99 protein-coding genes, 1 pseudogene and 3 riboswitches (1 of these 103 only partly in view) are annotated in these 115343 nt (G+C 42.7%); of the genes and pseudogenes, 37 read left to right on the top strand and 63 right to left on the bottom strand.

All coding sequences use genetic code 11. The features are described 5' to 3' along the window. Positions 1 to 143: 143 nt before the first annotated feature. From ACK8P5_RS24655 to ACK8P5_RS24670, 4 genes are all read right to left on the bottom strand, one after another. Positions 144 to 1556: a hypothetical protein gene (locus tag ACK8P5_RS24655; protein WP_422658807.1), complete on the bottom strand. Its 1413-nt coding sequence runs from the start codon at positions 1554 to 1556 to the stop codon at positions 144 to 146. A 199-nt stretch (positions 1557 to 1755) separates the two neighbouring features. Beyond that, positions 1756 to 2649: a carbohydrate ABC transporter permease gene (locus ACK8P5_RS24660; protein ID WP_422658808.1), complete on the bottom strand. Its 894-nt coding sequence runs from the start codon at positions 2647 to 2649 to the stop codon at positions 1756 to 1758. Positions 2650 to 2661: 12 nt separating this feature from the next. Next, complete coding sequence (locus tag ACK8P5_RS24665) at positions 2662 to 3597, bottom strand: ABC transporter permease (RefSeq protein WP_422658809.1); 936 nt, start codon at positions 3595 to 3597, stop codon at positions 2662 to 2664. A gap of 64 nt (positions 3598 to 3661) precedes the next feature. Next, positions 3662 to 5212 carry an extracellular solute-binding protein gene (locus tag ACK8P5_RS24670; protein WP_422658810.1) on the bottom strand — a complete coding sequence of 517 codons (1551 nt, stop codon included), beginning with the start codon at positions 5210 to 5212 and terminating at the stop codon, positions 3662 to 3664. 407 nt (positions 5213 to 5619) lie between these two features. Here ACK8P5_RS24670 and ACK8P5_RS24675 point away from each other — a divergent pair, with 407 nt between their 5' ends. Both ACK8P5_RS24675 and ACK8P5_RS24680 read left to right on the top strand, forming a co-directional pair. Further along, positions 5620 to 6714: a GntR family transcriptional regulator gene (locus ACK8P5_RS24675; protein WP_422658811.1), complete on the top strand. Its 1095-nt coding sequence runs from the start codon at positions 5620 to 5622 to the stop codon at positions 6712 to 6714. Between the two features lie 34 nt (positions 6715 to 6748). Continuing rightward, positions 6749 to 8941, top strand: a complete 2193-nt coding sequence (locus tag ACK8P5_RS24680; RefSeq protein ID WP_422658812.1) for a GH92 family glycosyl hydrolase — start codon at positions 6749 to 6751, stop codon at positions 8939 to 8941. Between the two features lie 63 nt (positions 8942 to 9004). Here ACK8P5_RS24680 and ACK8P5_RS24685 read toward each other — a convergent pair whose 3' ends face one another. Then, a complete protein-coding gene (locus ACK8P5_RS24685; RefSeq protein WP_422658813.1) occupies positions 9005 to 9688 on the bottom strand; it encodes an FHA domain-containing protein in 684 nt (227 codons plus the stop codon). Positions 9689 to 9856: 168 nt separating this feature from the next. Between ACK8P5_RS24685 and ACK8P5_RS24690 the strand changes: the two genes are divergently transcribed. The 7 genes from ACK8P5_RS24690 to ACK8P5_RS24720 all read left to right on the top strand — a co-directional run bounded on the left by ACK8P5_RS24690 (position 9857) and on the right by ACK8P5_RS24720 (position 17140). Next, positions 9857 to 10840 carry a glycerophosphodiester phosphodiesterase family protein gene (locus ACK8P5_RS24690; protein ID WP_422658814.1) on the top strand — a complete coding sequence of 328 codons (984 nt, stop codon included), beginning with the start codon at positions 9857 to 9859 and terminating at the stop codon, positions 10838 to 10840. 230 nt (positions 10841 to 11070) lie between these two features. Then, the gene (locus ACK8P5_RS24695; protein WP_422658815.1) at positions 11071 to 12165 is read left to right on the top strand and encodes a glycosyl hydrolase family 8; all 1095 of its coding nucleotides are present in this window, start codon (positions 11071 to 11073) and stop codon (positions 12163 to 12165) included. Positions 12166 to 12290: 125 nt separating this feature from the next. After that, complete coding sequence (locus ACK8P5_RS24700) at positions 12291 to 13166, top strand: GGDEF domain-containing protein (protein WP_422658816.1); 876 nt, start codon at positions 12291 to 12293, stop codon at positions 13164 to 13166. Positions 13167 to 13206: 40 nt separating this feature from the next. Beyond that, positions 13207 to 13350: a hypothetical protein gene (locus tag ACK8P5_RS24705; RefSeq protein WP_422658817.1), complete on the top strand. Its 144-nt coding sequence runs from the start codon at positions 13207 to 13209 to the stop codon at positions 13348 to 13350. Then, on the top strand, positions 13343 to 14638 hold the full coding sequence (locus ACK8P5_RS24710) for a glycosyltransferase family 2 protein (protein ID WP_422658818.1): 1296 nt from the start codon (positions 13343 to 13345) through the stop codon (positions 14636 to 14638). Before ACK8P5_RS24705 ends, ACK8P5_RS24710 begins: the two co-directional genes overlap by 8 nt. A 183-nt stretch (positions 14639 to 14821) precedes the next feature. Further along, positions 14822 to 15775 (top strand): phospho-N-acetylmuramoyl-pentapeptide-transferase, encoded by a 954-nt coding sequence (gene mraY / locus ACK8P5_RS24715; protein ID WP_422658819.1) that lies wholly within the window; start codon positions 14822 to 14824, stop codon positions 15773 to 15775. A 174-nt stretch (positions 15776 to 15949) separates the two neighbouring features. Beyond that, entirely contained in the window at positions 15950 to 17140 is a 1191-nt protein-coding gene (locus ACK8P5_RS24720) for an MFS transporter (protein WP_422658820.1), read from the top strand. An 82-nt stretch (positions 17141 to 17222) separates the two neighbouring features. Here the strand turns inward: ACK8P5_RS24720 and ACK8P5_RS24725 are convergent, their stop codons facing one another. Further along, the gene (locus ACK8P5_RS24725; RefSeq protein ID WP_422658821.1) at positions 17223 to 17579 is read right to left on the bottom strand and encodes a nucleotide excision repair endonuclease; all 357 of its coding nucleotides are present in this window, start codon (positions 17577 to 17579) and stop codon (positions 17223 to 17225) included. A 369-nt stretch (positions 17580 to 17948) separates the two neighbouring features. Here ACK8P5_RS24725 and ACK8P5_RS24730 point away from each other — a divergent pair. Further along, positions 17949 to 18353 (top strand): annotated as a pseudogene (locus tag ACK8P5_RS24730) (methylglyoxal synthase); the annotation flags it as partial. Positions 18354 to 18559: 206 nt separating this feature from the next. Here the strand turns inward: ACK8P5_RS24730 and ACK8P5_RS24735 are convergent. After that, on the bottom strand, positions 18560 to 21280 hold the full coding sequence (locus ACK8P5_RS24735; RefSeq protein ID WP_422658822.1) for a discoidin domain-containing protein: 2721 nt from the start codon (positions 21278 to 21280) through the stop codon (positions 18560 to 18562). 195 nt (positions 21281 to 21475) lie between these two features. On the opposite strand from ACK8P5_RS24735, the gene ACK8P5_RS24740 reads away from it, so the two are divergent. The 8 genes from ACK8P5_RS24740 (at position 21476) to ACK8P5_RS24775 (ending at position 27085) form a co-directional block, all read left to right on the top strand. Continuing rightward, positions 21476 to 22348, top strand: a complete 873-nt coding sequence (locus ACK8P5_RS24740; RefSeq protein ID WP_422658823.1) for an AraC family transcriptional regulator — start codon at positions 21476 to 21478, stop codon at positions 22346 to 22348. A gap of 138 nt (positions 22349 to 22486) precedes the next feature. Beyond that, a complete protein-coding gene (locus ACK8P5_RS24745; protein ID WP_422658824.1) occupies positions 22487 to 23260 on the top strand; it encodes an FG-GAP-like repeat-containing protein in 774 nt (257 codons plus the stop codon). 43 nt (positions 23261 to 23303) lie between these two features. Next, entirely contained in the window at positions 23304 to 23654 is a 351-nt protein-coding gene (locus ACK8P5_RS24750; RefSeq protein WP_422658825.1) for a hypothetical protein, read from the top strand. A 39-nt stretch (positions 23655 to 23693) separates the two neighbouring features. After that, positions 23694 to 23984, top strand: a complete 291-nt coding sequence (locus ACK8P5_RS24755; RefSeq protein WP_422658826.1) for a transporter — start codon at positions 23694 to 23696, stop codon at positions 23982 to 23984. Between the two features lie 198 nt (positions 23985 to 24182). After that, positions 24183 to 24794, top strand: coding sequence for a TetR/AcrR family transcriptional regulator (locus ACK8P5_RS24760; RefSeq protein ID WP_422658827.1), 612 nt, complete (start codon positions 24183 to 24185; stop codon positions 24792 to 24794). A gap of 4 nt (positions 24795 to 24798) precedes the next feature. Then, complete coding sequence (locus ACK8P5_RS24765; RefSeq protein WP_422658828.1) at positions 24799 to 25653, top strand: ATP-binding cassette domain-containing protein; 855 nt, start codon at positions 24799 to 24801, stop codon at positions 25651 to 25653. Next, positions 25650 to 26357: an ABC transporter permease gene (locus ACK8P5_RS24770; protein ID WP_422658829.1), complete on the top strand. Its 708-nt coding sequence runs from the start codon at positions 25650 to 25652 to the stop codon at positions 26355 to 26357. Before ACK8P5_RS24765 ends, ACK8P5_RS24770 begins: the two co-directional genes overlap by 4 nt. After that, complete coding sequence (locus tag ACK8P5_RS24775) at positions 26357 to 27085, top strand: hypothetical protein (protein ID WP_422658830.1); 729 nt, start codon at positions 26357 to 26359, stop codon at positions 27083 to 27085. The genes ACK8P5_RS24770 and ACK8P5_RS24775 overlap by 1 nt, the downstream gene beginning before the upstream one ends. On the opposite strand, the gene ACK8P5_RS24780 is transcribed toward ACK8P5_RS24775, so the two are convergent. The 6 genes from ACK8P5_RS24780 to ACK8P5_RS24805 form a co-directional block, all read right to left on the bottom strand. Beyond that, entirely contained in the window at positions 27082 to 28059 is a 978-nt protein-coding gene (locus ACK8P5_RS24780; RefSeq protein ID WP_422658831.1) for a sensor domain-containing diguanylate cyclase, read from the bottom strand. The genes ACK8P5_RS24775 and ACK8P5_RS24780 overlap by 4 nt on opposite strands. A 38-nt stretch (positions 28060 to 28097) precedes the next feature. Continuing rightward, positions 28098 to 28895 carry an alpha/beta fold hydrolase gene (locus tag ACK8P5_RS24785; protein ID WP_422658832.1) on the bottom strand — a complete coding sequence of 266 codons (798 nt, stop codon included), beginning with the start codon at positions 28893 to 28895 and terminating at the stop codon, positions 28098 to 28100. Between the two features lie 144 nt (positions 28896 to 29039). Further along, positions 29040 to 30332, bottom strand: a complete 1293-nt coding sequence (locus ACK8P5_RS24790) for an RCC1 domain-containing protein (protein ID WP_422658833.1) — start codon at positions 30330 to 30332, stop codon at positions 29040 to 29042. A gap of 145 nt (positions 30333 to 30477) precedes the next feature. Next, positions 30478 to 31539, bottom strand: coding sequence for an LLM class flavin-dependent oxidoreductase (locus ACK8P5_RS24795; RefSeq protein ID WP_422658834.1), 1062 nt, complete (start codon positions 31537 to 31539; stop codon positions 30478 to 30480). Between the two features lie 184 nt (positions 31540 to 31723). Next, positions 31724 to 36871 (bottom strand): NPCBM/NEW2 domain-containing protein, encoded by a 5148-nt coding sequence (locus tag ACK8P5_RS24800; protein ID WP_422658835.1) that lies wholly within the window; start codon positions 36869 to 36871, stop codon positions 31724 to 31726. Positions 36872 to 37040: 169 nt separating this feature from the next. Next, positions 37041 to 37126: riboswitch (cyclic di-GMP riboswitch) on the bottom strand. Between the two features lie 353 nt (positions 37127 to 37479). Further along, positions 37480 to 37821, bottom strand: coding sequence for a zinc ribbon domain-containing protein YjdM (locus ACK8P5_RS24805; RefSeq protein ID WP_422658836.1), 342 nt, complete (start codon positions 37819 to 37821; stop codon positions 37480 to 37482). A 240-nt stretch (positions 37822 to 38061) separates the two neighbouring features. Between ACK8P5_RS24805 and ACK8P5_RS24810 the strand changes: the two genes are divergently transcribed. The 5 genes from ACK8P5_RS24810 to ACK8P5_RS24830 all read left to right on the top strand — a co-directional run bounded on the left by ACK8P5_RS24810 (position 38062) and on the right by ACK8P5_RS24830 (position 42747). Beyond that, positions 38062 to 38484, top strand: a complete 423-nt coding sequence (locus ACK8P5_RS24810; RefSeq protein WP_422658837.1) for an SRPBCC family protein — start codon at positions 38062 to 38064, stop codon at positions 38482 to 38484. A gap of 4 nt (positions 38485 to 38488) precedes the next feature. Then, positions 38489 to 38818 (top strand): ArsR/SmtB family transcription factor, encoded by a 330-nt coding sequence (locus ACK8P5_RS24815; RefSeq protein WP_422658838.1) that lies wholly within the window; start codon positions 38489 to 38491, stop codon positions 38816 to 38818. Between the two features lie 320 nt (positions 38819 to 39138). Then, entirely contained in the window at positions 39139 to 40491 is a 1353-nt protein-coding gene (locus tag ACK8P5_RS24820; RefSeq protein WP_422658839.1) for a glycosyltransferase, read from the top strand. 17 nt (positions 40492 to 40508) lie between these two features. After that, entirely contained in the window at positions 40509 to 41609 is a 1101-nt protein-coding gene (locus ACK8P5_RS24825; RefSeq protein WP_422658840.1) for an acyltransferase, read from the top strand. A 1-nt stretch (position 41610) separates the two neighbouring features. Next, a complete protein-coding gene (locus ACK8P5_RS24830) occupies positions 41611 to 42747 on the top strand; it encodes a glycoside hydrolase family 18 protein (RefSeq protein ID WP_422658841.1) in 1137 nt (378 codons plus the stop codon). 65 nt (positions 42748 to 42812) lie between these two features. Here the strand turns inward: ACK8P5_RS24830 and ACK8P5_RS24835 are convergent, their stop codons facing one another. From ACK8P5_RS24835 to ACK8P5_RS24865, 7 genes are all read right to left on the bottom strand, one after another. After that, positions 42813 to 43499 (bottom strand): N-acetylmuramoyl-L-alanine amidase family protein, encoded by a 687-nt coding sequence (locus ACK8P5_RS24835; RefSeq protein ID WP_422658842.1) that lies wholly within the window; start codon positions 43497 to 43499, stop codon positions 42813 to 42815. Positions 43500 to 43689: 190 nt separating this feature from the next. After that, a complete protein-coding gene (locus tag ACK8P5_RS24840; RefSeq protein ID WP_422661579.1) occupies positions 43690 to 45522 on the bottom strand; it encodes a sensor histidine kinase in 1833 nt (610 codons plus the stop codon). Between the two features lie 15 nt (positions 45523 to 45537). Continuing rightward, positions 45538 to 46224 (bottom strand): response regulator transcription factor, encoded by a 687-nt coding sequence (locus tag ACK8P5_RS24845; protein ID WP_422658843.1) that lies wholly within the window; start codon positions 46222 to 46224, stop codon positions 45538 to 45540. Between the two features lie 175 nt (positions 46225 to 46399). Next, positions 46400 to 46780 carry a steroid Delta-isomerase gene (locus ACK8P5_RS24850; RefSeq protein ID WP_422658844.1) on the bottom strand — a complete coding sequence of 127 codons (381 nt, stop codon included), beginning with the start codon at positions 46778 to 46780 and terminating at the stop codon, positions 46400 to 46402. 87 nt (positions 46781 to 46867) lie between these two features. Beyond that, positions 46868 to 47875: a DUF1835 domain-containing protein gene (locus ACK8P5_RS24855; RefSeq protein WP_422658845.1), complete on the bottom strand. Its 1008-nt coding sequence runs from the start codon at positions 47873 to 47875 to the stop codon at positions 46868 to 46870. A gap of 67 nt (positions 47876 to 47942) precedes the next feature. After that, on the bottom strand, positions 47943 to 48269 hold the full coding sequence (locus tag ACK8P5_RS24860; RefSeq protein WP_422658846.1) for an antibiotic biosynthesis monooxygenase family protein: 327 nt from the start codon (positions 48267 to 48269) through the stop codon (positions 47943 to 47945). Between the two features lie 33 nt (positions 48270 to 48302). Then, positions 48303 to 48671 carry a DUF4180 domain-containing protein gene (locus ACK8P5_RS24865; RefSeq protein WP_422658847.1) on the bottom strand — a complete coding sequence of 123 codons (369 nt, stop codon included), beginning with the start codon at positions 48669 to 48671 and terminating at the stop codon, positions 48303 to 48305. Positions 48672 to 48814: 143 nt separating this feature from the next. On the opposite strand from ACK8P5_RS24865, the gene ACK8P5_RS24870 reads away from it, so the two are divergent. Both ACK8P5_RS24870 and ACK8P5_RS24875 read left to right on the top strand, forming a co-directional pair. Next, positions 48815 to 49498 carry a diphthine--ammonia ligase gene (locus ACK8P5_RS24870; protein ID WP_422658848.1) on the top strand — a complete coding sequence of 228 codons (684 nt, stop codon included), beginning with the start codon at positions 48815 to 48817 and terminating at the stop codon, positions 49496 to 49498. 79 nt (positions 49499 to 49577) lie between these two features. Then, positions 49578 to 50540, top strand: a complete 963-nt coding sequence (locus tag ACK8P5_RS24875) for a catalase family peroxidase (RefSeq protein ID WP_422658849.1) — start codon at positions 49578 to 49580, stop codon at positions 50538 to 50540. 43 nt (positions 50541 to 50583) lie between these two features. On the opposite strand, the gene ACK8P5_RS24880 is transcribed toward ACK8P5_RS24875, so the two are convergent. Beyond that, on the bottom strand, positions 50584 to 51477 hold the full coding sequence (locus ACK8P5_RS24880) for a LysR family transcriptional regulator (protein ID WP_422658850.1): 894 nt from the start codon (positions 51475 to 51477) through the stop codon (positions 50584 to 50586). 155 nt (positions 51478 to 51632) lie between these two features. On the opposite strand from ACK8P5_RS24880, the gene ACK8P5_RS24885 reads away from it, so the two are divergent. Continuing rightward, positions 51633 to 52613 (top strand): DMT family transporter, encoded by a 981-nt coding sequence (locus ACK8P5_RS24885; RefSeq protein WP_422658851.1) that lies wholly within the window; start codon positions 51633 to 51635, stop codon positions 52611 to 52613. An 88-nt stretch (positions 52614 to 52701) separates the two neighbouring features. Here ACK8P5_RS24885 and ACK8P5_RS24890 read toward each other — a convergent pair whose 3' ends face one another. The 3 genes from ACK8P5_RS24890 to ACK8P5_RS24900 form a co-directional block, all read right to left on the bottom strand. Further along, positions 52702 to 54183 carry a protein adenylyltransferase SelO gene (locus tag ACK8P5_RS24890; protein WP_422658852.1) on the bottom strand — a complete coding sequence of 494 codons (1482 nt, stop codon included), beginning with the start codon at positions 54181 to 54183 and terminating at the stop codon, positions 52702 to 52704. 176 nt (positions 54184 to 54359) lie between these two features. Continuing rightward, the gene (locus ACK8P5_RS24895) at positions 54360 to 55100 is read right to left on the bottom strand and encodes a Bax inhibitor-1/YccA family protein (RefSeq protein ID WP_422658853.1); all 741 of its coding nucleotides are present in this window, start codon (positions 55098 to 55100) and stop codon (positions 54360 to 54362) included. Positions 55101 to 55160: 60 nt separating this feature from the next. Beyond that, entirely contained in the window at positions 55161 to 55952 is a 792-nt protein-coding gene (locus tag ACK8P5_RS24900; RefSeq protein WP_422658854.1) for a hypothetical protein, read from the bottom strand. 198 nt (positions 55953 to 56150) lie between these two features. On the opposite strand from ACK8P5_RS24900, the gene ACK8P5_RS24905 reads away from it, so the two are divergent. Continuing rightward, the gene (locus ACK8P5_RS24905) at positions 56151 to 57041 is read left to right on the top strand and encodes a diacylglycerol/lipid kinase family protein (RefSeq protein ID WP_422658855.1); all 891 of its coding nucleotides are present in this window, start codon (positions 56151 to 56153) and stop codon (positions 57039 to 57041) included. A gap of 54 nt (positions 57042 to 57095) precedes the next feature. Continuing rightward, positions 57096 to 57446: a hypothetical protein gene (locus ACK8P5_RS24910; protein WP_422658856.1), complete on the top strand. Its 351-nt coding sequence runs from the start codon at positions 57096 to 57098 to the stop codon at positions 57444 to 57446. Between the two features lie 19 nt (positions 57447 to 57465). On the opposite strand, the gene ACK8P5_RS24915 is transcribed toward ACK8P5_RS24910, so the two are convergent. From ACK8P5_RS24915 to ACK8P5_RS24960, 10 genes are all read right to left on the bottom strand, one after another. Further along, a complete protein-coding gene (locus tag ACK8P5_RS24915) occupies positions 57466 to 58614 on the bottom strand; it encodes a DHHW family protein (protein WP_422658857.1) in 1149 nt (382 codons plus the stop codon). 20 nt (positions 58615 to 58634) lie between these two features. Continuing rightward, entirely contained in the window at positions 58635 to 60020 is a 1386-nt protein-coding gene (locus ACK8P5_RS24920) for an MBOAT family O-acyltransferase (RefSeq protein WP_422658858.1), read from the bottom strand. A 6-nt stretch (positions 60021 to 60026) separates the two neighbouring features. Then, a complete protein-coding gene (locus ACK8P5_RS24925; protein ID WP_422658859.1) occupies positions 60027 to 60536 on the bottom strand; it encodes a DUF4358 domain-containing protein in 510 nt (169 codons plus the stop codon). A 136-nt stretch (positions 60537 to 60672) separates the two neighbouring features. Next, the gene (locus ACK8P5_RS24930; protein ID WP_422658860.1) at positions 60673 to 62271 is read right to left on the bottom strand and encodes a hypothetical protein; all 1599 of its coding nucleotides are present in this window, start codon (positions 62269 to 62271) and stop codon (positions 60673 to 60675) included. Further along, positions 62264 to 62977: an ABC transporter ATP-binding protein gene (locus tag ACK8P5_RS24935; RefSeq protein ID WP_422658861.1), complete on the bottom strand. Its 714-nt coding sequence runs from the start codon at positions 62975 to 62977 to the stop codon at positions 62264 to 62266. Before ACK8P5_RS24935 ends, ACK8P5_RS24930 begins: the two co-directional genes overlap by 8 nt. 140 nt (positions 62978 to 63117) lie before the next feature. After that, on the bottom strand, positions 63118 to 64278 hold the full coding sequence (locus tag ACK8P5_RS24940) for a sensor histidine kinase (RefSeq protein ID WP_422658862.1): 1161 nt from the start codon (positions 64276 to 64278) through the stop codon (positions 63118 to 63120). Then, positions 64278 to 64973 (bottom strand): response regulator transcription factor, encoded by a 696-nt coding sequence (locus ACK8P5_RS24945; protein ID WP_422658863.1) that lies wholly within the window; start codon positions 64971 to 64973, stop codon positions 64278 to 64280. Before ACK8P5_RS24945 ends, ACK8P5_RS24940 begins: the two co-directional genes overlap by 1 nt. 133 nt (positions 64974 to 65106) lie before the next feature. After that, complete coding sequence (locus ACK8P5_RS24950) at positions 65107 to 65403, bottom strand: hypothetical protein (protein ID WP_422658864.1); 297 nt, start codon at positions 65401 to 65403, stop codon at positions 65107 to 65109. A gap of 134 nt (positions 65404 to 65537) precedes the next feature. Then, positions 65538 to 66374: a Cof-type HAD-IIB family hydrolase gene (locus ACK8P5_RS24955; RefSeq protein WP_422658865.1), complete on the bottom strand. Its 837-nt coding sequence runs from the start codon at positions 66372 to 66374 to the stop codon at positions 65538 to 65540. Positions 66375 to 66441: 67 nt separating this feature from the next. Further along, on the bottom strand, positions 66442 to 67029 hold the full coding sequence (locus ACK8P5_RS24960; protein WP_422661580.1) for an NAD(P)H-dependent oxidoreductase: 588 nt from the start codon (positions 67027 to 67029) through the stop codon (positions 66442 to 66444). Positions 67030 to 67149: 120 nt separating this feature from the next. Here ACK8P5_RS24960 and ACK8P5_RS24965 point away from each other — a divergent pair, with 120 nt between their 5' ends. After that, entirely contained in the window at positions 67150 to 67593 is a 444-nt protein-coding gene (locus ACK8P5_RS24965) for a MarR family winged helix-turn-helix transcriptional regulator (RefSeq protein ID WP_422658866.1), read from the top strand. Positions 67594 to 67675: 82 nt separating this feature from the next. Here the strand turns inward: ACK8P5_RS24965 and ACK8P5_RS24970 are convergent, their stop codons facing one another. The 4 genes from ACK8P5_RS24970 to ACK8P5_RS24985 form a co-directional block, all read right to left on the bottom strand. Then, positions 67676 to 68128, bottom strand: coding sequence for an SRPBCC family protein (locus ACK8P5_RS24970; protein ID WP_422658867.1), 453 nt, complete (start codon positions 68126 to 68128; stop codon positions 67676 to 67678). 168 nt (positions 68129 to 68296) lie between these two features. Next, a complete protein-coding gene (locus ACK8P5_RS24975; protein WP_422658868.1) occupies positions 68297 to 71149 on the bottom strand; it encodes a cohesin domain-containing protein in 2853 nt (950 codons plus the stop codon). A gap of 300 nt (positions 71150 to 71449) precedes the next feature. Continuing rightward, positions 71450 to 72382, bottom strand: a complete 933-nt coding sequence (locus ACK8P5_RS24980; RefSeq protein WP_422658869.1) for an SMI1/KNR4 family protein — start codon at positions 72380 to 72382, stop codon at positions 71450 to 71452. A 206-nt stretch (positions 72383 to 72588) separates the two neighbouring features. Further along, positions 72589 to 76434: an endo-beta-N-acetylglucosaminidase gene (locus ACK8P5_RS24985; RefSeq protein WP_422658870.1), complete on the bottom strand. Its 3846-nt coding sequence runs from the start codon at positions 76432 to 76434 to the stop codon at positions 72589 to 72591. Positions 76435 to 76806: 372 nt separating this feature from the next. Between ACK8P5_RS24985 and ACK8P5_RS24990 the strand changes: the two genes are divergently transcribed. Then, on the top strand, positions 76807 to 79986 hold the full coding sequence (locus ACK8P5_RS24990; RefSeq protein WP_422658871.1) for a beta-N-acetylglucosaminidase domain-containing protein: 3180 nt from the start codon (positions 76807 to 76809) through the stop codon (positions 79984 to 79986). A 50-nt stretch (positions 79987 to 80036) separates the two neighbouring features. On the opposite strand, the gene ACK8P5_RS24995 is transcribed toward ACK8P5_RS24990, so the two are convergent. The 5 genes from ACK8P5_RS24995 to ACK8P5_RS25015 form a co-directional block, all read right to left on the bottom strand. Next, complete coding sequence (locus ACK8P5_RS24995; protein WP_422658872.1) at positions 80037 to 80360, bottom strand: MGMT family protein; 324 nt, start codon at positions 80358 to 80360, stop codon at positions 80037 to 80039. Between the two features lie 22 nt (positions 80361 to 80382). Then, positions 80383 to 82494 (bottom strand): TerD family protein, encoded by a 2112-nt coding sequence (locus ACK8P5_RS25000; RefSeq protein WP_422658873.1) that lies wholly within the window; start codon positions 82492 to 82494, stop codon positions 80383 to 80385. Between the two features lie 190 nt (positions 82495 to 82684). Further along, a complete protein-coding gene (locus ACK8P5_RS25005; RefSeq protein WP_422658874.1) occupies positions 82685 to 83764 on the bottom strand; it encodes an ankyrin repeat domain-containing protein in 1080 nt (359 codons plus the stop codon). An 18-nt stretch (positions 83765 to 83782) separates the two neighbouring features. Next, complete coding sequence (locus ACK8P5_RS25010) at positions 83783 to 84523, bottom strand: hypothetical protein (protein WP_422658875.1); 741 nt, start codon at positions 84521 to 84523, stop codon at positions 83783 to 83785. A gap of 196 nt (positions 84524 to 84719) precedes the next feature. Continuing rightward, on the bottom strand, positions 84720 to 86225 hold the full coding sequence (locus ACK8P5_RS25015) for a malate:quinone oxidoreductase (protein ID WP_422658876.1): 1506 nt from the start codon (positions 86223 to 86225) through the stop codon (positions 84720 to 84722). Between the two features lie 339 nt (positions 86226 to 86564). Here ACK8P5_RS25015 and ACK8P5_RS25020 point away from each other — a divergent pair, with 339 nt between their 5' ends. Continuing rightward, on the top strand, positions 86565 to 86774 hold the full coding sequence (locus ACK8P5_RS25020) for a hypothetical protein (RefSeq protein ID WP_422658877.1): 210 nt from the start codon (positions 86565 to 86567) through the stop codon (positions 86772 to 86774). A gap of 50 nt (positions 86775 to 86824) precedes the next feature. On the opposite strand, the gene ACK8P5_RS25025 is transcribed toward ACK8P5_RS25020, so the two are convergent. Then, the gene (locus ACK8P5_RS25025; RefSeq protein WP_422658878.1) at positions 86825 to 88546 is read right to left on the bottom strand and encodes a methyl-accepting chemotaxis protein; all 1722 of its coding nucleotides are present in this window, start codon (positions 88544 to 88546) and stop codon (positions 86825 to 86827) included. A gap of 140 nt (positions 88547 to 88686) precedes the next feature. Next, the gene (locus ACK8P5_RS25030) at positions 88687 to 89556 is read right to left on the bottom strand and encodes a MerR family transcriptional regulator (protein WP_422658879.1); all 870 of its coding nucleotides are present in this window, start codon (positions 89554 to 89556) and stop codon (positions 88687 to 88689) included. An 83-nt stretch (positions 89557 to 89639) separates the two neighbouring features. Between ACK8P5_RS25030 and ACK8P5_RS25035 the strand changes: the two genes are divergently transcribed. Both ACK8P5_RS25035 and bsh read left to right on the top strand, forming a co-directional pair. Then, positions 89640 to 90281, top strand: coding sequence for a GNAT family N-acetyltransferase (locus tag ACK8P5_RS25035; RefSeq protein WP_422658880.1), 642 nt, complete (start codon positions 89640 to 89642; stop codon positions 90279 to 90281). Between the two features lie 34 nt (positions 90282 to 90315). Further along, on the top strand, positions 90316 to 91305 hold the full coding sequence (gene bsh, locus ACK8P5_RS25040; RefSeq protein WP_422658881.1) for a choloylglycine hydrolase: 990 nt from the start codon (positions 90316 to 90318) through the stop codon (positions 91303 to 91305). Positions 91306 to 91368: 63 nt separating this feature from the next. On the opposite strand, the gene ACK8P5_RS25045 is transcribed toward bsh, so the two are convergent. The 11 genes from ACK8P5_RS25045 to ACK8P5_RS25095 form a co-directional block, all read right to left on the bottom strand. Then, the gene (locus ACK8P5_RS25045) at positions 91369 to 93084 is read right to left on the bottom strand and encodes a cache domain-containing sensor histidine kinase (protein ID WP_422658882.1); all 1716 of its coding nucleotides are present in this window, start codon (positions 93082 to 93084) and stop codon (positions 91369 to 91371) included. Between the two features lie 17 nt (positions 93085 to 93101). After that, positions 93102 to 93875, bottom strand: a complete 774-nt coding sequence (locus ACK8P5_RS25050) for a response regulator transcription factor (protein WP_422658883.1) — start codon at positions 93873 to 93875, stop codon at positions 93102 to 93104. Positions 93876 to 93981: 106 nt separating this feature from the next. Further along, positions 93982 to 95076: a bifunctional peptide-methionine (S)-S-oxide reductase MsrA/peptide-methionine (R)-S-oxide reductase MsrB gene (gene msrAB, locus ACK8P5_RS25055; RefSeq protein WP_422658884.1), complete on the bottom strand. Its 1095-nt coding sequence runs from the start codon at positions 95074 to 95076 to the stop codon at positions 93982 to 93984. 42 nt (positions 95077 to 95118) lie between these two features. Continuing rightward, entirely contained in the window at positions 95119 to 95643 is a 525-nt protein-coding gene (locus tag ACK8P5_RS25060) for a redoxin family protein (protein ID WP_422658885.1), read from the bottom strand. 15 nt (positions 95644 to 95658) lie between these two features. Beyond that, entirely contained in the window at positions 95659 to 96378 is a 720-nt protein-coding gene (locus ACK8P5_RS25065; protein WP_422658886.1) for a cytochrome c biogenesis CcdA family protein, read from the bottom strand. A gap of 191 nt (positions 96379 to 96569) precedes the next feature. Then, positions 96570 to 97091, bottom strand: a complete 522-nt coding sequence (locus ACK8P5_RS25070; protein WP_422658887.1) for a cupin domain-containing protein — start codon at positions 97089 to 97091, stop codon at positions 96570 to 96572. A 39-nt stretch (positions 97092 to 97130) separates the two neighbouring features. Then, entirely contained in the window at positions 97131 to 98330 is a 1200-nt protein-coding gene (locus tag ACK8P5_RS25075; RefSeq protein WP_422658888.1) for a NupC/NupG family nucleoside CNT transporter, read from the bottom strand. Between the two features lie 181 nt (positions 98331 to 98511). Then, positions 98512 to 98612, bottom strand: a riboswitch (purine riboswitch). 61 nt (positions 98613 to 98673) lie between these two features. After that, a complete protein-coding gene (locus tag ACK8P5_RS25080; protein ID WP_422658889.1) occupies positions 98674 to 100320 on the bottom strand; it encodes an alpha-L-fucosidase in 1647 nt (548 codons plus the stop codon). A gap of 148 nt (positions 100321 to 100468) precedes the next feature. Beyond that, positions 100469 to 101179: a hypothetical protein gene (locus tag ACK8P5_RS25085; protein ID WP_422658890.1), complete on the bottom strand. Its 711-nt coding sequence runs from the start codon at positions 101177 to 101179 to the stop codon at positions 100469 to 100471. Positions 101180 to 101234: 55 nt separating this feature from the next. Then, positions 101235 to 102392 (bottom strand): sensor histidine kinase, encoded by a 1158-nt coding sequence (locus ACK8P5_RS25090; protein ID WP_422658891.1) that lies wholly within the window; start codon positions 102390 to 102392, stop codon positions 101235 to 101237. Continuing rightward, complete coding sequence (locus tag ACK8P5_RS25095) at positions 102385 to 103074, bottom strand: response regulator transcription factor (RefSeq protein WP_422658892.1); 690 nt, start codon at positions 103072 to 103074, stop codon at positions 102385 to 102387. Before ACK8P5_RS25095 ends, ACK8P5_RS25090 begins: the two co-directional genes overlap by 8 nt. Positions 103075 to 103230: 156 nt before the next feature. Between ACK8P5_RS25095 and ACK8P5_RS25100 the strand changes: the two genes are divergently transcribed. Together ACK8P5_RS25100 and ACK8P5_RS25105 are read left to right on the top strand one after the other, a co-directional pair. Continuing rightward, the gene (locus ACK8P5_RS25100) at positions 103231 to 105174 is read left to right on the top strand and encodes an ATP-binding cassette domain-containing protein (RefSeq protein ID WP_422658893.1); all 1944 of its coding nucleotides are present in this window, start codon (positions 103231 to 103233) and stop codon (positions 105172 to 105174) included. Next, the gene (locus ACK8P5_RS25105; protein WP_422658894.1) at positions 105174 to 106973 is read left to right on the top strand and encodes an ATP-binding cassette domain-containing protein; all 1800 of its coding nucleotides are present in this window, start codon (positions 105174 to 105176) and stop codon (positions 106971 to 106973) included. Before ACK8P5_RS25100 ends, ACK8P5_RS25105 begins: the two co-directional genes overlap by 1 nt. A gap of 71 nt (positions 106974 to 107044) precedes the next feature. On the opposite strand, the gene ACK8P5_RS25110 is transcribed toward ACK8P5_RS25105, so the two are convergent. The 7 genes from ACK8P5_RS25110 to ACK8P5_RS25140 form a co-directional block, all read right to left on the bottom strand. Beyond that, on the bottom strand, positions 107045 to 108067 hold the full coding sequence (locus ACK8P5_RS25110) for a thiazole biosynthesis adenylyltransferase ThiF (protein ID WP_422658895.1): 1023 nt from the start codon (positions 108065 to 108067) through the stop codon (positions 107045 to 107047). Positions 108068 to 108093: 26 nt separating this feature from the next. After that, on the bottom strand, positions 108094 to 108294 hold the full coding sequence (gene thiS, locus ACK8P5_RS25115; RefSeq protein ID WP_422658896.1) for a sulfur carrier protein ThiS: 201 nt from the start codon (positions 108292 to 108294) through the stop codon (positions 108094 to 108096). Then, on the bottom strand, positions 108291 to 108893 hold the full coding sequence (locus ACK8P5_RS25120; protein WP_422658897.1) for a thiamine phosphate synthase: 603 nt from the start codon (positions 108891 to 108893) through the stop codon (positions 108291 to 108293). Before ACK8P5_RS25120 ends, thiS begins: the two co-directional genes overlap by 4 nt. Before the next feature lie 15 nt (positions 108894 to 108908). Beyond that, positions 108909 to 110021, bottom strand: a complete 1113-nt coding sequence (gene thiH / locus ACK8P5_RS25125) for a 2-iminoacetate synthase ThiH (protein ID WP_422658898.1) — start codon at positions 110019 to 110021, stop codon at positions 108909 to 108911. A 14-nt stretch (positions 110022 to 110035) separates the two neighbouring features. After that, positions 110036 to 110806 (bottom strand): thiazole synthase, encoded by a 771-nt coding sequence (locus ACK8P5_RS25130; protein ID WP_422658899.1) that lies wholly within the window; start codon positions 110804 to 110806, stop codon positions 110036 to 110038. 202 nt (positions 110807 to 111008) lie between these two features. Next, positions 111009 to 111116, bottom strand: a riboswitch (TPP riboswitch). 120 nt (positions 111117 to 111236) lie between these two features. Continuing rightward, positions 111237 to 112961: a methyl-accepting chemotaxis protein gene (locus tag ACK8P5_RS25135; RefSeq protein WP_422658900.1), complete on the bottom strand. Its 1725-nt coding sequence runs from the start codon at positions 112959 to 112961 to the stop codon at positions 111237 to 111239. Between the two features lie 237 nt (positions 112962 to 113198). After that, positions 113199 to 114692 carry a lytic polysaccharide monooxygenase gene (locus ACK8P5_RS25140; protein WP_422658901.1) on the bottom strand — a complete coding sequence of 498 codons (1494 nt, stop codon included), beginning with the start codon at positions 114690 to 114692 and terminating at the stop codon, positions 113199 to 113201. 305 nt (positions 114693 to 114997) lie between these two features. Here ACK8P5_RS25140 and ACK8P5_RS25145 point away from each other — a divergent pair, with 305 nt between their 5' ends. Together ACK8P5_RS25145 and ACK8P5_RS25150 are read left to right on the top strand one after the other, a co-directional pair. After that, positions 114998 to 115294: a hypothetical protein gene (locus ACK8P5_RS25145; protein WP_422658902.1), complete on the top strand. Its 297-nt coding sequence runs from the start codon at positions 114998 to 115000 to the stop codon at positions 115292 to 115294. Then, a protein-coding gene (locus ACK8P5_RS25150) for a DUF4097 family beta strand repeat-containing protein (RefSeq protein WP_422658903.1) crosses the window boundary here: on the top strand, positions 115291 to 115343 show its beginning. 757 nt of this gene lie beyond the right edge of the window; 53 of the gene's 810 nt are visible here — the first part of the coding sequence; the start codon lies at positions 115291 to 115293; its stop codon lies off the right edge, out of view. The genes ACK8P5_RS25145 and ACK8P5_RS25150 overlap by 4 nt, the downstream gene beginning before the upstream one ends.

Here is a 115343-nt window from a genome sequence, read left to right on the forward strand (position 1 = left end):
TTTATCTACTAATTTAATAAGCACATCATTCCTAAGATGATATACCCTAAACCTATGAAAGTATCCCATGTGCTTACGGGTGCTGATTATATGTAATTAAAAAAGGCGACCCCTATAGGTCGCCAGTTCCATTCCCTCACGCTTCACACCAGAAACATCGCTACTACGGTTGTCACACTCAGACCGATCAATACTGGTTTTAAGTTTCGCCGCGCAAGTTCAAACGGGCTCACGCCACATATTGCTGCAGCCGGTATGAGTGCCCATGGAATGAGTGTTCCACCGCCGACCCAGATACCTGCCACTTGGCCAAGTGCAGTGAGTGTTGCAGCGCCGGAATTCGACGCAACCGCAAATAGCTGCGCAATCGACCCTACAAGAGAAATACCAGAGAAACCTGAACCATCCAGTCCCGTAATTGCTCCCGTAATGGTCAGTGTTACCGCACCTACAGCTCCATTCAGCGGTACACTGCTAGCTAGGGCTACTCCAAGATCATTCACAATCCCATGCGATGCTTCCGGCAGCACCTTACCGAATAAATCCGTGAATGCCGAGTCACCAAGGTAGAAGAAAGCGGCAATCGGAATGACAGGTCCGAACACCTTAAATCCAAAGACAAATCCATCAATTAAATAGGAGGTGACCTTCTCAATCCCTTGATTTCGATGCGCCAACAGGGTGACAGTGATAAGAATGAATACAGCGGTACCCCCGACAAGCGCCGTAGCATCCCCGCCCTGAAGCTTTAGGAAGAACATAGCAGCCACATCAGCAAGGAACAAGATCGGAATAACGATGGCGAGCCACTGCCTCACCCGGGGGTGTATCACAGTCTCCCCCTCCTCACCATCACCGGCGGTTAAGGCACTAGCAGCACTTTTGCCTGATATGAGTTCATCTCTCCATTTACCATTCTTCATATCTCTACGCATGAACCAGAATGCGGCTATCGTTGTAACGAGACCCATCACAATAACGAGTGGTACACTCGCCTCCATAACACTGGAGACCGGAATGCCAGCAGCATCCGCTGTTAATTTCGGCGCACCTTGGATAATGTAGTCCCCAGATAAGGCGATCCCATGCCCGAACAGATTCATCGCTATAGCCGCTCCAAGCGCAGGCAGCCCTACACGTATGGCAACAGGCAACAGCACTGCTCCGATTAATGCTACAGCTGGGGATGGCCAGAAGAAAAAAGAAGTGACCATCATGATGATACCTATTCCCCAAAATGCCATGGCTGGCGTACGTATAAAGCGCGTGAGTGGTGCCACCATCGTCTCATTAATCCCTGTACGGATGAGCACTCGACTCATGGCAACAATAATGGAGATGATCATAATCGTTCCCATCAGCTCTTTTGTGGCATAAATAAAGGAGTTAAATATACCGGATACTGAACCAGCCAGTGTCTCCGTCGCGAGTACCCCAAGAGCAAATATACCCGCCACACAGATCATCGTCGTATCCCGTCTCCGAATCAGCAGAGCCATAATAAACACGATAAACGCCAAATACACATAATGAATCGCCGTCAAATGAATACCCACCGCGATGCCACACCCTTCCGAGACTTCCTTAAAGTTGTGCTATATGCTATGCAAGGGCCTGGGCAAGTGTTCAAGGGTGTCCTATATAAATAATGAGACTATTATGCAAATGACTCTACGAAAAAAGGCACCCGTTCTTCATCCCTCTCAGGACAAAAAACAGGTGCCTCTATGATTTTACTATTTGGCTAGTTGAAGCTTAACCTTTGATCGCACCAACCATGATACCTTTTTCGAAGTACTTCGACACGACCGGATAGAAGACGAGTACCGGAACACTCGATACGACAACGACAGCATACTTGATGGACTGCTTGATCAAGTTAACTTCACCTTGGTTACTGTTCATCATGGCCTGGTTCGCAGCATCACCCATCTGATTCTGTACGAGAATTTCTCTCAAGATGAGCTGCAGTGGGAATAGATCACGATCCGATAGATAGATCATCGCATCGAAATAACCATTCCATCTACCAACACCATAGAACAGCATCATTACTGCGATAATTGGTGTGGAGAGCGGAAGAACAACCTTAAGCAACAACTGCATATCGGTTGCTCCATCAATAAATGCACTTTCCTCTAGCTCTGTTGGGATGTTCTGCTGGAAGTACGTCCGCATAATAATCATGTTATATACACTGACTGCACCTGGCAGAACCATAACCCACATGGAGTTGATAATACCTAAACTTTGGTTGACCAAATAGGTAGGAATCAAACCACCAGAGAAGAACATGGTGAATGTGAACAAGATTGTAATGACGTTACGTCCTCGGAAATCTTTTCGGGATAAAGGATAGGCCGCAAGTGTAGTCATGATGACGTTAATAGCCGTTCCTAGCACGGTGTAGAGAACAGCATTTTTGAAGCCCATCCAAATATCGGGGTTCTCGAATACCCGTTTATATCCTTCTAACGTAAAGCCTTTTGGCCATAGCAGAAGAGCACTATCAAAAATTTGACGTGGATCACTTAGCGATGCAAAAACGACAAATAGTAGTGGGTACAGAATAACCAGCGTAATTATGGAGACCACTGCGATGTTGATCCAGTTGAATATTTTGTCTTGTTTAGTTAGATGATGCTGCATACTTGCCCCTCCTTACCACAGGCTTGTCTCACTGAATTTCTGAGCGAATTTATTCACGATGTACAGAACGATGAAGTTAATCAGATTGTTAAACAAACCTACTGCAGCGGAGAAGCTATACTCTGCATTCAAAATACCTGATTTATACATATATGTTGACAATACCTCAGATGTAGCAAGGTTTGCATCATTCTGCATTAACAATACTTTTTCGAATCCAACGGACATCACAGAACCTGTCGCTAAGATCGCACAGATCACGATCGTTGGCATGATTGCAGGAATCGTAATATGACGAATACACTGCATTCGAGTTGCACCTTCAAGATAAGCTGCTTCGTATTGGTCTTGTGGAATACCTGACATTGCAGCTGTATAGATCAATGTTCCCCAACCGATGGACTGCCAAATACCAGACCAAACGAATACATGTGGGAACAGATCAGCGCTACCAACGAAATCAATTGGCGTACCGCCAAAATACTCAATTACTGAATTAATTACACCATCAACAGGAGATGTAAAGAAAGTAATCATACCGACAATGATAACGATTGAAATAAAGTTCGGAATATAGGAAATCGTCTGCACGATACCTTTAAACTTTTTGTTACGAAGCTCATTAAACATAAGTGCTAAAATAATCGGAAGCGGAATTCCGACCAAGAGACTGTACAAGCTGATACGCAAGGTGTTAATGATAACATCCCAGAAATAGAAGGCATTAAAGAATCTTTCAAAATGGTCGAGTCCTACCCACGGACTGCCCATAATACCGAATGCAGGTGAATAGTCTTTAAAAGAAATAATAACCCCATACATGGGGATATAGTTCCAGATAATCAAAGAGGCTAGTGGCAACAGCATCATGAAGTACAGCCATTTTTGCTTCATGATTGATTTACGCTTCGGTTTAAGAAGGTTTTTCTTTTGAAGTGAAGATTCCATATTGTTCCCCTCTCCTTAAATTTGGGGAGACTCTTCATGAGTCTCCCCTGCTAACATTTGTCTCTTAGCTCTCTTTGTAACGCTTGTATTGCGTTTGCTTATGTGTCAAATATTTATCGATGCCCATTTTCTTCAATTGAGCAATGTAGTTATCCCACTCTTTATCGATATCTTTCGTGCCTGTTACGAATTCAACACGCATCTGTCCAACATAGTTACTTACGTCAGCAATAATGGAGGAAGATTCATTCGCTTCTTCAATCGTTGCTGGCAAGTCAGGAAGCATTACGCTTGGCAATGTTTTCTCTGTCAGATCTTTATATACAGGCACTTCTTGCTTACCTGCAGCTGCTCTAACTTCTGGAGATAGCTCTACGTAAGGGAAGTATCCGCCGTATACATTATCTACATACTGGAATGCACCAAGACCAATACCGTCTTTATAGTTCAAGATCTCATCGATATAAACCATCTTGTCATCTACTTTGTTGTAAGTAACGCCTTCTTTACCAAGGTAACCGAATACGCTTCCTTCTTCACTGTAGAAGTAGTCAACCCATTTCAGAATAGCTGCTGGGTCTTTAGCATCCTTGGTAACAACAAGGCTGGATGCGCCCGCAACCTGGGAATCCGTCAGAGAAGCCATATCGCCTTCAGGACCTGCAAGAACGTTGATCGCTACGAAATCATCCTTCACACTTTCACCGATGTAGTCCGGAGCTGACCAGTTCCAAGCACCCACTAAATCTTTAGCTGCATCTGCAGTCCATTTGTCGTAATCAACACCACTGAAAGCTTGCTTGTTGATGGCGCCATTCTTATACATACGATTCTCGAATTTCAGAATTTCTTTGTATTCATCAGATGTAATGGTGAGCTGAATCTCATCGTTGTCGTCAACATAGATGAAGTTACCTACTGCCTTACGACCACCGTTACCGATACCGAAGGAACCCATCATCATTTGTTCGAACGTCCAACCAATCGATCCGCTTGGCATATAGTAACCTTGCTCGTCGTTTACACCGTTACCGTTCGGATCTTTTGTTACGAACGCCATCAATGCCTCTTCGAGCTCAGCCGTTGTCTTCGGAACTTCCATGCCTAGCTTGTCTAGCCATTTCTTGTTGATCCACAGACGAATTGTACGGTTACCTTCTGGATATGGATCCAGATAAGGTGTTGCGTAGATGTGACCATCTGCGCTCGTGATTCCTTTTCTTACATCCGGATTCTCATCCAAATATTTTTGCAAGTTCGGAGCATTGTTTTTAATCAGTTCTTCAAGCGGCAAGAACATACCTTGCTTACCGTACTTCAGCAATTCACCATTGCTCCAGTCTACTTGGTAGAAAGCATCCGGCAACTTACCTCTCGTCAGAATAATATTTTTCTTTTCGCCGATATCAGTGAGTTCTTCCCAGTTCACTTTCATTCCGGACATTTTCTCGTATTCTTTCCACATCCACAAATCTTTGGATGCAGGTCGAAGGTTGTTCCAGCTTGGTCTTAGGATAGAAATCTCATTTGAATTTGCATCAGAAGAACCATTGGATTCATTTGTTTTACCACCACAGGCTGTAACAAGTAGGGCAGATGCTAGCAACAGTGACATTACAGCTTTTCCTCTTTTAGAAGTGAACACTCAACAAACCCCCAATATTTGATATATCATATCAAAGCACAAGTTGATTATATGATATACTAACGGAGTTGTCTAGCGCTTACATTAATCTAAATAACAAACATGTAAGCGATTATCCTTGAAATATTTTGCGCATAAATATAGTATGAAATTAGGCTCTTTCTTGGGTTAAAGCGATAAATGTGACAGATATCACTAGAAAGTTACGATATACGGTTGCAATAGAGAAGCTATGTATATCAACGATATCTAGCACATGCAGGAATCGAGTACCGTAAAAAATCAACAAGCCAAATATTTCATTGGAAATAGTGCATCATAATACTTTGACATAATCGTTTTTAAATGATATATCAAATTTAGTAAGGGGAAGTTATATGGATAACATTCCGTTATATCAACATATCGTCATTGATTTAAAGGCGAAGATTGAATCCGGTGAATTGAAAATCGGGGACAAGCTGCCAACCGAAGCCGAAATTTCTAAAGAGTACAACGTAAGCCGAATCACTTCAAAGAGGGCGCTGACTGAACTGGAGAACGCCAACCTGATTTACCGAGTACAGGGCAAGGGAAGTTTTGTGAACTCTGTGATTACCGCCAATCGAACCATGGAGCGGGCTAACAAAGAGATTTTGCTGATCCTTCCGTTCACTCACAATTCAGCTCTTGGTGATTATGAAAAAGGGATCAATGAATATCTTGCAGAAACGGATTATACCCTTAATATCCAGTCCAATACGATCGTTGGGCAGCGCAAGCTGCTTCAGACAGCACTTCAAAGCTCTAATTCGGGGATTATTTTTTATCCCGTAACCAGCATTTCCGATCTCGATATTCTGTATCAGTATCATTTATCCCAGTTCCCTGTCGTGACTATGGACAAACATATTGAAGGCATTCCGTTCCCATCGGTTGTCTCGGATAATTTTGATGGTGCTTACCAAGCGACCAAACATTTAATCGAGAATAATCATAAGAAGATTGCCTTTATCTCTTCCTTGAAAGTGGAGACATCCTCATCCATTCGCGAAAGATACTTCGGGTATTTGAAAGCACTCTTTGATCACAATCTGGTCGACAACAGTGTTAATGATCTGACCGAGCGCTATCTTACTCATGCTGATGATGATGGAAGAGATTTTTACATCCGGTTCATTAAGTCCGTTCTTGAGCAGGGCATCACGGGAATCATCGCCGAAAATGACATCATTGCTATCGAAATTATTCAAATCGCTAAAGAGCTGGGACTCTCTGTTCCCGATGATTTCTCCATCGTAGGGTTCGATAATATTCAACTTGCAAGTTTCATTGACCCTAAGCTAACTACGATTTCACAAGATTTCGGCAAAATGGGGGGTCTGGCTGCAAAACATCTGATACAGCTTATCCAAAACCCGCACGACCATTCAAGCGAGAATGTCATTGTACCGGTTAAGCTGATCGAACGACAGACCGTCAAAAGATTGTAATACCCACTCTCATAACCAAAAGGAGATTGCCATCATGCTGCACTATATCGACACCAGACAAGGCTCTAATAACAAACATTCGTATTCTAACGGGAATACGCTGCCATACACTTCCGTTCCTTTCGGTATGAATCACTTTGTTGTTCAAACGAATGATGATGGAAGCTGGTTCTTCAATCCGAACGACCGTGTATTTCAAGGGTTTCGATTGACACACCAGCCAAGCCCTTGGATGGGAGATTTCGCTCATTTCCTCATGACTCCGATTGCTGATGATAAGATCAGAGGAACGGTCTTCACTTGTCAGAGCTCCTATCGCCCTGAAGAAGCTGTGTTTAAACCCAACTATGTACGCGTGAAGCAGCAGCGTTACAACATTACGACAGAACTGACTCCTTCCACTTATGGTGCTTCCTTGCGTATCAAGTACAATTCCAGCCAACAAGCAGGATTTGTAGTGAACGCTAAAGGCAAGAGCTCACTTACATGGGATGCAGCAAGCCGCAAACTATCCGGATTTATCAGCAACTTCTCCGGTTGCCAAGATGAGAACTTTGGCATTTATGTGGTCATGACATTCAGCAAAGACATCGACCTCTCCACATCCGGCATCTATGATGCTGAAGGTAATTTCAGTGCAACTACAGCTGTGGAAGGATCTAATCAGCATGCCGTGATTCGCTTCGTTGACTGCGAGAAAGGTACGCTGGATGTTAAGCTCTCCACTTCTTTCATTAGCTTGGAACAAGCTGAACTAAACCACGAGCGCGAGATCACAGCAACTTTTGATCAGATGAAAGAAGATTCAGCGAAGGCTTGGAATCACTACCTGGGCAAGATCAAAGTTACGCATCGTAACGAAGAATACTTAAGAACTTTCTATACCTGCTTGTACCGTATGTTCTTGTTCCCGCAAAAGTTCTATGAACTGAATGCAAACAACGAGCCGGTTCACTACGATACAACAGCTAAAGAAGTGAAGAACGGCATCCTTTATACCAATAATGGATTCTGGGATACATACAAAACGGTATATCCGCTATACTCCATCATCGCTCCGAACGAATACAAAGAAATGCTTGAAGGCTTCCTGAATTCGTTCCGCGAAACTGGTTTCTTGCCAAAATGGTTGTCCCCGGATGAGCGCGGCCTAATGCCAGGTACGCTGATTGATGCTGTTATTGCGGATGCAGCAGTCAAAGGAATTGCTGACTCGCTTCTACCTGAGCTGCTTGAAGCGATGCTGACAGCTGCAACGACCCAGAGCAAGACGAACATTTATGGTCGTCAAGGTACACTGGATTACTTGAAATACGGTTATGTGCCAAGCAACTACCATGAAAGTGTTAACCATACCCTTGATTATGCTTATAGTGACTACTGCATCAGCCGGGTGGCTGAAGTATTAGGCAAAACTGAAATTGCTGAACAGTACAGACAAAGCGCGCTTAACTACCGCAACATTTTTGATAAAGAAACCGGATTTATGCGTGCTAAAGATAAAGATGGACAATTCCGTCCAGGGTTTAGTGATACGAGCTGGGGCCTTGATTATGCCGAAGGCAGTGCGTGGCAGAACAGCTTCGCGGTCTACCAAGACTTTGATGGATTGATTCAGGCTTACGGATCGAAGGATCGATTCTTTAACCATTTAACCGAACTATGCAATAAAGCACCTGACTTCGATGTCAAAGGTTATGGATTTGAGATTCACGAGATGAGTGAAATGGCAGCCGTTGATTTCGGTCAGGTAGCTATCTCCAATCAGCCGAGCTTCCACATTCCTTACATGTTCAACTATGTGGGACAACCTGCATCTGCCCAAGTTGTTATCAAGCAGATTATGACGAACTTGTTCAACAGCGGCTTTGATGGCTTCCCTGGTGACGAGGATAACGGCAGTATGTCTGGCTGGTATGTGTTCAGCTCTATGGGCTTCTATCCGGTATGTCCGGGCAGCGGCGAGTATGTGCTTGGCATTCCGTTGTTCGACTCAGTAACGATCGAGCTTCCAAACGGCAAACAAATGAATATTCATACAGACAATAACAATCCACAATCCAACTTCGTAGCGAACGTTGCACTGGACGGCGAAGATTACACGAAGCTGTACTTGAAGCATGAGGACATTATGGATGGAAAAACACTTGATTTCAGACTGGGTCTGGCTCCAAGTTTCCGCCAATATGAATCCGAAGAAATTCCGTTCTCCATTTCGAAGAAATAACATAGAAAAAGGACACCACGAGCTAACCACATTACAGGTCTCGAAGGTGTCCTTTTTTCTATATTAATGCTCGGATTGTAGTATGTATCCCTTGCCCCGGATACTCTCGATCGACATGATATGTCTTATCTTCTTTCTTACCCGGTAAATCAGTGCATTCAGCTCTTCGGCGCTTACGTCAGGCAACTCACCATCTCCATAGCTTCGTTCTGGCCAGACCCAGCACTTCATCTGTTCTTTAGACACGAACTGGCCTTTATGGTTCATCAGCAGTTCAATGCACTTATACTCTTTTTCCGAGAATGCATATACTTCTTCTTGAAAGATGAACTCTTGCTTAAACGGATCCAATTGCACCTGCTCTGATGCTTCAAAAGCTGCTATCTGTTTCATTAACGGAGTAATATCCATCGTCTCATCCATACTCACACTAGAGAATGACAAGACGATTAAATCACCTGCCAGTGCAATCTGATCCATATGCTGCAGAACTCTCTCCCCATTCGGGCTCAGTCGTTCCTGGTTTACGTAAGTACCATGTTTACTGTTCAAATCTTTAATGTAATACAGCCCATTCCTGTACTGTAGCGCTGTATGTTTCCGGGATACAAACAGATTATCAAATACAATATCGGGATTCCACTGCTTGCCCTTCCTACCTAGAATCATCTGATTCTTCAGCGGGATTACATCTCCCCGTTCATAGGGATTCCCGCGCTCCACCACTAAAAAGGAGGATCTGTCCATCTTACTCCCTCCTCATTTCTTTATTCTTTGTATTCAGACTGTCGATTATCAGATCACTATCATGCAATTGTTATGGTCCAGCTATTGAGTGAGCTCTCTAAATGGATAAGATGAAATAAGAGGATCTATAATACTGTACATTTTAAACAAATTTCGGGGGATCGGATAGTGAGACAACTAAAAAGAAGAACGAAAATCATTCTGCTGCTTACAGCAGTGCTCATATTCATGTTTATCAATAATACAACGCTATTCACTAAAGAACATCCAAGTGAGCCTTTATTACTCGCACATCGCGGTATGGGACAGACGTTCTCCATGGAGAATATCCAAGGCGATACCTGCACAGCTTCTCGAATTTATGAGCCGGAGCATCCATATTTGGAGAACACCATTTCTTCCATGAAGGCAGCCTTTGACGCAGGTGCAGACGTCGTTGAATTCGATATTAAACCGACAAAAGACGGTCAATTCGCCGTATTTCACGACTGGACGCTAGATTGCCGGACGAACGTACAAGGGACGGTCATGGATTATACCATGGAAGAGCTGAAAAACATAGATATTGGCTATGGATACACAGCAGACCAAGGTGAGACTTACCCGTTCAGAGGTAAAGGAATGGGACTTATGCCCTCTTTAGAGGAAGCCTTATCTGCTTTTCCAAATGGTTCTTTCTTAATTCATATAAAGAGCACAGATTCGAATGAAGGCACTCAGCTAGCTGATGAACTATCTGAGATGTCAGATGAGCAATTAAGCCGTCTTACGGTATACGGGGATGATGCACCCATAAGCGCGTTAAAACATGAGCTGCCCACGCTTCGCGTCATGTCGAAGTCTACATTAAAAAGCTGCTTAATCTCCTATACCGGAGCCGGCTGGACAGGGTATATACCTTCTGTATGTCAGAACACTCAGCTACATATTCCCGAGAAATATGCGCCTCTCCTGTGGGGTTGGCCCGATAAATTCATTAACCGAATGGAAAGTGTGAATACAAAGGTTATTCTAGTAGCCGGTGATGGTGGCTGGTCTGAAGGATTCGATTCCGATGAAGATCTAGAGCGTCTGCCGGATAATTATAGCGGTGGAATCTGGACGAATCGTATTGATCTTGTCGCTCCTAAGCTAAAACTCAGTAAAGATTGAGCCAAAATCCACTAACTCATGAAAATATTCTACGTTATGATCAGCTTTATGCATCAACTTTAACAGCCGTACTTAGAGTGTCTTGGGACATTCAGGTACGGCTGTTTGACATGTTACACAAGCCGGAATTAGAAATGGGGAGTATGAGGGGATCGCATTCGAGCAAATCATAGACCAAGTGGAAAATCACGTCTCCATTCTTTACAATGAAGAGAAAGTGAGGTGCAAATATGAAAAATATGGTTCATAATAACGCAAAAATAGTTATTAGTATAGTAGTATCCGTTCTAGGGATCTTCATCTTATGGTTTGCTCTGAGCTCAGGCAAGGAGAAGCCTTCCAAAGCAGAACAATTCATTGAGCAGCATATGAGAAACGAGAACGGTACGTGGGCCACCTATCTTCAAGAAGCCCCTTCTGTAGATCAGAACATTGTGGCCGGCAGAGAGGCGCTGTCAGAGTCGCTTGGACTCTGGATGCAGTATGCAGTATTACAGCAGGATCAGTCCAGATTGAATGAGAGTGTGGACCTTTTGAGAACGTATTTTATATCCCCTCAAAAGTATATCTACTGGAAGCTCCAGCCTTCAGGGAAGTCTGATGTAAGCACCAACGCGCTTGGAGATGATCTAAGAATTGTAGATTCCCTGCTGAAAGCCTATGCCCTGTGGAAAGACGAGACCTACCTTAGCATTGCTAAAGATATTACATACACACTGCAAACGGAGGGTCAGCACAGCGGATACTTTGTAGATTTTCATGACTTTAAGAACAAAATATCTTCTGACACACTTAGTCTGGTTTATATCGATATATCCGCATTAAAAGGAATGCTGAACAACAGCCTGATCTCCGATTCGGAATATACACAGCATAAGGATTTACTCCTTCAGATGCCAAACGATGGGCCATTCTATCCCAAAACCTATCAGGTACAGTCTAAAAAATATACATACGACGAATCCGTTAATTTGATTGATCAGTTAATTGTCGGCATTCACCTCACTGAAGCTGGGAAGAAGCCCGAAGAACTGGTGCAGTTTCTGAAGCAGGAATTTGAGCAGCGTCATCAATTGGTAGGGCGGTATGATCTTGCAACCCGAGTACCGAATGTGACTTACGAATCGCCAGCAGTCTATGGATTAGCGATGTTATTAGCCATACAATGTGATGATGTGGAATGGGCCAAACAATTGCAGAAACGCATGGTGTCACTCCGAGATCAGGATAAAACTTATCCTGGCGGATATGTATTCGATAACAATACTCACATTTTCGATAATCTGTTTCCTCTGATTGCTGAGACGACATTAAACAACGAATAATAGCATTTTCACATTTAACCTATTTATTCTATGATTCCCACGAAAATAATGTCGATTTATGTCTTTTTATGTAATAATATATTCAGGGGTTAACGCAACACTCGCGCTAGAAAGGAAGGATGCGTATGAAGAAACATATTCCTATTCGCCGTATTGAACTTGGTTACTTCCTCATGATTGCCCTCGTCATTATACAAGAGCTTATTTTTTATTGGAACATTTATGATAGACAAGTCCTGACCGTTTCTGAGGTTGTTTTTAGTGTAGCTACACTCATATCCTTGCTTGTCGGATTCATCCTTCCGGTAGGCGTTACTGCTGTTTTGATATTCGTGTTCCTTGTCAGTTATTTTGTCTGGTTATCGACCTACGCAACCATAGGTGTACTTACGCTCTCCTGGATGTTGCTGATTCCCGCAAATGTAATGATCGCGGCATTCATCCGTTCCGTATTGATTCAGAACAGCCGTTTCATTGAGCGCTTAGAAGCACTAAAGACGAGAAACCCTGATATCGATCTAGATACTTCACTCGGTAACAAGGATGCCTTCTCCGATACGTTGGTGAAACAGTCTAATCTTGCGAACCGCTACTCTGATCAGTATAGCTTCAGCTTAGCTATGTTCAAGATTGAGTTTCTCCCGCTTGTCCAAGAATCACTTGGTTCACAGCGATACTCTCAGCTCCTGCTCGAGTTGTCACAGACCATACAAGGACAAATCCGTTTTGAAGACTATAAATTTTCCCTTGATAATGGGCGGTTTATTATTCTCTGTCCTCTGACCAAACCAGAAAATCTGAAGAACCTCACAGAGCGGATTAAGCTTGCAATGATGAACATGCCCTTTACAGACAAGCATGGCAATCCTCTCAAGTTAGTTATTCGCGCTGGAGCACTCGTATTTCAACAAGATCAGTTCGAGAAGTATGAAGATAGCGATGCTGTCATTCGTGCGCTAGAACGGAATACAGAGACGGATCTTATCGGTGAATACATTTAATTCAATTCTATGACCCTACACAAAAGGAGGTATGCGCCTTATGTCATATACCAGCTGGTTCATTCCTTTATGTATTGCTGTCAGCATCCTATTTACGATTTCTATTCTGATCTTGACGATTTCAACGTTAAACTTTCGATCTAAAGTCAATAAAAAGTATGATCGGGGGAAATTAAATGGCTGATTTCCTACTCATAATATCCATTATTAGCATTTGGATCGCCGTCTGCCAGTCCATTCTCATTATGGCAGGCGCTATTGTGTTCATACGCAAACAAAACCGTGAGCAACTGACCATGCCGGATAACCTTGAAGATTTCCCTACTGTGACCGTAATGGTGCCGGCCCATAATGAGGAACTCGTTATCACATCTACGGTGGAACATATTTTGCAGATGAATTATCCAGAACATAAACTGCAGGTCATTGTCATTGCAGATAATTGTACCGATAACACTGCAGCAAAACTGAAATCCTTGCAGTCATCTGCCAGCTACGAAGGCCGTAATCTGCTTATTCTTGAACGAACAGGAACAGGCGGTAAATCCGGTGCACTGAACGATGCATTGGAGCATGCAACGGGGGAATGGATCTGTATTTATGATGCGGATGCAGCCCCTGAGAAGAATGCACTGCTGTTTCTAACTCGGAAAGCGATGGAGGAGCCTGAGAAGTATGGCGCGGTATTCGGACGTAACAAAGCCCGTAATCGCGGTCAGAACTTCCTGTCTCGGTGCATTAACCTGGAGTTAGTCACGATTCAGCGGGTGCATCATACCGGACTATGGCAACTCTTTAAGTTAGGAACCATTCCTGGTACCAATTTCATTGTGAAATCATCCCTCATCCGAGAAATTGGCGGCTGGGATGAAGATGCGATTACTGAGGATACTGCAATTTCATTCGAAATCCTGATGAGAGGACAGCTTATTGCCCTTGCGCCACAAGCGGAGGCCTATCAACAGGAACCTGAGAAACTAAGTGTATATATGAAGCAGCGCGAACGCTGGGCCAAGGGGAACTACCAGGTCGTACTTGATAATCTCCATCACTTAGTGAACCGCTCTAGCTGGCGGATCAAATTCCATGTCCTTTATTATGCAACAAGTTATTTCTGGTTTATGATTGCCATCATTGTTTCAGATATCATCTTTGTAGCGAACATTATCTACCAGATCATTGCCTTGTTTAATCCAGCCGTTATATCCCCTTTTCAATTTCAAGGCGACGTATATGTATTCTTGGTTATTGCATGGGCTCTTATGTACTATATCTACGTCTTACAGATTAATCTTGCTCTGGCAGCAGATATCGGACAGAGTAACACACGCAACTTTATCTTATCCTGTGTATCCTATTTCACATATTCCCAGCTATTCTTACTCATCTCCGTCAAAGCTTTCGCAGGGATGCTTATTGATAAAATCACGGGCCGAGAGAAAAAGTGGTATAAAACACAGCGGTTCGGTTGAAACCCAAGTATCATGAGCGAGCACTTTTGCTCAGCCATAAATGCAAAGCACTCCCACCAATCAGAAGAGACCTGGTGAGAGTGCTTTGTTCTATATGTGAATACACGTTTACAGGAATATTTGTCCAATTAAACGAATTACATTATAAAAAGGACAATTTGTCTGGAAAGCGGTGTTTTACATATGTTCGGAATTTTAGGTGTATCCGGTTTATCATTCTTACTCGTCGCATTACTAACCCCTCTGCTTATCAAGGGATTGCATACCCTTAAGCTTACACAGCCCATTCGCACTGAATTACCTCCAGATCACCAAGCTAAGCGTGGAACACCACTTATGGCTGGCTTGATCCTGCTTACGGGTGTGGCAACATCACTCCAGTCTCTCCCTGCCCCTCTGATGATGTTTCTCTGTGTGACGTTCATTCTATTCAGCTCCATCGGCTTTATGGACGATTTCAAGAAGGCTGCGTTTCAGGATCCCTCAGGGATTTCCGGGCGTATGAAACTTCTCCTTCAGTTTGTATTTACAGGTGCACTATTGTATGTGCTATTCCGTTCGTTTGGTCTTACCAGTGACATTACACTATTTCAGGGATTCGAGCTCCATCTTCCCATTTATATATATCTGCCAATTATACTTCTGTTCGTGGTTGGCTCTGCCAATGCAATCAATTTCACAGATGGACTGGACGGGCTGTTAATTAATGTCGCAATCCCAACTTACTTCTTCTTCTTTCTGATCTCGGATAAACCGGAGGTGCAGACCTTCTCACTCGTCATGATCGGGTGCCTGCTTGGCCTGTTTATTTATAATATCTATCCCGCTAGAGCATTTATGGGTGATACGGGGTCCCTTGCGATTGGTGGCTCTCTCTCTATTCTGGCGGTCATTGAAAAAGTCGAGATTTTGATCCCGATTCTATTCTTTGTCTATCTCGCTGAGCAGCTCTCTGTCATCCTACAAGTGTGGTATTACAAACGGACGAAGTTGCGGCTATTCCGAATGGCTCCTATTCACTATCACTTCAGTCTCAAATATGGCTGGAGCGAGAACAAGATCGTGATGGTGTTTGGTTTTGTCTCCTGGTTCTCTGTGCTTCTATGCTGGTTTTTATGGAAATATGTAATCGCCTGAATGTAACATAATAAAATTTCGCAAGTTTCAGAAAAAAATATTTATCTTGAATTAATTTTCATGAAACTCAATAATATGTTCAGGACTTATCTGCCGAGTCTCACGTAACATCACCATAAACTTATTTTAGACAGAAGAAAGGTTGACATCCGCAACATGAATGAAGCGCACAACATGAACAGAAAGCAGGTACGTAAAGAGCCCTTCCCTGTCTCCATCCTGTCACTTACAGCAGGCGCCTTTGCGATTGGTATGACCGAATTTGTTATTATGGGAATTCTGCCGAATGTGGCGGAGGATTTACATGTCAGTATTTCAACAGCAGGTCAACTCATTACGATGTACGCTCTCGGCGTAGCCGTTGGTGCCCCCATCCTGACCATTCTGACTCAGCGAATCCCACAAAAGAAACTGCTATACTTGCTCATGGTTCTATTCATTATTGGCAACGGCATTTCCGTATTCGCTCCGAACTACAGCGTGCTCATGGCAGCGCGTATGATAACTGCCCTAACACACGGGACATTCTTCGGCGTTGGCGCTGTGATCGCCTCTAATCTAGTACCGCCCAATAAACGAGCCGGTGCTGTCTCCATTATGATGGCAGGCTTGACGATTGCTAATATCATAGGTGTTCCTCTCGGAACCTTTATCGGACAAAACATGGGCTGGCGAGCTTCATTTGGTGCCATTGCCATCATGGGTGTCATCGCATTAATTGGTATCATTCTCTTCATTCCTAAATTGAAACAAGAAAAGCCCGTTAGTGTGGTGAAGCAACTATCGGCTGTAATCCAGCCCAAGCTACTTATGTACTTACTGATCGGCGCTTTAGGTAACGCCGGATTATTCACCGTATTTACATACATTAATCCACTACTCGTTGAAATCACCGGTTATGCTGAACACAGTGTTACCTGGATTCTAGTCCTGTTCGGCTGCGGCGTCACGCTTGGCAATATAGTGGGTGGTAAGCTCGCAGATTGGAAGCTGATGCCCTCTATTCTGGGACTTTATTTCGCCATAAGTGTCATTCTTACAATCTTTACTGTCACTGTATATCATCCCCTTGCGGCCGTAATCACGGTCTTCCTGTGGGGAACCGCTGCCTTTGCGGTTATGCCCGGGCTTCAAGTACGGATTATGAGTCTCGCCGAGGATGCTCCAGCACTTGCATCCACCTCTAACCATTCTGCAGGGAACCTGGGGAATGCCGCTGGGGCCTTCATTGGTGGCTGGGTCATTACCCACCTATCCTTGAACGCCTTGCCATGGGTTGGAGCACTGCTCGTTGGCCTCGGTCTGGTGTTAGGTATTGCTTGCTATATCGCTGAGCGAAAAAATAGTGTAGCGCAAACCGCCTAAATAAGCATAAAAAAAGCAATAGCACGTTGTCCTTCACAGACTTCGTCTATTGCTTTTTTTATTTATCATGTTGCCATCATGCTTATTTATAGAACACTTTATCTACATTGTACTTCGCTTTGAACTCATTAACGATATACGTTTCATAGATTTCTCTCTCCACTGGGTCCTCAATCACACAAACTTCAATCTTCGTAACTTCGTTTCGGTGATCCTTCATTACGGAGACGGTATCCTCAAAGTGCTTCTTGATTCTCGGTCTCAGCTTTCTAGCTTTACCTACAAACAGCAACTCATCTTGAGCATTGTAGAACATAAAGATTCCACCCTTTTCTCTAGTAATCAGGTGAAAATCCGTGAATCCATAAATATTACTTAGCTCTGGAGCATCTTGTTTAGTAATCGTCACATCTGGTGTTGGAATGGTTATGTTTATCAATTAAAACTCACTTCCTCATCTATATATAGATGTAAATACTATCATAATTCCGAGCATGAGACCACTGATTCCTTACTTGTGTAATGTTATATAACATTAGTCATTGAAATAGATCTTTAATCCAGCTGATAAAATAAACAAATCACTAAATTGTGTAATAATACATGACATAAGTATTGATTGTTGAATAAGGCATACTGTATGATTACAAGTAATCAAGCAGTTAAATTGCTTCTGTAGTACGAATTTAATCCAATCCATGAATGAACCTGCTTCAGTTGACAACTAAGATTCACGTCAGGAATTATCACATGTTAATAATGATTCATAGCAGGTCTTGTTGACCTTAATAAGGAGAGGTGATTGGTTATGAATGTTGCTTTTGTAGCGCATGATCGTAAGAAAGAGGAAATGATTAATTTTGTCATTGCTTATCAGGCGATGTTTGAAGAACATACGCTTTTCTCCACAGGCACGACAGGCCGACTCATTGCAGAAAACACGAAGCTAAACATCATGAAATTCCGGTCAGGTCCACTCGGGGGCGACCAACAAATCGGTGCTATGGTGGCCCAGAATGAACTCGATTTGTTAATCTTCTTCCGCGACCCACTTGTGTCTCAGCCGCATGAGACCGATATCACTGCTCTACTTCGCCTATGTGATGTGTATGGAATTCCGGTTGCAACGAATTTAGCAAGCGCTGAACTTCTCGTCCATTCGTTAAAGCGTGGAGAATTCCACTGGCGGGATGTCATCCATCAAAGCCGTCCTGTGAATATTAAGCACCACAAAGTGAAGCCCGTCGTATTTCCTTCAAATAAGTCATCGCTGCATAACGGAAACGACCACCTCCCCGCTACAGAATCGCTATAAATTTGATGTCACTCATCAATATAAAAAGGTTGATCTTCCTCCACAGAAGATCAACCTTTTTATTAATCAGACTTCCTATCCAGAAAGAACGAACGAATCATTCTTTATAGTTGCCTTGCAATGGTTACGAGGTCTTCCAGATCAATCTTTCCATCTCCTGTAACATCAGCTGCTTTGATTTTTTCCCAATCTGGGCTGTCTGTTGTTTTTCCGTAATTCGCAGCGATAATTGCAAGATCTCCAATCGATATCTTACCATCGTTATTAAGGTCTCCTGGAGTTCCTGGCTCTATTGGTTTTCCTGGTTTAACTTGAACCGTTATAGAAGATGAAGCTGCTTCGAGCTCTTTTCCTTCCTGATCCCCCATGACGGCTTTCGCTATTTTAACTGAGCCTGACAACACTTGCTCCACTTTCTTCGCTTTAAATTTCATCTCAAGCACTTCGGAATTACTACGAATGGCGTGCTCAGCCCCCTTGCTTGCAACAATGAAGCGAAGTTGTCCTGGAGTGGTATCTATCAACTCTACAATCGAAACGTCATCTTCATGAATGGAATTTGCAGAGACAAATTCAAACAACGAATCATCATACTCCACCTTAACATCCTGCGCATATACCGGATTAACCACATTATTTAATCCATAAGTAACACTTAGCGTTTGCTCTGAATCGACAGAAGGACTACTATTCAAGGTTGAAGTTAATTCGGTTGTACTGCTACTCTCATGTCGATATACATTAATCTCTGATGCGGTCGCCCATCCCCCAGATCCTTCGATCGCTTCCAGCTTTACATGTGTTGCCTTTACCGGACTAAACGTGATCACCTTATCTGTCTTATCTCTTGCCCAGCTGCCTTCGGATACTTTAGTGAATTCATTGCCGTTACTACTAACATAGAGATTATATTTGGTAATGATTCCGTTGAACCGTCCATCTCCACCCATATCTTGTCTTGGTGTGTATACGAATTTATCAATCTCATACGTATCATTCAAATGAATGATAATCGATTGCGGTAATCGATCAGATAGATTCCACTTTGTGCTCCATAATGTCGCTTTCCTGCCATCCAGCACTCGATCTGCTCCTTCTCCAGGCTCAGCACTTGTAGCTGTCGCATTCATCAGCGATTGGGGGATAGCCAGCGGATCTGTCTCAGGTGCCAGCGGTACCGGATTAAATGTGCCGACCGGATGTTCATATACACCGATATCCGGACTATTATAGTGTAATCTATTTCCCCAAAAATCCTTCACGCCTCCGTCAATCAACAGCTTCCCGGCATCGATTAAAGGTGAATTCGGCTGAAGCTTGTATCCATCAAGCGAAGTGATTCCAGTCTTACCGCTACCTGGGTTTACAAACAACGGATCATTAGTGATTTTGTTCGGATCAGCAGGCTCATTCGCCGCATGCACGCCGCCTGCCTCATAGATTACATTATTGCTGAAGTCTACCTTAGACCAATCAGATACGCCCCAATTGGTAGGTGCGTTCTTATTCGTATTGTAGAACACATTGTTGTACACACTCATTCCCTGCTTCCAAACTACATTCGTGATCTCTGATTGGCTGCTGTCATAATAGAATATATTATTCATGATGTAAGAGGGTGACAGTTCATTGAACAGGAAGTATTTAAACAATCTTCCGTCATTCTGACTAATATTATATCTGACAACATCATGCTCATTCGCTGCCATAACGAGCATGAAGCCTTCTGGATTGTCATGACTGTAGTTAAACTGGAATGTTGTATTCGCAGACATGCTGTCTAGATCAAATGCAGTTCCATCCTGATTCGGGGCGCCGCCGGATACCTCATTGAATTGGAATGTCGTATCGACAGCATTCCAAGGCCACATGCCGGCATTCGGTTTATTCGATCTCATCGCAAAACCAGCTAATACATTATGCTCGATGAGAGCGCCTTTCGTATCGCGAATTAATATACCGTCTCCACCAATATCGTTAAGCTTGTTGTGACCAATATACACACCCGTGCTCCATAGGTTGTTATCCCGCAGCAGTGGACCCATCTCGCTGTCATATTGCCCCCCAGTCTGAACCGGTACATAGAGCAATTTATAACGAACTGGCTTAATTCCTGTCCGGTCCACATGGTCGATCGTGTTGTATGTAATACGTACATCATTAAATCTGGCTTTGGTTACACTCCCTTTGGTACCGACAATAACTTCACCGACGATCCCCCCGCTGCTTTTGTAAGGATCGTTGCCTACACCATGTTCATTGCCATCAACATCGTGAATATAACAATCCTTAATATAAATATGTTGATATATGCGGTCACTCGTACGTCCATCAATCGAATACAGAACTCCGATTCTCCGATTCGGACCTGTGTAATTGACTGTCAGATCGTCATCATTCGTTATTTCAAGATTAGTAATTTCCCAGTATTCCTGATTCTGAAGCATAACCGCGCCTTCCGTCTGACCTCCACCGTTGATGGCCGGCTTATTACCTGATCCATACTTACCTATGACAATAGGACTTCCTTCGGCTCCTGATCCTTTAGGCCAGAGCTGACCGTTCCAGCTCTCACCAGCTTTGAATAGAATCTGATCGCCGGGTTGAAATGTTGTGCTGTTCACCTTATCTAGTGTCTTCCACGCAGAAGAGGCACCATCTCCAGCATTACCATCATTACCTTTCGTATAATCCACATAATAGGTTGTACCTTGTGCAGCCGCTAATACATGTCCAGGCATGGATACCATTGGGATTGCACTGACAGCGAGCATGCTGGCCGCGAGCGTCCATGATAATAATCGTGCTTTCATTGTTTTTCCCATTTCCTTACCCTCCCCATTGCTAATTTTATTAAAAACTTCATGTTTCACTTCATAAAAGATCATGTAATCAAATTATAAAATACGATAGGATTGAATTATTTCGTAAATATGCTTTGTTTTTATCGTAATCATGCTCTGGTTTGCTATATAGATCTACCTCGTCTAAACAATCTTATATACATGAGGTGATTCATTATGAAAGCGTATCCATCCGAGTTTCCGTACAGCACCCTTTCCCATTCTCCAAGCGATATCGCCGTTAAATTCATGTTTTTTGTTCAAGATGTTGGTTGGTATGTATGCAAGCCTGATTATTGTATAAATCGTTCATTATCTCACTATCAACTCAAGTATGTCGTTAAAGGCTCCGGGTATGTGACCGCCCAGGGAAGAACCTATAAAGTGAATGCTGGTGAGCTATTCTTCTTAGATTTAAGTCAGATGCATCAATATAACGCAGATCCGAGTAATCCTTGGGAACTGCTGTGGGTTCGCTTTGGCGGAATTCAAAGCTCATATTATTTCGAGCTGTTACACGCTTCAGAGTGCCCTGTATTTCAAATCAGCAATACCGAGCAGACGGAGCTTCTTTTTAAACAACTGTATGATTTATTCCTGCATCGCCCCATCGGACTTGAGTTCATAGCATCCTCTCTCATTACTCAGGTGTTCACACAATTGATCATGTCTTCCATGGACAAAAACAACGCTGAATCTATTTCGCTGAAGATCGCATACCCCACAGAAATACAACTAGCGCTAGAGTTTATCGAAGCACATTATCCATCGGATATTAAAGTCGAAGACGTTGCTCATTTCATACATCTAAGTCCCTACTATTTCTCACGTTTATTCAAACGATATACCTGTCATACGGTCACTGAATATATCATCAAATACCGATTAATTATTTCTAAGCAGCTTCTGACCTCTACGATGATGTCGATCGGCCAAATTGCCCAGCATGTCGGCATCGGCAGTCAGAGTTATTTCTCCATGTTGTTTAAGAAATATGAAGGAATCACTCCTAAAGAATACCGCCAATATATTCACAACGATAAAGTATAAAAAAAGTGCCCTCAGCATGGTGCTTTTTTATGACCTCTTTCACGCCTCCCCCTTCAGTCCCGCTCCTAATGACAGCACCCTCATCTAGGCACTCGCATAGGCTAGAGCATTAGATGCGTTCAGCAAGGAGATATGATGATGAATGTAATATATCCGAGTCCTTATTGGGACTATCAAGTGTATCGACCCACGGCTCCTCCCATCTTGTTAGATATGAAACGAGGGGATGTGAATGGAGACGGCATCCTCGATACTGTCTATCTATTCGGCAACAAAGTAGATCCAACCAGCCTCTTCGCTGACCACATAACCATGGGGATTCAGGACGGAGCTACACACCAATTAACGATTGTCCATCCCCCTGAGAATGCCGGGTATAATCCTACGCTGTTCCTCGGAGATTTCAATAAGGATGGTATTCTCGACATTATGGTCAGTATGGAGACCGGAGGCAGTGGTGGATACGGTATTTTCTATATCTATTCGTTCCAAAACAACGATTTAAAGAAGCTATTCGATGTACAGCAGTACAATGAACAGTACCGTTTGCATGTCAACTATGAGCATGGATATAAGGTAAGCATAAGTAGTCCTCAGCTCGACATCTTGTTTACCATTGATATCAGCAACAAGGGTTACGACTATTTATCTCAGTTCTATAACGAGTCAGGACAATTGAAACAACCTACCAAAGGCGAGGTTCTAGCACTGGGCGCTCTTTATCCAGTCGTAACCAACACGGGAAGCACCAGCTATGACCTCCTCGCCATCCAGCGAATCATTGGTACAACAAATGCTGACACATTAGGCAATGTAGAGAACCTCATTTCATGGGATGGGCATGCCTTTGCCTCGAAAAGACTGACAGTCTCTATCCCAGGTAGCAAGTTAATTACACCTTATCTCAGCTAGTTAGGCATGCACCCCTAAATAGTCAGGCGCATATATTGCAGATATGGATAACCACCCAGAGATGGAGGACGAAATGATGAGCATGCAGCACCAAGGCCTCGGCCATCAAGAGCAAATCTTATATCAAGCCGGACCGAATCATCCGCAATCTTTAAAATCAACTCGAGATCATATGCACCATCTATGCAACCAGCATAAAAATCAACTCGTACGTGTAGAAACACTCGATGGGGAAGTTTTCGAAGGCGTCATCACACATTGTGATCGAGGCATTATATATTTGAGTCTTCCAGACAAGAGTGGCTCGCGCGCCTTCGGACCGAATTACTACAACAATGTTATTCTCCCGCTTGTTCTTTATGAGCTGCTCGTAATTACCCTGTTATTTATCTAAACGTAATCCCTCTAACTTAATGTAAAGGAGTGAACACTCATGGCATTTATGCCTCCTTTTGGACCACAGGGACAACAGACGGGACCAACCGCTCCACCTCCACAGGCTCCTCCCCCAAAGCCAATGACCTCGACCTTTGCCATTGACCCTGGTGCAATTCAGAACTGTCTGTTCCGAAACACCTATATATGGCCCAAATTCGGAATTGGTTTCTGGTTCTTCCCGACTTTCGTGGGACGCACATCTGTTGCCGGCTTCAGATGGACTGGCCGAAGATGGGTTTATTCTGGATTTGATTTAAGAACGATTGAGTCTTTTACGTGTTTCTAATGAGTTACTTCTTCGCCAAAATAATTAATTGATCAAGCAGCACAGCGCTCAAGCTGTGCTGCTTTTTAATAATTTGTTCAAGAGCATGCGAACAACTATACTTGCACTTGCCATTTTCCAGAGTAAGGGGTATATTATCTGTGAATATAAAATAAAATTATTCATACGTTCATAAGTGGCATAAGGAGACCTTAAATTATGGCGAGAAAATTTGATGAACACGAGAAAGAACGCATCCACTCACAGTTACTAACGCAGGGGAAATGGCTATTCGAGACGCACGGATTGAGGAAAACAAGCGTGTCCGATCTAACAAAGGCGGCTGGTATTGCACAGGGATCCTTCTACCTGTTCTATGCATCGAAGGAAGAGCTGTATTTTGATATTCTTCAACAGCTAGAGGAGCAGATCCGTATAGATATGGTAAGCAAGCATTTCTCATCTGGGATCTTGACGAGGGCTTCGTTCAAGCAGTTTCTCAAAGATTCCTTAGATCTTATGGAGACCTACCCGCTGATTCGTCAGCTCTACAACGAAGAGATCATGGAGACATTCGTCCGCAAACTGCCGGATAAACTGCTCGAACAGAACTTTACAGGTGATGCTAACTATCTACTACCCATGATCATACAGGCACAAGAACAAGGATATATGGCCCAGAAGAACCCTGAAACCATTGTTAGTCTACTGCGCTCCATCATTCTGCTATCCCTCCAGAAGCGAACGATCGGTGATGCACATTATGAGAACACGATGGAACTTCTTATCGATTTCATTGTGGATGGACTTATTACGGAGAAAGAAGGCTGAGTTCATGATCGAGGTGAAAGATTTGCAATTTACTTATCCCGGAGCGAAACAGCCCACCCTTAAAGGGCTGAACTTCTCCATTCCTGCAGGGGAGATTTTTGGATTTCTGGGCCCTTCAGGTGCAGGTAAGAGTACGATTCAGAAGATCCTTATCGGAATCCTGAAGCAATATTCAGGCAGTGTTCGTGTCCAGGGTTCAGAAATACGCAATTCACCCTCTGATTACTACGAAAAAATCGGTGTTGCCTTTGAATTTCCGAACTTCTACACCCGTTTCACTGCTTTAGAGAACCTCTCACTCTTTCGCTCGCTCTATAAAGGCAAGACCGAAGACCCGAAGCATTTACTGGCTATGGTTGATCTTGATAAATATGCCCATACCAAAATTTCCGATTTCTCAAAAGGCATGAAAATGCGGCTTAATTTCTGTCGTGCGCTGCTAGGCAGCCCCGATATTCTTTTTCTAGATGAGCCGACTTCCGGACTCGACCCTGTGAATGCCAAAGTCATGAAAGACCTCATCCTCGCTAGACAGCAGCAAGGCACTACGATTCTATTGACCACACACCACATGAGTGCAGCGGATGAACTATGTGACCGAGTTGCCTTCATTGTAAATGGAGGGATTAGCCTTATCGACTCCCCTCGTGAGTTAAAGGTTCGAAACGGCCGCTCCCGTGTTCAAATCGAGTATACAGATCGAGGACAACTCCAACGCAGAGATTTTGATCTCCAGCAGATCGGTTCAAACCAAGCATTTCTTCAATTACTGCGAACACACCCCATTGAGACCATGCATACACAGGAAGCCACGCTAGAGGATGTATTTATCCAAGTGACAGGAGAATCATTACGATGAGACTTCAAGCCGCCTTCTTCTATGATGTGAAGCTACAATTCCGGCATGGATTCTACTATGCCTATCTGATCATTAGTACCATTTATATTATGGTGCTGCACGCTCTACCTCAAGAGTTCCGCCAGACTGCTGACATCATTCTTACTTTCTCTGATCCCGGCGTGCTTGGTTTTTTCTTCGTCGGCGGGCTGGTCCTGCTTGAGAAAGGTCAGAATATTCATGACAACCTCTTCGTTACACCTTACAAGCCGGAAGAGTATATTCTATCAAAGACGCTAAGCTTAACCGCTCTCTCCATCCTTACCTGCTCTGTTATACATCTCAGCACCTTTGGGTTTCATACAAATCTATTTCTGTATCTACTGGGTGTAGCTATGACTTCATTCTTCTTCACCCTTATTGGAATGGGTCTATCAGCAAGGTGCAAAACCATCAACCAATTTTTCATCAAATCTATGCTCTATACATCCATTCTCATTCTGCCACTCTTGGAGACAATTGGCCTGTGGAATTCACCACTCTTCTATATCCTACCTGCCAAAGGCTCACTGCTTCTCATTCGATCAGCCTTTACTAACTTGTCACTAGGAGAGCTAACTTACGCTGTTATTTCATTAGCTGTATGGTGTGTGGTCGCTTATTTTTGGACACGGAATTCAATAAGACGCTACATTATATTAAAAATTGGTGGAGGTCAAAATTAATGCATGCTATCACTCAGCTTCTACGTAGTGATGTAAGGCAGATCAGCCGTGATCCAATGCTCCTATCCGCCCTACTGGCACCTGTTCTATTGATTCTATTCTTACGTTTAGGCATACCTATGGCTTCTAATGTCGTATACGAAAGACTCGGAATCGAGTTAACATTATATTACCGCGAGATTATGAGTTTCTTCCTACTTCTCACCCCCCTCATATTAGGGATGCTATCGGGTTTTGTAATTCTCGATGAGCGCGATGAGAATCTAATCAGCTATTATGCAGTTACCCCACTCTCTAGGCGTGGTTATTTTCTATACCGATTATCTGTCCCCATTGTTATATCCACCTGCTTCAGCCTGCTGCTTATATATACAGTTCAACTAGTCTATATTCCGTGGACTAAGCTTCTATTGCTCATGCCCATGATTGCAATGGAAGCTCCAATCGTGGCATTGTTTATGAGCGCTTTTGCAGCGAATAAAGTAGAGGGGCTAGCCCTATCCAAGCTCGCTGGCTTGGTTGTTCTCGCCCCTTTAATTATCTTCTGGGTTCCTTCACCCTGGCAATGGCTCGGTGGTATCATCCCGACCTTCTGGATCTCCAAAACCTATCTGATCGCTACCCAGCAGGGATCTCTGAATTTCATGTTGTATGTAATCATCGGCACTGTTGTCCACTTGATATTCCTAAAGAGTCTACTGAGGTTATTTGTAAATAAGCTCGATTAATTTAAATCCAGACTATGTGTAACCCGGTTTCTCCCATTCTCCTTGGAAGCGTAAAGGGCCTGATCGGCTTTTTCTAGCAGAGTTACATCTGAATCCTCGGAAGTCATCGTGGCAACTCCTATACTCACCGTGATAGTCACTAGCTCCCACGGGGTCTGTAAAACCGCAACTCGCAGCGCCTCAGCCCTCAACTTAGACGCTGCAGCATCTGCATCTGGCAGAAGAAGAACAAATTCTTCACCGCCTAGTCTGGCCACGGTGTCTTCACGCAGAGAATGTCTGATTAAGGTATCCGCCAACTGCTTCAGAACAAGATCACCGGCCTGGTGCCCCCAGGTGTCATTTACTTTTTTAAAGTGGTCTATATCGATAATAAGAACGGAGAAGGGTTGTTCGTTCTCGCTATACCGCACAATCAACTCTTCTAATTTTTCCTGAAAATATCTTCTATTCTTAAGGCCCGTCAACTTATCCGTAACAGACAGTTCCACCAATATTGCATTGTACTCCATCAGCTCGGCTTGCTTCTGCTCAATCTCCTTATGAATCTGTTCCAGCTTCGCAAGGGCTTGATTCTTCTCCCAATAGGCAGCTTCAATCTGCTTCTTAGCTGTTCGCAGCTCTAGTTCATAATCAATACGCTTGCCCATCTGTACCAAGATGCAATCAATCATCTCTATTCCATCTATTTCAAACCGTCTCCCATTCAGAATGAATGGAATGGACTGGCCTTGACTGTCTCTCAGACTTAAGAAGAGCTCCTCCACATGTCCGTTCAGATGAATATAAGGGTAGAAATAAGAATGAAAAATAAGCTTGTTTGCCGTCGACATGATAGACTCAAAGTGCTTCTGGACCAAGTCTTCCTCTTCATATCCCATCCACTCCAGAAATGTATCATTCACATCAGTAACGATTCCAGTCGGTGTGATTGAGATATAGCCACAGGGGGCATATTTCAAACGATCATCCATTATCTTATATATCCTTTCAATGCAGGCATAATCTAGAGTTATTGAAGATATTCCTTAATCAATGTAATGGTTTCTACCGGGTGACTGATATGAGGATAATGACCTTTGGCCTCCATGATTCGCAGTGTGCTATTCTTCAAGTGGCTGTGCAAATACTCCCCCACCTGAAGCGGAACAATACTATCATCAGAGCACTGCATAATCAATGTAGGAATGGTAGATTCGGATAAATCACTCCGATGGTCTGATAGAAATGTAACCTCTGCGAACTCCCTTGCGATCACTGGATCGGTAGATATAAAGCTCTGTTCCAGCTCTTTCGTTAACTGTGGAAGGTCGGGGTTATTCATCGCAATCGGCGCCAGGAAACTTGCCCAGCCTGTAAAATTCATCTCCATCATATCAAGTAGTTCATTTATATCACTTAAATCAAAACCACCGACATAATGCTCTCCCTCATTCAAATAACGTGGAGAAGGTCCAATCATAATCAATTTATTAAAATACTCTGGGCGCTTGATCGACGCAAGCATTCCAATCATGGAGCTAACGGAATGACCTACAAAAATAACATCACGCAGCTCTAGCGCTTCCATCACGTCCAGTACATCCTGTACATATCCGTGAAGTGAGTTATACTTCTCCGCTCGATATGCCTGTAAATCAGAGTTACCCGAACCTACGTAGTCAAAGAGAACGATCCGGTAATCCCCTTCAAAGGAAGGCGCGATATATTGCCACATGCTCTGGTCACACCCAAACCCATGTGCAAAAACAATGATTTGTTCTCCCGCTCCGATTACCTTCACATTATTCCGTGTCATCACATTCGTCATTTCGCATAACTCCCTCTTCTAGCAGTATTCTCTTCATTCTGAGGGGATGCTATATAAATATCAAGTCTATCTTGCAAACACTTTCTAAAGTAGAAAAAAGACTGCCCTTTGGGACAGTCTAACCTCTTCATATATAAGCTTCAACTAGACAATTAATGCTTCAAAATCAATACATATATCCTCTAGGATCCATTCCGTAGCCTGACGGCTTCGACAAACCATAAACAATGCTTCACTCGTTAGCGTCGTGAAATTTCTTCTGTCTACGACTCGAATGGAGGGCAGAGGGATACTGTCTTCACATAGAGCCCAGCCCCAGTTCGACCCTCTACTTCGAGTATTCGATATCAGTCGCTGAATATCAGCTACTTCCTGATCCTCTGAATCTTTAGGTAATTGTCCAAGTCTTGTGCCATTTAGACATATCCCCTCGTCACTCGTCGGATCCTCCACGTAACCCCATGCCCATACCGAGCCATCCCTCTTTGTACCCTGGCTCTGCATTCTCCCTGCCATAATTTCCGCGAATCCATCAAAATCATTCGTTATTCGCTTGGCAACCATCCAAATCATATCATGCGTATAGTATTCATCCATATAATCCATCCATGTGTATAGATGATTCGTTTGTGCCAACTTTTCTGGTTTAAAGGTTACTTCTTTTCCCCATAATTGCTTAATTTCTTCCTCTAATTTAGCATAGTTGATGTTCTTATCGAACCCGAGCGCTCCGTTCCAGTTCGCTCCCCAGCCCCAAATCTGTCCATCTTTATCAAGTGCCAGACTATGATAGGGACCCGCAGAAATGGATTGGATCTGACTCAATAGTCCGTTCTCATGAACCACTCGAATGGGAGAGAACTGCGATCGCCCAATTTTATGATATCCTATCCCTAGTTGGCCCTCTTCATTATCTCCCCAGGCCCACACCTGACCCTCATCATCCAGTGCCAAACTGAAAGTAGCCCCTGCGGAGATTTCCACGATGTTCACCTCTTGAGGAAATACAACACGTTTGGCCCCACGGATGTCACCTTTGTGCGCTCCCTCATTCGTGAATCCGATTCCCAATTGACCCTCAAGATTGCGTCCCCAAGCCCACACCTGACCTCTGTTATCCAGTGCCATACTGTGAAACCCACCAGCCGAAATTGCCTTAATATTTGAGAGGAGCCCTCCCTCTTCACACGATATAACCTGATAAGCGGTCTGCTCCATAATCCATGATGAATCTCCTAGTTGCCCATATTGGTTGCAGCCCATAGCCATGACGGTGCCATCGCCCAACAGGACAAGACCATGATCTGTTGCTGTACTAACCTCTCTAACACTCAGATCAGAGACCTGACTCACCTTAGAGACGCTTACTATCGGAAGCAAACCGACCACTGATGTCCTGTCGAGAACGATTTTCCACTTTTTCCGGATTGGGTGCACTCACTTATCACTCCTTTTAAATAAAATTGCTGTTAATAATATAGTCCAATGTGACAAAGTGATATAGTGACCCGTGTCATGAGTGTTGTCATGTGACAAGATATTCATCAGTAAGCGGATACAAACACCTAATGATTACAGCTGCTTAGGACTTTGGTTCTCCTGCAGCCTCCCATTTCGCAATTTCTTCACGCACTCGTGGTGCCACTACGGTACCTAACAGCCTGATGGCATTCATAACATCCTCATGCGGCATCGTACCGACCGGTACATGAAGCATAAAGCGTGTAATACCAACATGCTTGCGCAGGTGAATAATTTTCTTGGCTACTGTATCCGGATCACCTACGTACAGTGCACCGTCGAAGCTCCGTGCGAAATCGAAGCTGGAACGATCGTAATGTCCCCATCCACGCTCTCGACCAAGCATATTCATACAGGCCTGCGTAGATGGAAAGAACTTATCCGCTGCAAGCTCCGTTTCCTCTGCAATAAATCCATGGGAGTGCGATCCAACCGCAAGCTTTGAGACATCATGCCCTGCATGTGCTGCTGCTCTTTTATAAAGTTCTACTAATGGTGCGAACTGCACCGGCTTCCCTCCGATGATCGCAAGCACGAGTGGCAATCCGAGCAGACCCGCACGGATGACGGATTCCTGATTACCACCACTTCCGATCCAGATTGGCAGAGAGTCCTGAACCGGACGTGGATATACTCCCAAGTTATCAATGGCTGGTCTATGTCCTCCTCTCCAGGTCACCTTCTCAGAATCCCTGATCTTAAGGAGCAGCTCCAACTTCTCATCGAACAGCTCATTATAATCATTCAGATCATAACCAAAGAGTGGAAAGGATTCGATAAATGAGCCCCGGCCCGCCATAACCTCTGCACGTCCATTCGATATACCATCGAGTGTAGCAAAATCCTGAAATACACGAACTGGGTCAGCTGACGATAAGACCGTTACCGCACTTGTAAGACGAATATTGCTCGTCTGCGGCGCAGCAGCCGCAAGCACCATTGCCGGTGAAGATGCTGCATAGTCTTTACGATGATGTTCGCCAACACCAAACACATCGAGTCCTACTTGATCGGCAAGAATGATTTCCTCCACCACTTCACGCAATCGCTGCGCGTGGCTCATTACCTCACCCGTCTGTACATCAGGCGTCGTTTCTACGAATGTACTAAGTCCGATTTCCAAGGATCATTCCTCCTATAGTATAAATATCTATCAATAGCCCCAAAGCCCAAATTGTTTTAATGACAGATATCTTTATTTTGAACTATTCAGCTATTATTTTCAAACAAGTTACATAAAGAAAACGCCAATAGATAATCTACAAGATACATAGACCATCCACTGGCGCTAATTCAGCTATTCAAATTTACTTATTGTCGATCATGTAAATTAATTGTACGAGGTTACCGTCTACTTGATACGCCATGAACATGGTGTAGTATCCCTTATCCTCATTCGAAAGGTCAAAGATAAACTTATTCGGATCTGCACTTAATTGGCTAACATCCAACACCGTTTCTTTAAACGTCTTGTTGTGTCTAATTCCAGCGGAAACCGGTATAATCTTCTTCCCATCCCGTCCTGTCACTAGATTATCCACTTCAATGATAGGTCCTTGCGATACTCCACCTACCTCAACCAATTGAGGGTCAGCCATGAGGTTTGCCAGCTTCTTCAAATCTTTCAACGGAGAGAAGTCTGTAACTTCAGCGCCCGTAATATCGAGCGTTACTAGATTCTTAGCATATTCCAGACCCTTAAGCGAGCTCACTCTTCTAGTCTCATCCTTGAATGAGATCAGGTTATGCATATCCGCCAGCGTAATATCTCCTGTAATTCCGAGTGTCTTCTTAAGGCCATCTCTTAGATATTGATCTGGTATGGCAACCACTTGGGTTAAATCAATCTTCACTAGACTTGCCATGGCCGCTCTAATCGATGCTACAGCAGTGTCGATTTCACTTTGATTAGCGGCTGGATTAGCAAGTATCTCTTCAGCTTTGGCAAGGCTATTTGTTAACACAGCAACGCTCTCCGGCGTGTAATCTTCTACATTTATGGCCTGAGCTTCTACAACTGCTTGTTGTAAATCTTGCACATAAATGTGATCTGCGTTAGCAAAATGGAATTTAGCATCGCCCCATGTAGCATGATCGGACCCGTTACCATTTCCGCCATCCGTAACGACAAGCTTAAGCTCCTTCGCGCCGTTAATATCGACTTCAATAAATTTCTGTGGATCTCTTGATTGCATCACACCACTGTTGAATTTAAGTTCTCCATCTACATAAACCTCAAAGCTTACAGATCCAATTGAACCATACATCTGGCGATCCACACCAACAAATGATGTGAAGTAGTCCATATTCTTATTGGTTAGATCATATACAATCGTAGAGTTAGAATGTGCTCCAATACCTCTCTCATAAATCACTTCACGATTGTTCTCGTCTGTTAATCTGAGAGCTTTAGCACTGATAGACTTATCTTTCACTGGAGCTGCATAACTGTTCTGCGTAGAACTCCAATCATAATCCGTTAAGAAATGATAATCGTTCATGTCAACTACAGCTACCGTTCTCTCTTTAGTCACCGTATTACCGTCACTATCTGTAACAGAATAAGTAATTGGATATTCCCCTGCTCTGTTAAAATTGACCTCACTTTCACCCGTGACAGTCACTTGAGCTGTTAAGTCTCCATCTTCTGCATCGATGGCAGCGTAGTGCTCTTTAAGTGGGATGACCTCACCAACTTTAGTCGAAACCGATTTCGGAATGGTAAGCTCTGGTTTGTCGTTTAGAATAATAAATTTGGCATCACCAAAGCTGCCATGGTCGGAAGCATTTCCGTTACCCGCATTATCAACTATCAGCTTTAATTCCTGAACGCCTTTCACAGGAATCCGAACAAGCTTCGCTTCTGTACTAAACTTCATGAGTCCACTATTGTAAACTTCTTGACCATCTGCTACGAGTTTAAAGATAACACTCGAGTTATTCTGTTCCGGTATATTTCGGTCCACACCTACATATGTCTCGAAATATTCATAGTTCGAATTGGCGAGATTATACACAATTTCAGAGTTGGCATGGGTGCCGATTCCTTTAGCAAACTCTTGTACTTTCCCTTGTACCAGCAACTTTATCGTTGCATTCGTACTCGATTTGTCTTTTCTAACCACGTTATAATCTGTTCTTGCAGATACCCATTCCACGTCACTCATATACTTACTTGCACTATAAACTACGATATTTCTTGTCTTGGTCACTGTATTGCCGTCTGAGTCGGATACCGATAACTCCACTTGATATGTCCCCGTCTTACCTGTTGTAAATCCGTTGGATTTAACTTCAACTTTACCGATCAAGTCTCCATCCTCATTATCAAATGCCTGCACATCTTTTAGTACATCGAATTCGCCGTTAAGTGCAACGAATGTAGTTTCATCAGGCAAAGTGAGGGTTGGCACGCTAGAGTTATTCGTGAACTTGGCATCAGCCCATACGGTATGGTCTGCAGAATTACCACTATCGTTCGCATCCGTTGTAACCAGCTTGATTTCTTTCGCACCTGTAACCGGAATTCTCACGAATTCTTGCTCGGTGCTTGCTCTGAATACACTACTGTCGAATTTCTTCTCGCCATCAACATATACCTCAAATGTTGCAGAAGACGGTCTTCCTTTCATAGACTGATCGATACCGATATAACTCTCGAAGAAGTCATAACCTTTGCCCTCGATATGATAGATAACTTCCGAGTTCGCATGCACACCGAGACCCTTCGCATAGACGGCATCCATGCCTTGACGAAGAAGCGTAATCATGCCGCCACCAGGTGCTCTATCTTTCTTCAATTCACTCCAGCCCACAGTTGCTGATGCCGCATTTAGATCCGAAGTGAAAACGTAGTCGCTTGTCACAGTCACTTGACTTGTTCTCGATTCTACTACCCCACCGCTCTTAACTTCATAAACAACTTGATAGTTTCCTTTACGTGTAACATCTACGTTATTCGATTTCACCACGACTTCACTCGAAATATCGTTACCTTGATACGTAGAAGCTTTCACATAATCCATCGGATTAAACGACTGGTTCAGCTTCAGCGTGACATACGCCTGAGCAGATAATGCTGGCTTAAATGCTTTGAATTCCACCGGTTTCAGTGTCTTCAGTGTTTTATCATAAGCCACGATTTTGTATGTGTAGTTGACATTCGTATCTATGTTCTGATCTACGAATTGATCTTCACTCGTAAAGCCTACCAGCTTGTTATCTCTATAAATTTCATATCCTAGCAAATCCTCTGCATAAGATTTATCCAGACTAATGCTTAGTGTATTCGTTTTAGCAGATACATTCGGGATCACACTAGCTGTTATCTTAGGTGCCTGTTCTACAAAGCCATTTCCTTTGTAATTAATTACTGAATTATTCAAATACCACAGCTTCTTAGGTGCCGGATATACAGATACTTTCTCTCTTGTATCCGCGTTAACTGTGAAGCCATGTCTTGCAAAATAACTGCTCAAATCCTTGCCCAGCACCTCAGAGGAGAACTCGACCAAATACTGTTGTTTCGAATTTTCACCATTCGGCAGAGAGACCTTTCGATCCCGGTACAGGCTGTTCAGTTCCTTCCAATATCCCGGATGAGCAAGCTCCAATTGCCAGAAGGCACCGAGTCTCGCAAATAGAGACTGCTGCTCCATAGCTACTTTATTCTCTTCAATGACATATTTATAGATATCCTGATAAGGAATGCGGGTATCGATCGATTGATAATCAACCGACATCAACATAGCCAGCATATTGTTGGTTATTTCACCATACTCTCGTTCGCCAACAGCCATACGGTGTCCGATTTCATGCGTCAATCCCCAGCCCGGATATACCTTTGTAAAATCACTCAACATTTGTGATACTGTACCAGCTTGTATCCCGGTATGGTCACCTGCTGCATACATCGCACCATACGGCTGCATCAAACGGATGTTTTCCCGAATACGCTTAGGATCGTGGTTCGTATCGCGTCCATCTAGACCGTAGAATTCAAAGTTCTTCTTCATCCAGTAGTCATAGCCGGTTAAGGTACCCACTGGGTCCTCGCCCTGTGTAATAAATTTCTTATAAGCTTCGGATGCCGTACCTGTGAAAATGATATGCTCACTTGCCATTTCGACCACATCAATAAGCTTACGGTCTTTTACATCAGGGTGTGCTGCTTTATCTGCATCTAACATCTGCTTATATTCCGTTAGGAAAGACTTAAATTCCTGAGGATCCGTGTCCTTCGTCATGAAAGGGATCTTCTGTCCCCCTTCAATTCGAATGCGTGGTGCCTTTCCTTGTTCTTCAGCTGTATAAGGATTAGAAATATAAACTGTACCACCTTTAGTTACAGGGTGCGCATAGTAACTGTTCGATGCAAATTCCGGCACGATAAAAGTGTTCTTGCCTGGACGAAGCTGCTTTCCACTTGCCCACACATTCCAAGCTGCTTCTTGTTGAGAGAATACGATGGAAGGTAACTTGTCGGCAGACTCCACATCCACATACACATTGATCTCTTGGCCTGGCATCGCCACAAATCCCGTAGGTTGGTTGTTCGTACCAAGTGTAAACCGCAAGTTCTGCGATGCATGTTTTCTCATATCCCCGCGTTGCTCTGCGGTAATTATGGTCCCCTCGATCTGGGTCTGACCGCTCACAAGCTTTTTCGCCAATTCCAGCCGTTCTTTCAGTTCAGAATACAGCGGATGTAATTTCGCTTCATTCTCCAACGCAGTAAGTTTAGCCGCACTATTATAATCGGGTACTACTGCACTCATCGTGCCATCGGTGAATAGGCTGTTGACCACATCCCGAACCTTATCTTCTTTATAGAAACCAAACTCCGATGCGCTGGCCCAATCTTGATCTGCTTTTTTGAATACGAATTTAACCCGTTTGAACGCTGTTGGTGCAAATTTAATCTCTACAACATCACCAGTCCACCCTTTATATTCCCCTGATGTAACGAGTGTAAACTCATTACCCTCATCGGATGTGGAAGCATAAATATCAAACTCTCTTGCAAACCCCTTACCTTTTGCACCATCTTGTCTAGCTGAATACACAATTCGATTGAGTGTGGTCAATTCATTGAACTGAACCACCACTTCATTCGTGAAGGCGGAGGTATTCGGTTTGCCTGTTTCCCAGTGTGTCGCCATATCCCCATCAATCGCCTTACCAATCGCAGAGCTAGAATAGTTCCCACCATTATTCGTAATCGATGTAATGTGATTTCGGCTGATTTTAAACACCTCATTATACGCAGCTAAACCAGCCTTGCCATGTAGATCAAAAGGAACAACAACAGCTTTACCACTTTCGTCCACTTTACTAGCCAATACATTTTTCACTGACTTTGCATTCTGTACTTCATTAGCCATAATCTGACCTGGTCCCACTGTAAGGCTGGCCAACATTGCTGCTGATGTCGCGATTGCAATCATCTTTTTCATTACGATTTTCCCCCTGGTATGTGAACATAATTATGACCAATGAACTAAAAAACGCGTAAAAAAAGCTACCCATAAGAGTAGCTTACATTGCGAATAAAGCTCGGCATAAAAATTAAGACTTAATTTTTATAAAAACCAAACCTTAAATAACAAAAAGCATAAAATACCCTTTGGCAACTGGCTGACATCGTCTTTTAGACCTTAGTCCCTGTAGCTTTGCGTCCCTACGTTTCCATAGGTTTGCCTATTAAGTTTTACAACACATTAAAAACAGTAACATAGTATTATATTTTTCGTCATGAATCGTTGGGACTATATCTAAATTAAGGTAATTAAGATTATTTATTATGTATAAATTAGCTAATTTCGTTACTTATATCCTATATACAAACAACCAATTTCGATTCTCTTGAACATATAAATCTTTTAAGAGACCAGACCAGGACATTTGGGGTTTGGGGGTTTTTTTCACTAAATTAAGAAATCTATGATGAACTAGTTCATCGGTCCTGAGGCTTATTAGGCACCTCATAAAAAATAAACAGTCTATCTACATCGGAGAGTCAATGTAGATAGACTGGGTGTTCGGACATTTAAAATGATGAGCGTTAAATTTTTTTAACAAATTCAGATTTTAATTTCATCGCTCCAAATCCGTCGATTTTGCAATCAATATCATGATCGCCCTCAACCAATCGGATATTTTTTACTTTAGTACCGATCTTTAAGACCGAGGAACTTCCTTTAACTTTGAGATCCTTAATAATGGTCACTGAATCCCCATCACTCAGTACATTTCCATTCGCGTCTTTAATAACTTTAGCATCTTCATCTGTTTCGTTGTCTGATTCCGGATTCCATTCGTAAGCACATTCCGGGCATATTAATAAATTCCCATCCTCATATGTGTATTCCGAGTTACATTTAGGACAATTAGGCAAATTAGACATGTTATTATTTTCTCCATTCCTTGTTGATCATGATATGTTACCATTCTGCCATAGTGCTTATCTATTAACAATCTCATTCCCAACTTGTCCAATTAAAGGATAAGTAAAGATTCTATGGACACACTATATCCAAGTGATTCTTAATCCTTCCTCAACACAGCTAGGTTTATACACGCACTATTGTGCTATACTCTTTTATGACACCTTTAGGTGTCATTTAATTTAGTGGAGGTATCAATTATGGAAACACAGAATATACCGGAAATTCGCAAAACCGTTGTACTTCAGGCTCCTATTGAAAAAGTATGGAAAGCCGTTGCAACGTCTGAAGGCATGGCTGCTTGGTGGATGCCGAGTACGTTTGAACCTACAGTTGGATTTGAATTCACATTACATGCGGGCCAATTTGGAGACTCACCTTGTAAGGTAAAGGATATTGATCCTCCCTATCGCGTTGGATTCAACTGGGGTAAGGACTGGCATCTTGCTTTTGAATTAAAAGAACTTGAAGGCGGGAAAACCGAGTTTACACTTATTCACTCAGGTTGGGATGCTGAGAAGGTTACCGAATTCGGACAGCCTCATGCTGTCATTCGTGAAGTGATGAACGGCGGATGGGAGAACATTGTGAACAAAAGCCTTGTTCATTATGTAGAGGCTTAGGCAATTGGGAGCTACTGCTGCACAGCATGATGTCTATCAAGCCATTGCCGATCCTACCCGCCGTAGGTTATTAAAATTACTAGCGAATCAAGAAATGCCCATAGCAGCGATGACGGCATGTTTTCCGATCAGCCGCACAGCTGTAAATAAACACCTGAAAGTGCTCTCTGATGCAGGCCTTGTAAGCAGTCAAAAGGTTGGACGGGAAACAAGGTATACCCTGCAGCCAGAGCCACTCGACGAAATCAAGCAGTGGCTCACATTCTTTGATTCATATTGGGACGAGAAGCTGCTTGCTCTTCAGCAATTCGTAGAGTCTAATCACGAAGAATAATTAGCATGATGTTAGAAGTCTCCAGAGATGACCTTTTATTAAAAGGTCATCTCTGGAGCTTTTTTGTATAACAAACTGCTTCATTCTGCATATTTGCCCTTACCAAAGATAAATTTATCCCACTATTTATGACAAAAAACAAAATATTACATTCAAGGGAATAGGCTATAAAAATGTGCATTTTACTTTGAAAAGTGCCTATGTATTCGTTTTCTTGATTGTTAGCCGGATTTTACACGGATGCGCAAGCTGGGATAGGTTTAGCTTAATGGACAAAAATGTAAGGAGAGTAAAGACAGAGAGAAAAGGAGTGAGTTGCCATGCAGTACTTGTTTTACGGAATCGCAGGCGTGTTTCTTACCTTCCAAGTGCTATATACGATAATCCCCCTGATCTGCAGCAAAGTGAAGCGGCTTGATCCAGAACTTGCGGAGAGATCGATATCTGTACTTGTCCCCGCCTATAACGAAGAACTTACGATCAAGAACTGCATCGATGCGATTGCAGGTGTGCAGTATAGCAACTACGAAATGCTGATCATCAACGACGGCTCGAAGGATGACACGATGGGCAGATTAAATGAACTGCTGGAGTTAAGGCCCGTTCACAGGAAACCAGACCATAAGCTTACATACAAGTCAGTCCGAGGACTATACCAATCCCTTTCCTATCCCCATATTTTTGTTATCGATAAGCTGAATGGTGGAAAGGCAGATTCTTTAAATGCGGGTATCGATTATGCAGCCTCGGAAATCGTCATTACACTGGATGCGGATAGTATGCTGGAGACCCATTCTTTGAAATATGTAAATCAATATTTCGATAATGATGAGATTATTGCCCTTGGTGGCACAGTTAAGATTGTACAGGGAGCCGAGAAGAAGAATGGCACGATCATAGAAACATTTCGTGGAAAAGGAATTATTAAGAGCCAAATCATCAATTACACTCATGGCTTCTATGTTCGCAAATTAACACAGTCCTTCTTTAATTCCATTGTTGTTATTTCAGGTGCATTCGGTGCTTTTCACAAAGATGTCCTGATGCAAGTGAATGGTTTTCGCAGTACGGTGGGTGAAGATATTGACATTACCCTTAAAATTCATGAATACATAAAAGCGAATCAGTTGAAAAAGAAGCTCGTGTTTGCGCCGGAGGCGGTATGTTACACCGAATGTCCGGAGAATTTAACGAACTTCTATAAGCAGCGAATAAGATGGCAAAAAGCATTTGTTGATTGTATCCTGATCTACTGGTCTAGATTATCCCAGCGATTTAGTGTGGGTGTTAGTTTGTTCTTCGCCATCGACGGTTTCATGCTGGGAACACTAGCCGCATTCTCCACGCTCTTCTACATCGGGCAAACCATTCTAAGTGGCAAAAACATTATCGAAGCACTGATCTTCCTGCTTATTATCATTGTCATCAATGGCGCACAGTTCATCGTTTCCTTTTACTTATGCAAAAAATACGGGAGTAATTATACCCTGTGGGATTATGTGAAGATGCTCTTCTTCAGCCAATTCGAATTACTGACCTACCGAAATCTTCTTCTCTACATCAATATAGTGGGTACTTTCAAGTATTTTGATAACGATGAAGGCTGGGGGTTCGTTGAACGTAAAGGCGTTGCAGCGATTAGCCAGAACATGGCGGCTGGAACGAACACATGAAGGAGGAGGAGATTACAATGAATACCGTTATTCCTAATAAAAGAATTTTGTACGTAGATATCCTGAGGATTCTATCTATCATCGCTGTCATTATATTGCACTTTACAGCGGAACTTCTAGTTAGCTCCAATCAATTCAACACACCTTCATGGTGGCTTAGCAATCTATTTAACTCGATATCGCGTTTTGCTGTTCCTGTATTCTTCATGATCAGTGGCGCGATGATTCTACGAACCGAGGTTCATTCCTATCGTCAGTTCTACAAAAAGAGAATTATACCGCTGCTAATTCCGCTTGTGAGCTGGTCCATCATTTACGGTCTGTATAACCAGTATTATATTTTAAAGAGCCAGATGAACGTCTACGAATTCATTGTCGATTTTGGCTATCGTCTACTTACCGACACGAACTATATTCATCTATGGTTCTTGTATGCCATTATTGCAATCTACATGACGGTTCCTCTAATCAACAAATTTATCAAGACCTGCACTGAAAGAGACCTTAGATATTACTTACTCCTGTGGTTCATCGTGAGTGTAGCTTATCGATTCGTCTCAGACACTGCATTTCGAGTAACGGATCAATACATAAGCATTCCCATCATGAACATCCCATTCTTTATGGGCTACCTCGGCTACTTTATTCTCGGATACTATCTGTTTCATTACGAGCTACCCGCTAAGACCAAGAATATTATCTATAACCTTGGCATACTCTCCTTCTTCCTAACACCTATAGCGACCTACATCGTTTCGCTTCGAACCGGAGTGCTCGATGAGATGTTCTACGGTAACTATTCAATTACGACCTTCTTTATGGCTGCCGGTTTGTTTGTCTTTTTCAAGGATAAAGAAGAAGCGATGAATGAAAGAACGAATCATAAAATTCAAAAACTAATTGGCTCCATGGCAAAGGCCAGCTTCAGCATTTACCTCATTCATCTAATGGTCGAAATTATGTTCTCTAGCAAAACGACAGTGGATGCAACACTTCTTGAGGCCTCCATTAGCCTCATTATGAATATTGCTATCATATTCTGTGTTAGCTACATCACCGTCAAAATGCTGAACTTAAGCAAATCGATAACTTACCTGTTATTCGGAGGTCGAGGCTAATATGAGAATAAGCATGTATACCAAAGCCATCATTGTTGTACTACTCGCAGGTATGGGTCTCCACTTCTATCAGACAACAAGTGCTGACGACCGTAAAATCACATCGGTTTATGTGGAGGCGTGGAAGGATTACAAAGACATTAAACTATCAGAGAAGAATGTAGACATTGCCTTTATAGCATTTGCTAAAATCAAGGGAACTGATCTGTATTTTCACGAAGATGCGGCGGAGAACAGCCGAATTATGGACAATATCAAGAAGCTAAAAGAACATAATCCGAAGACCAAGATGGTACTCGCTGTAGGAGGCTATGGCGTGGATGGTTTCTCTGATGCTTCGATGGATGGCAGCCGTTATCTGTTCACAGAGAGCATCATCAACATGGTGAAAGAGCTCGACCTAGATGGCATAGATATCGACTGGGAGTACCCAGCATTTGATGCTTGGAAGACACAGAAAGCACGCCCGGAAGATACGAAGAACTTCACAAATTTGATGAAGGAATTACGAGAAAAGCTGTACCGTCTCCCCCATAAGAACAATAGAAAGTATTTACTCACTTTCGCTTCAGGCACCCAGGATTGGTATTTTAAGAGCGTCGAGGTGAAAAAGGTTGAGAAATACGTTGATTACATCAACATCATGAGCTACGACTTAACCGGAAGATGGTCGGATACCACCGGTTTCAACTCCAATCTATTCATCGATAGCAAACACAAATCCCAGCATAGTATCGACCAGATCATTAACATGTACCTTGATCATGATATAAATAGTGAAAAGCTGCTATTAGGCGTCCCTGCATACTCTTACGGATGGACAGATGTGAAGAGCAGCACAGACGGCACATTCACAACTGGAAAGCCGATTGATATTGATAAGGTGGATCTCAGCTATAAGAACATCGTAAAGAAATATTTGAACAAAAATGGCTATAAACGCTACTATGACGAAAATGCAAAAACGGCCTACTTGTATAACGGCGATACATTCATCAGCTATGAGGATAAAGAGGCACTCAAAGCAAAGGTCAAGTATATTCATGACAAGAATCTTGCGGGTGCAATGGTCTGGCAGTATGCTCAGGATGCGGAGGATGGGATTATCCAGTTTCTCGCAGATAACCTGAACAAATAATGATGAAGTAAATGACCAGACAAGCTCAACCTTGTCTGGTCATTTTAGCATGTTCATCTACTTTGTCATTTGGATAGATACTTGATAACCCCTTCAACGATTGCTGCTGAGGACTGCGCCTGAAATTCCGGTGTTTGAATTCGTTGTTCGTCTTCTTTATTTGAAATAAAACCGAGTTCCAGTAATACAGATGGTCTCGTGTTTTCCCGTAAGACATGATAGTCGCCAAAAGATATACCTCTATCCCTCGTATCACTAATATGCTTAAATAGCTGCTTCTGCATTATTTTCGCCACCGAACGATTCTCTTTCTTGTTATAGTAAGTCGTTATCCCGAATACATCACTTGTTTCGTAAGCATCAAAATGAAGGCTAATAAAAAGATCAGCGGCCTGTTCCTCAGCAATGTCTACACGTTCGGATAGTTTTAGAAACTCATCGCCGTCACGCGTTAAGATGACTTCTGCCCCCTCTTTTTCAAGCATATCTTCTATGTTTTTGGCGGTTTGAAGAGCAATATCTTTCTCTAATAATCCACCTTGTCCTGTTGCACCGATATCTTTCCCTCCATGACCTGGATCCAGAACAATTGTTTTGCCTGATAAGGGAAGCTTATCGACTGATTCAACATGGTTAAGTATTATAGGATTAGACTCCTTTATACTTGCATCTTTCGCCTCAACGCTGAATAGCAAGCTGACTGACACCATCACCACGATGACTGCAATTGAAACGAGTACTGTCTTTTTCATGATTCTGTTTCTCTCCTTTTAACTCAAGATCTGTCTCTATCTTTGAATCTAGCGATATTGTAATAGAGGCAGATCGAGATAAAGTGGAGCAGAAATAAAGATAAGATAAAGATTGGATAGACACAAAAAAACCACTTTCCATAACGTTAGACAATCACGTTATGAAAGTGGTTAATGAAGCAATATCTACCTATGTTTTGCTCAAGTAGAAGTAGAAAAGCACCCCATCCTCCGTATTCGTTACACCGTAGGAAGCACCGTGAAGCTCCAATATATTTTTGGATATAGCGAGTCCTAGACCCGTTCCACCTTGTGCACGGTAGCGTGCCGTATCCCCACGATAGAAGCGATCCCACACTTTATCCAGTTGTTCTGCTGGGATGTGGGCCCCTTTATTTTCAATAGAAACCTTAATGCGGCATCCTTCATTCATAACTGAAATAAAGATGTGTTCATGCTCGGAAGTATAGGAAATGGCATTAACTAAGAAATTAGTGATGACTTGTTCGATCCGATGTTGATTGCCCATCACTTCTATAGCCTCAAGATCAGTATGGAGTTGAAGCTGCTTATGACGGATCTGAACCGATAATTGTTGGCAAATCTGCTCAATTACTTTGTCGATGTAGAACGCATCCATCTTCATTTTATACGTTCCAGACTCGAATTTCGCAAGCTCGAGCATGTCCACAATTAGCAGATCCATCCGATCAACCTCCTGCTCCATCGCTTGGAAGTAATGCTCCCTTTTATGATTCGCAACGCCATCCTTCAGAATGGAGATACAACTCTTCATGACACTAAGCGGTGTTTTTAACTCATGAGATACGCCAGAAATAAATTCTTTTCTTGTGCTCTCTAATTGCTTTTCCTTCTCGATGTCCCGCTGCAACTGTTCGATATAGGAATGTAGCGTTTGAGAAAGCGAATTGATACTTAGTGCTAGGTCCCCAATCTCATCATTGGATCTCACCTGAATACTCTCCGAAAAATCTAAACTTGCAATCCGTTTAGTCGTCTTATTGATCTGCAGCAAAGGTCTAGCGATCTTTCTTGAATAATACAATGCAGCCAACACGACTAGTAGCATTACAAGTGCAATTATATACACATAGTAATCTTTAAGCATTCGAACAGCTTCGTCAACGGGCTGGAAAGAAGTTAATGAGAAGATATAACTGGTCTCCCCATTCTGGTCTTTCAACGGCTCTATTAAGAGTTTATACTTCACATCATTTTGCTTAAAATCGTAGATTTGCAACGTATCGAGACGTTGGTTCTGTATGCCCTCAAATACTAATGTCGCTTGAAACTCCTTGATCCTCTCCATAAACAAGCTGTTCATATAAATTAACCCAGAGGCAGCATTTCCACTCGGCACTTGAAGCTTGGTGATCCGTCCTGATAGGTAGTTCTCGGGAATTCGTATGATATCTCTAGAATTTGTATACTCAAATTTTAATTTCAAATCGGACTCTAACATTTTTTTGTCTATGATTTCATTCTCTAAAAGATACGCGCCATTTTCCACCTGCCACAATCGGTAAGGAATTAATGCTGCCCCTACCTTTAAGCTAGAGATGAACACACGGCTATCGATTGATAGGCTTGCTTTCAATTCATCCAGAGTCATGCTCAAGTCCTCATCCAGCTTCACCATGTTATACAGGGGAACCGTAATCGTTGTTCCCGAGAATTCGCCATGCTCAGCTGAATCATCAAACTTCACTTCTACATAAAAGTCATTTACATTCTTTAAATATCCTTGGCTATCCAAGACTGTAATCCACGAATTATTCTGCCTATAAAATTCTTGCTCCAACTTTTGCATATCTGCTCTATTTCCAGCATTGTTTAAGTAATTCTGCTTAAAAGCTTGGATATTGGTTTGAATATCGTTTATTTTTCTATTCTCATAATATTGTTTGAAGAAAATCGTTTGTCCTATATAAATGACTGCTAACATAAACAGGCATAATACTGTCGTCAAAATAAATAATTTAAATACAATACTTATTCGCATCCGCATAGGTTAGCCTCACTCAAATTTATATCCTGTTCTAACGATGGTTACGATCATTTTAGATTTATCACCGAGCTTATTCCGTATATTACGGATATGAGTATTCACAGTTCGATCATCCCCTTCGTATTCATAACCCCATATTTTTGTTATAAGCTGTTCTCTCGTCACCACAAGGCCTCTGTTCTGCATCAAGTACGACAAAATTTGAAATTCCGTATAGGTGAGGTATATATTCTCTCCATCTACAGTCAGCGTTCGTGAAGGGATGTGAATACATACCCCATTAGCTGTTAACGTATCGCTAGATCGGATCGCATCCGATTGTCGTTCTTCCCGATGTCTGCTATCCAGTAGGCGTCTCGCTCTGGCGAGTAAAACAGGTGGACTATACGGTTTTGTCACATAATCATCTGCCCCAAGCTCAAATCCTAGCAGTGTATCATCTTCATCTACTCTTGCAGTCAACATAATGATCGGTACATTTGATGTTTTGCGAATTCGCCTGCATATAGACCACCCATCGAGCTCCGGCAACATGATATCAAGGATGATTAAATGGATGTCACGGTTCTCAAATATAGTTAATGCCTCTTTCCCTGTTGCCGCTTCTAATACTTTATAGCCCTCACTCAATAGATAATCTTTAATTATTTCACGTAAAATCTCCTCATCTTCTACAACTAAAATAGTTTTGTCCATTGAATTACTCCTAATCTAGATTTGAAACAACACGGCATGCAATATCTATGATATATGCTTACCTTTTAACAACTTTTTATGATGAACCATCCTAACACGGATAGATAAAGATAATGTAAAGAAAAAAGAGCCTATCACAAGTTCAACTCGAACTCATGATAGGCTCTCATATGGTTTACAGGAATTCAATATCCTCTGGGCCCCAATAGGCTTTCATATCTACGATCTTACCCGCTTCATTAAATGTCATGACATCGGTACAATGAATGCGTACTTTCTTTCCTTCCATCTCCACGTAAATCATAAAGGCAATCGCTGCTGCATTCCCATGCGAACCGCGAATGGGAGCAGCAAGCTCCAACTTCTCTACACTAGCTACACTACTTTGATAAAAAGGAGCAATCGCAGATTTCCCCTCTAAAACTTGGCCCCCGCCAACAGGGTCCTCAACTCTTGCATCATCTGCAAAAAGAGAAATTACAGCATCATGGTCCTTGTTATTGAAGCCATCTAAGTATTGCTGTAAGGCTTCTTTCATCGCTGACTGTGACATCATCCGCCTTCACCTCTCGTTTTCTGAGTATTCTAGTTGTTAAACAACTATCTATGATTATAAACAATTGGTTAGTAACAAGGGGGATAATTACTCCTTCGTTTCATTGCTTATCATTTTCTGTTCGGCCGTATCCCAGCGCCACTGCGGATAATTCCCTTGCAGATGCACCCCACCATACCATGCATCAATCCCTTGCTTCGTGATCCAGTCCTCTTCCTTATCTGCCACCCTACTTCCGAAGTCAGTTAAACGGACTACTGCATTATGAAATGAATTGGATGATTGCCCGTAATCGGGAAATGCATGTGATCCCTCGAATTCAAGTAATGGGTACGGGTCTTGAGACATCCGTCTTAGAATATACCAATATTCTAAATCACCCATGCCTAAATTGTTAAGCCGGTCTCCTACCTGCTTGAACAACATCTTCGGCGTTTGTATTCCAGCTCGAACTGCCTCGAGCGTTGTCTGCTCCACGATGCCTAACCCGTTCTGTGTCGAAGGGAACCGTGCCAAATGGCACTGAAATGCAGCATGTGCATACGGCAACACGGACGTATCCGTGTCAAGCAGTTGCTGCAGCAATTCTGGACTCTTTGATGTATAAGCCTCCCAGAACGCTCTTCCTAATCTCAGCTCTTCTTCTCCAATCGATTTCCAGGTCCCTGATAACGTCTGCATCTGTTCCACGGAGAGTTGCCCGAGTCCGCGAAACAGCTCTATTCCCGGATACTCACCAATCGATAATAAGCTCAGCTTCGTATCTGACAACGACTGCTCAGAGAACCAGTGAAGTAAATGGCACAGCATCGTCTGATCGAACAGATCATGTTTGAACCATAATACTATTTCCTCATATTTTTGAAAATCGGCCAGCACCTGCTCCTGCTGCTCACATCCCTGTATAAATTCTGCGCGCGGAATTCCCATCGTCTGTTCTAAATACTCCGCTCGTACTGCACGATGCCCTCGTTCATCAGCGTTAACAAACACAGGACCATGTGGATAGACTTCCCTCCATACGAGGATTTCCCCTTGTACAACACCTTGCCGCAGCTTATCTGCCACCGAATCCCCATTTACAATATGCAGCACGCCTTCTCCTCCTTCCATCAGATAGCTATATACGAAAGATCAAATCGGCTACGGGGAGAGCACCCATTTAGTCTTTTTCGAATCCATAATCCCGCTCGACTTTACACACTCTCGTCTTATAGCTGAGATACCAGTCAGATCTACCTTGTCTTTGAGCAACTAAATGCCGTTCATTCTGCTTCCATTGTTGAATAGCCTCGAGAGATTCCCAATATGAAACCGTAATACCTACACCTTCTCTCGCACTTTCTACGCCAAGAAATCCGGGCTGGGCGGAAGCAAGCTTCACCATTTCATCGGCCATTTCCCCATACTCGTTATCTACATCTGTTCGTTCTGACGTAAAAATCACAGCATAGTATGGGGGCTTGGGCGTTGCAGCAATTTTACTCATGACTGTACCTCCGTTGTCTCGTTTTATCTATCTTTAATTACTATGATGTAGAGCCTGAAGTGCATCCTCTGTGTTACTCATAAAGAACACCTGCTTGCCGTTATTACACTCATAGATGAAATCCTTCAAGCTCTTACTGGTATATCCTTCAAAATCTCCAACAATTGCAAGCTTCACTCTGTAATTCACATACTTCTGTAGAATCTCGCCTGCAAGCCTCGTTTTTAGCTCGAAGAAGTCTTCGGTGACGTTCGATTTATTAATTAGTATTTTGAAGCATTCATGGTTGTATTGAACAGAAGCCATCAAATCCATAGCGTCTTGAACATCTTGTATAATCATATCTGAGCTTTCTACAATTGCGACCTTGGAGTTACCTTGTTGATCAACAAATATCTTCATCTTCAACCTCACCCTCGATAAGTAAGATACGATCCTTTAATCCAACCATTCTAACATACTCATTCTAATCCCTGCTTTACCAACAACCTTTTATAGGTGTTAGAATAAGAGCCATACGGATACTAAAGGAGAACAATCACAACATGGAAAATACGAATTGGAAACATGGCGCATACGGTCGTAAATTCATAGCTTCATTTAGCGGAGGAAAAGATAGCGTTCTCGCTCTCTATAAAGCCATGCAAGATGGGGAAGCTATTGGGCTCATTGTGATGCTTGAAGAGGAAGGGAAACGCTCTAGATCCCACGGCATGCCTCCTGCGCTTATCCAAGCACAGGCTGATTCTATAGGTCTGCCGGTATATACAGCCGCGGCGAGCTGGGCACAATACGAAGAAGTGTTCATGAAGCTGTTAGAACAAGGAAAGCATCAAGGCGCGGAAGTGTTAGTGACCGGAGATCTCGATATGCCTGCCCATGGCTGCTGGCATGACAAGGTTACGAAGAATGCTGGATTAGGGCTTGGGATGCCACTATGGGAGATGGATCATAAAGAAGCGGTTTTGGAGTTTATCCATCTTGGATTTAAGACCATCGTAGTTACAGTAAACCTATCTTTAGGGATGCGAGAAGACGATTTAGGTCGGGTATTAACCCTTGACTACATCCAAGAGCTTGAAACTCGTGGGATTGACCCATGCGGCGAAGGCGGAGAATTTCATACGACTGTTTTAGATGGTCCTCTCTTCAAAAACCCGATTTCTGTCCGTAAATGTGAGATATGGAGACAGGATGAGTATGCCTTTTTGCCACTTGAGCTAGAATAATACAATATACATTCTTAACTCAGAATATGTACGTGGTAATAAGAAGAAGCTATGAAACAGCTTAAGGAGGATTCGAGAAATGTCCGATATCCATTCAGGAACTGCTTCTCAATCAGAGAGTGATCGTACACTATCTGAAGAAGCAGTTCATGCCATTGAGAATTTATCCGGTGTTCACCCTGGATACCGCCGCGCGCATGCCAAAGGCATATGTGCTCACGCTGTCTTCCACCCAAGCGGCCTTGCCGCAGCCTTCACTACGGCACCCCAATTCCAAGAGCAGGAGGTTTCGGCCATTGTCCGTTTCTCAGGCAGTTCGACTGATCCTGCCATGGCAGATCTTCTATCACCCGCTAAAGGAATGGCTGTTCAGTTCTCCCTACCAGGCGGTGGCATCTCCAATCTGGTTGGTGTTACCGTACCTGTCTTCTTCGCCCGTACCCCGGAATCTTTTGTAGATATGATCCGCACGGTACATCAAGCGCAAGAAGGAGACTTAGGCCCGATCGATCTCATTCAGGAGATGATCAGCCACTTCTCTGAGAGCAAGGAAAGCCTGATGGCTGTGAAACACCTGAAGCCGCCTGCAAGCTATGCGACTTGTCATTATTACTGCATACATGCTTATTTCTTGGTGGATTCACAAGGGAACAAGCGTCCCGTAAAGTTTGAATGGATACCGGATGAAGGCATTCATACGTTATCCTTGAAGGAGGTATCGCAGCAGACTGAGCGGTATTTGGAGGACGAGCTTCAAATTCGACTTCAGCGTTATCCTGCCGTCTTCCAGCTTTCTGCGATTCTCGGTGAGGAAGATGACCCGACTGATGATCCTACACAATCCTGGCCGGATGACAGGCAGCGTATTAATCTTGGTCGTCTCTACATCAGTGAGATTATCCAGGAGCCGCAGGATCTCGTCATGGACCCAACCGTGATATCCTCTGGCATGGCGTTAACAGATGACCCTATTCTTCGTTTTCGAAGTACCGTGTACTCCGAGTCTTATCACAGACGAAGCCAAGAGACTAAGTCTCCTTGAAGCTCTGGAGATTCAAGGTAGAGATAGCTGCCTAAGCTTTATATCAGCGAAGCTCTGTACATGCTGGCGTCATTTCCTGCTGGAAACGAGTCCGAGCAACAATCTCGTCCATGAAGCATTGTAACGTACTTGTTACATATGAATCTTTTCGATGAATAAAAATGGTCGTGATTTCATGGTAAGGTTCAGGTAACTCGTGGCAGAACACGATACCATTGTCAACAAGGTCAGAAATGGATGACTCCGGAAAAATGGTGATTCCAATTCCAGCGGCTACACTACCAATAATGGTTCCGAACGTTCCAAACTCCATGATCTGTTTAGGGATAATCCCTTCGGCTTTCATCCAGCTTTCCAACCGATCACGATATCCACAGCCTTTATTGTATAGCAATAAAGGCCTTTTCGTTATTTCCTCCATGGAGAAGGTCTTATCTTTGGTGACGAGCACCAGCTTTTCTTGAATAACCTCAACCTGTTCAATGAATGGATGTCTGATCGGGCCTGTCACAAAGGCTCCATCGAGCTTCATATCTATTACCTGCTGCATCAGAAGCTCGGTCACACCCGCTTTTAAAGATAATTCAACATTTGGGTACTTTTGAATATAAGAGGACAGTATTGCTGGGAGAGCATTCACCGTCTCTACCACACCAATCTCCAGCACGCCGGAGGGGTTCGAATGGTCTTGAAATGTGCGTTTCAGCTCCTCCATGCCCGATAAAATCTCTCTAGATTGTTCAAGAAGCCGCTTGCCTTCCGGGTTTAGAATCATTCCTCGTTTATGCCGATAGAACAACGGAGTCTGGAGCTCTTTCTCAAGCAGCTTAATTCTAGCTGTCACATTAGACTGAACATAATTAAGTTCGATGGCTGCTTTACTTACACTTCCATGTGTAGCCACAGCGTGAAAAACTTTTAAATCATTAAACTCCATATCTCCCTCACCTCTGCTCTTTGAATCGTAATCATATACGCAAGGTATCATTATAAATGATCATAAACTTTATTTTCAATCATTTTACTAAAGTCTTTCACCCTCCTATGATGAATGATACAGACAAACAAAGAGAGGGTAGGGAGAGACACTACATGCATAAGAAACAGATCATCATCGGCTCCATACTATGCCTGATCGCAAGTATGTCATGGGGGGCTATGTTCCCTGTTGCACATATCGCGCTACAGCAGATTGATCCATTCTATTTTTCGTTTATTCGTTATTTCGTTGTTGCTATTATCCTTAGCGTGATGCTGTGGCTCAAAGAGGGAAGATCGGCATTTCGTCTTGAGGGACGCGGCAAGACATTGTTGTTCTTAGGCACGATGGCATTTACGGTCTATAATATGTGCATCTTCTTCGGACAGCAGCTTATGGGCGAAGCAGGTGCCGTCGCCGCGTCCATTATGGAGTCTCTGATGCCGATGATCTCTATTATGATCTTGTGGATCACAACCAAGAAATCACCGAATACATATATGCTTAGAAGTGTAGCTATCGCATTTGTCGGTGCTATACTCGTGATCACCAATGGGAAACTCACCTTCTTTACGATGGCTGGACAACATCTTGTTCCTTTATTGCTGATATTTGTGGGTGTATTGGGATGGGTTGTCTATTCCATGGGGGGAACCCATTTCGAGAGTTGGTCGATCCTGCGTTACTCTACGCTGACTTGCTTACTAGGAACCGCGGTATCCTTCGTCATTGTTACACTTGGCTCCGCTTTTGATGTGATTCCTGTTCCAACATGGACGACGATCCTCTCGATTAAATACGAAATGGCATTTATGATTCTACTGCCAGGGCTTGCTGCCTTACTCTGCTGGAATCAAGGAATCAAATGGCTAACGCCGGTAAACGGCATATTATTCATTAACTTTGTTCCTATTACGACCTTCGTTCTTATGTCTTTTCAAGGTTACCAGATTAGCAGTTTTGAATTTTATGGGACATTGCTCATCATCTTTGCCCTTATACGGAATCATGCATACCAGCGAAAAAAAACAATCGTTAATGAGCCCAAAGCTTATGCAGGTGCTCCGGAGCACTTAGCTCCCCAAGGAAAATAAACGAATATAAAAAGGGCCACGAAGGCCCTTTTTATATTGTCATTAATGAAGTTAACACGTAGTATGCAGACTGCTGATGTTTCTTTTATCAGGTACCGCAATACGTGCGGTAAGGACGCGGCGATTCAGGCGGTACTGCCGCGTATTCCTCCTGCTCAGGCGAATAGGCATAGGGATTGGCAAGAACGCTGAGGAGCCGCTCCATGACACTGAAGTCACCTTGCTGCTCCGCTGCTTCAAGTGCCTCTTCTACCCGATGATTCCGCGGGATTACCGCAGGATTGCTACTGCGCATCAACTCCCGAGACTCCGTCTCCGATTCCTCCTGCCGGCCAAGTCTCTCCTGCCACTGTGTGTACCAAGAATCGAATTCGGTCGTACCAGATAAAGCAGCAATCTCTGGTTGATTAAGTGTTAATGCTCGGAATGTGTTCGTGTAGTCCGCTCCGTGCTTTTGCATCATCCCAAGAAGGCTCTTGATCAGCGCTTCATCCTGTTCCTCTTCATGAAAGATCCCCAGCTTCGCCCGCATTCCTGCCAGCCAGTGATTGTAATACAACTCCGTAAATGATGCGAGTGCATCCTCGGCCAGCTTGATTGCCTCATCCTCGTCTTCATGGATTAGTGGTAATAAAGCTTCCGCCAACCTAGCTAGATTCCACGCCGCAATATATGGCTGATTGCTATAGGCATAGCGCCCTTGAGAGTCAATCGAGCTGAATACGGTGGACGGATTAAATGTATCCATAAATGCACAGGGGCCGTAATCAATGCTCTCACCACTGAGGGTCATATTATCCGTATTCATGACTCCGTGAACAAAACCAACAAGCTGCCACTTCGCAATCAGATCCGCTTGGCGCTTGATGACCTCTTGCAATAAGACAAGATAGCGATTCCCATCCGTACCACGATCCGCATCTGGATAATGTCTTTGAAGAGTATAGTCCGCTAAAATTCGGAGATCCTCCGTTGTTCCTGCACCCCTAGCATATTGAAATGTGCCGACACGAAGATGACTTGATGCCACACGAGTTAGAATCGCGCCAGGCAGGTCCCTCTCACGAGTAACAGGCTGTCCCGTAGCTACTACTGCTAAGCTGCGGGTCGTAGGAATGCCTAGCGCATGCATAGATTCGCTGATAATATACTCACGCAGCATCGGTCCAATAGCTGCTCGTCCATCGCCTCCACGGGAATATGGAGTTCGGCCTGCTCCCTTAAGCTGTATGTCCACTCGCTTACCCTGCGGTGTGATCTGCTCACCCAGCAGAATGGCACGACCATCGCCCAGCATGGTGAAATGTCCGAACTGGTGCCCAGCATAGGCCTGTGCGAGTGGCAACGCCCCCGGTGGAATCTCATTGCCAGCGAACACGGCTGCTCCCTCGTCACTTTGAAGTGCCTCTATATTTAGTCCTAGCGCTTCAGCGAGTGGCACATTGAATGCAATGATTTGAGGAGCACGAACAGGTGCAGGGTCCTGTTTGGTGTACATGAGGTCCGGCAGTTCTGAATAACTGTTATCGAAGTTCCATCCTATATCTATTGTATGTGTTTGATCCGTCACGTTGGTCTCCTTCTTTCTAGCATTGTAATTAATTCGTATTATCTATTCTCTATATAACCACAAGTTAGGCTCTATTAGGGTTTGACTTACAAAAATTTATTATGCTAGGAAGAAGAAAATCGCCGCCTTAGGATACTCCCAAAGCAGCGATTTCATCTAACATAACATACTATGCTCTAATCCCGATTCGCCAGCTTCGCAAGCAAACGGATAATTTCAATATATAACCATACGAGTGTAACCAAAAGACCGAAGGAGCCATACCACTCCATGTATTTCGGTGCCCCATCACGTGCCCCTTCTTCAATGAAGTTGAAGTCGAGTATGAAATTCAAGGCTGCGATAATGATGATAACCACCGAGATTCCGATCCCAATTGGCGTGCTGTCATGCAGGTAAGGCACAGCCACGCCGAACATGCCTAGGACAAAGCTGAGCAGATACACAAGCATAATGCCTAATGTAGCGGTAATTATTCCTTTTTTGAAGCCAGCACTCGCTTTGATCAAGCCGAACTTGTACGCAAGCAGCATACCGAGGAATATACTCATCGTCAGCAGTGCAGCCTGCAAGGTAATGCCATAGTATAAATCCTCATAATTAGCAGATAAAGCCCCAAGCAGTAGGCCTTCTACAACAGCGTAGATTGGCGCTAGAAACGGCGCCGACCTTGGTACAAAACTGATAATAAGTGCAAGAATCAGACCCGCAATGGCTCCACCGATAATGAATGGAAATACGTCATACCCTTCAAAAAACATAACCCATGATATAATCGCTGCCCCGATTAGCAGTGCCAACAGCATGAACGATTTATTAACCGTCCCGCCAATGGTCATGGTCTCTTGATCACCATACTGCCTACTCTTCTCAAATGTATCCTCATTCAGTGTTGGATTTCCGCTACGACCGAACAAATAAATGCCTCCCCTATCGTTTTTACTTCTAGTGTATCATGGACTGGGATATTTTAGGACTCAGAAAAATAATGCTTCACATACGGTCACGAGCCAGATAAAAAAAGTGGCTCCACAAGTGATAATTCCAGAAAAATGAATGACCATCACTTTATAATCACTTTGTTTAGCTTGGCGAATCCCCAAAAAATCACAATGGTGAATGATATATATAAACACACTTGCATAAACCAATCCTGCTGTAATAGACGCGCCAATCGGTAAACTCATGACATATCTGGGATTTCCACTCGTCTCAAGACTAAGTATAAACCCGAATTCCTTTGATAGCAGAAAAGTCAGTACAATGATCAGAAACAGAAGGAACGGTATACTAAAGGGATGTTCTCTACTATCGATCCATCGCAGAAAAGACCGCATTTTCGGGCTTTTGGGTAGAATATCGGTCTCAGCGTCTTCCTCGGTATTACTTTTCATAATATAAAGAAATCCATATAAAATCATGCCGATGAGTATACTGGGTCGCAGCAGACTAAGCGCCATACCAAAATCAAAAATAGAGATGACTGCGAATATAATAATGAGCAACACAAACAGTTTACTCCCCAACTCTGTTCGTTCTTTCCACATCCTATCTATGAATGCCCTATTATCTCTGTGCTCCTCTGAGTCTGTGGTGATTTCCTGAATAGCTTGAATCTTGCTATGGTGAATGATGAAAAAAGCCACGCTCATTAAACTTAATCCCACAATTAAATACACCCATGCTTCCTCCGGATAGACAATCCATGAATCATACGTTTCAATGACCCAAAGACCATCCATGACAATGATCATGATCGCTAGAATCAAAATGTACGGAGCTGATTTATAGATTATGGTTTCTCATCTCCTTGTTAGCGGCATTGATTAAGAGCAGTTCTTCATTCATCTTTGCCATACTCAGGCTCATTCTACGCTATAAGAAAGTTCACCGCTCTCTTTTCGGGTAAATAATAAGTACCTAAATTAGAAAGATCTTTAAGTACAATTAAAGAGAGGAGCATGTGTATGAAACAGGCAATGATTATTATTAACCCCTCGTCCGGCAAAGAAGAGGCACTGAATTACATAAAAAGCATACACCAAATATTAGGTGAGCAGGGATATGAGGTCACGGTAAATGAGACGAAAAAGGAAGGGGACGCAACCCGTTATTGTATCACTGCATGCGAACAGCGTTATGACCTCGTTGTTTCCATCGGCGGTGATGGTACACTTCATGAGACGATTAATGGACTCATCGATCAAGACTACCGTCCGAAACTAGGGATCGTCCCTCTCGGGACGGTCAATGATTTTGCGAGAGCACTACATATTCCGCTAGACCCTAACGAAGCTATCCGTACCCTAACTTCCAATCGCGTCAAAAAAGTGGATACGGGCTGCGTAAATGACCGACTATTCCTCAACGTCATTGCCGCAGGCTCCATCGCAGAAACGTTATCTACCGTATCATCAGAGGATAAATCTAAATTTGGTGCCTTTGCTTACCTTAAGGAAGGTATTAAAGAACTGATGAACAATCCGGTCCATCCTCTATCGATTCAGTATGATGACAAGACGTGGGAAGGAGAATCCCGCCTATTCCTCGCTGCACTGACCAATTCAGTTGGAGGGTTCGAGAAGCTCGTACCCCATGCTGCCGTTGACGATGGTCTGATCCACTGCTTTATTATTAAGAATCTAAATATATTCAGCACCCTTTCGGCAAGTATGTCCTTACTGCTAGGCAGTCTAAAAGACCACAACGATGTCGTATATTTCACAGCTAAACAGGTTCATGTCAGCTCATCAGAAACCGTCAGGACCAATGTTGATGGAGAGGAAGGCCCTGTACTCCCGATCGAACTTAATATTATCCCTCGTCATATCGAAGTGATTGTGCCCGAGGAACAATAATTCTGCATTTCAAATAAAGAGATGCGCAGATCGATTTTATTTTTAGGAGGGAACATGAAGAAACAACGGGTCGTGTTATCAGTTTGTCTACTGTTGCTAGTAACTGGATGTAACAGCACTGAGCTTGAAATAGATCGACTCACGAATGAGAATGTAGGATTGCAAAATAGAATATCTGACTTAGAAGATCAAAGAGCTTACTTAGAGGACAGCTTGTATCAAGCAGCTAAGGGCTTATCACCCGATGATCTTTATTTTGCTGCCAAACAATATATGAAAGAAGATCAGGAAAAAGCTGCGGCCTACCTCCAAGTGCTACTTGACAAGTTCCCTGACTATGAAAAAACGGAAGAAGCCAAGGATCTGTTTCTAAAAAAAGGACTCTCCATTCCCGGAGAGCCCTAATTTTCGCTTTAAATCATATTCATTTCTTCGCATCCAGCTTCAAAAGTGCAGGATTATCCACAAAAGTCGCTGTATTAAAGAGCATCAGCACATCTTCTATCCCATTCTCAGCCATATACTTACTAATACTACCGTTATAATAACGCATATCGATCACATGAATTTCGGGCACATGGAGCGTCAGGAACGGGATTACGCTATGCGCATACGAGTCTTTAATGACTAGCAGCTTCTCTTGCTTAACCACTGCAGGATCAAGCTTGCTTGTAAACTTCATAAGCGCATGAACCCCGCCTAGGAAGTAGGAGTACTTATCTTTTTTCTCCAAAAAGCTTTCATCGTACATGCTCGTAAACGTCTTATCTGTATCTGCGATATACATCTCGGTTGATACCGGCACTTTCGGCTTGTAGACCTCAATGGTATCTGGCTTTACACCGCTAAACTGACTCCGCGTATGATAGCTTCCGAGAAACGAATTGCTCACGGTCTGAATGTCAAAATCCTTCTTGGACAAGGGCTTCCATCCCATCTGCTCGGCATAGGCTACATATGCTAAGTAAGCACCACTTGTCGTCCAGTGATGGTCCGTCCGGTAATAGATCGGCTCAGACGCATGAGGACTAAGAAACGTAAATCCATTCAGGAAAGACACGCTATCCTGCATAACATCTGCGATATATTCATTCACCTTCAATTGAGGATAATTCGGAGCAAGCCATGGTAAACGGTCTGGGTATAACCCTACTGATGTCGGTGCAAGCATCAGCGTCGTATGTGCCTCGGAATGGCTATCTGCAAACTTCTTGATAGCCTCCGCATACTGCTTTACCTTTGAATAATCCGGCTCGGTGAATTTTTCAAATAAATAACCTTCGCTTCCCTTATAAATCCCGTTATTCTCTTGCTGCAGACGTAGCTGCTCAATAGAGGATTTCACTGCTAACCATTCAGAGCGAAACGGAAATTGATCGGTTACGAAGCTCTCCGCGTCATCTGCAAACTTCTTCGACATCAGATTGTCCCATGTCAGTTTCGGAGCGCTCTGAAGCACCCGATTTTCCAATTCCGAGAATCGTTCCTTCGGCAGAATGAGAAAGGCTATGAACATGAGAAACAGCGCTAGTATAAAGCCTACCACCAATATCCGATCTGCCTTTTGCTTCATGGTCTTCTGGCCTCCTCTACTTAGAATCGGAAATATAGAAATGGATTAAATGTTGCATCTACTAAGTAGGCTACGGACAGGAAGAATAGCAAGCCATATCCGATCAGAGAGAACAGATGCCGAGACTCATGCTTCAAGAGAGGCTTCCTTGGTATCGATGCAATGACTAATACGATAAGCAAGATTGCGTTGGTATACACAAAATATAAAGTGCTGCTGTCCAGCAAAGGCTGATGGTTAAGTCCGATCATTGCTTGCAAGTAGCTCAGCACTCTCGACAGCTCTTCAAATGCAAAGAGCACCCATCCAATAAGAATCAATAAAATAGCATATAAATGTCTTACGAAGCGCGGTAAGCGGCTAAGAAGACGAAGTCCCCACCATTTTTCGATGATGAGAATGACACCAAAGTACAGCCCCCACAGCATGAAGTTCCAGCTTGCCCCATGCCAAATTCCTGTCAATATCCAGACCACTAGAATATTGCGAATTTGAATCCCAAGCCCTCTTCGATTACCACCTAAAGGGATGTAGACATAATCACGGAACCAGCTACTTAGGGATATATGCCATCTACGCCAGAAGTCTGTGATGCTCTGTGCGATATAGGGCTTATTGAAGTTCTCATTGAACTCGAACCCGAACATAAGGCCGAGACCGATAGCCATATCCGAATAACCGCTGAAATCGAAATAAATCTGGAATGCAAATGCAATAATGCCAAGCCAAGCTGTTAATACAGGCATCGTTCCAATATCCGAATTTGATATCGTATCCCAGAGAAGGCCGATATTGTTAGCAAGCAGCACCTTTTTCGCCAGTCCAATCGTAAAGCGACGGACCCCCTGAGCAAATTTCTCCGTATTCATCGAACGCTTGCGTAGCTGCTCTGCAATCGAATTGTATTGAATGATAGGCCCTGCAACCAATTGCGGAAAGAGAGCTACGAACGTACCGAAATCGATCCAATTTCGCTGCGCTTTAGCGGTTCCCCGGTAAACGTCAATGATGTAAGACATCGATTGGAACGTATAGAAAGATATCCCGATTGGTAGAGGCAAATCCGTGAGTGGAATATTCGTACCCAGCAGTTCATTTACATTCCCAATGAGAAAATCTGCATATTTAAAATAAGATAATAACCCCAAATTGACGACCACAGAGCTGACGACAATCCATTTTCGCTGAACAGCACTTAGCCCCGGCCTACTAAGTAGAAGGCCGAAGCTATAATCCGTGATGGTGGAGATGAGCATGATTACAATGTATACAGGCTCTCCCCACGCATAGAATATGAGGCTGCTTAGGAATAAGATTAGATTCTTAATTCGCCATGGCGAAATGTAATACAGCGCAAGGACCAAAGGCAAAAATACGAATAGGAATAACAGGCTGCTGAATAGCATGGGTGATTATTTTTGTTCAAAGAAACGTTCGAATGACTTCACAAATGCATCAGCCTGATCAGAAATAACGAATAGCACGTAGTTGCCTTTGGTAACAATTTTATAGTTCTTGGCATTTTCGTATTGGTCCGGAAGATACTGTTCGAATGACTTCTGTACGTCTGCTGCACGTTTTTTGACAGCTTCCTCAACATCACTAATATCCTTTGCATCCTTAACCTTCAAGATGGCAAGTTCGTTAGACTTCACATTCATCATCGGAATTCGTACAGAGTATTCCTCAAGCAATCCAAGGTCTACATGGTATTGCTGCTTCACGCCGTCTGCATCAAGCTCCATTAAATTAGGTTGCTCAATGTCTGCAAGCATCTTATCAACCATTTCTTTTACAGATACAGTAGGTTCAATCGGTTCTTCTGCCTTATTGCCGTTACTGTTATCGCCGTTACTGGAACATGCGCTAAGCGCCAGGGTAAGCAGAATGGCTAACATAAGAACAAAGGGTTTTTTCTTCATGGTGTATACGCTCCTCGAATAGTTATAGTTATTTGTGTTCTAGCATTAGAGACGTGTGAGGCAGTTAAAAAGTTTCACCCTTTGTAGGTTTCCCAAAATTTACACAGATATGTTAGCCATGCCGATGCACCTTAAGTCAAAGGGCCTGAAACAGCCTTTCCCCATGTCTCTGGATATATCGATACAACACGACGCTTATCACACCTATAACTATTGCAATCACAAGTAGTATTAGATTGGCGTTCATGTCAGTGAATAGCATCGACAATCCAAATGGAATGATCAGACTTAATAAGTTAACTAACATCGATACGATAACGGCTGCACTCTGTTTAATGGCCGTAACTTCACTTGTCCATGTGAGATTAGGCAGTTTCAAGTTAACAAGCACTCCAACCAAAGCTGAATAACAAGCATACATACCAGGGATCACAAGCAGTAGTAAGCTTTCTAACCATCCCGTATCCAGTGAGAAAATAAGCAGCACTCCGCTTACCACAAGCATGGGGATGGTAACGGTAAGGTTGACCGCAACTTTACTAAGCAGAACGTCCGATTTCGACACGGGAGAACTCTTTAAAATCCATAAGTGATTTCCCTCCAAGGATATGGAGCATGCCGTGGTGCAGCTCATGATAATGAATAAGGAGACAAATAATGGCGCCAATCTATTTAAATACTCAGATAATTGCGGAATCTCAAGAAATTGTTCAAATGTCTGTGGGCCAACAAACAATAAAGCGATCGACATCACCAGTAGTAACACCATACCTATGCTTGTATTCAGCACATATAGAGAAGAGCTTATATATCTACGAAGCTCTTTCTTGTACAGGGCGAGAAATGGAGATGAGGTTCTCAGCTCCTTCATCTGATACTTCCTGCTTGCATGAGAAGAAGTCAGACCTGTATGAATCGCTTTAAACCGGGTCCCTAGCACGTAAGTAAACAGCATAAAGACAAGCACCGAAATCGCTATGAATAACAAGAGCGAATCCAGTTGATATGAGCAGACGCTATCTACATACATCGCTGTAAGAGGATATAGCTTAAATATCATATCTGCCAGTTGTGTACCGAGTTCCGTAAGAAGCTGCTCATTCCCGTTCATGCTGAACGAGCTGATCATAAAGGCAATGATGACTGCAAACGTGAGCACAAGGCTGATGATGCGGCTGCCTTTAAATCGAGAGGAGACCCAGCTGATCAGAGCGCCGATGATGGTGGCCCCGATGATCGGGACTAAAGGAATAAATACGAGCGTTATAAGAAAATACAGATAGTAAAGTGCAGCCGGGTTTATCTTTATTGCATACACTACACCTGCTGGAACCATCACGATTAAACTAAAAAATAAATTAATGACATAAAGCTGGAGAACGCGGCTTGCTACAACATCACTCGTTCTTATAGGCAGCGACATGACCAAGTCATAGTCTTTGAAGCCGAACAATACATCGCCTGCCTTATAAATGGTAGTGAAGAATCCAATAACGGAGGTTGCCGCCATCATAATTGCAAGCAGTAGATCCATTCGCCCAATCTGCTCAAATGTCATAGCCATACCATAACTATAACTAAATGAGACCCCTGCAATAACGACCATGCTCAGCAGCATTAAGAAACTCAGCAGCATCCATTTCCGTCTTTCCTTCACATCATGCGTATGCAGTGCCTTATTTATGCCAAAGGAAGCAAGCAGCTGTATTCTCGTCAATCTCCATATATTAATCATTGTTGATCAGCTCCAGGAATACATCTTCTAAACTATGATCACCTTTGACATCTTCTGTCTTCCCGTGGGTGATCAATTTCCCGCCTTTAATAATCGCGATTTTATTGCACAGCTTCTCTGCTACATCAAGCACATGCGTGGAGAAGAAGATGGCGCTGCCGTTTCGGCACAGCTCTGCCATAATTCCTTTCAACGTATGTGCTGCTTTCGGGTCGAGACCGACAAAAGGCTCATCGAGGACAAGCAGCTTCGGTTTATGAATAAGAGCTGATATGATCGCTAGCTTTTGCTTCATACCGTGGGAATAAGAGGAGATCATATCACCTAAATGAGGTGTAATCTGAAATTCGTCGCTGTACTTTTGAATACGTGCTTCACGATTAGCCTTCGATACACTGTAAAGATCACCGATAAAGTTCAAGTATTGTATGCCTGTCAGATGCTCATAAATATCCGGATTATCGGGGATATACGCAGTTACCGCCTTACAGGCTAAGGGATCCTTACGAATCGAGATGCCGTCAATTTCGATCTCGCCTTCCTCAAAATCCAGAACACCTACCACAGACCGGATCGTCGTTGTCTTCCCTGCTCCGTTATGTCCGATAAAGCCGTAGATGTCCCCTCGTTCAACCACAAGGTTCAAGTCGTCTACTGCCTTTTTGCCACCCTTGTAACTCTTCGTAAAATGCTTAATTGTAAGCATCTGCCCCTCACCCTTCCCTTTCAACGTATCCGTCTTGAAAATTATCTATAATACGTTTAGCCTAGCCCGAACGTTCAATGGGAAGAGTATCATTTCTTTAAGAACTCATCTATTCAGATGCATCGAGTCATGGTAAAGAGCTAGCTATCCGTTCTGACAGGGATACTCACGTTTACGACAGTTCCAATATCCTCAGCACTCTGAATATCAATCGTACCGTTATGTTTTTCGACTATGGTCTTCACAATCGAAAGCCCCAGACCTGAACCCGTGAACTCTCGTGATCGTGATTTGTCTATACGGTAGAACGGTTCAAATATGTTACTAATTTCATCTTCCGAAATACCGATACCCTGATCCCGTACTGTAATGACAACGGAATGATTCTCTTGTGTCGCGAGCAGATCTACTCTGCCACCTTGCTTGTTATATTTCACGGCATTTGCTGCCAAATTAAATATGGCTCTATACAATAAAGATTTATTGCATTTTACATTACAATCACAATCATGAATTACTATCTTCACCTGGTTCTTATCTGCTAATGATTCCAATTCATCGGATATATCCTCGAACATCGTCCTGAGCGAAACATCATCATTAAAATCCGTACGATCCTCCAATGCAAGCTTTAACAGGTCATCTACAACCGTAATCAAACGTTCGGTACTTTGTTGCATTTCCTCAGCATTAGCCTTGTAATCTTCAAGGGATGGGTTTTCATCAAGGTGAAGCACCTGTACAGATGCTTTGATGGTAGCAAGCGGCGTTTTTAGTTCATGAGCAGCGTTGGCAGCAAATCGTTTCTGTCTTGTAAAAGAACGATCCAACCTGTCCAACATAGAGTTAAAAGAGGTTGATAAACTACCGACTTCATCCTTGGTGAGTGGTACATCAATTCGCTTGGATAAATTCCGTTCACTTATATCTTTAATTGTTTCACTTAAATTCGAGAGAGGTTTCAAGGCTCTGCCAACCATAATATAGGTAGCCATAATTCCAACAATCACGATAACGACCATCACCAAGATGCTTTGAATTGAAAACTTTCTCTGCGCCTCTATCACTTTCATCTCAACGGATATTCCTTCAAAATATCCGCTAGCCTGACCATTCCCCATGATTTCTTCATGAAGTTGTTGACCCTTTTCTGGATCGTTAACAATAGATTTATGAAGCTCCTTTCCTACAAAATAATTATTTGCACCCGTAATGGAGGCGGCCGTTAAGAGCATCGCAATGGCAACCACGATCAGGCCGACAAGGACAGTAATGCGCATGCGAAGCGTAAGTTTATTCATTATCGACAATTCCCTCCCTCCATAGATGAGGAAATCATGTACCCTTGTCCTCTAATATTTATGATCGGTACGTCTTCACCTAGCACGACGGATAGCTTTTTCTTCAAGGAATGAATATGAAATTTAAATGTATTTGAAAACATATCGGCTTCACTGTCCCAAATATGTTCAATGATCTCCTCCATACTAATAACCTTATCTTTATGATTCATTAAATACTCAAGTATTGAATATTCTTTCTTTGTTAAATCTACAGGCATATCATTAGCGATAACCAGTCGCTTCGATGTCTCAACTGCAATTAGACCACAAGTAAGAGTAGTGCTTTGCTGTACAAATGAACGTCGAAGTAAATTACGGATTCTTGCCTCGAGCTCAAGGAAATCAAATGGTTTTACAATATAATCGTTTGCCCCTGTATCAAGACCCATAATTTTATCTTCCACTTCACTTCGAGCAGATAGAATAATGACTTTCATTTCATGGTCATGATGGCGAATCGTTTTAAGAACCTCGATCCCATCAATTATGGGTAAATTCAAATCAAGTACAATTAAATCATAGCTATTGATTTCATATAACCTCAAAGCTTCCTCACCGTCAAAGCTACAATCCACAGCATATCCAAGTTTTCTGAGGCCCTTCGAAATAACTGCATTTAACAAATTATCATCTTCTACGAGTAATATTTTCATAACAACCTCCTGTTCTAAAAGACTAGACTGATGGACCTGCATCTACTAATATATAGCCTTTGCCTCGCTTTGTACGACGAAAAGCCACACATGATCGTGTGGCTTTATTAGGATGGTGCAAGACATGGACTGATTATTCCTCAATAATCTTTTTTGTTAACATCTCTTTCCCATCCATATTGTTATGCATAGTTCCTGGCTCTAGCACTTTCATTTCAACCGAAAGATTGTTGTCTTCTAAAATTTCTTTCTTCAGCTGTTCCTTACCCTCATAATTCTTGTCCGATGTGCCCACTACAAAAGTTGATACTTTTGCAGAGATCTGATCTAATGTGTTACCTGTGCCTTCACTTGCCGCAAATGCAGAAGCGGATGCTCCTACCACCATAAATGCACTTAAAATTCCAACTACTGTTTTTTTCCTTTTCATCATAAAATCCTCCTGCCGTTTGATTTATGTCTTACATCCATGACTTCATAATAAAGAACGGAAAGTTAGGGCAAGGTTAGATTTTATGAGATCAAAAAAAAACGCCCAGCTAGGCGTTTTCTTGAATCATGTATTTAATATGAGGACTGCGTTGCCACAACCATATCTTTTAAAATAAACTCCTCAACCACCTTAGCTACCCCGTCGTTCATATTCGTATCCGTAACATAGTCAGCTAATTGTTTAATCTCCTCAGGTGCATTACCCATGGCAACGCCTAGACCGGCGAATTCGATCATCGCAACATCATTGTACCCGTCACCCATCGCTATAACCTCAGAGCGTTCAATGCCAAGTGTCTGAATCAGGTGGTTCAAGCTGGTTCCTTTGTTAACACCATCCTCGGTAAATTCGAGGAAGAAGGGCTTCGAACGCATGACGTTTAGCTGCCCTGCCATTTTCGCTTTCAACTTCTTCTCGACTTCAACTAAGCGTTCTGGATCTGCCACCATCAGCACTTTAACAACAGGCACCTGTACAGCGTCTACGAAGCTTTCCACTTCTACGATCTTCATTCCTGTAATGTCCGATTCGATTGTCGTATACTCGTTAGCTGATGCCGTTACAATCTCATCCCCCACATAAGTAAGTGCAGATACACCTTCCTCTACACTCAGGTGATATAGAGTATGAGCCATTTCAGGTGTTAATGTGCTACTAAAAGGTTCCTCTTGAGTCTTCCAGTTAATAATCTTCGCCCCGTTGAACGAGAGAATATAACTTCCAAAGCGCTCCAACTCCAGCTCTTCCGCTAGTGCTCTCATCGCATAAGTTGGGCGTCCTGAAGCCAAGACAACTTTAACGCCCGCTTCCTGCGCAGCCATCAATGCTTGTTTATTGCCCGCAGATATCGTTCCATCATCCTGAAGCAGTGTATCATCGAGATCAAGCACAATCATTTTATATTTCATTCTCCAGCATCCCTTTACATCATTTTTCATCTACTATATCATGTCTTACTTGCTAGCTCTATGCATGTTACCTGGCTACAGATTTAAAATATTGGTAGACTCGATTCAGTTTCTTGTCATGTCTACCTTTAGCACTTTCCATGCTACCAAATTCGAAGAATTTCACCTTTCGTATGCCTACATATTGAAACAGAGCTTTTCGCATGAGAACCTTGTGTGCGTTATGAAGCCAGTAGAGCGGATAGAACGCGGGTCCCTTCATGACAGAAATACAGACAACAGACTTTCCTTTCAATAGTCCTTCTGGTAGAAGCCCGCCTGTATCTCTATAGGCAAAATTCGAAGCAAACATTTGGTCGATATAACCGAGCAGCATAGCTGGAGGGCGCCCCCACCAGATTGGATATACGAACACGATTTTATCTGCCTTAAGAAGCTGCTGGCGATACTTCTCGAGTCTCGGATCACTATGCATATCCCTTCTACGCTTCGTTTCGTTAAATACGAGAACCGGATCAAAGCCCTCTTCATATAAATCAAGCACCTGGATGTCCTTGATCTGAGCATTCTCACCACTACCTCGAATGACCTGTTCCAAAAATGCATAGCTTAAACTCTGATGATTTGGATGCGTATAAATGACCAAGACGTTCACTAATGCCACCTCATTTATTATCATTTGATAACTAAAAAGTATCACCTCTCGAATTAGTTGTCAAATGATAATTGTGTTGTGATAATTAGTTTGGTATCTTTTCTTTACGAGGTGATGCAGGTGGACCCTAAAACTCAGGAAGCCTATTTCCAGCAATTCTTGACCTTTATAACGTCTGTGCATGAAGTGACTTATGATTTAACCAAAGACATTAAACCAGATGACATTACGCCCGTTCAATATAGCATTTTGGAGTATATTGCGGTTAGCCAGCCCGTAACCCTGAGTCAGATTAGTGAGTGTAAGCATATATCGATGCCGAACACGAGTCGTGAGCTGAAGAAGCTTACGGAGAAGAATCTATGTGAGAAGTTTGATGTGGCTGAGGATCGCCGCAAACAATTCATACGACTTTCCGAAGCAGGACAGGCAATGATGAACGAAGCCTTTCAGCGGATTGGCAGCCGATTCTTAAGCCGCTTGAGCGATACCTCCCCAGAAGAACTGGAGGAGATCAACCGCGCCCTGCAGTTACTTCAGTCCAAGGTATTTTATCAAGAGTAAGTCATGATGAAGAGTACGAATATCATATGCTAGCATTTCCGCTGAGCACAGAAGGGCACTCCCGTAATGGGAATGCCCTTTTTCAGTTCGCCCCAGACTCAGCGACTCTTTTTACCCTTTCCAAAAAAGTTACTACAACCTTATCTGTTGTAAATATCATGAACAGTTTCAATAACCACTTCAATGCTTTATGAGTTGCCGTATATCTAAGCCTAGTCTTCTGGTCATCTATACGATGTAGCTCATACAAAGCCGTGATCTCAAAGCTATTGGAAAGGGTAAATCCAATTTTCAGTTTTTTATTATTTGGATGATTGGAATACTCTAGCACATGGACATCATATTCCTTGGTACGTTTGCCGTCATTGTATCTTTGGCGGTAAATACTGCCCACCACATCATCCTTAAGCCTAATTGGCTTATTCTCTATCATCTGCGGCATAATCTTTCGCATCTGTTCGAGCGGACCATCCAAGTACAACCATATCTTCTCAATGGGACGATTAATCTCAATTTCGCTTGACCATTGCTTCAAAATCTTGACCTCCTGATATCCAATGCTCCAATATTTTCAATTGTGCCCTTGTCCGAGATCTCTGATACGATGCAGCTAAAAACGCTCCAAAGCTTAGGTCAAACCAATCTACTTCATTTACTAAATATAAAGGACACCCAAAAGGGTGCCCTTTATTCCTTTATTAAGCTATTGTTCACTCACGATTTTACGTGCTACAAAACTAAGGTCTAAGATATCAATCTTGCCGTCCTTATCTAGATCCATATGCTTTACTTGTTCCCAATCTGCACTTGCCGAATTTTTACCATAATTTGCGGCTACTAAGGCTAGATCTCCGATACTCACCTTACCGTCATTGTTAACATCTCCTGAGTTAACCGGAGGTACTGTTTCTGGCCTGATCTGAATGTTGATCGTAGATGGGGCGCCTTTTGTTTCTGCTCCCGTATCATCGCCCATCGTCATATCCGTCACGGATAAAATAGTTTCAACCGGCTGCTCTACTGTCTTTGCCTTAAAGACTAGATTCAGCAGCTGTACATCCGATGTAATCGCATTGGCCGATCCTGTACTGGCCATGATGAATCGCAGCTTGCCTGGCGTATTATTCACCAACTCTACGAGGTTGACGCCTTCCCTCGCTGACTCTGCAGATACGAACTCTACAAGATTGGCGTCATAGTCCATTGAGGTATCAAGCGCATATACATGCTGTGTCACATCTCGCATTCCGAAGTTAACATGAAACTCCTTACCCGACTGCACGGTACTGCTGGCAGCAGACAGTGTTGATTTCGTCTCTGCTGGTGTAGAGATGGAAGAAGTCTTCACCTCACCAAGCGCATACCAACCGGTACTCGTCATCCGATCTTCAACAGCAAGCTTTATGGCTGGCTTATTGTTGTTTGTGGTATCTACAATCGCCACAGCCAAATCATATGTCCCATCCGGAACATCGCTGATTTCAAAATCTCCAGTGTAGCTATAATCTTGACCTTTGATCCAGTCAGCTGGTTCTGCCTTATCAAAACTCATAGATATAGGTTGCTGGGTTTCTGGATCTAGCAGTGCAAAGGCAACTTTGTATTTGTGACCCCAATTCGGCAGATCGTTAGGCAATTTACCTACACCCGTATTTTTCCACGAATGATAGATCTTATAGGGCGTATCAGGCTTCAGCGTGGCTGGATAGACTGCCTCATTCAAGACAAAGCGATATCCACCTTGCAGGGCGAACTTCTCCACCAATTCGGGATGATTCACCGAGAATTCGATGACATCCTCCGGATGCCTCAAATCCAGAGTATTAGCATGCGTGTACAGCGCATCGTTAACCACCCTAGTTAACATGTTACGAATCGGCTTATTCTGACCATCACAGGAGGAAGCTCTGGATACGAAGTTCTGATAACAATTCTCCGCAAATACCGGTACTGCCGGAAAACGGGCTACAATTCGATCTTTTTGCGTTTGATCAAAATATACTGGACTGCCATAGCTATCTCTACGAAGTATGAAGCCTTTTTCTTCATAAGCCCAATCTTGTAATGCCCAATCAAAACTGCTTGCGTCTTGTTGGCCAATCAATACCTTTTTAAAGTTATCTGCATATAAGTTGACGATCCATTTAAACGTGTTGTCTTTCTCTGCCTTCGTCATGCTGTGACTAAAGGTGTACATTTCACCCCAGTAGCCCATACCGCCACCATCAACAAAATCTACGATACTAGGATCATCGTATTCCTCTGCAAATGCCCGAACGAAGTTCTCAAATTTCTCTCTGAAAATTAGGTCAGTGACAATCGGTGTCTTGAAGTTAGTGTTAGAAGCGGTCGGAACCCCTCTTGCACCTGCATCAAACACGAACTGCGGCGTCGCCTGCATATGTACATCTTGGCTGTCTATGACAACGCGGAAAGCAAGTTTTATATTGCGGTCGTGAGCCATTTTCACTAACTTTTTATAGTTCTCATCCACATTCCATGCGTATTGCCCTTCGGATGGCTCCATCCGAGACCATGGTACTCGAATATAAAGTATACTCGCAGCATCTATATGCGGATCAACCGTATCCCAATACGTCTGTGCATCCATATTGACCATCGTATTTCCGCCACCGCCAAATTCCTCAACATACAATACCCAACCCATCGCCGGATTTTTGATAATGCTTGTTGTATCTTCTTTAGGTAACGTAATCGAATAGTTCTCAGGTGGTTTACCTGGTATCAGAACCTGAAGGGCTACTGTGTTAGCTTTGGTCTGATCTGCAAGCTTAATGACTTCGAGCACAACGGAAACTTTCTCGTCACTTGATGTAGGTGAAATCGTTCCATCTAAAGCGAGGATATCTTCCCGGTCAGACGAATGGATCTGAACAGCGAATCCCTCAGGTACAGCTGGAAGATCAAGCACCAACTGACCTCGGCTTGGCTTCTTAATGCTTGTAATAGATCCGGCTACACTGCTGGCTGAGTAATCAAGTTTCCCCCATACCTGCCATTCCATAATCGCATATCCACTCCATGTCTGTGCTGCGGATTTTACCTTAATACGAAGCTTACTCGTTTTAATTTCTGGAAAAGTAATATCTAATGTTTCAGCAGCTTGTTCATTTTTCGTCCAGTAAAGCGTAATATCTGCTTTCGCTATCTGCCAGGTTTGACCGTCAAAAAATTCAAGGTCCATCGTCTTTATCCCTTGTCTGGGACCAAAATTGGCGGATATTGAAATTTTACTCGTGGTGACCAGATTCACCCCCCAATCAAGTGTTACATAGGCTGGCATTGTAAAATTGTTGCTTACCCATCCTATAGTCATATTTCCATCATTAACACTGCCAATCTTATTCTGACTTGTCCCTGCCGTCGCACTTGCAACCGCTTGCAAAGCTACATTTGTCAAATCTGTGGATGATTCTGCCGATACCTTTGGAGATAAATCCACGATATAAGTAAGCAACATAATACAAATAAGAAATATGGAAACCTTGTTCTTCACTACAACCTCTCCTTTGATTAGGATTTTTGCTTTAAACATTTCTGCTGACCAACGAGTTACTTCACCTCCTCTTCATGGTTTGCTCTTCGTTTGAACACCTTTTATTTGGTGCGACTTTATTATATAAAGCTTGTGATTTTACAAGTATGTATAAATCTTTGGTAACGTATATAACAAAATATGAAATCGCTTACAATAATTAATAGCCTAAGTTTAGGATATAGAAATCGTAGTATTGTCTATGTTGTTAGACCATTCGCTCCCCCCCAAAAAAAAGAAAGGCATTCGCTACAAAAGCGGATGCCTTTCTTTGGATAACGGTAAATATCAATTGACATACTACTCTCTTACTAGTCCACGAATAAATGCTTCAAAACTCGGGGCCAGCTTGGTAATGGTATAACCATTGGCTTGATCTACATAAACCACTTCGGGTTCACTATCATTTCCAGATTCACGGTAATCAAGCATTACCACCGCAGACTCGGATGGACAATCACAGATGACTACCCCGATCTCAGGATACCCACCATTCTCAATGACATGTCGACTTCCTTCTTTACCACAGAGCGAATGACGCTTCTCTCGCCCAATAGCATGAATACCAGAAATCGTAATGTGCGTCGCCCCTTCAACTGCATTGGTTGTAGGGAAACATCTGTTGTGAGGCACCCCGCCGTTATGCTCTTTAGCCATATTTACATAGAAAGATGGCAGTTTAAACACCAGCTCTTCCTCTATAGAAGCAACCAGCTCATCTGAAGGCGGATTCGAAACATAATGCTCTAACGCATGTTCACTATCATCCCAGAAGTTCGTGAAGTCAAAGTCTGTATCAAAATGAATGGGATGCACACTTACTACGGTTTCAGCAGATTCACGTGATTCTTCTGCTTCTTCCTCATCTTCTTCTGCATCCCCTTCCTTCTTGCTTGCAATCCACTCCAGAAATTCTAACGTATCCTCATCTCCTGGATCTAATTGATCAGCGGCCTCAAATGCTTGCTGCGCTTCGTCATACTGATCCAGATAGTAATAGGCCAATCCTATACGGTAATGCCAAAGCGGATCATCTTTACCCTCTTCCGCAATGGTCAAGAACTGTTCAACGGCCTCTTCGTAGCGCTCGAGATTATTCAGTGCTCGTCCCAAATGACTAATCAGCACATAATCTCGGTCCTCTGCTGGAATTTCCATAATTGCATCTACGATCTCATCAAACTGATCCTCTTCATGCCACGTATCGAGCTGTTCTAACAGATCATCTCGCATTATTCCTGCCTCCTACTTGAGCATTTAACAAAATGCTGGCTTTAAGCCTTTTTGAGATTATACCATTTCCAGCATGGCACTCTCCACATGATGCCCTGACAAATCGCCGGTTAAGCTATATTCGTGTTCATAATACAGACATTTTGCTCCTACTATAAGCAGGTAAAGGACACCCCCGGGGTGCCCTTTACCGTAAATACACTCTTCTATTCTAAAATTTTACGAGCCACGAAACTCAGATCCAAGATATCAATCTTACCGTCGCTGTTTACGTCCATATGCTTAATTTGTACCCAATCCGCACTATCCGAAGTCTTGCCATAGTTAGCGGCAATCATTGCGAGATCTCCGATGCTTACCTTACCGTCATGGTTTATATCACCTGAAGGTTCCGGAGTTATATTATCTGCCGTAATCTCAACCTCAGTCGATGATGGAGTCGCCTTCGTTTCCGCTCCCGTGTTATCACCCATCGTGGTATTCGTCACAGATACCAATGCCTTAACCGATTGCTCCACCGTCTTGGCTTTATATGTTATCTCTAACAGCTCGACATCCGATGCAATTGCATGTGATGCGCCTGAGCTCGCCATGATGAATCGAAGCTTGCCAGCGGTATCCTTTACTGTCTCAATAAGACCAACGCCTTCCTTCATGGGCTCTGCCGATACAAACTCCAACAGATTGGCGTCGTAATCCATAAGAATATCGAGCGCATAAATACTTTCTTTCACCTCACGTAACCCCACTTGAACGGTAAAGTCCTCACCTGACTTAACACTACTTGGAGAAGATAGTGTAGTTTCAGCACGGTCTACGCTGTGAGGCGGCACATGGTACACATTTAGTTCTGCAGCCGAGGCTACACCACCTACACCTTGAACAGCTTCTAAGCGTAAATAAGCTGCCTTTGTCTTTTGGAATATAGCATTCTTCTCTTGACCATCCGCTTCCCACATTCCGCTATCTACCTTGGTAAAGCTAACTCCATCGGTACTAACGTAGATATTGTACTTGGTAATTAATCCATCACCCGTTTCTGAACCCGGAAGATACTTCAATTCGTTCACATCATAGCTTCCACCTAAGTCCAGTGTAATGGACTCTGGTAAATGTGCGGGTGTTAATGTCGTATGCCACGTTGTGGCTGGATCACCATCTAGCGCCTTGGCTGGTTCATGCCCCTCTTCGGAGCTGGTAGCGACCGCCGTCATCCCTGATTGTGAGATAACCTCTCCTGCTTCTACAACAAGCTCTGCTAGGTAAGCTTTACTAAACCTGAGACTCTCACCTAGACCATCACTTTGAACGGTGTAATAAATCCTGCCCGCTTCAGGGCCGAAATCTAGAGCTTCAAATGTGATCGCTCCATTTTCCTCGGCCAGCTGTTCAGCCAGAACCTCTTTAGTATCCAAAGATTTGTATAATCGAACGGTTTGCCCTTTTCGGACTCCTTCAATAACAACCCTATCCTTCGGACCTGTATTGTTCTGCGCTGTTACAAAATGCATCATAATATTTTCCGTCTTAGGGAGTGAAGCACTTTCGAACATCTGCCACTCATAAATACGTATAGCTCCCCAAGGCGATGATCCACTGTTATACACTTGTAGTTTGAATTCCTGAGCCGTAATAGGTTCATCTAGAACCACGTCAGTTACTGCTTTTTTATTATCTTTAATTCGCTTGGCACTCACCCAGTTTCCTGTTCCATCCTTGTATAAGAGTTCGAAATCAATCGTGTTCATATTGCTTGCTTCTCCGCCGTATTCGGCATGCTCTACCCGCCAGCGGCGTATCGTTTTGGACTCGCCAATATCAATTGACATATAACCATTACTTTTATTCGTTGCTGCCCATTTACTGTTACCCGTAGCTGTTCCATCCAATGCTTTCGAGGCAGGTTCTGCTGCGTTCTCGAATGAGATACTGGTGATCTTGGCATTGAGCGCGACATTGGGTGAAGGAGGATTATGATCCACTTCACTTGCATCTGAATCGATTCCCCAGTTAAAAGCAACCTCCGCCCCATTACCGCGAACATAGTCCTGGTTCACAGGTACAATTTCGAGCGTAGTGATATTGTCCTCTGAAGCATTGGCCGTTGTTCTGGATATATTCGAAGTATAGAAATAATGACTAGGTGTCACACCTATGAGTGCTGGAACTCCATCGGCGTTCTTTTGATAGACTTCATAATGCAGTACCTCATTTTGCGCAGACCATTGAATCCGAGCTTCTGCATTCAGTGCGCTCTTCACCAATTGCTCTGAGACCTTTACATCCTTAGGAGCTGATAGGATCGCTGACTTGGATTGATACACCGATAATTGCCCCAAATGAATTGCAGCATTCTCTAACTTATCCGAGTTACTGATTTTAAGGCTTAGCGCATAAATCGTTTGCCCAGCTTCCTCTCCCAGATCAATAACCGCCTTCTTCCATCCCTGGCCGGTCTCAGGCAATACATAGTGCTTCATCTGATCCGGTGAATAATCTTGACTGTACGCCACGCCTAAAGAAACATCGGCACCTGATGGATTCTGATAGACCACTTGCACCTTCGTCTGGTCTGTTACTTGGAGCTTGGTGCTGTAGAGCAGTGTGTCATTCTTAGAATTAGGACTCAATGTACCGCTGAATTTCAGGGAATTTCCTCCGTTGTAAGCTTGATCAAAGTCGTAGGATACATTTATTCGGCTGCCTTCACTACGAACCCACCAACGCCATGTTGGCATAATATCTTGTACGGAACGGTTATTCCACTCCTGAGAGCTGGACAATTTCCCATCCACAAAATACTGTTTGCCATGCCCACTATTAAAGTTGGTTGTAAAAGGCATTCCTTCAATTACAGACGAATCTGTAATAAATCGAGCCATCCCTTTCCAGTTCGCAGAGTCATCTGCAAGGGTTGGATCACCTTGTGGTCCTGTCCATAAATATTTCTCTTTCTCATGGAAGTCAGCAGGGTTAGCCGCTAAACCCATGGTCGAGTTCGGTGTATATAGAGCAATGGATACCTTCGGCTGTTTCTTCTCATCCAGAAGCGGTCCGGTATTCACTCTCGTGTTGTATGAGTTTTGTTGAATTTCAAAACCTGCATAAGCATCAAAGGGATCACGGTTATGACTCTTCATCGTAGCAACCGTTGTATTAATCTGATTAACACCCCAGTTATAGTTCATAAAGAACTCATCCACCGCATATTTGCCATCTGCCGCTGGCTTCACATACATATCGTTATTGCTGTTAACCGCATTCTGATGCGACACGTTTCCGTTATTATCTTGGGCGTCATACCAGCCGAATCGAATGTCTGACTTCCGCTTAACATAGCGCATCATTTCATTCATTCGTTCAGCAGTAGCTTTGTTAACGCCATATGTTTCTTGATTCATGAAATAACCATCAAAGCCAAAGTATTCAGCAACCTCAATCATTTTGTCTGCTACGGGAAATGTACCGTCCGTATTCTGCTGTGTAAAGGCTACGATTTCAGCAAGAGCTGCTGGAGATCCAGGCCCCCACGGAAAGCCCACGGTTGCATAGACAGGCACACCATTACGATGGGCCGCGTCCACAATATCCGGTGTCGGTATTGCGAAAATCCCCTCGTTCGTTCCAGCCCAGTAAATATATGAATCAAGCAGTTGCCAATTATCAAAAGCATACACATTAAACTCATTGCCACCGACAGAGCTTGCCTCATCATGATTCCATGTCGTAATCGCAGCGGAAGTAATGCCAGCCTCTGGATGAGCAAGTGGGTTCACCTGATGCCCTTTGAACCGATTCTTATTCAGAGGGACACTTGAGCGGTTTAGTTCTGCATCCGGATCATCATCAGGTGACCATTCCAGAAGTGTCTTCACCCTGAAAGCCGGAGCGAGTGGCTGTAAGCTGAGCTGAGCTTCATAATTCTCATTGACGACATCTGTTCCATCTCCGTCCACTGCAGCGTAAGCTCCTGGCGTTATCACAAAAGCAAGTAGGGAAAGAAACATAACCGAAGACAAAATACGTACATAAAGATGATTTCTAGTCTCCATTACAGGCCTCCTCGTACATAATGTGCTGCTTGAAATTAAGAGATTCATACGAAATTCGTAATACATCTGACCTCCCTTCTAAAATTTGTATTCGCTTTCAAATTCATATGCACGATTCACTATGCTATACGTGGCAATAAATGGTTTACTGATTTAATTTACATATAATTACAATATTTGTTTCGATTGGGATATGTACTGTTACCTGTATTGTTGACTCATGGCTTTTTATAAGATCTTTTGTCAGATGAGTATGAGATCTACTACGGGTCTATATGATGTTACTCACAGACTTTCACGTACAGAATTTTAGGAACTAACAGAAACAAGTCTCGCAGCTTTTCAAATTCTTCAGAAGAGGTGATGTGGTTAATGAAAATGACTTCGCTCCCATCTATGGCTGGCAAAAGTACATTTAAACTGATTAGCGTGGCACTTGCAATTACGCTGGCCATTCCCATCTTTACGCCAACTGTAGCCCGGGCAGCAGCAAACACTTCAACGAGTGAAGCTCCTCCAATTTCTCCAATTCCACAGTCTGTTGAATGGAAGGGCGACGGATTCAGCATACCGACGGAGGTAGGGCTGGTCACAGGGAGTAAGACCGATTCAGCAGCTATACAAACCGTTGAAGGCATTTTACGAGATGCAGGAGTGCAGAGTATTAAGCGTGTAACAGACAACGAGGCACCGAGTTCGCCAGTGAATGTATGGGTCGGTGGGCCACAAGAAAACGAAGCTACAGTCTCCGCTCTTGAAGCATTAGGAGTTTCCTTTCCTGCTGATCTGAAAGAGGATGGTTACGTCTTGGCTTCTGGAGCAGATCAAAGTGGAAACAAAAAAATTGTACTTTCAGGCAGTACACCAACCGGAACCTTCTATGCAGCACAGTCGCTCCGCCAGATTATTACACCTAAAGATTCAGCACATACCATCCCTGCTGTTACCGTCATAGACTGGCCAAAAATGGAGTGGCGTGGATCTATAGAGGGCTTTTATGGTGATCCTTGGTCCCATCAGGACCGACTTAGCCAGCTTGACTTCTATGGACAACAGAAGATGAATATGTACATCTATGCGCCCAAAGATGATCCCTACCACCGGGAACAATGGCGTGTTCCTTACCCTGCGGATAAATTAGCGCAGATCTCTGAACTTGTACAAAAGGCTCAGCAGAATCATGTGGAATTGGCATTCGCAATTTCTCCAGGTAACACCGTCTGCTTCTCAAGCGATGCTGACTTCCAAGCGCTTAAGGATAAAGCACAAGCCATGTGGGATATTGGCATAAGATCCTTTGCTCTATTCCTCGACGACATTGAAAAATCACTTCGGTGTAGCGCGGATAGATCGGCGTTCAACAGCGATACAAATCCTGTAGCCGCGGCACAAGCATTCCTCCTCAATCGCTTCAAAAAAGAGTTTATCGACACCCATCCAGGCGCACACCGTCTGATTACCGTTCCAACCGATTATTCAAATATTACAACAACCGCTTATATTAACCGCTTTGCTACGCTCGTTGATCCAAGCATTATTGTCCAGTGGACGGGACCTGCCGTAGTACCTGCTGGAATCTCTGTATCCGATGTCGATAAGGCCAAAGCTATTTATAAGCACGATCTACTAGTCTGGGATAACTATCCGGTGAATGACTACGCACGGGATCGACTTTTCTTAGGTCCACTATACAACCGTGATGCAGGGCTTGCTGATCATGGAATTATTGGCCTAACTTCCAATCCGATGAATGAGGCAGAGGCATCTAAAATTTCGCTCTTTACAATTGCTGATTATATGTGGAATCCGAAAACATTCAATCCTGAAACATCTTGGGCGCTCAGCATTAAGAGATTCGGTGGAGATGCCGCGAATGCACTGAAGACTTTTGCAGAGAACAACTACTCGTCACCGCTTAATGCTAAGGAAGCACTGACCCTATCCCCTTTAATCGATAACCTCTGGAGTACATTTATTGGTGGTGGAAGCTTAACCAATGTAGCAAACCAGCTCACTTCCGAATTCACTAAGCTAGAGCAGGCCCCTTCTATTCTGCGCAGTAGCTTAAATAATGCCAATTTTATTAAAGAAACTGAGCATTATTTGAAGAAATATGAACTGTATGGAAAAGCAGGCGTCGAAGCAACTCAGATGATATTGTCTCAAAAGCGCAATAGTAAGCAGCAGTCCGCACAGCATAGAACTGAATTATCTAAACTGACGTCCGAGATCAAATTAATTACAAAGGCCAAGGCAAATAAAGTGTTTGACGACTTCTTCGCACGTGCAGTTCGTGAGAACGATACTTGGCTTGGTGTTGGAACATCAACTCCGTTTCCGATTGTAACGATGGGGACATACCAGACGAATACGCCTGATAAAATGCTCGACGGTAACCTGAATACGTATTTCTGGAGCGATAACAGTCCCGCTGTAGGAGATGTGGCCGGGGTTGATCTGAATGAAATTCGGAACGTATCCAATGTACAAGTGCTTATGGGTAAGAGTGGCAGTATGAACGACTACATCCGTCGGGGTGTTCTTGAATATTCCGTAGATGGAGCCAACTGGATTAAGCTCGCTGATCTATCGGAGAAAGCTGAAGTCAGTGTTCCGGTAGACAATCAAAAAGCCAGATTTGTTCGAATTCGAGTAACGAATGCACAGACCTATTGGGTCATCATCAGAGAATTCACGGTCACTTCCACAGCAATTCCAAAGGTACCAACTGTCGTGATGACAGGGGAGGATACCGTCAAGGCAGGGGAAAACTTCACGGTGCAACTAGGAGTTGGAAATATCACAGATTCTGTATTTGCAGAGGACATCTCTATGGACTACAATCCGGAAATTATGGAGTTTGTATCGGCCGATTCATTATTGGAAGGAGTAAGCTTACTCAATACGGATTCCAAAACACCGGGTAAGCTTCGTTTTATTGCAGGAAGTCTAGGGGCTGAACAGGGCATTACAGGTAACGAACAGCTACTTGAGCTTATTTTTAAGGCAAAAAGCACAGCAGAACCAACAGACGGAGTACTCTCCGTCACAAATGCAACCGTGGCAAACCAGGAGGGCGTCGAAACGCAGATTGCCTTGTCTTCCTTCCCTATTCACATCGATCCAATTGTTGCAGATAAATCACAATTGAATGACCTGATCCTTGAAGCGAAAAAGGTACATGATACAGCTGTTGAAGGCACTCAGACAGGTCAGTATCCTGCAGGATCGAAGCTACGGCTTCAGTCAGCAATTGATGCTGCTCAAGAAGTTATGAACAACGCCAATGCAACTCAAGCGCAGGTTCTTTCCGCTATTGAAGCATTGCAGCAAGCCCTTGAGCAGTTTAAAGCATCTGTGATTACCAAACGTCCAGAAGACATTAATAATGACGGCAAGGTAAGTATCGGGGATCTTGCCATTGTAGCCGCCCACTACGGTAAGACATCATCTAGCCCAGATTGGGAACAAGTGAAGAAATATGATCTGAACCATGACAATGTAATTGATATTATGGACTTAGCAGCCGTAGCATCCAAAATTATTGAGTAGCATGTAACGCAAAAAAGATAGAAAGAGCTTAGCGCTCTTTCTATCTTTTTTTATCGTTCGCTCATATCAACCGGTACATATCGATATCTCTCAAGATCAATCAAGCCATCTTTACCGGGTATAACCCCTTCATCACTTAGATAAATCGTCTGCTTAAAGCGAGACTCATCATCCTTGATTGCAATTTCCCCTTTAGCATTCACGACCCGATGCCATGGTAGCCCATATGCGCTACTCATGGAATGCAGAATTCTTACGACCTGCCTCGCTCCTCTTGGGCTTCCAGCCATTCCAGCGATTTGACCATATGTCATGACATAGCCGGGTGGGATACTCTTTATAATATCAATCACTCTTGAAGTAAATGGATTCACTAGATCACGCCCTCTTGATCATTCATACTATATATTCACTCATAATGAGCTCGATATCAAATGGAGTAACTCCATTCTCCACGGAAAATATGATATCCGCCTGATCGGCTGTATCAACAATCTCCCCTCTTGCCCTGGAATGAAGCATGAACAAATCGTACAAGTCTGGCTTCCGTAGATTCGTCATGGCTTTGCCAATCAGGACCATCCCTTTCTGGTTCCCCTCCACATTATTATAGTAATCAGGATGTCTCGTGAGAGATAGGTCTGTCCAGATCACGGTACGTTCTACCAGATCAAGAATGACAGGAATGGCAATCTGCGAATCAGCGGCGACATCGATCTTATTACTTACCGTTGAAGGTTCGAATATTTCCCCAGATCCAGGCTTTTTGCGCATCATCCAACCTACGAAGCACTCTGGAAGATTACAATACGGCTGATCCGTAAAGGAATGTAGACTCGTTACAATATAACGTCCGCCATGACGGATGATAGATGGAATATGCAGATCGATGAATTCACATGCTCCTTGTGGCGCAGACACGATATCTCCACTATGGATGGCTTGGTAATGGGAAGATCGCAGGTTCGTGTAAGAAATATGCTCAACATACTTCCAATCTTGATCATACATCACGGCAGAAAGGTCAATATCTACGCGGCCTGTATGCTCGCCATTCACGTCCCCCTCTCTCCACCAGTTGAAGAATCGAATCGTGTCTCCCTCTGCCATCGGCACACGACTTCCGCGAACAATCGTATGCAGCGCTTTGCTAGCCGATCTTTGCGAGAATGGCACATGATAGTCCTTCAAATGTTCATCCACATAAACCTTACCCAGAGGCGGAAGCTCAGAGAACCGCTTGATGAGCACCTGCTCGCATAATTGCACGATGTCCTGACATGCTTCCTCCTGAATCTCAGGAAGTGTATTAGGGATAGCAAAGGCCTTGGCAACATTTCCTTTCGGGAAAAAGACGCGCAAATCCTCAGGCTTGCTAGACTTTTGACGGCGGGTAAAATGATTCTTCACTTGCAATAACACAGGTGTGGATACTTGATCAGCCACTTCACCGAATGCAAGCACAACGTACTCCGTATGCTCAGTTGATCGCAATAACTGATCCAATCTTCTTGCATACTCACCCGGACGCTTCATCAATAGATCAATTAAGGTCCAGACCTGATCATATTGGAATGCCAGTTCCACACTCCCATTGTAGGTCGCAAAGGGTTTGTTATTGCGCAAAATATCGAAAGCTTCCTCACAGCGCTTAAAGCGATGCTTATACTCTGAAGGATGTAGTATTTCACCTAATCGAATCCAACGATCCTTATATCTCAACATATCCTCCGTAATGGAATGGCACTGCTCTAGCAATCCGAGTAATAATCGTCTCTCGGACCGCTTAAATTTACGGAAGCGTATGGCCTCAGCCAGACTGACATCGCCATCCGACCAGGCTACAGCCAGACGAAGTACATCCGTCGCCGTCTTGAAGTAACTTCCAACCCGATTTAAATTTGCCTTATCATGCTTCAATAATGAAGCTACTACGAAGCCCACATTCTCCTTGAACGGAATTTCCGATGGAAGAATATCATCCAGATCGTCTGGGTTCACCCACTCGATCGCCGCATCAATATCCTCTTTATCAGTCTGTGAGATCGATACTTTAGCTTCTATAAGTTGGCGTATCATGGTGTGAAACTCCGCGACACTTCCAAGATTAATCACTTTCAGTTTGACCTTATCTTGTAGTGGAGGTCTCTCTGCCGACAGATGCGCAGGCAAGTCACAAGTACAATAATGATATATCGCATTTAGATACAACTCCGCTTCATCGGCATCCATCACCTGCACAGGGAAGTCTGGATACATCGGCTTATACTTTACATGCGCGCCTACCATCACCTTTAAATTTGTAATAAGTTGATTGTATAACACTTCAAAATGATCCTTGGGTAAAGTGCGCATGACTTTCAATAATTCATGGGACAACGTAAATCCAAGTGTTTCTATATTTTTCATCGCTGTTGCCAAAAAAGACTTCGAGAGTTGATCTGGCCCAGATTGTTCATTAACTATTAGTTTATTCGCTCTTCGTAAGTAGATCGTATTGATCATCATAAAAAGAGTCCAGGAAAGCCATATCCCTAAATTCATGCACCAATTTAGATAGAAGGAAGGATCACAATAGCCTGAAGGTCAAAGATCCAAGTCCGTATAACCGAACTTTGATGCACTGATCATCCCATACTTCAGAGCAAGCCAACAGGGCGAAAGTATTACGATCATGGAAAACTTAAGTTTAGATCGTTTACAACTCTCCCTCAAGAAACTGAATCAGGTACACTTCTGGCTGTTTGAGAAATTGTGTAAAGCTGCATAGATCGGCATACGTCTCATGCTCCACGTCATAACAGCCGATCATTCCCTTCTTCTTCGGGTTCCACACCAACAGCAGATCCGAATAATTGTCGATATTGGCGGATAAACGCAGCAACTTTTGCCGACCAATCTTCATCTCGATCGTATCGCTCAAGGTGAAAAAATCGATATACCGGATGTCATATTCATTATCGGAGAGCTCTAGCCGTAGATTATCTCCGGAAAGAAAGCGGACAAGCTCGTCATTTAGCTTATATCTTCTCAGTTCATATTTTCTGTTTTCTATATCATGAAACGCTGGTGGCTCCAGCGACTTTAAGTAGTCTGCCATAACCTTATCCTTATTGCTTACAGCAATGGTATAGGCTCGCTCGCCGTCCTTCTCTGCTAGAGTGATGTCTGCGCCGCGTTCAACTAAAAATAGCACCATCGCTTGATTTCCCATTCTTGCTGCAACGGTTAGAGGGGTCGCTCGGTAAGGATAGACCATGTCCGGCTGATTATAATTAATGTCTACTCCATGATCGAGTAAATACGTTATGGTCTTGATATCATGATTGGACACGGCTTGACGCAATACCTCACCGCCATGCAGCTTGATATCTAATCCCAGCTCATGAATGAGTGGAATATTGCTCTTGTTACCATAGTAGGCTTGGGAGTATGCATTTGATCCGACGTGATTGTGCATATCCATTCTGGCGTCGTGATCTACAACATATCGAATGATCTTGTCATTACAGTAGCGTACTGCTCTTAAGAATGACGGATTCTGAGGAACATTCAAGTTAACGCCTTGCTCCACAAGCAACCTAATCACATCGAATTTCTGACATATGAGCGCCAAATCGAGTGGACTTAAACTTGTATGCTCACTTAGCGTGATTCTCTCTTCTATATCCCATCCCGCTTCAATTGCAGCCTGTAACTCTGAAATATTGTTTTTGTAGATATGCATCCCGATTTCTGGTAGCGTCTCGAACTTCCCGATATCTTTCAGATTAATCATCCTGTATACACTCCTACTCTATGTACTGTACCTTTCACAGCCCTTCATCAAGAGCCACTTCTTCATAACATCAAACACTTCTTGTACTTCCTGCTCATACATAATAGCCACCTCTTGCTGATTGGCATAATTAAACCTTACATACCCGCCTAGGCTCTGATAGAACAGGTAGCAAGTATACTCTGTATCAATAGATAAATCCGGTGCGAATTCCTCCTGGCACATGTTAGCCAGCACCGGTAGTGATAACTCATTCTTCCCAGGTGGCAAACGTAAAAAGAGGTGATTCCGTGATCCTGACCATGGCTCATAATACATAGGTGTTTCTTGGACACATCCATACGACTGTCGGTATATATCATTCAAAACAGTGACATAACCCATGTCGTCATCCAGCTGCTGCATCTGTAACGTTAGCGCCATTATATGGTCGGAGTGGCGAGGCAACCAGAGTAGTTGCTCCACCTCGGGATGCACCGCCAGAAAATCCCCGTCCACGGTGGTGCCTACTGCTATACATTCTCCAATCTGCTGCGCTGTAATTGGGCTATCCTCATCATGCTCCCACAACTCGTACTCCACAAAAGGCTTAAGCACCTCGGAATCCGGGAGATGAACATTCATCCACCCGCTGTAGGCGCCTTCGCCGAATCGGCGCATAAACTGGACATAGCCTGGCGGAAAAGAAATAATATATTCGCATTCTAGTAATTGTTTCTGATGATCTGATAGTGGCTTTGGCTGAGATACAAGATACATATAATTCAGCGCCCCTTTATGTGTAATCGTTCTCTTCTCTATTAAATAAACACATGTTATTTTACCACAATTTGTATAATGATTACTGAGGCTTTGGTTTCAAACTGAATCTCATACTGCATTCTTCTTCATACCAAAAAGGGCTTTTCCCAAGAGGAAAAGCCCTAATATTAAATCTTATTTGTCTAACACGTATTTAGCGTGCAATCTGTAATGGTAATTTGCCATTTAGACCAAGAGCCTTCGTCGTTGAAGTATGAATTTCTCGAATCAACTCGGGATCATCCACGAGAGATACGCCGTAAGAAGGTATCATCTCTTTTATCTTAGGCTCCCATGACTTTAAATGTTGTGGGAAACACTTCTGGATAACCTCAACCATAACCGAAACGGCAGTAGAGGCTCCTGGTGAAGCACCAAGCAATGCTGCAATCGAGCCGTCAGAAGCACTGACCACTTCTGTACCGAATTGAAGCGTACCCTTACCACCCGTGGTCGTGTCCTTAATTACCTGTACACGTTGTCCAGCCACAACTAAATCCCAGTCTTCACTCTTAGCGTTGGGAATGAACTCACGTAGCTCTTCCATGCGCTTTTCCTTAGACAACAGCACTTGTTGGATAAGGTATTTGGTTAATGAAAGGTTCTTAGCACCTGCCGCGAGCATGGTGAACACATTATTCGGCTTAACGGAGCCAATAAGGTCAAACATCGAACCCGTCTTCAAGAACTTCGGTGAGAAACCTGCAAACGGCCCGAAGAGTAATGATTTCTTATTATCAATAAATCTTGTATCCAAATGCGGTACAGACATTGGAGGCGCTCCAACCTTAGCTTTGCCATATACTTTGGCGTGATGCTGCGCGATAACTTCTGGATTGTTACATGACATAAACAACCCACTGATTGGGAATCCTCCGATATGCTTTCCTTCAGGAATACCCGATTTCTGAAGTAGAGGGAGGCTTCCTCCTCCTCCACCGATAAAGACGAATTTAGCGGTATGGCGTTCAATATTACCGCTTTCATTTCGTACTTTCAGTTCCCACGAACCATTGCTGTTACGCTTCATATCTTCAACACTGTGCTTGTAACGGATGTCGACCTTTTTCTTCTTTAAGTGCTCGAATAATATTCGTGTTAAAGCACCAAAGTTAACGTCTGTTCCTGTGTCTATTTTTGTTGCTGCGATCGGTTCACTCGATGTCCGTTCATTCATAATGAGCGGAATCCATTCCTTCAGTTTGCTCGGGTCGTCGGAAAACTCCATGCCTTGAAACAGAGGATTTTGGGACATCGCGTCAAAACGTCTTTTCAAAAATGCTACATCTTTCACTCCATGTACTAAACTCATATGAGACAATGACATGATGAAGTCTTGCGGTTTACGAATAAGCTTACGATTTACAAGATAAGACCAGAACTGCATTGAATCTTGGAACTGTTCATTCACCTTAATAGCCTTGCTAATATCTACGGTTCCGTCCGGTCGTTCTGCCGTGTAATTAAGCTCACACAGAGCAGCATGCCCCGTACCCGCATTATTCCATTCGTTCGAGCTTTCTTCTCCTGCGCTTGCCAACTTCTCAAACACTGTAATTTTCCAGTCCGGTGCTAATTCTTTCAGCAGTGTTCCCAATGTTGCACTCATAATACCGGCACCAATCAAGATAACGTCTGTTTCGGTTTGTTTGCTACTCATTTTTACCGTCCTTACACGTTAATATTTTGAGAAAAGATGTAGCTCTTCTCCTGCTTAGGTTACACAGCTACCTCGTACACCTTTTCTGGATGAAATACATGAAGATATTTACTATTATATGATAGTTATATCCTATTTAAAAGCCGTTAAATTTTTAGCAATTCCATATTGGTGCCGTTAACAAGCGTGAATTCAGCCCCTAAACAAGAGGAATACATGGGTAATATGGTTTTAACCTCATATTATTACCATATTTAAAATCAACCTCAGAGGTGTCATCTGGACTTGGTTATATATGTATAATGGTGTTTAACCTGTACAGAGAAAGAAGGCGGCAAAATGAATAACATGAGAACATGGACCATACGCATCCTTGTTTTTTGGGGCATTTTCAAAATTTTATTTTTCCTTCTTAAAAATATTCCATTCTACTCCTTAGGTATTGTTGATCCATACCTTAATATTCTTGAAATCGTCGGTTCTTTTCTCGTTGTACTACTGTCATTCATATTCACCGCATTATTACTGTATGGTAATGGTGATAAGTAGTAAAAGACCCTACCTTTATCCGGTAGGGTCTTCGCATTTTCTCTAATACCTTATACCTTAAATTTCTGAATTAACAGCTGCAGTTCATCAGCCATAACGCTTAAATGAGCAACTGCTGCCGATATTTCCTCACTGGAGGCTTCCTGCTCTTCAAGCGAAGCGGCCACACTTTGCGTATTGTTCGAGGATTCCTGTATGATCTCAGTCATCCGCTCCATCATACTCACCGTTTCGTGTGAATTGGCATGCACTTGTTCTACGATAGCTGAAACTTCATGAGATTGTGATGAAATCTCTCCCACGGTATTGGCAATATCATGGAATGCGATTCCTGATTGCTGTACTTGATCAAGCCCTTGCTGAACTACTTTTGTTCCTTGGCTCATTGCAAGTACTGCTCTATTGGCGTCAGCTTGGATCTGTTGAATGAGTCCACCAATTTTCTCTGCCGACTGTCCTGACTGATCCGCGAGTTTCCTCACTTCTGAGGCTACTACTGCAAATCCTTGACCATGTTCACCTGCATGTGCTGCTTCTATAGAAGCGTTGAGAGCGAGTAAATGTGTCTGATTCGCAATGTCTGTAATAGCAACGGTAATCTCATCAATCTCCTTCGATTTACCTTCTAACGCGTGAATCACGTTCGAAGCTTCTTCAACGGTTTGTTGAATAAGATTCATCTGCTGAATGCTCTGCGATATAACCTCGGTCCCGAGCTTGGCTCTACCGTTCGCCTCTGCTGAGGAATCCGCCATACTTTGTATAGCTGAAGCAGCTTGATCCATCCCTCTCGATATTTCAAGTACAGCCTCTGTTGAATGTGTAATACTGGACAATTGTTCTTCCGCTCCGACTGCAACTTCATGAATAGCCAGATTAATCAGTCTACTCGCTTCACTCGTTTGTTCTGTACTTGCAGATAGCTGCTGTGAAGAAGATGAAACCAGTAATGAAGCTTCTTTAACCTGCTTGATAACGATACTTAAATCCTTGGACATTTGACTAATCGCCCGCATCAGCATTCCTGTTTCGTCTTTACTCTTTATCTCTATGTCTTCTATTGTAAGATCACCGCTTGCTACAACTTGAAGCCTTTGAGCCGAAGTTTGAATCCGCTGAATCATAGGACGAGTAAGAACATAAAACAGCAAGAATGCGATAAGTAGAATAATCGATCCTTCAATTACGATCCTTAGCATCATATCCATCTTTAACTGCTGGATGCGTTCATCGGCATCAGGTGCCCCTACATACCACATACCAATAATCTTTCCACTGGAATCTTTGATAGGCATATAGGCTGCCTGATACGTGTGCCCGACGACATTGGCTTGACCTAGGTAAACCTGTCCTTCGTGTAGAACCTTCTGAGCTACTTCATCTGACGCTTTCGTTCCCATAACACGTTCTCCATCTACAACAACATTCGTAGTTACTCGTGTATCGCCTAGAAATAAAGTCGCCGTATCCCCATTCGTCAATCGACCTATGGCGTCGACAATCTCATAATTATTATTAATCAGCGTCTCGCCCTTGTATAACTTATTCTCTTTTACTTGCCAAGAGCCAGGATATTTCGCATCTATGATCTCCATCCCCGTTAACAAGTCAGACTGTGCCTTCTGTAATGCTTCCCCTTCAATTACCGCCGTCATCTTCACACCTTGCTGATAACCCAAAACTACATAGGAACCGACCAAAATGATCATGGTTAGAACAAAAAGACGGGTGCGAATGGACAAGGTCGAGCTCCAATCAAATAAACGTTTCAATGTCGTTCTCCTCTGACGGTTTGATACTTCCATACACGAGTACCTAAACCGAATATAGTGGATGTTTTATACTGTGTAAGCGCTATTGCTCTAATTCTTATATCGGTGTTCTCATGCTTTCTATTTAGCTCTTACTTGTCCTAGATCTGTAGTGTTATGATCCCCTCATCCAGCTCATCATTTTCGATTAACATTTGAATTTGACAACTGTACGAATCTATAGCAAATAAATCATTATATAATTCTACCTCGATGTAATTTTGGACTTTTAAACTGTTTTTCTCGATATAATTTAGTATTTTTGTCACTCTTTCTTCTTCGTTCTCTTTACGATAAGTGAGCGTTATATACTTTCCTTCCGGAAGAATTTGCACAGACGAATCAGCTGCCGTTTTATCGTCCCCTTCAAAACCATGAAACACATACTGAGGTTCAAGTTCCCCTTCTCCATTCAGACTATATAAAATACCTCTTTCCATAGTCATCTTCCTCTGCTGTTCCCTTATAATTTTCTCTAAATCAAAATAATAGAGCATCTCTTTGAGATTTCCGGCTTCCCGGCATGGAGATGTTAAAACATAACGCTTTTCAAAATATCGAACAACAATTTGATCCTGATTGATCATTTTTTTAGAAGACTCGACATTCTTGTTTAGGTTATCAATATTTTGAATAACTTCTTTCATTCTTTGCAGATTTTCTTCTGCCTCTTGTCTTTTCAACTGCAGAAATTTAATTAACTTATCCGTGTTACTTTCTCGAAAAATCTCTTGAAGATCTTTAATACTTACACCGAGAGAACGACAGCCTTTAATGATATCTATATAAATTAATTGATCGAGGGAATAATACCTATAACCAGACATGTGATCAATATATGCGGGCACCAAAATGTCCATTTTATGATAATAGCGTAGTGCTTTTATTGATATCTCTTTTAATTCGGCAACTTCACCGATTGAGAATAGGTTTTTGTTTTTCAAATGAATTACCTCCTTTTTTTCCCTCATAGGCCCATTCTTGACTCTCCCCTTAGGGTAGACATTATGCTCATTGATATAAAGAGTAATATTCGAAGGGAATGTGTATTAACATGTCTAAGTCTGAGGTTATCTATAGGGAGATCATAAAGGATGATTATGAACCGATCAAAATATTAATTAATGAGGCCTTCGGTATTCATGACCTTATTCAAGATCGAAAATTTCTTAACGTCATATTGGACCTTTACTTGCAAAGCTGCATAAGAAGCAGTTCATTCAGTAAAGTCGCAGTTAAAAATAACAGAGTTATTGGTATTATTCTTGGGAAAGCTAAAGAAGATAAACATCGATTAGCTAAAACCCATAATATTGTACAACTTATGAATACGCTCTTCAAAATCATCATGGCCAACAAGAAAAATAGACAGGCCGCTAAAGAACTAATGAAGGTTCAAAGTACGTATAAAGCGTTAATGCAAGGAAAAGAAGGAGATTTTCAAGGATTCATTGAGTTGTTCATCGTTTCAAATGAATCAAGAGGGCTTGGGGTAGGAAAGACACTACTACATCATTTATCCGATTACATGAGAGGAATGGATGTCGAATCGATCTACGTGTATACAGATAACCGATGTAACTTTGGATTTTATGATAGCCAGAACTTTAAACGTCTTGATGAAAAAGAAATCTTACTCGGCCCCCATCAAATTGGTCTACAAGTTTTTTTATACGGTTATCAGATTTCCAATTAATGTACTGACGTTTTCAGCAAGAAAGGAGCAGCATATGTGCACTGCATTAACACTTACAAGTAAAGACGGTTTTCATTTTTTCGGCAGGAATATGGATATCGAATATGAATTCAATCAATCCGTCATGTTTGTTCCAAGAAACTTCAATTGGGACAATAGAGGGAGTGGTGAGTCTAACCACACGAAATATGCATTAATAGGTATGGGGATGAAGAAGGATAACCATCCACTACTCGCAGACGGTATGAATGAGAAGGGATTAGCATGTACAGGGCTTAACTTTCTTGGCTTTGCCCATTATGAGGATCAGTGTATATCTGGAAAAGTAAACTTAGGCCCCTACGATGTCATACTTTGGATCTTATCCAACTTTGAATCTGTTTCTGAAGTTAAATCTGCTATAGAGAATGTGAATCTAGTCAATAAGCCCTTTGCTCCGAATCTGCCTGTTCCAACCCTTCACTGGATGGTTCATGATTCGAATGATGATTCCATTGTTATTGAAATCACGGCTGAAAGACTTGCTGTATATGATAATAAAGTTGGCGTGTTAACGAACCAACCTTCATTTGATTGGCATCTTATGAATTTGAATCAATATGTGGCGTTATCACCTGCTCAGCCGGATAATACGACTTGGCACAGGCAGCCATTAGAACCGATCGGTAATGGCCTGGGACTAAAGGGAATTCCCGGTGACTTTTACCCTTCATCCCGGTTTGTTCGATCTGCTTTCCTCAAGAGTCATGCCGCATTCCTTCATACGAAAGAATCTACAATTTCAGAATTTTTTCATATCCTCAACAACGTTGCCCCTATAAGTGGCTCTGTTCTAACACAAGAGGACAAGCCATTCATTACCGTGTATTCGTCTTGCATGTGTCTGGAAAGCGGCGAGTATTACTACACAACGTACAACAATAGTCAGATCAATGCGATTAACATGTTCCATGAGGATTTAAATGGTCATGAGATCAAAGTGTTTGAATACCTAGATACTCAATCGATTCACTTCCAAAATTAATAAAAACACCTTCAGGTAGAACCCTATCGAATGATAAGGATTCCATCTTGAAGGTGTTACTTTTTATTCTAAGGTTTGCGAGAGGATAATCTGAACCATCGTGCCATAGCTGCTATCGGACTGAATCGTTACACCATAGGCAGAACCATAATATAGTTTAATTCGTTCATCCACATTCTTGATCCCAACACCGCCAAGCTTTGTCGTTCTACTAGAAGTGTTCTGCTGCAAGTTGTTAACATCAAATCCCTCACCGTTATCTTGAATGGTGAACACGATGTCCTGTTCTCTTGCCTCAGCACGAATCTCAATTACGCCTTGCCGTTCTAAACCACGAATTCCGTGATATAACGCATTCTCCACAATGGGCTGCAGAAGAATCTTAGGCATCTTCATCTGCAGTAAGGAAGGGTCGTAGTCTATGGTGTAGGTAAGTTGTTCGCCATAACGCTCCTTTTGAATAAACAGATACTGCCTTACATGGTCCAGTTCGTTTTCTACTGTTGTGAGCTCGTTCCCACCACTTAGAGAAAGACGGAAGAACTGGGCTAATGCTTTCGTAATCTCAATTACCTTTTCACTATCATTAAACTCAGCCATCCATACAATGGTATCGAGTGTATTGTACAAGAAGTGCGGATTAATCTGACTATGAAGTGTACTGATTTCCGAGCGCCGTAAATCTTTTTCCTTATCCGTAATTTCTTGCATCAGTTTCTTGATCTTTAGGATCATACTATTAAAATGCCTAGAAAGACTCTGAGCTTCATAACAACCTCGATGGTCAACCGGTATTTCTACGAGCCCTTGCTCAATCTCTTGCATAGCCATCTCTAATTTCCGAAAAGGTGTTGTAATCCGTCCGGTAAAGATAACGACACTTGCGGTCGCAATGACCAGAAATCCCAATCCAACCAGAATAAAGATATGAAAGAGCTTATCTTTGATCGCAGCAAGCTCATCCTGTGACGAGACACCCACGTAGATCCAATCGGCATTTTTCATAGAATACGTATGTGTTAAGGTACGCTCATGGGCATCATATGCAGCAGGATTACGGGCGATTGTCTGTAAAGCTTGCTGCTTCGTCTCATTTTGAAAATAAGCCGGATCTTCGTGATACACAACTTCGCCTTTTGCATTTAGTATAAATGAGAATCCCGTATGACCGAGATCTAGATTCGCCAAATAATCCTCTATCACTTTGTACTGAACATCAATCAGAAGAACGCCAATATTTCTCCCCTGCTCATTCTTTATCTCACGACTAAGTGAAATGACCCAATTGTCTTTATCCATGCTAAAGCCTTGCATACGGGCGGAGGTCAGCACGGGCATATTGCCACTATGAATGGCAGATACATACCATGCTTCCTTCATCATATTACCGGACATGCTCATCGAGAGACCTGTCTCATTCGATATAATCTGTCCATCTTTACTCACAATGACAATCGACTCCATGAAGGAATCGGTAGCCATGGTCGTATTAATGGTTGAGAGAATCTTTTCTTTCACTTGCGGATCGCGTTCCTTATCCGAAAGATAACCGACCAGTTGCGGGTCCTCAGCAAGCATTCGTGAGACGGCTTTAAGCCGGTCAATATAGAGGTCAATGTACATACCGCTTTGCTCTACTGCATTTTCGGTATTCGTTGTAGCTTCTTTTTGAACAATGGATGTGATGCTCTGATATAAGATCATTCCAATAACGAGCAGTGTCAGAACACTCGCGACAACATAGTGAAGGGCAATTTGCACACGTAATTTTTTCAGCATGTGGAATCGAGATTTACTCATCCTTGCTCTCTCGCTTTTTCGCGGAATTGATTAGGAGATAGCATGAACTTCCGCTTGAAGGAAGCACTCAGATAATTGGGATCTTCGAAACCAACAGCAGCAGCGATCTCATAAATCTTCATATGCGTACTTAGCAGCAAAATTTTGGCACGCTCTAACCGGATTGTGATCATATATTCTTGAAAAGTTTGACCATACAGACGTTTAAACAAGCTGCTTAGATAGGACGTGCTAAGCGCTAGCTGCTTGGCTAAATATGATAATGAGAATTCAACATTCGCAATGTTGTCTTCAATCTCTTGCATAATTTTTGCTTTATATCCCGTGTCATCGATCGTATCGCTATTCTTTTTTAGATCTTGAACGATGCGTGATACCTCGATATCATTATCTGCCTGTTGCCTTTTGGCAATCAGTTTTTGTAATGTTTGTTGAACGTCTTTTTTGGAAACGGGCTTTAAGACATAGTCGTCAACTCCCGCTTTTAATGCAGTGACTGCGTAATCGAAATAATCGTAACCTGTGATCAGAGCAATTTTTACACTTGGCTTCAAGGCTTTTACGGCACTGGCAAAATCAAGACCGTTCATTTTGGGCATATTAATATCGGCTAAAATCAAATCAGGCTCATGTGCTTTGAAAATATCTAGCGCGGACTCCCCATTTGAAGCTTCAAATACTTCGGAGATCGACAACGCATCGAAATCAACAAATGAGCGAATCCCTCGGATAATAATAGCTTCATCATCCACTAATAATAGCTTGTACATGGCCCTAGATTCCCCTCTTCTCATCATTTCACCCATTGTAAGCACAAAGAAAGATGGCTCACACCACCTTTCTAAGGTTACTTAGATCTATTGTACACAAATGTACTTACTTTGTAAGATGCACCAGATATCCATATCCGGCTGCTTCCATATCCGCTTGAGGTATAAAAGTAATTGCAGCGCTATTGATGCAGTAACGCAAGCCTCCCCGATCCACTGGACCATCATTAAATACATGACCTAAGTGGCTATCTCCCACGCGGCTTCTTACTTCTGTACGAACCATGTTATAACTTGTATCTTCATATTCAAGCACAACGGCTGGATCAATTGGTTTCGTGAAGCTTGGCCAGCCACACATGGAATCATACTTATCAGCAGAGGAGAATAACGGCTCGCCTGTGACGACATCCACATAAATGCCTGGCTCATAATTATCCCAGTACTCATTAGAATATGCTCGTTCTGTTCCTTTGCCTTGTGTGACTTCATACTGTTCTTTCGTTAATTTCGCTTTAATTTCTTCATCACTCGGTTTAGGGTAAAGCGCTGGATCTATAAGCGAGGGTATCTCTTGATTCTCCAATGAGTCAAATTCCACGTGACAATATCCATTTGGATTCTTCTCCAAGTAATCTTGGTGGTACTCTTCTGCAAGCGTGAAATTCTTTAACGGCTCCACTTCGGTAACAATCGGATCGTCGTAGCGCTCTTGTTCTTTGGCTATTACTCGGTCAATAATTGCTCGATCTGCCTCGTTCGTATAATAGATTCCTGTGCGGTATTGCTTACCACGGTCATTTCCTTGCTGATTCAGCAGCGTGGGGTCAATAATTTTAAAATAATAGGTCAGCAGTTTCTCCAAATCCACTCGATCGGGATCATACTTCACATGTACGGTCTCGGCATGTCCCGTATTCTCACGCACTACTTGTTCATAGGTTGGGTTCTCCGTGTTGCCATTTGCATAACCCGATGTTACATCATAGACACCATATACTCGTGACATATATGCCTCTACACCCCAAAAACAACCACCAGCCAGCCATATTTCTTGTAGATTATCCTCATCAAATGTTAATCCTTCGTTCGGATTATCCGGATATTTAGAGTCTGCCTTGGCCGTTTCGGCTGAGCCATTCGAGCTATTCGTGGCTTTGACCATTCCACAACCTGCAAGCACGATAACTAGCGTTAGCATGACAAACCATCCTACCTTTTTCACAAAAGTCACAGCCTTTCTTTACTGAATGGTTTTAAATTTTTCTATGATTTGCTCATTCCCAACATGACCCGGAAGCGTCTGAATGAGTTTACCGCTAGAATCGATATACGCCGAAGTCGGATATCCTCTGACCTGAAACTGTTCTGCAACTTTGCCTCCTTCATCTAGCAATACTGTTAAATCTGGCGCTTCTTCCACACCGCTAAACCACTTTTTAAAAGCGGCTGTATCTTTTTCATTCTTATAACCGGGGGCAACGACCGATAGAACGACAAAATCCTGTTCTTCTTTAGCAAGTGTATTCACTTCCTCTAGACCAGCTAAGCAGATGGAACACCATGAGGCCCAGAACTTCACATATACCTTTTGCCCGGCATAATCCTTTAAGCTATGTGTTTTACCATTCAAATCCGTCAGCGTGAAATTCGGTGCGCTTTGTTCACTTGCAGTCTCCTTGTCTTGTGATGCAGAATTACCTGATGAACAAGCTGCCAGTGCCATGACAGTAAACAGTGCGATCGCAATAAGCATAATCCTTCTCATACTTCTCTCTCCTTCTTACTGTGGAATTAGCGTAGTGAACCAGTTCAGATTATTCGTCATTAGAAATATCCCCATAATAATAATGATGACACCACCTGCCACCTTTAACCTTCCCATGTATTGTTGTAGTTTCTTCGTCTTTCGTAACAGAATATCTGAGAAGAGTGCCATAACTAAGAAGGGAATAAGTAAACCCAGTGCATAAATGAACATCAAGAATGCTCCATAGGATGCTTGACCTTCACTTGCGGATAAGCCCAATACCGCACCTAGAATCGGCCCAATACAAGGTGTCCAGCCGATGCTAAAGGTAAATCCAAGCAAGTATGTGCCGAGTAAATCGCGCTTGCTGCTACGGCTCATCTGTACTTTTTTCTCACGATTTAAAAAAGGAATGTTGAACAAACCAACTTGGTAGAGTCCAAGGAAGATAACCACGATACCGCAGGCCATGATGAACCAGCTCGCATTGATCACAGCACCTAGAAATCCAGCGCCAAATCCAAGGAGTACAAAACTTGTGGATAAACCTGTTACAAAAATAATCGTCTTCAAGATGAGAGGAACATTCAATGACCGCTTCGCTGTGGTGTGCTGAGGGCTTACAGATGAAGCATGCTCATTGGTTGATAATATCGATATATATACAGGCAGTAACGGCAGGATACAAGGTGAGAAAAAGGATAGCACACCTGCAAGGAATACCGAGCTAAGTAATAGCTGTTCCGTGACCATTCAAGGGCACCTCCTTTGGCGTTTATATCTGTATCATACGCATTTTGAACAGGAAGCAACATAGAATGAGTTTTCGTAAATCTTTGAAATGATCTTGTATTTTGTTGTTACAAATAGAAAAAACACCTTCACACGGAAATGACTAGGCATAGCTGCCTGTCATTCAGCGGAAGGTGCTTCTATTTATTGTTCTATACTGGGATTAAATCATAAGCCAACTTCATGATAATATCCTTATGCTGAGGATACTTAGCTAGCAATTGTTCCTGCGTAAACAATTCAAAATCCTGAAATTCAAAACCAGGTGAAACCATACACCCTACCAGAGAGAAGGTATCTTCCTCTTTTACGGATGAGCCAAAAATGGAGTTTTTCGGCACGAGCACTTGAGGAACCTCTCCATTCTCCAGGTCGATTCCTAGTTTATACTCTGTATAAACACCTTCTTCATCGATTACATGAACTGATAAGGGACTTCCCGCGTGATAATACCATAGCTCGTCCGATTTCAAACGATGCAAATGAGAGATGTCATTGGAGCCTAGTAGAAAGTAGATGCTTGTGTACAGCTTTCTTGTGCCTTCGAATTGGACCGATAATTCTTGATCTGATGTTCTTTCCTCAGATTCAAACGTTCTCTTGTAATACCCACCCTCTGGATGAGGAAGAAGTCCAAGTTTAGATACGTAGTACTCTGCATTATGCTTGTTCATCGGTGCATACCTCCAAGTGTGTCTGTATTATGTGTGCAATTACCAAACAAATAACCCTACAACCATTGCAGTTAAGCTAGATACAAGAAGTCCACTCACGAGCAATAACCAAGTGTACTTGGCAATGAACTTCGATTTTTGATCTCCAAACAATGCTTGCATACTTCCTAGAATAATACCAATGGTCGTGAAATTACAGAACGAGACTAGGAATGTTGAAATAACCGCTTCCGTATGCGGATTTAAGTTAGCGAGCATTTCACTGAGACTGGTCATCGCAACGAACTCATTGAGAACAATCTTCTCACCCATCAATTGACCTACAGATAAGATTTGCGAGAAATCAACACCCATTAAGAAGCTGATTGGTGCAAAGATAAACCCGAAGATACTTTGCAGTGTGAGATGGTCATTAAACAATCCGAGGAATGTATTCACAGCCGTAATCAGGGAGACGAAACCAATAAGCATAACCGCAATAATTAAGGCTAGGTTACCACCTGTCATCATACTTTTTGAGATCATATCGAAGAAATTACCCTTTTCCGACTTCGGTTGAGAATAGATAATATCCTCTTCCTTACTTACACGATATGGATTAATAATAGAGGTGATGATTAGCGCACCGATTGCGTTCAATGGAATAGCCGTCAACACATACTTCGGATCTAACAGCTGCAGATATCCACCGAGCATCCCTGCGCTAACACAAGACATACTAATCATGGCGATGGTTAGTAGCCGTTTGTCATCCATTTTGTTTAATTGGTTCCGTGTAACTGCGAGGGCCTCATTGTTACCAAGAAACATCACTTGTATGGAGTAAAAGCTCTCAAAACGAGGTGTTCTCGTAATTTTTGAAAATACCCAACCAATCGCATTAATAATCACTGGCAAAATGCCAAAGTACGTCAGTATATCAAAGAATACCACAACAAAAATGATAGGCATCAATACATTCATAAAGAATGTAAACGTAGAACCATCCAGAGGTGCGAACTCACCAAATACGAAATTCACGCCAGACATTGCACTATTGATTAACCATAAGAAAAACTCTGATATCCACGTAATCACATTTGAACCAATATCGGTGGATAACATGAACCAGGTTGTAGCTAATTGCAGAATCAGTAAGATCCCGATTGGTTTTAGCGCCACTTGCTTCTTATTGAACGACAAAAGATAGCTGACACCGAGTAGGACAATAATACCGATAAGATTGATCAAAAAATACATGTAGTTTTGCTCCTTCTGTATGTTCTAAGGTGTATGAAGCATTAAAAATGACACTCTCGTCCGATTCCATTAGCAAACGACCAGTAAAAAGCCCAGAAATAGTATTCACTTCCTTGAGTGAACAATATTCCTGGGCCACAAATAAATCAGACTCCTAGTTAGGGTACATAGGAGTCTGAAACACCGATATATCGCTACTCATAGTCGAAGCCTTTATGGGGTCCGGTAGAAACTCGCAGGCCATATCCCTGCAATTATATGAGAGAAACTATTCTTTTTTAATCTTCGGTTGAAAGTATAGCAGAAAATTTGCAATTTTAAAATGGTAAAGACCTTCCATACATCACTTTCTATGAACTACAGCAGCAGTAAATACAATGTTCAAGTCATCTCCTACATGGGATGCATCAGCGAGTGTAATCGTCATTGGAATAATCTCATCAGCAGGTACGGTAAACGGACCCATATCCTTCCCAGACAAATCAGTGCCGGTTACCGTGTGTTCTGCTTCACCCACAGATACTTTGTATGTACGACTTGGGTCAGCCTCAACATCCAGTCGAACGGAAACTTGACCTGCTTCCTTCACAGCAAGGTAACTCGTTAAACGAACCTGAGTTTTCTTCATCGTAAAATAATGTCCTTCATCAGCATAGCCATGGCCTATGTAAAGATTGTCCGCCTCAACCTTCCATACCCCGTCGATCTCACTGAGTGTGTTCTTCGGAATCACATAGAGTTCTCCTTCAAAATCCACTCGAATAACCGGTAACACTTCATCTAAAGCTTGTTCTGGAAGATCAATAATGAATTGATTTTCTTCGGTTGTATAAGAGAGAGCAGCTAATGCGCCATCTTCGATTACTTCAGTTACTTCATTGGCTACTCCGGTTAATATTAGCTTTCCATCTGCCGGCCAATTCGTTACGCATAAGTATAAACTTTCAGGGCCTGCAAGCACTTCTCCCCAAGCATGCTGATCAAAGCGTGTAGCAGAAAGATCGCCTGCAAAGGCCGGATGTCGCTCAATCCAGCTCCCCATTCCACGCAGCACTTCTGCTTCAAATTCCACGATAGAGCCATCTCCGCGTGGTCCGATATTTAGAAGATAGTTGCCGCCTCTAGCACGAATACTCACTAGACTTTGTACAAGCTCTTTGATCTTACCTTCCAAATCCTCGCGTTCCTGCCAGCTGCGATACCCCCAAGTCGAATGATAAATTGAAGCAGGCGTTTGCCAAGCACCATCAAGCGGAACGGAAGGAATTTCGTTATCCCCCAAAGTACGGAAATCACCGTTGTTATTCCAAATACGACTATTAATCATCGCCTCTGGTTGAAGTTCACGAACAAGACCTGCAATCTTTTCACTTTGCTCAAGTGTTGGGGCAGACATATCGAACCAAACCTCTGCAATTGGACCATAATTCGTTAATAGTTCGCGAAGCTGTCCTTCAATAATCGGTTCCATCGATTCAGGAATGGAATTACAGTTGTTCTCATCAAACTCATGACCTTGATGCCAGTCAACAAGGGAGAAATAGATGCCAAACTTCAATCCATGGTTGCGGCATTCTTCTGCTAATAGCGCTATTGGATCTTTGCCATATGGCGTTTTCTTCACGATATTATAATCCGTTGTTGCTGTGTTGAACATCGAGAACCCATCATGATGCTTCGTCGTGATGACAATATATTTCATACCAGCATCTTTGGCGAGTCGGCAAATTTCAGCCGCATCAAACCGCTCAGCCGTAAATTCTGCTGCAACCTTTAAATAGTCCTCTTCCGAGATATTAGCCCACATCTGGATTTGCTCATTATAGCCTCTGGTTACCGGCTCACCATTCCAAACGCCACCGATTTCAGAATAAAGACCCCAGTGAATAAACATGCCATATCGAAGACGCTGCCATTCAGCAGTACGATGATTCTCATGTAACGCAACAACACCTGGAATCGCTTTCAAATTTCCTGTCTTATTAGCCATTTATGAATCCTCCTGTAGATGTAATTATTCTGCTTCCTATAACCTTAAAATTTAGGCAGTTATATACGATATTCGTTTATAACTACCAAAACCCTTTTTTATTATGAAAGCAATCTCTCTCAGCCGATGTTCTTTTTAAACACCTCAATTAATGAATATTTTGTAGTACTCTTCGTATGGAATCACTATATATTTTATCTAATTGATGCGTAGTATCATTAAAATTGTCCATACTCGAAACTTTAGGAATCCCCATATTTACGAAATCACGATCAAGTTTTTCAATCACGAAATACTCATGCTCAGCATTAAATCCTCCAACATCAGTCAAATGAATTTTATGTCCATCTTCTAATTCAACAATATAGAAGTAATCACCCTTGGTTTCTAATCGGGGAAAGTATTGTTTCTTTCCATACACACCTGCGTTGATCTGCACAATATCCTTGTAACTATACTCGCGTCCTTGCGGATGCCAAAATGAATAATCAATAATCTTATGGTTTGTTATGATCGTCACCGAAGTGATGACAACATAAAAAATGACCATATTGCTAGCAATAAACAAAGCAAAGATAGACTTTCTGTGTCTCCTTAAAAATTTTACATTTGGACTCCTCGCATCTTCGCTTTTTCCCTTAAGAAAAAGATACAAACTCCCAACTATAATGTATGGCAGTAAAAATTTAATGAATAACCCTTGTTGGTTAAAAGTCCACATTAAATAGTCTTTAGGGACAAACAAATATTCTGGAATGAATTGAATCAGTAAATATCCCCCCATAAGGAGGGCAACTAACACAATAAATAAGAGAATGTATAAGAGAGTATAGAGAATTATTGAGATTGTTTTTTTCAAAAATAAGTAGCTCCTTTTACATTGGCAGCACGTGAACAACCATAGAAATAGCCGTTTATTTCTTTGACCCTTTTAAGACGATATTAAAGGAAGTCCCGCCGTGTTCATTATCGGTAACCGCAAGTGTACCATGATGCTTTTTGATAATGGTATCCACAATCGACAGCCCCAAGCCTGCACCACCTTTTTGACGCGAGCGTGACTTGTCAACAGAATAAAAAGGCTCAAATATATGTTTTTTGTCTTTTTCGGCAATGCCGATGCCTGTATCCTTAATCTGAATTGAAACCTGTTCGTTACTTAATCTATTTACAATGACCTCAACCGTACCACCGTCAATATTGTACTTAATAGCGTTCTCCACAAGGTTGTAAAATGCACGCTGCAATAAATCCGTGTTACCAAAAACAACACTATCATCGCAGTCTAAAGATAGGCTAATATGGTTATCTTTAGCTATGTGTGAAAGCTCCGAGAAAATATCCTCAAAAATATCCTTTACGTAAATGCTGCTTTGCTCACCGACCTCGTCCATATTCGTCATATCCAATAAGTTAGCTACAAGTCCTCTCAAGCGATTCGTTTGTCTTTCAATTACGCCAATAAGAGCATCATATTCCTCTTTTGTATGATCCGCCTTCTTCTTAAATACATCTACCTTTGTTTGTAATACAGCAAGCGGTGTTCTAAGTTCGTGGGCGGCATTTGCGGAAAATCTCCCTTGCATCATAAATGCATGATCTAATTTATCTGTCATTTCATTAAATGTTACCGTAAGCTCTGCAATTTCATCCTTTGTAGGCGGCACAGATAACGTTTCAGATAAATTATGTACATTTATGTTTTTCACTTGACCATTTAACGTATCTAGAGGCTTCAATGCCTTACCCGAAATATAATAGGTTAAGAATCCACCGCCAATCACAACTAACAGCATATACATAACGCTTTCCATTCTAAAATCTACTCTTGCTTTTTGTGAATCCTCAGTTGGAATGGAGGGGGCCATGCCGATTAAGGGGAATTGAAAACGTTCATTAGTCCATCGAGCTTCCCCCAACTCTTGTGACGGTACAACAAGCGCTGCATCAATCCTTGTAGCCATTCTATCTGCAGATAAATTTAGTATGAAGGTAAGACCTACACAACTCAACGTTAAAAGAGCAACAGTCATCATAGTAAGTCGCATTCGAATTGGCATTTTCTTAAGCATTAACCTCATCCCCCCTTTCTGATAAAACGTATCCTTCGCCGATTTTCGTTTCAATGGGGTCATAATTTAATACAGATTTTAGCTTCTTTCGAAGCGTTGCAATATGAACCCGAATAGCACCACTAAAGCTATCTGCATGCTGATCCCAGACATGTTCAATCAGTTCTTCTTGGCTAACCACTCTATCTTTGTTCAGCAAGAAATATTCAAGCAGTGCAAACTCTTTTTTTGTCAGTGATATATCATTCTCATCAACAACTGCAATACGCTTTAATAGATCGACCTTGATTGCACCGCAGGAAAGCATACTGCTCTCTTGCACAAACTTTCGCCTTAACAAATTCCGAATTCTTGCTTCCAACTCAGCGAAATCAAATGGCTTTACCAAATAGTCATTTGCCCCTATGTCTAAGCCTTTTACTTTGTCATGCACACTACTCCTTGCACTGAGAATAAGCACCTTCAATTCAGGCTTTTCATCTCGTATCTTCTCCAAAACCTCAAGTCCATCCATTTTGGGAAGATTTAAATCAAGTACAACCAAGTCATAATTCACTTCATATATAAGCTCGTAAGCAGCTTCACCGTCGTCACAGGTATCCACGGCATAACCTTCTATTCGAAGCCCATCTGCAATCGCCTCTTGCAGATCGAGCTCGTCTTCTACAATCAGTATCCTCATACGCAACACACCTCTTTTTTATAGTCTACCTTAGTATGCGTTAAATCTATGTTAAGGATTTAATTTAGAACAAAGCCCCCTTAACAGGGATTTAACATCGTTTGTTATACGATAGTTACATCACGAAACTAACATGGCCAAAAAAGGAGCAAGCAGATGTTTGAAATTAAGAACGTATCCAAACAATATAACGGCGAGTTCGCTTTGTTGAATACCTCCTTAACCATCGGAAAAGGAATGAGTTTTATAGTCGGTGCTTCGGGCAGCGGTAAAACGACTCTTTTAAAAATCATCAGCGGTATGGAACAAGACTTTGATGGCGAGGTTTACTATTGCGGTAAGAGCATTAAAGGATTAACCACCAATGAAAAAAGCTATTTTTACAACAATATATTCGGATTTATCTGGCAGGATTTTAATTTACTCGAAGATTTATCGGTCTTAGAGAATGTATTGTTACCACAGTATCTATCCAATAAACACAATCGAAAAAACGCCGAATCCATTTTAAAAGACCTCAAAATATTTGACCTTGCTCATCAAAAGGCAAAAAATCTATCTGGCGGTCAAAAACAGCGTGTTGCCATCGCAAGAGAGCTTATGAAAAATCCAGAGGTTATTATTGCTGACGAGCCAACCAGTGCTTTGGATGAAAAAACCGCAAAAACAACAATGGATATTCTGAGAGCTATTTCTAAGAGTAGAACCATTATCGTCGTAACTCATGATACTTCTTTAATAACGTCTAAAGATAACGTATATGAACTTGATAAAGGTGAGCTCGTCTCCAAACCAGAAAATGTAACTATCAAAAGTTCCGAATCCAAAACACAGAATAGCCATAGTTTATCTATAAAAAATGCTTTTACACTTACAAAGTCGACTATTCATCGCAAATTCGGACGATTTGCAATAGCTACTTTAGCGCTTATGGTTGCAGGAATATTACTCCTTACCACTGTAAATGGAACGGTTGAGAACAGCAGTCAAGGTGAATTCGACCAGCTAATTGATACTTATGGAGAGGGACTTAAAGATATTAGCATTGTTAGTAGCTTCATGAGCGCTGCAGGGACTGACGGCAGTACGGAAGATCAGCCAAACGCTAATGTGGATCAGGATATTGGTGGACTCTATGATAAATATGTAGGCGATCAGCGTGTTGACTTTACTGCTTTCTTACAAGCGTTTAATGATATAAACGTAACGATAAGCGGCAAAGAATATAAGATTGAAAGCACAGGTAGTGCACCGACAATCAATAAACTGGTAGCAGGAAGAATGCCAACAGGCACGGACTACGAGATTGTTGTCCCAGATAGCTTTGTGAACATGCTAGGAATCTCAAATGAGCAGGCAATAGGGAAAGAAATTGATTTTAGCAGTGCTGTGTATAATTGGGACACTGGAGAGCCCGTCTTAAAAGCTGCATCTATAACCGCAACCATCGTAGGTGTTGCTGATACTTCGCAGTATATTGAATATGAAGGCAACATAACAGAGTATGCCGTTACTGACGCTTTCTTCTTCAGCAAGTCCGCACTTGACGACTTGAGAGGACAAGCAGAAATTAATAATGACACCATGAATTTTCTTATTCGAGCAAAGACTCCGGCTGATATGATTTCCATTAAAGACGAGCTTAACGAAATAGGCATAGTACCTCTTGGAAGATTTGAGCTTGTTGAGGATATTGTCAGATTAAACGAACAAACAACGAAACAGTCAGGTTCTGCAAGTGTACTCATTGGAATATTGTCTGTCGTTATGGTTGGTGCGATCTTCCTTATCACAGGTTTTATGCGAAACCGAGAATATGCAATTTATAAAGTCAGTGGCTTTAATCATGCTCACTTGAGCCTGCTTAACTTGACGGAAATGCTAGCAGCAACCATTGCGGCCATCCTGTTGATGCTTGTTTCATCACCTCTCATCGATCTAGCAACCAAAGGTTTGTTCGACGTAAATATTCTTAACTCAAAAATGTTGGTTACAGGAGCTCTGTTGATTGCTTTACTAGCCGCTGTAGCATATTTTACAACTGCTATTACCATCTTCAAGAGCAATATAACCACAGCATTAAAGACAGGTGACCGATAATGATTCAAATCAATAACCTTATAAAAAAGTACGGTAATTCACTTGTTTTTGATGATACAAGCTATACGTTTCCAAGCAAAGGACTCACTTGCCTTTTAGGTGCATCCGGCTCTGGTAAAAGCACGTTGCTTAATATGATTGCGGGCTTTGACAGTAAGTACAGCGGTGATATTACAGTTTGGGATACTTCCATAAGCAATCTGAACGCTGATGAATTGTGTGCGTATCGTAAAGATCATATCGGATTTATCTTTCAAAATTACCATCTTTTAAGTGGATATACCGTACTTGAGAACATCTTGCTTGCATGTGAACTAAATACATTAAGTGAAGAGGTAAATAAACAAAATGCGATAGAACTGTTAAATAAACTGGGGTTATCGCAAAAAACGGATGAGAAAATCGAAAATCTCTCGGGTGGTCAAAAGCAAAGAGTTGCAATTGCAAGAGCTTTAATTAGTAATCCTCGTATGATCTTAGCGGATGAGCCGACGGGGGCATTGGATCGTAGCAACTCCGATGATATCATGAAACTTTTAAAAGAGATTTCTAAAGACCGTTTGGTTATTGTGATTACTCATGATCAGAAGATCTGTACCTATGCGGACAATGTCATTTATATCGAGAATGGAAAAATAATATCAGAAAATACGGACACGCAAATAGATCGTACTTGTGATCAAAGACTCAGCTTAAATATGGCTAACAAGATATCAGCATTCAAGCTAGGGCTTAAGAACTTCAATGTTCATATCACACGCTATATTGCTGTCAGTTTGGCCATTTCCATCGGTATCCTTGCATTCATATTGTCTTTATCTTCAGGGAATATCATGGAGAAATCCATTTCCGAGTTTAAGGATAAAAACACCGCCTATAATAACGGCTATATCAAAAGCGAAGATAACGGTAATACCATTTATAACATGCTCCGTTCCGATGAGCGCATCGAAAGTGTGTATTATCAACACAAAATAACAGATGTGACTTTAAGCTTGGGCGATAAAACCGAAACCATGGCAGACAAATATCCAATGCCAAAAGCTACGGAAAATATGTCCTACGGTACGATGCCCAAAGCTGGCCAACAGGAAATTGCACTTAGCCCAAGCCTTGCTAAAAAGTTTGAAAATGATATTCGTAACTTGATTGGCAAAGAACTAACCTTACAATATGGTGAAAATGAATACGGGCTAGCGATAAGTGGAATTTATAATGCTGGCTACGATGATTTCTTTGTAAGTTCGGACATCGAACGAGGGTTCTATAAAGATGTGGAGGGTGAAAAACACTATTCCATTAGTTACGATGTAAAGGATTTTGAAGATATTGTTCCAGTAAGTCAAATGCTTGCTGACAAAAAAATAGACAGTAAGAATTCAGCCAAAGAAGTAGGAGCTTTGCAAAATACATTCAACAGTCTTAGTCGCTTGTTCTTAATCGTTTCGATTTTAATTTTAGCGATTGGACTATTTATTAGCACAGTACTACTCATCAAACTGCAAAATTCGAGATACAGGGAATTAGGGCTGCTATCCGCTTTGGGATTTAATAGAGGAACCATAAGAAAAATGATTGTCAGCGAAAATCTGCTATTATCAGCAATGTCAGCGATCTTTAATGCTGCTCTCCTTGTCTGTGCTTATGCAACTAGCGTAGTTTTTAATCTAGCACTCATTACTACCCCACTACAAATCATGTTATCTATAGTTTCTACAGGCGTTGTTGTTATTGTGATTAGTATACTAGCCAGCTATAAGTTAATCAGTACAGAGCCAGCTGTAGCATTGAGAAAGTAAATGCATCAGAGATTTGAGAATATAAAGAAACGCAGCCTCATTGGCTGCGTTTCTTTATATTCAGTTGCCGCCTAACCCAAATATCGATGATACAAGCTTTTCGCCTGGGCAATATCGTTCGTACCGTGCACTAATACACGCCCGTCCCTAAAGAATACCAACCGATGCTCTCCGGTGCTGTAGGAAACGAGAAAGGGGTTAGCTTCTACCACTCCACCTTCCCTAGACAGCAACGCGGACAGTTGTTCTAAATCCCGCTCCATCTGTTGAGGAGGCCGAATTTGTACGGTATCCCTTCCACATAATACCGCCGTCTTAGATAGGTGCTCCTGAGACAAGTAGGGGTGGACCGCATCCTTCCCACATGAGGGACAATCCTCTTTCTTTAACCGGTTTACTCGAATAGACGCATGCTGATTGGTCCATACATCAAATGAAACAAGCTCACTACGCAGTGCGTCATGATCGCCTGTGAGCCATTTGATTGCTTCCGCTGTCTGATAAGCTACAACCATATGAACGGCCGGGGCAATAATGCCTGCCGTATCACAAGTGGCTCCGCCAAGAGGGACTTTATTTAATAGGCAGTTGAAACATGGCGTCTTTCCGGGAACAACCATATAACTCAAGCCATAACTCCCTACACACGCCCCATAGATCCATGGGATATTGTATTTCTGTGAAATATCGTTAATGACGAGGCGTGTTTCAAAATTGTCCGTTGCATCTATAATTAAATCGACACCGGATACAAGCTGCTTCAATTCGTTAGCTGTAACATCCATAACATACGAACGTATATCGACCTCTGAGTTTATATCCAATAATCGCTGCCGCGCCGCTACAGCTTTAGGCAATCTATTTATGGCATCGGCTTCAGCATAGAGCTGCTGACGCTGAAGATTACTGTATTCTACATAATCTCTATCTACGATCGTCATCGTGCCTACGCCTGCTCGGACAAGAATCTCAGCATTGCCTGTACCGAGTGCGCCTGCACCAATGACCAGTACATGTCCATTCATGAGCTTACGTTGTCCTTCTTCGCCAATCTTCTTGAACAGCATCTGTCTTGAATAACGTTCTTGATCCATGCTTACCCTCTCTTCTTAGCTAGAACTCAGCCCCCACCAACAAAATGTACGAGCTCGATCTTGTCTCCATCTTGAACTATCGTAATCCCATACGCTTCCTTCTCTACAATCTGCCCGTTCTGCTCAACGATCACAAGCTTGGGGTTAAGCTGATAATGCACAAGTAGATCGGAAACGGTATGTATGTCTTCGGTAAGTACTGCTGTTTTACCATTTACCTGAATCATTTTTGTAAAGACCTCCCTTCCAGATAAGATTGAATGGCAAGTAGTGGGTCATGTGCCTCTGTAATTCCAGTCATTACGGCAAATCCGCTAGCACCGGTTGCTGTTATAGCAGCCACATGTTCTGGCTTGATGCCACCAACCGCAATGACTGGGACAGTTAGAGCATCAACGATACGAGTTAGCTCCTTAAGTCCTCTGGGCTTCAGATCAGGCTTAGATCCGGTAGCAAAAATATGTCCATACAAGATATAATCTGCTCCTTCCTCACAAGCCCGCCTGGCTTCCTCTAGAGAATGTACAGACCGTCCAACTTTCAACACTGGAAACACCTTCTTCACCTCACGCGGTGATAAGCTATGGTAAGCCAACTGCACACCACATGCCCCGGCTACATGGGCAACGTCGGCGCGATCATTGATGATGATCTTAGATAACGGTACCCCTTGATCTGTTAGATGATGAATTCCACTCATAAGTTCTTTGGCTGTGCGTGACTTTTCACGCAGATGGATATAACGGACGTATGGTTCTACTTTGCTTGCTATACATGCAAACTGATTCAACGCTTGCCTTCCACTTGATATCAAATGAATTTCCACTGAACAAGCTCCCCGCTATACCATTTGCCAATCCTTAATGACCGGCTGATACCCTTTTTCTCTAAGCAGAGCCTTAATATCTGCTACAGATCGTTCATCTGAGATTTCAAATTGGCTTTGGGCAGGCTCCTCTGCACTCGGATTGTAATAACCACCAACAACCGTGCTAGAGGCAGCGGACATTTTAGTAACCCCGAGTGGGATAAGATGATCCCGCAATCTAGGCTCCTCCCTTGTGGAAATTGTAATACCCGCTCTCGGCAGATACAGACGAAGAGCCAGCATAGCTTGCACTAGATTACGGTCCGTGACGATGACACTTGGCTGATACTCCCCAGCATGAGGACGCATCCGTGGAAAGGATACAGAGATTTCAGTCCCCAAGTATTTATTTTGTAGATAGGCTGCATGAAGTCCTGTGATGAAGCTTTCTTTTTGCCAATCGCTTAGCCCGAGTAGTGCTCCGATATTAACTGCTCGCATCCCTGCCTGGCATCCTCTCTCCGGTGCATCCAGGCGATAACGATAGTTTCGTTTCGGTCCTTTAACATGTATATCCTTATAGATCTCTTCGTCATAAACCTCTTGATATACAGTGAGACCGTCAATTCCTGCATTCACGAGTTCCTGATAATCCGGCACATCCAGCGGCTGAATTTCAATCGCAATAGAAGCAAAATGATGCTTTAATACATCCACACAGTCCTTCAAATATTGTACTGAAGAATGAATGCGAGATTCCCCTGTTAACAGAATGATCTGCTTTATTCCTTTAGCCTTTATTGCCCTAGCTTCTTGCTCCACCTCGAGCATCGTCAGCTTACGCCTTGGGAACTCGTTATCTATACTGAAGCTGCAATACTTACAAGTATTCACACAGTAATCGCTCAAATAAAGAGGCTGATATAATTGAATGATTCGGCCAAAATGCTGTACGGTTCGCTCATGTGCTTGTTGTGCCATGATTTCTATATAAGGTTCTGCCGCAGGAGACAATAACGTCAAATAATCCTCATTGGTTAGCCGATCCTTCCCTAAAACTCTCTCTACATCCTTGTTACTTACAGCCTGCGTGAAACGCTCGAACGGCCACTCTTTGACTTGGGTGTATATATCATAAAAGCTCATTTCATCTCTCCCTCTTAGTCCAAAAATCCAGTTAGAATGGACGAGGCCTCTGCTCTGCTACTTAGCATCCGTCCAAGTCCTGCCAGGTACCCCATGCGCCCAGACTTCACGGCCAAGTCAAAAGCTTGCGCCATACCAACCGGATCTTTCGCTGTAGCAATCGCCGTATTGACCAATACCGCATCTGCTCCCATCTCCATTGCCTCCGCTGCCTCGGATGGCTTACCGATCCCTGCATCCACGATAATAGGAACAGAAATCTCATCTATTAGAATCTGGATCATCTCTTTCATTCGGATGCCTCGGTTTGTGCCAATTGGCGCTCCGAGCGGCATTACAGCAGCAGCACCTGCATTCACCAAGGCTTTAGCTGCCATGAGGTCAGGGCTCATGTAAGGAAGAACAACGAAGCCTTCTTTAGCTAGCACCTCCGTTGCTTTAATCGTCTCCGCATTATCCGGAAGCAAGTATTTCTGATCCGAGATAACCTCAATCTTAATCCAATTGCTCATCCCGCATGCTCTTGCTAATCTTGCAATACGTATAGCCTCATCCGCCGTTCTTGCCCCCGAAGTATTGGGCATTAACTGTACATTGTCAGGAATGTCATTCAGAATGTTCTCCTCGGAACCGTCCAGATCTACTCTTCTTACAGCAACGGTAACGACCTGTGTCCCAGAAGCCGTAATGGCTGCGTTCATCTCTTTGTGGTCTGCATATTTCCCCGTTCCTACCAATAGTCGGTTGGTCAGCTTTACGCCGCCAATCTCAAGTATATTCTCCATTGTTCTCCTCCTAGTTCGTGTGTGATCGATGATTACGCCCTTCCATTCCCTCATTAATTGAGCACAAAAAAGACCTCCTTATGTCATATAAGGAAGTCACTAGGGGGTAGATGAATAGAGCCCGGTTCTAATGGAGGAACGGTTAAATACATAAAGAACCGTTCCAGCACAGAACGGTTCTGAATTCATGAACACACAAAGATTGAATTCGTTACCACTTTCCTACGCTGGCATGACCCAGATCAGGTGCAAAGGGACCAAAGCGAAATCGCTTTATCTCAGCCTATAACAGGCGCCCCTAGTGGACTTCCAAGTAAGCAATGCGTGAATGCAACACATAGAGCTTACTCTTTATGAAATTAGGGTAATGGTAACATTACCCTTTTGTGACGTCAACCTTGTGTTTCATACTGAACAGCGATGGTTCATTTTAAATTTTAAATTTTTCAATTAAATTGTGCAGCTCTTCTGACATATTAGATAACGATGATGCAGAGGATGTAATTTCCTCCATAGAAGCCAGTTGCTCCTGCGTCGATGCCGCTAAGTTCTGTGATTCTGCTGCAACGGTTTTGGAGCCCTCTGATATGAACCCAATCGCATCTACGACTTGTTCTGTATTCATAGAGATCTGCTGTGAAGCGGTCGATATCTCCTGAATCTGATTAGAGACCTCATCGATATCATTTTTTATGAACTCGAATAGTTGACCCGCAGAATGTGCGACTTGAATTCCATCACTAACTTCCCTCACTCCAACTTCCGTCTTCTCTACCAGTTGGAATGTACGCTGATTAATCGTTGTAACTAACTCTGCAATTTGCCCAGCCGACTGGGAAGATTGTTCCGCTAACTTTCGAACCTCCCCTGCAACCACTGCAAAACCTCGTCCTTGTTCTCCTGCTCTGGCAGCTTCTATAGCCGCATTTAGTGATAGCAGATTCGTTTGAGCTGAGATTTCTGTTATTACATCAACAATCATTTCAATTTCTTTCGATTGCTCCTGCATCTCTGTTACAGCATTAGCTAAATGATGCATCGTGTTTTGTATCGAATCCATCTGGCTAACGGTTGACTGGATAGACTGATTACCCTCTAAAGCTTTTTGAGCCGTTGCTATCGTAAGAGATGATGTCATTTGTGCATTTGAAGCAATTTGCTGTACGCCAGAGGACATTTCGTGAATAGCCTGGAGACTATCATCTACATTTCGAGATTGCATTTCCGCATTTGTGGATACTTCTTGAATCGTCATCGATATCGCTTCGGATGCCTTGCTGGATTGCTCTGAACTTGCGGTAAGCTCCTCGGAGGAAGATGCTACATGCTCCGAACTAATGCGAATCTTGTGCACTAATCTCTGGAGGTTATCTTTCATCTGATTAAATGAACGAGCCAATACTCCGATTTCATCTTTATTCTTCAACTTGATATCTTCTACTGTTAAGTTACCTAACGCAATTTCCTCTACAGCTTTTGCTATAGTTACTATCGGTTTTGATATCATTCGTGAACAAATATAACCGAACAATACAGCAAAAACAAAAGCAAAAATACTAACTACAGCCACATTGGTAACGGCATGATTTACAAGCTGTGTACTTTCCTCACTTGCTTCCTTCATTGCATTTAACTGTTCGTTTGCCAGATTCTCAGCCATCGGGTCCAGTTCTATACCACGTGGAAATACTTCTGCAATAAAATAATCCAATATCTGATCAGATGATTTCTTCGATTGGATCATTTGTATCAATTCATCATACTTTTCTTTAAACTCTTGGTTTCCTTGATCCAGTTCTTGCAAGCTCTTTTTAAATTGGGCCGATTGACTTAATGAGATTGTATCCTGAATTAACTGACTTGCATCCGCATAAGCCTTCTCTAGTTTAACTAGAAAAGATTCATCACTTGTAATGATGTATGCTCGAATCAAACTATTTTCCTTTGAAATATTCACTTGTGTATTTAATACATTCGATAAAATAATAGTTCGTCTGTCGACTACATCGGTATTCAGGGTATCTATTTTCTTTAGATAGATAGAGGCTATTGAACCTGTAACCCCTAACAAAAGAGCAATAATGAGGAAAGAGCCGATTAACTTCCTCCCAATTGTCATTTTGAATTTAATCTTGTTCTGGATAGTAGATCTCATGTTGCACACCTCGTTTTCGAATTGTTCTATCCTCGTGATGCAAAAAAGCCCCTCACTCTTCAGTAGAAGAGGGGGTTACAACAATTTGTATTTCTTTTCACTTACCTTTAAAGCACATTAATTTATATAATATCGGCATTTCATGTGAAAAAATGAATAGCTATTTTGCGGAAGATAACGCGAAAAGGCACCCGTATTTGGATGCCTTTCTAATTTAAATAAAGATATCATGTGATTTTACTTTACTAGTTTCCATACGTCTGCTTTATTAGGAAGCTCATTATATGTCCACCATTTCGCTTCGTAGGTCGCACCATTAAAGTGCACCTTATCTCCACCCACATAGGCTTTCTTAGCATCCCATTCTGGATAAAGAGTTTCGTTATCACCTGCTCCTCCGCCTTCAGTTGCGGTCTTCACGTGAAAAGGAGTTGACGCTTGTGATTTAACGCCAGCACCATCGACAGCTACAACTGTGAACACATAGGATGTGCCTGCGGATAGCCCCGTTGCTTCATAAGCAGTTAGTGTCGACATGCCTAATAGAACATTATTCAGATAGATTTCATACTGGGCTGCACCAAGTGAAGCTGTCCACATGAGTGACACGCTAGTCGATGTAGTTTTCATGGAATGGACACCTGTAGGAGCTGCAAGTCCAGCACCAGCATCACCAATTAACTTCCATACTTGTGCTTTGCCAGGCGTTTCATTCTGTGTCCACCACTTAGCTTCATAGATGTCACCGTTAAATTGTACTTTGGCTCCACCCAGATACACCTTAGAGGCTTCCCATGCCGGGTATGTGTTAGTATCGCCACCACCGTTACCTGCGGCAGATGTTGTAATCGTTACGGCTGGCGAAGCTTGAGATTTATCTCCTGCATTATCAACCGCTCTTACGGTATACACATAGGATGTATTCACAGTAAGACCATTGTCTACATAAGTATTCGTTGATGAAGTTCCAACGAGTACCCCATCACGGTAAATTTCATATTTTGCGATTCCGGTTGGAGCTGTAGAAGCCGTCCATTTCAGCGTTATCGTTGTGTCTGTTTTGTTCACGGAGCCCACATTCGCAGGTACGGTTGGGCCTTGCGCTGCGCCATTACTCACGATGTTAGCATCGATAACCTGATAGAAAGCATTGGGAGTATCAGCAATGTCCCATACGCCAAGGATAAGCTGATATCCTGTACGATCGGCAGGAATATTACATTGATGTGAAGTCGAAGGGTTCGGCTTCGCCCCTTTGTCATCAAATGAGCAGAATAATTCTATATCATCCCGTCCGATCGGTTTGCTAGGGTCCCAATTTGCTTTTGTAATGTAATATTTCCAGTTGTCCGTTGCATGTGCAGCTGTTAGTTTCCAAGTAAATGTGTTAAGACCCGTCTGTAGGGTTACTTTCTTCCAGCGATCGGGTGTTTGTTCATACAGCTCTTTAAAAATACCACCACCGGTAATCTCTCCATCTACAGGTCCTGTAGTGGGAAAGTTACCAATGGCTTCAATACTTTGCGGTTCATATTGAACAGCACCACAATTCGTATTTTCACCTTGCTTACACATATAAGCACGGCTTGCGGGTGACTCAATATAACCATGAGCCGATGCACTGTCTGCGAATAAAGTGAAGAATAATAGTCCTAGTAAAAAAGTTGAACAGCCTAGCAGAAGTTTTGTTACCTTGGAGGGTAAGCTAAGATTAAAATGTGGGTTAATCATGATTTGTCTCCCTATTCCATAATTTTCATACCTTTATATCATATTACCCACATTTAAGATTACTGAGTATAGGCTAGAAGTAGTCTTTAAATATTATGTAGAATAATGTCGACAACAGATGGTTTCATTACTTGATTCTATAAAGCTTTTAAGCTATTAAACCTATAGTTGAATGATCTCAAAGGTCATTATTTGATATAAAAACCTCCCCTAAATGTAGTGGGTATTTTAGACTACAAGTTGTATCTAAGATAGCGCCCTTTGATATTGCATTACTCATCGTAGCTTCACCATTATTCATGATCATGTTTGCACTGATATTTATTTTTTATGCGACTGTTTGGTTGGGAATTGTCACATTATTTTTAGTTGAACTCTCCTTCTTGTTGGCGGGACTTGCCGGAGTTATCACTCCGATTATTGATATTAGTGGCAATATTTCTTCAAATTTACTTATGTTTTTTGGCGGTTTGATCTGTATTGGGATTGGTGTGGTTACATTTTCACCAATTAAAAAGACTTCCAAAAAGATCATACGACTGACCATTCGGGTAATGAGAAAGATAAAATCTTTATTTCAGAAAGAGGTAGCTTATATATGAAGAACAGATTTAAAAGAACCCCAGCTGTGTTTGTCATCCTTGGTTTAGC

Origin of the sequence: Paenibacillus sp. EC2-1, assembly GCF_049311625.1 — a bacterium.
GTDB lineage: Bacteria > Bacillota > Bacilli > Paenibacillales > Paenibacillaceae > Paenibacillus_AQ.

Bases quoted from the DNA above. Each gene is read 5' to 3' on its own strand.
- ACK8P5_RS24670 (WP_422658810.1), bottom strand. From the start codon at position 5,212: ATGTCACTGTTGCTAGCATCTGCCCTACTTGTTACAGCCTGTGGTGGT.
- msrAB (WP_422658884.1), bottom strand. From the start codon at position 95,076: ATGCTAACGCTAGTTATCGTGCTTGCAGGTTGTGGAATGGTCAAAGCC.
- ACK8P5_RS25080 (WP_422658889.1), bottom strand. From the start codon at position 100,320: ATGGCTAATAAGACAGGAAATTTGAAAGCGATTCCAGGTGTTGTTGCG.
- ACK8P5_RS24860 (WP_422658846.1), bottom strand. From the start codon at position 48,269: ATGAGTAAAATTGCTGCAACGCCCAAGCCCCCATACTATGCTGTGATT.
- ACK8P5_RS24985 (WP_422658870.1), bottom strand. From the start codon at position 76,434: ATGGAGACTAGAAATCATCTTTATGTACGTATTTTGTCTTCGGTTATG.
- ACK8P5_RS24800 (WP_422658835.1), bottom strand. From the start codon at position 36,871: ATGAAAAAGATGATTGCAATCGCGACATCAGCAGCAATGTTGGCCAGC.
- ACK8P5_RS24755 (WP_422658826.1), top strand. From the start codon at position 23,694: ATGGCATTTATGCCTCCTTTTGGACCACAGGGACAACAGACGGGACCA.
- ACK8P5_RS25130 (WP_422658899.1), bottom strand. From the start codon at position 110,806: ATGGAGAATATACTTGAGATTGGCGGCGTAAAGCTGACCAACCGACTA.
- ACK8P5_RS25045 (WP_422658882.1), bottom strand. From the start codon at position 93,084: ATGCTGAAAAAATTACGTGTGCAAATTGCCCTTCACTATGTTGTCGCG.
- ACK8P5_RS24930 (WP_422658860.1), bottom strand. From the start codon at position 62,271: ATGATTAATATATGGAGATTGACGAGAATACAGCTGCTTGCTTCCTTT.
- ACK8P5_RS25095 (WP_422658892.1), bottom strand. From the start codon at position 103,074: ATGAGGATACTGATTGTAGAAGACGAGCTCGATCTGCAAGAGGCGATT.
- ACK8P5_RS24830 (WP_422658841.1), top strand. From the start codon at position 41,611: ATGAGAATAAGCATGTATACCAAAGCCATCATTGTTGTACTACTCGCA.
- ACK8P5_RS24940 (WP_422658862.1), bottom strand. From the start codon at position 64,278: ATGAATAAACTTACGCTTCGCATGCGCATTACTGTCCTTGTCGGCCTG.
- ACK8P5_RS24735 (WP_422658822.1), bottom strand. From the start codon at position 21,280: ATGGGAAAAACAATGAAAGCACGATTATTATCATGGACGCTCGCGGCC.
- ACK8P5_RS24695 (WP_422658815.1), top strand. From the start codon at position 11,071: ATGAAAAATATGGTTCATAATAACGCAAAAATAGTTATTAGTATAGTA.
- ACK8P5_RS24905 (WP_422658855.1), top strand. From the start codon at position 56,151: ATGAAACAGGCAATGATTATTATTAACCCCTCGTCCGGCAAAGAAGAG.
- ACK8P5_RS24700 (WP_422658816.1), top strand. From the start codon at position 12,291: ATGAAGAAACATATTCCTATTCGCCGTATTGAACTTGGTTACTTCCTC.
- ACK8P5_RS24750 (WP_422658825.1), top strand. From the start codon at position 23,304: ATGGATAACCACCCAGAGATGGAGGACGAAATGATGAGCATGCAGCAC.
- ACK8P5_RS24980 (WP_422658869.1), bottom strand. From the start codon at position 72,382: ATGCGAGATGATCTGTTAGAACAGCTCGATACGTGGCATGAAGAGGAT.
- ACK8P5_RS24865 (WP_422658847.1), bottom strand. From the start codon at position 48,671: ATGAAGATATTTGTTGATCAACAAGGTAACTCCAAGGTCGCAATTGTA.
- ACK8P5_RS24765 (WP_422658828.1), top strand. From the start codon at position 24,799: ATGATCGAGGTGAAAGATTTGCAATTTACTTATCCCGGAGCGAAACAG.
- bsh (WP_422658881.1), top strand. From the start codon at position 90,316: ATGTGCACTGCATTAACACTTACAAGTAAAGACGGTTTTCATTTTTTC.
- ACK8P5_RS24665 (WP_422658809.1), bottom strand. From the start codon at position 3,597: ATGGAATCTTCACTTCAAAAGAAAAACCTTCTTAAACCGAAGCGTAAA.
- ACK8P5_RS25005 (WP_422658874.1), bottom strand. From the start codon at position 83,764: ATGATTAATCTGAAAGATATCGGGAAGTTCGAGACGCTACCAGAAATC.
- ACK8P5_RS24955 (WP_422658865.1), bottom strand. From the start codon at position 66,374: ATGAAATATAAAATGATTGTGCTTGATCTCGATGATACACTGCTTCAG.
- ACK8P5_RS24675 (WP_422658811.1), top strand. From the start codon at position 5,620: ATGGATAACATTCCGTTATATCAACATATCGTCATTGATTTAAAGGCG.
- ACK8P5_RS24685 (WP_422658813.1), bottom strand. From the start codon at position 9,688: ATGGACAGATCCTCCTTTTTAGTGGTGGAGCGCGGGAATCCCTATGAA.
- ACK8P5_RS24875 (WP_422658849.1), top strand. From the start codon at position 49,578: ATGTCCGATATCCATTCAGGAACTGCTTCTCAATCAGAGAGTGATCGT.
- ACK8P5_RS24825 (WP_422658840.1), top strand. From the start codon at position 40,509: ATGAATACCGTTATTCCTAATAAAAGAATTTTGTACGTAGATATCCTG.
- ACK8P5_RS24880 (WP_422658850.1), bottom strand. From the start codon at position 51,477: ATGGAGTTTAATGATTTAAAAGTTTTTCACGCTGTGGCTACACATGGA.
- ACK8P5_RS25035 (WP_422658880.1), top strand. From the start codon at position 89,640: ATGTCTAAGTCTGAGGTTATCTATAGGGAGATCATAAAGGATGATTAT.
- ACK8P5_RS24920 (WP_422658858.1), bottom strand. From the start codon at position 60,020: ATGCTATTCAGCAGCCTGTTATTCCTATTCGTATTTTTGCCTTTGGTC.
- ACK8P5_RS24660 (WP_422658808.1), bottom strand. From the start codon at position 2,649: ATGCAGCATCATCTAACTAAACAAGACAAAATATTCAACTGGATCAAC.
- ACK8P5_RS24870 (WP_422658848.1), top strand. From the start codon at position 48,815: ATGGAAAATACGAATTGGAAACATGGCGCATACGGTCGTAAATTCATA.
- ACK8P5_RS25020 (WP_422658877.1), top strand. From the start codon at position 86,565: ATGAATAACATGAGAACATGGACCATACGCATCCTTGTTTTTTGGGGC.
- ACK8P5_RS25100 (WP_422658893.1), top strand. From the start codon at position 103,231: ATGTTTGAAATTAAGAACGTATCCAAACAATATAACGGCGAGTTCGCT.
- ACK8P5_RS24835 (WP_422658842.1), bottom strand. From the start codon at position 43,499: ATGAAAAAGACAGTACTCGTTTCAATTGCAGTCATCGTGGTGATGGTG.
- ACK8P5_RS25140 (WP_422658901.1), bottom strand. From the start codon at position 114,692: ATGATTAACCCACATTTTAATCTTAGCTTACCCTCCAAGGTAACAAAA.
- ACK8P5_RS24925 (WP_422658859.1), bottom strand. From the start codon at position 60,536: ATGAAGAAAAAACCCTTTGTTCTTATGTTAGCCATTCTGCTTACCCTG.
- ACK8P5_RS25050 (WP_422658883.1), bottom strand. From the start codon at position 93,875: ATGTACAAGCTATTATTAGTGGATGATGAAGCTATTATTATCCGAGGG.
- ACK8P5_RS25060 (WP_422658885.1), bottom strand. From the start codon at position 95,643: ATGAGAAGGATTATGCTTATTGCGATCGCACTGTTTACTGTCATGGCA.
- ACK8P5_RS25015 (WP_422658876.1), bottom strand. From the start codon at position 86,225: ATGAGTAGCAAACAAACCGAAACAGACGTTATCTTGATTGGTGCCGGT.
- ACK8P5_RS24780 (WP_422658831.1), bottom strand. From the start codon at position 28,059: ATGGATGATCGTTTGAAATATGCCCCCTGTGGCTATATCTCAATCACA.
- ACK8P5_RS24805 (WP_422658836.1), bottom strand. From the start codon at position 37,821: ATGTCTAATTTGCCTAATTGTCCTAAATGTAACTCGGAATACACATAT.
- ACK8P5_RS25030 (WP_422658879.1), bottom strand. From the start codon at position 89,556: ATGAGGGAAAAAAAGGAGGTAATTCATTTGAAAAACAAAAACCTATTC.
- ACK8P5_RS25070 (WP_422658887.1), bottom strand. From the start codon at position 97,091: ATGAACAAGCATAATGCAGAGTACTACGTATCTAAACTTGGACTTCTT.
- ACK8P5_RS25065 (WP_422658886.1), bottom strand. From the start codon at position 96,378: ATGGTCACGGAACAGCTATTACTTAGCTCGGTATTCCTTGCAGGTGTG.
- ACK8P5_RS24820 (WP_422658839.1), top strand. From the start codon at position 39,139: ATGCAGTACTTGTTTTACGGAATCGCAGGCGTGTTTCTTACCTTCCAA.
- ACK8P5_RS24990 (WP_422658871.1), top strand. From the start codon at position 76,807: ATGAAAATGACTTCGCTCCCATCTATGGCTGGCAAAAGTACATTTAAA.
- ACK8P5_RS24705 (WP_422658817.1), top strand. From the start codon at position 13,207: ATGTCATATACCAGCTGGTTCATTCCTTTATGTATTGCTGTCAGCATC.
- ACK8P5_RS24745 (WP_422658824.1), top strand. From the start codon at position 22,487: ATGAATGTAATATATCCGAGTCCTTATTGGGACTATCAAGTGTATCGA.
- thiS (WP_422658896.1), bottom strand. From the start codon at position 108,294: ATGATTCAGGTAAATGGTAAAACAGCAGTACTTACCGAAGACATACAT.
- ACK8P5_RS24720 (WP_422658820.1), top strand. From the start codon at position 15,950: ATGAACAGAAAGCAGGTACGTAAAGAGCCCTTCCCTGTCTCCATCCTG.
- ACK8P5_RS24810 (WP_422658837.1), top strand. From the start codon at position 38,062: ATGGAAACACAGAATATACCGGAAATTCGCAAAACCGTTGTACTTCAG.
- ACK8P5_RS24850 (WP_422658844.1), bottom strand. From the start codon at position 46,780: ATGATGTCACAGTCAGCGATGAAAGAAGCCTTACAGCAATACTTAGAT.
- ACK8P5_RS24710 (WP_422658818.1), top strand. From the start codon at position 13,343: ATGGCTGATTTCCTACTCATAATATCCATTATTAGCATTTGGATCGCC.
- ACK8P5_RS24775 (WP_422658830.1), top strand. From the start codon at position 26,357: ATGCATGCTATCACTCAGCTTCTACGTAGTGATGTAAGGCAGATCAGC.
- ACK8P5_RS25000 (WP_422658873.1), bottom strand. From the start codon at position 82,494: ATGATGATCAATACGATCTACTTACGAAGAGCGAATAAACTAATAGTT.
- ACK8P5_RS25145 (WP_422658902.1), top strand. From the start codon at position 114,998: ATGTTTGCACTGATATTTATTTTTTATGCGACTGTTTGGTTGGGAATT.
- ACK8P5_RS24770 (WP_422658829.1), top strand. From the start codon at position 25,650: ATGAGACTTCAAGCCGCCTTCTTCTATGATGTGAAGCTACAATTCCGG.
- ACK8P5_RS25075 (WP_422658888.1), bottom strand. From the start codon at position 98,330: ATGTATTTTTTGATCAATCTTATCGGTATTATTGTCCTACTCGGTGTC.
- ACK8P5_RS24915 (WP_422658857.1), bottom strand. From the start codon at position 58,614: ATGAAGCAAAAGGCAGATCGGATATTGGTGGTAGGCTTTATACTAGCG.
- ACK8P5_RS24760 (WP_422658827.1), top strand. From the start codon at position 24,183: ATGGCGAGAAAATTTGATGAACACGAGAAAGAACGCATCCACTCACAG.
- ACK8P5_RS24840 (WP_422661579.1), bottom strand. From the start codon at position 45,522: ATGCGAATAAGTATTGTATTTAAATTATTTATTTTGACGACAGTATTA.
- thiH (WP_422658898.1), bottom strand. From the start codon at position 110,021: ATGAGCTTTTATGATATATACACCCAAGTCAAAGAGTGGCCGTTCGAG.
- ACK8P5_RS25135 (WP_422658900.1), bottom strand. From the start codon at position 112,961: ATGAGATCTACTATCCAGAACAAGATTAAATTCAAAATGACAATTGGG.
- ACK8P5_RS24975 (WP_422658868.1), bottom strand. From the start codon at position 71,149: ATGTTTAAAGCAAAAATCCTAATCAAAGGAGAGGTTGTAGTGAAGAAC.
- ACK8P5_RS24910 (WP_422658856.1), top strand. From the start codon at position 57,096: ATGAAGAAACAACGGGTCGTGTTATCAGTTTGTCTACTGTTGCTAGTA.
- ACK8P5_RS24935 (WP_422658861.1), bottom strand. From the start codon at position 62,977: ATGCTTACAATTAAGCATTTTACGAAGAGTTACAAGGGTGGCAAAAAG.
- ACK8P5_RS25090 (WP_422658891.1), bottom strand. From the start codon at position 102,392: ATGCTTAAGAAAATGCCAATTCGAATGCGACTTACTATGATGACTGTT.
- ACK8P5_RS25110 (WP_422658895.1), bottom strand. From the start codon at position 108,067: ATGGATCAAGAACGTTATTCAAGACAGATGCTGTTCAAGAAGATTGGC.
- ACK8P5_RS24885 (WP_422658851.1), top strand. From the start codon at position 51,633: ATGCATAAGAAACAGATCATCATCGGCTCCATACTATGCCTGATCGCA.
- ACK8P5_RS25105 (WP_422658894.1), top strand. From the start codon at position 105,174: ATGATTCAAATCAATAACCTTATAAAAAAGTACGGTAATTCACTTGTT.
- ACK8P5_RS24785 (WP_422658832.1), bottom strand. From the start codon at position 28,895: ATGACGAATGTGATGACACGGAATAATGTGAAGGTAATCGGAGCGGGA.
- ACK8P5_RS24680 (WP_422658812.1), top strand. From the start codon at position 6,749: ATGCTGCACTATATCGACACCAGACAAGGCTCTAATAACAAACATTCG.
- ACK8P5_RS24845 (WP_422658843.1), bottom strand. From the start codon at position 46,224: ATGGACAAAACTATTTTAGTTGTAGAAGATGAGGAGATTTTACGTGAA.
- mraY (WP_422658819.1), top strand. From the start codon at position 14,822: ATGTTCGGAATTTTAGGTGTATCCGGTTTATCATTCTTACTCGTCGCA.
- ACK8P5_RS24740 (WP_422658823.1), top strand. From the start codon at position 21,476: ATGAAAGCGTATCCATCCGAGTTTCCGTACAGCACCCTTTCCCATTCT.
- ACK8P5_RS25010 (WP_422658875.1), bottom strand. From the start codon at position 84,523: ATGTATCTTGTATCTCAGCCAAAGCCACTATCAGATCATCAGAAACAA.
- ACK8P5_RS24945 (WP_422658863.1), bottom strand. From the start codon at position 64,973: ATGAAAATATTACTCGTAGAAGATGATAATTTGTTAAATGCAGTTATT.
- ACK8P5_RS24950 (WP_422658864.1), bottom strand. From the start codon at position 65,403: ATGAAAAGGAAAAAAACAGTAGTTGGAATTTTAAGTGCATTTATGGTG.